Here is an 83,261-nt window from a genome sequence, read left to right on the forward strand (position 1 = left end):
CATTCCTGCACCGCAGCAAACGCGAAAGACCTGATAAGAAAGGCAATCGCACTCAGCTCAGATGACTACTTTCTGCGTCAGCAACACGTTGTTTTTCAACAGAATCGGCTCAAAGCGGACTTCAACTCGCCACCCCTGACAAAAAAAGCCGGGCCATTCGGCCCGGCAGTCCAACAGGGAGGTGCATGTCATAACCCGGACATGCGCGGGTTGGGAGTAACCTAATTATGAGTACAGGGTATCACTTTGATCCAAGTCAATCCACACCCAGTTAAGACACTAGCCTATATCCACCGGATTCTGTGACCAAAAGGCGCGCATTTGACGGATCGGGCTCAATCTTCTGACGCAGGCGGTAGATGTGGGTTTCCAGCGTATGCGTTGTAACACCCGCATTATATCCCCAAACTTCGTGAAGCAGCACATCCCGCGCCACCACGCCGTCGGTCGAGCGGTACAGGAATTTGAGGATGTTGGTTTCCTTCTCGGTCAGGCGGATTTTTCTGTCCTCTTCCGTGATCAGCATCTTCATCGCCGGTTTGAACGTATAGGGGCCAAGTACAAATACAGCGTCCTCGGATTGTTCGTGCTGGCGAAGCTGCGCACGGATACGTGCCAGAAGCACCGGGAACTTGAATGGTTTCGAAACATAGTCATTCGCGCCGGCATCCAGGCCCAGGATCGTATCGGCATCGCTGTCATGACCGGTCAGCATCAGGATCGGGCTTTTGACACCCTGTTTGCGCATGAGGCGGCAAAGTTCGCGCCCGTCGGTATCCGGCAGACCCACATCAAGAATGACCAGGTCATAGATCGCTTCGCGCGCGCGCTCCATGGCAGAGTGACCGTCTGACGCCTCGAACACGTCAAAGTCTTCGGTCATGACAAGTTGCTCGCTGAGCGCCTCGCGCAGGTCCTCGTCATCGTCCACCAGCAGGATTTTCTTGAGTTGAGCCATTTCCCGGTCCTCCAAACGCTTTTCCATCACTTGCGCGTGGAATATGCAATCAACAAGATTTGCTGCAACCGTTTCACGCCTTCGTGTCAGAGTTCGCGGAAATGTTTCACATTTCCTTTCGAAAGGGCTAGGAGAAAGATTGAGCGTTATAGGGTAACATTGATGAGTCTCATCCCCGATATCACGGAACTTCTCGCCCGGGCTCGGGCTGATCTGCGCATGGGCGTTCCCGTTGCGCTGACCGATGACAGTGGCTTCAGCGTGCTTGCGGTTTCTGCAGAAACGCTCAGCCCGCAGCGTCTGGCCGACCTGAAAAAACTAGGGAATCCGGTGGTGGCCATAACTGGGCGACGTGCTGAAACCCTGAAAGCGCGGGCGTACGACGGGGATCTGGCGCGGGTTTCGATCCCGGCGGATGCGGATATCGCATGGGTACAGGCGGTTGCTGATCCTTCCGACGATCTGAACGCGCCCATGAAGGGCCCGTTGATGACCGAGCGGCACGGCAATGCCAATCTGCACCGTATCGCAATTGCAATGGCCAAATCCGCGCGCATCCTTCCCGCTGTGGTCGTGGTACCTGTCGAGGACGGCAGGGCATTTGCCGCTTCGCTCGGTTTGACCTGCATTGATCACACGCGCGCCACACCTCATCTGGCGGATCGCAGTAGTTTGCACGAAGTCGTCGCGGCCCGCCTTCCGATGGAGGTGTCCGAAGCCGGTCGGTTACACGTATTCCGCCCTGAAGACGGTGGTGAAGAGCACTACGCCGTCGAGATCGGACGCCCAGACCGCGACAAGCCTGTGCTGGCCCGATTGCATTCTGCCTGTTTCACCGGCGATCTGATGGGAAGCCTGAAATGTGATTGCGGCCCGCAACTGCGCGGTGCCTTGGAACAGATGGGGGCAGAAGGTGCAGGCGTTCTTTTGTACCTGAATCAGGAAGGGCGCGGTATCGGTCTGGCCAACAAAATGCGCGCCTATTTCCTTCAGGATCAGGGTTTTGACACTGTTGAGGCGAACCACAGGCTGGGTTTTGAGGACGATGAACGCGATTTTCGGCTTGGGTCGGACATATTGAAGTCGCTGGGCTTCAATTCTGTCCGCTTGCTGACCAACAACCCGGCCAAGATCGCCATGATGGAGCGAACAGGTATCGCAGTAACCGAGCGTGTCCCTCTGAGGGTTGGCGAAACCTCTCACAACCGGGGATACCTGGCAACCAAGGCCAAGAAATCAGGGCATCTGCTTTGACCCCAGGCGATCTTGTTCTGACCCCGCGCGGCATCCGGTTTCTTGGCAGGGAGTTCCCTTGCTCCGTGGGCAAAGGCGGGTTGAGCAACGCAAAACGCGAAGGCGATGGCGCGACCCCAACTGGACATCATCGAATCGTCGGTATGCTGTACCGGGCCGACCGAATGGCCGCCCCCAGCAAATGGGCCCGTGCCATTGGCCCACGGGACTTGTGGTCTGACGACGTGTCTGAAAGCAGATACAACCACATGGTCAGCGCACCCTATGCATTCAGCCACGAAAAGCTGCGCCGCGCCGACCCGTTATATGATCTGATTCTGTTGACCGACTGGAACTGGCCAAACGCGGTTCCGGGCAGAGGGTCAGCGATTTTTCTGCACCAATGGCGCAGACCCGGTTATCCAACCGAAGGCTGCATTGCCTTTCGCCGGGATCATCTGCACTGGATCGCAGGGCGCATTGCCCCCGGATCACGGCTGATCATTCCTGAGGTTTAACCCGTTCGCCAAAGATGGCCGAGCCAACGCGCACATGTGTCGCGCCAAGGGCGATGGCCTGTTCGAAATCTTGACTCATTCCCATAGACAATCCATCAAGCCCGTTGCGTGCGGCGATTTTGGCCAATAGCGCAAAGTGCAAAGCCGGCTCTTCATCGACCGGGGGAATGCACATCAATCCACACACAGGCAGATCCAATGACCTGCACTCGGCAATGAAACCATCCGCGTCCGCAGGAAGGATACCGGCCTTTTGGTCTTCCTCACCGGTGTTGACCTGAATGAACAGGTCCGGACAGGTTCCCATTTCCTGTGCCAAACGCGCCAGTGTCTTGGCCAGTTTGGGTCGATCTACCGAATGGATCGCATCGCACAGTTCCATCGCGTGACGGGCCTTGTTGGTCTGCAACGGGCCAATGAGGTGCAGATCAATACCCTCGAACTGTTCTTTGAACGCGGGCCACTTGCTTGCTGCTTCCTGCACGCGATTCTCGCCAAAACATCTGTGCCCCTGCTCAAGAACCGCCTGCACCCTTTCATTCGGCTGCACTTTGGACACGGCAATCAGTTTGACAGAACCAGCCGGTCTGTCCGACCTGGCTTCGGCTTTGGCGATACGTGCGGTGATGTCTTGCAGCGACATGGGACCCTCATCCTGTTTTGCGCAGAAAAACACCAAGTCGGCGCAAAAGAAAAGGGCGAGTCCGAAGACCCGCCCTTAAACCTTGCGGTTCAGATCAGCTTAGAAGTTGAACTGAGCACCGAAGTCAGCAACCATGGTCGAGTCTGTGCAGCTGTCACAGTCGTTGACACCGATACCACCGCGCAGCGATGCACCGCCGCCCAGGTCGTAGATCGCGCCAACAGCAACCTGCTGAGTATCAGCAGACGCGTTACCGTCACCGTAGGTGAACAGCAGGGTGGTTGCAGCACCCAGGTTGTAGGCAGCCGACAGACCCCATGCGGTACCGTCAGTTGCAGTAACTTGAGTTGCGTCGTCTGCAACAAACAGAGTACCCGAGAAGTCACCCCATTCGCCACCCAGGGTCAGAACGGTCAGGCTCGGATCGCTTACACCAGCAACACCAGCGTCGGTCTGGCCGTAGGCCAAAGCAGCTGTGATGTTGTTGAAGGTGTAGGTTGCGCTGATGTCCCAACGGTCAGCGTCAACAGGTGCACCGTTCAGAGCTACAGTCGCTTGGTCGTACGATGCGCCAAACGAGAAGTCACCAACCGAGTACTGGAAGAACACGGCGTTCGAACCCGAACCGGTCGACGAGTAACCCAGGAAGCTGTAGTCAACGCCCGAGTACTGACCTGCGAACAGTTCCAGACCTACTTCGTTGCCGTAGTAGTTTGCCAGGTTGTCGAAGGCACCTGCAACGTTACCGGCGTCAACACGCAGGCCACCGTAGATGACCGAGAAGCGTGCGCCGTTCAGACCGGCAGAGTTTGCTTCGCCGGTGCCGCTGTTTTCGTCAGCTTGCAGACGAACGCGGCCTTCGAAACGAACGCCACCGTCGGTTTCTGCAATGCCGTCGATGTTCAGACGGAAGCGCGAAACCAGGATCGCGTCGTCAGTTTGAACAACAGCAGTACCAACGCCTGTCGCGGTACCGGTTGTCTGGATGTTTACAACGGTACCGCTACGATCTTCAACGTAGCCAATACCAAAACGGCCATAACCGCTGAAGTTAATTTCAGCTGCTGCAACGCCTGCGGTCGCGATCAGCGCCGTCGATGCGAAGAGAACTTTTTTCATCTTGTTTCCCTCGGTTTCAAAAGAGTTATCTACTCGACATATGCCTCGGCACATGTCTCAGCACGGACACCGTTTCGCTCTTTTTGCCCCCTTTGCGCAAGCTTGGCATAAAGACGTGGGCGTCATTGAGGTCAAATTGGTGCAAGGATGCCACAGTCAGCTTTCGCCCCGATGCAGCTGATACACTTACATTTCAGAAGAATGGGCTTGTTGCAGCGGGGGTCCTTGGCTAGGAGTATCCCCTGAATACTGTAGAACATGTGAAACAGGACCTGTTTGCAATGCGCCTGCCGACGATTTTGGGAATGATCCTGCTGACCGCCGCTCTTTCGGCATGTGGGCAGAATCGAAACGCTTCAACAACATACTCCCCCAACATCGCTGGCGGCAATTCGGACGAACAGGAGCTGAATGACCCCGAGCGGGCAACTATCTGGGACATCTTTGACCGCAGCACCGCCGAACAGACAACAAACGTGAACCGGTATCTTTGGGCGGCTTCGCTGGATGTGCTGAGCTTCCTGCCAGTGCAAGAGGTTGATCCGTTTACCGGTGTAATCGTAACGGGTTATGGCACGCCTCCGGGCGGCGGCCGATCCTACCGGGCAACTGTTCATATCAGCGATCCGGCGCTTGCCGCGCGCTCTTTGTCGGTTGCGCTGCAATCAAGCGGGGGGGCTCCGGTGAGTGCGGCAACATCCCGCGCAGTCGAGGATGCGATTCTGTCGCGCGCCCGGCAACTACGCATAGCAGACAACAAGTTCTAGCAACCCGCCGAAAATCACAATATTACCACGCCGGGTTCCTACCCGGCGTTTTCATTCACGAAGGACCGCACAATGTCGCGCTACTCGGCCACTGAAATCGAAGCAAAATGGCAGGAGGCCTGGGACAAGGCCGGGATCTTCACCGCTAACCACAAGGCGGACAAGCCGAAATACTATGTGCTTGAGATGTTTCCCTACCCGTCTGGCCGAATCCATATGGGGCATGTGCGCAACTATACGATGGGTGACGTGATCGCCCGGCACAAGCTGGCGACGGGCCATAACGTGCTGCACCCGATGGGCTGGGACGCATTCGGGATGCCTGCGGAAAATGCCGCGATGGCCATCGGGGGTCATCCGAAGGACTGGACCTACAGCAACATCGCCGACATGCGCGACCAGATGAAACCACTTGGCCTGTCCATCGACTGGTCTCGTGAGTTCGCGACCTGCGACCCCGAGTATTACGGCCAGCAACAGGCGCTGTTCCTCGATATGCTCGATGCCGGGCTGGTCTATCGCAAAAACGCTGTGGTGAACTGGGACCCGGTCGACATGACCGTTCTGGCCAACGAGCAGGTTGAAAATGGTCGTGGCTGGCGTTCGGGTGCATTGGTAGAGCGACGCGAGCTGACCCAGTGGTTCTTCAAGATCTCGGACTATTCCGAAGAATTGCTGGATGCGCTGGACACTCTGGACAACTGGCCCACCAAAGTGCGCCTGATGCAGGAGAACTGGATCGGCAAATCCCGTGGTCTGCAATTCGGCTTTGAACGCACAGACGGCGGCGATCCGATCACCGTCTATACAACCCGCCCCGACACGCTGCTGGGCGCATCTTTCGTTGGCATCTCGCCCGATCACCCGATCGCAAAACAGCTTGAAGCCGAAAATCCAGAAGTGGCTGAATTCGTGGCCGAATGTCGTAAAGGTGGTACCACTGAGGAAGCCATAGAAACCGCAGAAAAGCTGGGCTTTGACACAGGCATCAAGGTCAAGCACCCGCTGGACCCGAGCTGGGAACTGCCGGTCTGGATCGCCAATTTCATCCTGATGGATTACGGCACGGGCGCAATCTTTGCCTGCCCTGCGCATGATCAGCGTGACCTCGACTTTTGCCGCAAATACGGCCTTCCCGTAGTCGACACATTCTTTACACTGGATGACGACACGCCGGTCGACAAAATTGCATTCGTCCCGCCGAAAACCGAGAAAGTCCGCTGGGTGAACCACTTCGCCGGTTTGACCGAAGCGACAGGCGAAGAAGCCATCAACGCCACCGTCGATTTTGCTGAACAAGCCGGTTGGGGCGAGGGTGTCACCAAATACCGTCTGCGGGACTGGGGCCTCAGCCGTCAGCGCTATTGGGGGTGTCCGATTCCCGTCGTGCATTGCGAAAGCTGCGGTGTGGTTCCCGAGAAAAAAGAAAACCTGCCAATCCGCCTGCCCGACGATGTCACATTCGACAAACCGGGTAACCCGCTGGACCGCCACCCGACCTGGCGCGATTGTTCCTGCCCGTCTTGTGGCGCACCGGCCAAGCGCGAAACCGACACGATGGATACCTTCGTCGATTCGTCGTGGTATTTCGCGCGCTTTACCGCTCCGCGTGCGGAAACACCCACCGATCTGGCCGAGGCCGAATATTGGATGAATATCGACCAGTATATCGGCGGCATTGAGCACGCGATTCTGCACCTGCTTTATTCCCGGTTCTTTGCGCGGGCGATGCACCTCACCGGGCACTTGCCGACGAAGGCCATCGAGCCGTTCGACGCGCTGTTCACGCAAGGCATGGTGACGCATGAGATTTACCAGACGCGCGACGCCAACGGCCGCCCGGTCTATCACCTGCCCGAGGATGTAACCAACGGCAAACTGGCCGATGGCACAGAGGTCGAAATCATCCCCTCAGCCAAGATGTCGAAATCCAAGAAAAACGTGGTCGACCCGGTCAGCATCATTTCGGCCTTTGGGGCCGACACGGCCCGCTGGTTCGTGTTGTCCGATTCGCCACCCGAGCGGGACGTGGAATGGACGGCGGCAGGGGCCGAAGCCGCCTATAAGCACTTGAATCGCGTTTGGAACCTGTGTGACAGGATCGGCGCCATGGACGCCGATGCAGCGGGCGAAACCGATGAGGATCTGTTGCGCGAGATGCACAAAACCATCCGCGACGTGACATTGGGTGTCGAAAGCTTTGGCTTCAACGCAGCCATCGCCAAACTATACGCCTTCACCAATACACTGGCAAAATCCAAGGCCGGTGCGGCGGCTCAGAAACAGGCAATCAAAACACTGGCCCAGTTGATGTCGCCGATGACGCCACATCTGGCGGAAGATATCTGGGCGCATCAGGGCGGTGAGGGCCTTGTGGCTGTCGCCCCGTGGCCCGTCGCAGATGAAGCGATGCTGGTTGATGACACCGTCACCCTGCCGATCCAGATCAACGGCAAGCGTCGCGCGGAAATCAGCGTTCCAAAAGATATGGACAAAGCCGAGGTTGAAAATATCGCGCTCAGCACCGAAGCTGTCCAAAAGGCGCTGGATGGCAACGCGCCGAAGAAAGTTATCGTTGTTCCGGGCCGGATCGTGAATGTCGTTGTTTGATCGCAGAACATTGCTTGTGATGCCGCTGGCGCTGGCTGCCTGCGGCTTTCAACCGGTTTATGCTCCGAGTGGGTCGGGCTCTGCCTTGTTCGGTCGGGTGGCGGTATCTGCGCCAAATACCGTTGAAAGCTATCTTCTGGTTCAGAACCTTGAACAACAACTGGGCCGCAGCGCGGGCTCTATCAGCGATTACGCTCTGGATGTTCAGGTCTCGACCGAAACCCGCGGCGCGGCCATAACCACGACGAACGAGACAACGCGGTACACGATTGATGGACGGGCCCAATACGCGTTGAAATCCAATGAGACCGGGCAAGTCGCAGCGTCCGGCACCGTAACCGATTTTGTGGGCTATTCTGCTTCGGGCTCTACCGTGTCGACGCTGGCTGACGAACGCGATGCGAAAGAACGCCTGATGGTGATCCTGTCCGGGCATATAGTGAACCGCCTGTATTCAACACCGGGCTTGTCCAAATGAAGTTGAGCCCGCGCGAGGCTGACGGGTATTTCACCAAGCCGGATGCGGACAAGACCGGGCTGCTGATCTATGGTGCGGATGCCATGCGGGTGGCGCTTAAGCGGCAACAGGTTCTGGCCGCCCTGCTTGGTCCCGGTGCGGAAGAGGAAATGCGCCTGACCCGTCTGCCGGGCGGTGACTTGCGAGGCGATCCGGCGTCTCTGCTGGACGCAGTCAAGGCGGTTGGGTTTTTCCCCGGCCCGCGCGCGGTGTTTGTGGAAGACGCCACCGAAACCGCCTCGCCTGCGATTCTGGCCGCACTTGAAGATTGGACCCCCGGCGACGCTCAGATCATCGTGACGGCTGGTCAGCTGAAACCAAACTCAAAAATCCGCAAAGCGTTCGAAGGGCATCCCGCGGCCTATGCGATCGGCATTTATGACGACCCGCCATCGCGCGCAGAGGTCGAGCGGGTTCTGACCGAGGCGCATCTGAATAACATCCCCCGCGATGTCATGTCTGCCATCAGCGAACTGGCCAACAGTCTCAGCCCTGGTGACTTCACCCAAACCATTGAGAAACTGTCGCTTTACAAGCGTGGTGACAACTCTGAGTTGACCATGGAAGACATCGAAGCCTGTACCCCGCGTTCGACCGAGGCGGCGCTTGACGACGTGCTGAACGTGGTTGCAGAAGGCCGCGCCGGTGAGATCGGACCGCTGATCCGGCGGTTGCAGGCACAGGGTACCAACGGGGTAACTCTGTGTATTGGGGCAACCCGGCATTTCCGCACCCTTTATGCCTGCGCCTCGGATCCCGGTGGTGCGGCGCAGGGTATCGGCAAGTTGCGCCCGCCGGTTTACGGCAAACGGCGTGACCGTATTCTGCGTCAGGCACAGGGCTGGGGCGCGCCCAAGCTGCAAACTGCTCTGACCGTTCTTACGGATACCGACCTCTCCCTGCGCTCCGCCGGACAGACCGCCCCCTCAATGGCACTGGTCGAGCGCGCAATGATTCGTCTGGCGATGCTTGCGCGGTCGCGCTGAGTTACTTGCCCTGATCCAGCCAATCGGCAGCGGCCCGACCGGCCCAGCGGCCAGTGGCAAGACAGGCTGTCAAAAGATACCCCCCGGTCGGCGCTTCCCAATCCAGCATCTCACCGGCGCAGAACACGCCCGGCATGGTCTTCAGCATCAGCCCGTCACCCAACGCGGATCGTTTCACGCCACCTGCCGTCGAAATGGCCTCATCCATCGGTCGCAGCCCCGCGTGCAGGATTGGCAGTTTCTTGAGGACCGTCACTTCGCCGGGCAGCGGCAAGTGACTGCGTATTGCCATCTCGTGAAACACGGCGATCTTCTGCGGTGACAGGTTCAACGACTTTCTCAACCATTGCGAAAGTGTGGTTTTCGACTTTCTGGAAGACCAACGCGCCTGCAAGGACTGCTGTTCCAGGTCGGGCACCAGATCGACAAAAAGTAGCTGCCCTTTGCGCAAAGCAGGGGTGAGAGTGTAAAGCCCCCCTCCCTCCAGCCCGGTTGCCGAGATCGCAGCCTCGCCGCGGCTATCCAGGTCACCGGCCTTCCACCGAACCGACTTCAGCGCCGCCCCGAAATGTGGCTGCATATGAGTGCTCCAGTCCACCGACAGGGCTGAATTCGCAGGTTCAAACGGTGCCAGTTCGACGCCCCTGTCAGACAGGATTTGCGCCCAATGACCATCCGACCCAAGGCGGGCCCAGCTGGCCCCGCCCAGCGCAAGCACGGTTACAGCAGCAGTCAGGTTTTGCGGCCCGGCCGGTGTGTCGAATACCAGCGCATCAGCTTCCCAACCCTTCCATCGCCAACGGGTTTTGATCTCAACCCCGGCTGTGCCCAGTCGCGCAAGCCATGCGCGCAACAAAGGCGACGCCTTCATGGCCTCGGGAAAAACCCGCCCGGTAGAACCTGTGAATAATATCTGTCCCAGTCCACGCGCCCAGTGCTGCACGGCTTGCGCATCACAGGCGGTGATCATCGGGCGCAACCAGTCCGCCGCATCGGCATAAGACCGCATCAGTGTCTCAGGCGGTTCGTCCTTTGTCAGGTTCAGCCCCGATTTACCTGCCATCAGAAATTTGCGCGCAACCGAGGGCTTGGCTTCGGCAACCAGTACGGAATGCCCGGCCTCGGCCAGTTGCTCGGCCGCCATCAACCCTGCGGGGCCTGCTCCGATCACGACTGCCTGCGCCATTCGCACCCTCTTGCCTTCGCCATCTATCGGCGCAAGTTTCAAACCATCATGGCGAACAACGATCCGATCTGCCCGCTCTGCGACCGCCCGATCCCCAGCGGGGGTGGCAGCCTGCATCATCTGATCCCAAAACTCAAAGGAGGCAAGGGCGGACCCACCGTTCTTCTGCACCAGATTTGCCACAAAGAAGTCCATGCCACCCTGACCGAGGCCGAACTGGCGCGCTGTTACAACACGATCGCAGCCTTGCGCGCGCATCCCAGGCTTGAGAAATTCCTGATATGGGTGCGTGAACGCCCACCCGGATTTCGGTCGAAAGTTCCGGGCAAGCGACGCAACAGGTGATCAGCCCGGCAAGACCGTATCGCCAAAGGCGTCTTTCAAAGGTGCGGCCAACCCTTCGACTTCTATTCCCCGGTAATCCGGTACAGGCGCAAACTCTGCACCCGCAAGATGCTGGAATTCCAGTGTCGTATACGGTCGTTTCCACAACCACTCGCGATTCTCGACGGCCCACAAATCGGCGTTTGGAGGGGTTTCGTCGGTAAAGGCATAGAAATGCAGATCAAAGCCATGGGGGGCCACCTCTTGCATTGACAGCAAGGACATACCTTGCGCGCGCCAAAACGCGTCCTCACCCGCGATATCACCGGTCCGAAGGGTTATCTGACCGATCCGGGCCTGCGCAAACGGAGCATCCGGATCTGCCACCTGTGCCGGTTTGTTGCCTTCGAAATCATGTTGCAGCAATTCGATGACAAACCCATCGGGATCAGCCAGATGGCACATGTACCCGATATCCAGAAACTGGCTCGGCGCGCTTACCGCAGTACCCAGCGCTCGCAAATGCGCTGCCGCAAGATCGACATCAGGGACGGTAATTCCGATCTTCCAATATCTTTGGCCCCGGTCATGGGTGTATCCGCCGCCACCCGGCAGCAGCAGCAGGTCCGCATCTTCAGAGTTGTAGCCGACGCGGCAACCTGACCCCTGCGGGTAAACCCGCATACCCAGAACGTCGCGATAGAATACGGCCAGTCTTTTCGGGTCAGTGACCCGCAACCGAATGGCCGAAATCCTCATGAACACATCCTTGCGATGTCCCTGGCAATAACGGGGTCAGCGTTCACGCTGTCTGTCACAAGCTCACGCGCGGTTTTCATCAGGTGATCGGATTCGACAATCCGATCAACCAGACCAAAGTCATACGCCTCTTGCGCGGTGATCTTCTGACCTGACATCAGGATCAACTTAGTTCTGGCCGGACCCACCAATGCCGCCAACCGTTTCGGATCGGACGGTTGCGGCAGAAACCCCAGCTTCATCACCGGATAGAAAAACTTGGCCGTTGGCACCGCAATGCGAAGGTCACAGGCCAAAGCCATGCCATTGGCCCCGCCAGCCAGAGTGCCGTTCAATGCCGCAATGGTCAGACAGGGCAATGCGGCGATGGCACCGGACAGTCTTTCCCAGACGTCAGAGGTGGCCAGACCGGCGCGCGCCTCGTCCAGATCGGCCCCCGCGCTGAACACTTTGCCCGCGCCCGTCAGGATCAGCGCCCGCGCGCTGGTTGCGGCCTCGGCAATCCCGGCCAGTTCATTCAGCATCGCTCCGGTCAGGGCGTTTGCCTTTTCGGGATTGTTGATCGTAACGACCCACAGGCCATCCTGTTTCGTCAGGTCGATCATATCAACCCGACCCTTTTTCGGATGTCTTCCAGGCGCAGCGAGATTTCCGTTCCCAAGTATTCGTCCGCGCCCTTGGAACACATCCACAACAGGGCACGTGCTGGCCAATCTGCAGGAATATGCGCTTCCCAATCCAGTTGACTGACCGGATTGATGCCGCTTGCCTTTATGGACCGCTGCATATCCGTGGCAACCGTCCCCGGCGACAGCCCCATTGCGCGAATGCCGTGTTGGGCTTCTTCCAGATGCAGGCATTCCGTCAGCATTTTTGCCCCGGCCTTTGACGCGCAATAATGGCTCCACGCCTCAACCGGGTTGGACGCCGCGCCGGACGAGACGGTCAGAATGCTTCCGCCCCCGGCGGCCCGCATCACCGGCAATGCCGCACGCATCCCGTAGAAAACGCCTTTGAGGTTGATGTCGATGGCTTTGCTCCAGGCCTCAGGATCGGCGTTGGAAAGATGAAAGATCGGATCGATCACACCGGCATTGCCAATCAGAACATCCAGCCCGCCGAACCGATCCACACAAGTGGCCACAGCCTGCTCGACCTGCGCGAAATCGCTGACATCGCAGGCCAGCGCGATGGCCTGATCACCCAGATCAGCGGCCAAGGCATCAATCTGATCGCGGCTGCGGGCCACCAATGCGACATTGGCCCCGGCTGCGGCAAAAACGCGCCCCGCTTCGGCCCCGATGCCACGGCTGGCCCCGGTTATCAGAACTGTTTTCCCCTGCATTCGCCTCTCCTCACGCATTGTTATTGATCCCGGCAACAGGCGTAACGCGGAAACGGGGAAATGGTCCAGCCCTTGCCCCCTTGACGATAGGTGCCACAACCCCGACCATGCGCCGCAAATTGATCAAGAAGGGTTACCTTATGTCCGTTTTCCTCCACCGCAGCTGCGGTGCTGTTCTGGCTTATGCCGTCGCGACCCAGGGCGCGTTCGCCGACCTTACTGCAAATGATGTCTGGTCCGACTGGCAAAGCTATTTCACATCAATGGGCTACACCGTTACAGGCGACGAAAGCATCGCCGGTGACGTCACCACAATTTCGAACATGACACTTTCTTTGACCTTTCCGGAAGAAGACGGGCAGTTCCAGATGGTCATGCCGGAAATGACGCTGACCGAAAATGGTGACGGAACCGTTACCATCGGATTGCCCGAGAGCTTTCCCATGGACGTCACGGGAACAGCCGACGATGAAGAGTTTGCAGCCAAAGTGATTTATTCGCACAGCCAGCTGAACATGGTCGTTTCGGGTACACCCGAAGACATGACTTATGACTACACCGCTGACAAACTGGGCATTGCACTGGATTCGATTGAAGTTGATGGCGAACCGCTGCCGAACGAGGTTTTCAGCATCGCGGTCGAAGCAGGTGATCTGGCCGGTCGGTCGCGGATGCAAATCGGCGAACACCGAAACATCACTCAGATATTCAACAGCGATACACTGACCTATAACCTGAACTTTCAGGATCCGGAAAGTGGTGAAAGCGGGCTGATCAATGGCCAACTGGGCCAACTGGCCTTTGAAGGCGAAAACGTGATCCCACTGGATTTTGACATGTCTGATCCGCAGGCGTTTTACCAAGCGGGTTTCGCCTTTGATGGCACGTTTACCTATGCATCCGGCAGCACCGATCTGAGCGGGACCAGCGAAGGACAGGCGTTCTCGATGAACAGCACCTCGGAGGGTGGGCACTTTGCCGCCAGCATCGACGCCGAGCGCATCGCCTATGACATCGCGCAGAACAGCACCAAACTGGCGGTGACAACAGCGGATCTGCCGTTCCCGATCGAGTTGTCCATGGCCAGTGCAGGGTTGAACTTCGAATTCCCGATCCAGCAATCGGACGAAATACAGCCCTTCGCCTTTGGCCTCAACATGACCGATTTCACCATGTCTGATGTCCTGTGGGGCATTTTTGACCCGGCAGGCGCGCTGCCCCGCGATCCGGCGACAATCGCGCTGGAAACGACCGGCACGGCAAAAGTTCTGATGAACATCTTCGATCCGGAAATTGACGTTGAGTCGGATGAGACTCCGGGTGAGTTACATTCGCTGAAAATCAGCCAGCTTCTGGTTTCGTTGGTTGGTGCCAAACTGACCGGTGATGGCGATTTCGCCTTCGACAATTCGAACACAGAAGAGTTTGGCGGAATGCCTAGCCCAAGCGGCGTGGCGAACCTGAAACTTGTTGGCGCCAATCAGCTGATCGATACGCTGATCGGCATGGGCCTCATTTCGGACGACGATGCACTGGGCGCGCGGATGATGATGGGTCTGATGGCTGTCCCCGGCGATGAGCCTGACACCCTGAACTCGACCATCGAATTCACGGAAGACGGTCAGGTTTTGGCGAATGGCCAGCGTATCAAGTGATACCTATCTGAAAGGGCCGCGCAGTGCGGCCCTTTCCATTCCTGTGAACCTTGTGCCAAACCCGGTAGCGGCATGGATTTATCCCGATCCACACAGCACAATCCGGTCACAGGTCTTGCGGGGCGGGCGGTGCAAGGCTAGGTCCTTGGCAATCAACCCGGAGACCTCATGACCCGCTCACCAGAAGAAATCAGCCAACAATTGCTCGATGTTGCTCGCCGGGCAGGCGCAGAAGCGGCAGATGCCATCGTTCTCGAAGGGTCCTCGGTCTCGGTCGATGTGCGGGGCGGAGCACTGGAACATGCGGAACGCTCGGAAGGCGCTGATCTGGGCTTGCGTGTGTTTCTGGGCAAGCGGTCAGCCATTGTGTCCAGCTCTGACAGGCGCCCGGAAACCCTTGCGGCGATGGCCGAACGCGCCGTGGCCATGGCAAAAGAAGCGCCCGAAGATCCCTATTCCGGGCTGGCGGACAAAAGCCAACTGGCCAGTGACTGGGATATTCAGTCACTGGAATTGCTGGACTCCGCCCCGGCCCCGTCCGCAGAAAGCTTGATGCAGGATGCGCTGGCCGCCGAGGCCGCAGCACTGGCGGTAAAAGGCGTCACGCAGGTGTCGGATGCGGCTGCAAGCTATGGAACGCACCGGGTGCATCTGGCGGCTACAAACGGGTTTTCCGGTGGGTATGAGCGCAGCAGCCGATCCATCTCATGCGTTGCGATCTCGGGTGAAGGCACCGGGATGGAGCGCGACTATGACGGTGACAGCCGGACGTTTCAATCCGACCTGCGCGACGCGGCTGAGATTGGGCGCACAGCAGGGGAACGCGCTGTGCAACAGGTTGGCGCGCGCAAACCGGCGACCGGCAGTTTCCCGGTGTTGTTTGATGAACGTATCTCGTCTTCGCTGATCGGGCATCTTCTGGCCGCCAGCAATGGGGCCGCGATTGCGCGCGGCGCGTCTTGGCTGAAGGATTGCCTGGGGCAAGACGTGCTGCCCGCGCATCTGTCACTGATCGAAGATCCGTACCGCCCGCGTATCTCTGGCTCGCGCCCATTTGATGCCGAAGGTCTGCCCACGCAGCGCCGGGTGATCGTGGAAAACGGTGTCCTGACGGGCTGGACATTGGATCTGTCGAGTGGCCGCAAGCTGGGAATGGACTCAACAGGCAACGCTGCGCGCGGTGTGTCCGGCCCACCCTCACCCAGCAACTGGAACCTGAGCCTTACGCAGGGAACCCGCAGTCGCGACGATCTGTTGCGCGATATGGGCACCGGTTTGCTGGTCACGTCCATGATCGGATCGACGATCAACCCCAATACGGGCGACTATTCCCGTGGTGCATCAGGTTTTTGGGTCGAAAACGGTGTGATCACGCATCCTGTCAACGAATGCACAATCGCAGGCAATCTGCGTGATATGCTGCGGCGGATCATTCCCGCCAATGACGCCCGCCCATATTTGTCGCGCGTGGTCCCGTCGCTGTTGATCGAAGGAATGACACTTGCCGGCAACTGATCTGCCCCTTCTGATTGAGGCCGCGATTGAGGCCGGCAAGATCGCTACACGCTATTCCGGGACGCAGGCACAGCGTTGGGACAAACCCGGTGGCGCCGGTCCGGTGACCGAGGCCGATCTGGCCGTCAACGCGATGCTGGAAGAAAAGCTGTGCGCTGCGCGACCGGGCTATGGCTGGCTCAGCGAGGAATCCGAGGATTCGCCCGAGCGGTTGAACCGCAGCAACGCCTTTATCGTCGATCCGATTGACGGCACCCGCAGTTTTACCGAAGGCGCGCGCACCTGGGCGCATTCGCTGGCCGTTGCAGTCGATGGCATTGTGACTGCCGCTGTAATCTACCTGCCGATGCGCGACTTGCTTTATGCTGCGGCGCAGGGTCAGGGCGCCACTCTCAACGGGCAAAAGATCACGACATCGAAAACGCCTGAGCTATTGCAATCGCAGGTTCTGGCCGCCAAACCAAATCTGGATGCACAGCACTGGCGCAATCAGAATGTTCCAGCCTTCCACCGCGCATATCGACCCTCGCTTGCCTATCGCATGGCGCTGGTCGCGCAGGGGCGGTTCGACGCCATGCTGACCCTTCGCCCCAGCTGGGAATGGGACATTGCCGCTGGTGATCTGATCATCCGAGAGGCAGGCGGCGTCTGTTCAGACCGTTTGGGTCAACCGCTGATCTTCAACAATGCCCACCCCAGGCTGAATGGCGTAATCGCCGCCAGCACTGCGATCCACGCGCAACTGTCTGCTCAGCTGGACCCGATCGGGCCCGGAATCGGCGCATGAGCAAACCGCGCTCATTAAGCCTTGCCGCTTATCGGGTGCTGTCCTGGAGAATGCGGAACGGCGTTGGTGTAAAAACCGACCTGCCACGCCCCGAAGGCGAGGTCGTGTGGATGCACGTCGCCACGCCAGACCGCCTGCGGGCGGTGAGTGATTTTTGTCGCCGGTTGCTTCAGTCCCGATCCAAGCTGCATTTTCTACTGACCGCTCCGCCGGACGCGGATCTGTCTGTCTGGCCGGAATGCAGCTTTCCCCTGATCAACCTGCCTCAGGAACAGAGCGGGGCCGCGCGTGACTTTATCGAATACTGGCGCCCAGGTATCGGGATTTGGGTCGGCGGTGATTTGATGCCCAACATCATAACCCGAGCCGATGAACAGGCTGTACCCCTTGTGTTGTTTGACGCCCAGTTTACCGTTGCACTGTCCCGGAACGCGCGCTGGCTGCCAGACATAACCAGAGTGACCTTTAGCTGCTTTCGCAAGATACTGACTGCAAATTCTGAAACCGCCCGTCACATCCGGAGACTTGGCATCCCGTTTTCAACAGTCGAAGAATCGCCGCCTTTGCGCATCAGCCCAAATCCAAGACCTTGGCCAGAAGACGAGCTGATCGAAACCAACCACACGCTTGCAGGGCGACCTGTTTGGTTGGCTGCCTGGGTGCAGGACAAAGAGTTCATTTCGGTTCTGACAGCACATCGTCAGGCATTGCGCCTTTTGCACCGGCTGGTTCTTGTACTTCACGTCGCCGACGTTCACGAAGCTGCCCCCCTAAAACGGAGGCTGGAGGCGATGGATCTACGCTGTGTTAACTGGGACGATGGCGACTTGATCGAAGACAGCACGCAGGTCGTTCTGACTGCGGACCCAGAAAATCTGGGGTTGTGGCACCGTGTGTCGGCAGTGACGTTCATGGCCAGTTCACTGGAACGCGGTGCAGGCGGTCAGGACCCGTCCGACGCAATCGCGCTGGGGTCTGCCATAATTTCTGGACCATTCGTGCATCGCCATCACGAGCTTTACGCCCACCTGCAACAGGCAGGCGCAGCCAAGGAGGTCAAGTCAGCAACCGAGTTGGGCGATGCCGTCGTACAGCTTCTGGCACCGGACCGCGCCGCTGACATGGCTTTGGCAGGATGGCAGATAATCACCGAAGGTGCGCCGCAGGCAGACACTCTCATCGAATTGGTGCAGGATATTCTGGACGAGAGGAGCGCAGATCATGCGGGCACCTGAGTTCTGGAACACTCCTCCGGACCAGCCGGATCTGAGGGCACGGCTGCTGGCCCCGCTGGGCCGCTTATATGCCGCAGCGACAGCCCGCAGGATTGCCTCGAAATCGGGGGAAAATCCCGGTGTGCCCGTGATCTGCATCGGCAATCTGAATGCAGGTGGAACCGGGAAAACGCCCACCGTCATCTGGACCCTCGAACAACTGGGTAATGCCTGGCACAAGCCCCATGTCGTGACACGAGGACATGGCGGGTCACTGGAAGGCCCGGTGCAGGTCGATCCGGGCAGGCACACCGCCGCCGAGGTGGGGGACGAGCCGCTGTTGCTGGCGATGTTTGCCGAGGTCTGGGTTGCCAAGGATCGGGCGGCGGGTGCGCGTGCAGCGGCCGCGGCGGGGGCAACGGTGATCGTTCTGGATGATGGTTTTCAGAACCCTTCGGTCGCCAAGGATTTCTCGATTATCGTTGTGGACGCCCAGCGCGGATTTGGAAACGGATTATGCCTGCCAGCCGGTCCACTGCGAGAGCCGGTCGATACCGGCCTGCAACGGGCCGACCTTGTGCTGTCCTTGGGTGAAGAGGCGGCACAAAAGGTGTTTGCCAACAACTGGAAAGACCGGTTGACCGTTCCTCATGTCACCGGGGCAGTCGAACCCCTGCAAACCGGTATGGATTGGTCAGAAACGCGTGCGTTGGCGTTTGCAGGAATCGGCTATCCCGAAAAGTTCTTCCAAACCCTGCGTCGGTTGGGTGTGGATCTGGTCCGGGCCGAGGCGTTGGACGATCACCAACCGTTGACACAGGCCCTGATGACCCGGCTGGAAAACGAGGCGCGTTTGCTGAGCGCTCAGATGGTCACCACCGAAAAAGACGCCGTTCGCCTGCCGCCCGCTTTCCGAAGCAAGGTGATCACTTTGCCGGTTCGGCTTCAGATTTCAGACGCCGACGTGGTCAGGGACATGCTTTTGAAAACCGTCCCTTCACCAAAGTAACTCAGGCTGGCCCCCGGTGGCGCCAGCCGGGTTCGGGTCAGCTGCCGAGCTCTGCTTCGATCAGCTTTTTGAAGTCCGCGTAGGACTGATTGTCAACTTTCTTGCCGTTCACGATGAAGGACGGGGTTGCCTGAATTCCATCGCGTTCAGCGTTTTCCTGATACCACGCGGCCAATGTCCGCGCCTTGGTGCCATCCTGCAAACAGGCCTCAAGCTGGTCGCCATCAATACCTGCCAGACGACCAATCTTGCGCAGTTCATCGACGATCTCGGCCGGGCCACCTGCGCGCGTCCATTCTGCCTGACCTTCGTAAATCAGATCAGTGATGCCAAAGAATTTCTCGGGGCCGGCACAGCGGGCCACCATCGACGCCCACAGACCGTAGCGATCAAAATAGACCTCACGATAGGTGAACTTGACCTTGCCGGTGTCAATGAAATCCTTCTTGAGCTGTTTATACGCGCTCTTGTGGAAATTCGCGCAATGCGGGCAGGTGTAGGATGCGTATTCGATGATTTCGACAGGCGCCCCTTCGGCCCCCTGAACCATGTCAATGATTGTGGATGTATCCAGGTCCGCCTCTTGCGCCTCGGCGGCACTGACCAGCGGAAAACTTGTGTTGGAATTTGACAGCGACACCCAATAGCCGCCAGCGGCCACGGCGACGGCCGCGCAGATTACGGTTGCAATACGGCTCATTCTCAGCCCTTTCTCAGCGTTTCTGTTTGGATAAAACGTTGCGCCCAAGACGTTCAAGGGCCGCGCGCAAATCTTCATCATTTACACTGCGTGACACTTTGTCTGCCTCGGCAGCAATCTCAGGTGCAATCTCGGGTATTGCCTGTTTCGGTTTATGGTCGAAACTGGCCTGCCCCTCGGCAAATCCGGTCGGAGCGGTCTGGGTGATCCGGACACGGCTGATGGCATTATAGCCGTAGACCGCGTTCACTTTACCACGCAGCTGTTCCTTCTGCATTTCCAGCATCGGGGCCTGCGGGCCTGTGGTCAGAACGGTCAGGGTCGCGCCGAAACCGCCTTTGCCATAGCCGACACTGACTGGGCGCGCGATGGCGGCGGTATCCTGACCCACGATCTCGGCCCAATGGGTCAACAGACGTGAGACAGCAAAGCCCCGGCTTTCCCCGGCGCGCCTGATCTGGTCATTCAGCAAAGACGCGGTGCGCTTGAACCCGCGGGTTGACGAACGTCTGCGTTGCATCTGGTTTCCAACTCCTGCGCCGCTATTGTAATAGGCAGAACACCGGGTGCCAGCGAAACCTGACAGGGAGACGAATAAAACTTGCGTGATTCCTTTGAATTCACCGCCAGCGCTGCGCTTCTGGAGTGGTATGACCACAACGCTCGCGCCATGCCATGGCGCACGGGACCGGCAGAGCGCGCCGCCGGGGTGCGTCCCGACCCCTATCGGATCTGGTTGTCCGAAGTGATGTTGCAACAGACGACTGTAGCAGCGGTGCGGGATTACTTTCTGCGCTTCGTGACACGTTGGCCTACGGTTCAGGCGCTGGCCGCCGCGCCGGATGATCAGGTCATGGGGGAATGGGCCGGTCTTGGCTATTACGCGCGTGCGCGCAACCTCTTGAAATGCGCCCGCGCTGTGACACGGGATCACAATAGTCAGTTCCCCGATACATATGATGCGCTGCTGACGCTACCCGGCATCGGCCCTTATACAGCTGCGGCAATCTCGGCCATCGCCTTCGATCAGCCTGAAACGGTTCTGGATGGCAATGTCGAACGCGTCATGGCCCGATTTTACGACATCCACGCGCCGCTGCCCGGCTCGAAACCCCTGCTGAAGGAAAAAGCCTCAGCGCTGACACCTTCTACTCGGCCCGGTGATTACGCGCAGGCGGTCATGGATTTGGGGGCCACGATATGCACGCCGAAATCCCCGGCATGTGGCATTTGCCCGCTGCGCGAACCATGCAAAGCGCGGATCGCGGGAACACAGGCTGATCTTCCCCGAAAAACACCGAAAAAGCCCAAACCCACCCGTCGCGGTCACGTTTATATTGTGCGCATGTCAGATGGGGCCATGCTGCTGGAGCGCCGAACGGACAAAGGTCTGCTGGGCGGAATGCTGGGCTGGCCCGGATCGGAGTGGGCTGACGATCCGGTCGAGCACCCCCCGCTTGCGGCAGATTGGAAAATGGTGCCGGGCGAGGTGCGCCACACCTTTACGCATTTTCATCTGATTTTAAGAATCTGGGCCGCAGAAACCACCGGTCAGGATGTTCCCGAACACTTGATCGCAGTGGGAAAGCACAGCTTCCAACCCAGCGACCTGCCCACAGTGATGCGCAAAGCCTATGATCTGTGGAAAGGACAATAAGACCGCTGTGCATTCCTTGGCCTCGCGGCTAGGCTGTTCCCATCTAGCAGGAGCACCAGAGATGACCGCAACAGTCTCGTTAGCACGCTGGCAATCAGCATCACCCTTCTGGGTGTCCCTGCTGTTGATCCCGCTGATCTGGTTCACTGCTTTCGCGGGCGGATGGTGGGTTTTGCTGATCCCGATCTCGACCTGGTGGGTCTTTGCCGTGCTGGACCGGATCACCGGGCTCAACGTGGAAAATGCGGACCCCGAGACGCCGGACGGCGATCTGCAACGGTACATCCTGCTGACCAAGCTTTGGGCACCCCTTCAGTTCCTTACCTTGTTTGGCCTGATCTGGTACGCGAGCCACGGCAGCCAGCTTTCGACGCCTGAGAAAATCGGCCTGTTCTTTGGCATGGGTGTTATCTCGGGTACGGTCGGCATCAATTACAGCCACGAGCTGATGCATCAGAAAAGCCGTTGGGAACGCTGGCTGGGCGATATCCTTCTTGCCATGGTGCTTTATTCTCATTTTCGGTCCGAGCATCTGCTGGTCCATCACCGTTATGTAGGAACGCCACGCGATCCGGTGACGGCGCGATACAACGAAGGGTTTCACCGCTTTTACCCTAGGGTGTTGCGGCAAAGTCTGGTCTCGGCCTTCAACGCCGAACGCGGAAAACTGGCCCGCAAGGACCGACCCTGGACCGACCGCTCCAACCCGTTCTGGCGTTACTGGGCGTTGCAATTGGGGATGCTGGCACTGGCGTCGCTGATCGGAGGCTGGTCAGGTCTGGCCCTTTTTCTGTTGCAGGCCGGTGTCGCGATCTGGCAGCTGGAATTGGTCAACTACGTGGAACATTACGGCCTGACCCGGAAACATCTGGGGGACGGGCGGTATGAACACGTCCTGCCCAGGCATTCCTGGAACGCATCACAGAAGGCTTCAAACTGGTTGCTGATCAATCTGCAACGCCATTCGGATCACCACTACAAACCAAACCGCCGGTTTCCGCTGCTTCAACACCACACGCCCGAAAAGGCACCGCAACTGCCCTTTGGCTATCCCGTCATGACTGTGGCTGCGATGATCCCACCGCTGTGGCGGCGGGTCATGAACCCGCGGGTCCGGGAATGGCGACGCCAGTACTACCCCGAGATCACCGATTGGCACGCCTATAACAAGGCCCTGAACCCGGTACCTGATGCGTAACCGATGCGCAGCCCTGCCCATCAGGCTCGGCGCTTAGGGTGCTGTTCTGGTGGGGTGTACGGTCCTCAGCCTTTCATCACCCAGATATCCATCGGTGTTTCCACGCCGCGCACGGATTGATCGGTAAGCTCTGCAAAACCAGTCATGGCGACCGACGCAGACTGGTTTTCCTCTGCAATCCGCACGCGCACGGCATCACTGACCACGATACGCGCCTGCAAATCACGCGTCAGCGCCTCGAGCTTGGCTGCGACGTTGACGGCATTCCCGATGACAGCAAATTCAAGCCGGTTCGCACCAATGTCGCCCAATACGACCGAGCCATAATGCACCCCAATCCCGACGCGGATTTCCGGCTCTCCCGTCCGGCGGCGGTCCAGGTTCCATCGATCAATCACGCCGACCATCGCGCGTGCGCATCCCAGCGCATTGCTTGCGTCCAGCGGTGTAGGCACCGGGGTGCCAAAGGTCGCCATCAGACCATCCCCCAGATACTTGTCCAGGGTTCCGTGGTGGCGAAAAACCTCGGTTTCCATGCGGGCGTGAAAGCCTCGCAGCACTTCGATCACATCATAGGGGTCACGCCCGGCCGCGTATTTTGTAAACCCGACGATGTCGATGAACAGAACGGCCACATTCTCTTTTCGGACCCGTTTCAGCGGCTCGTCATTCTGGCTCAGCTCCTCTACCACGTTGGGCGAGAAATAGCGTGACAGGTTGGCCCGTTCCCGTTCCAGCCCTGCGTTGCTCATTAATAGCCGGTTCAGCCGCTGCATCGAAATGCCCAAAGTCACGGCCACCATCATGAACACGATCACCTGCTGGATGCGCTGAGGCGCCATGAAACTGTTCGGATCCAGAAGCTCGGCAACATCTGGGTAGCCTTGCAGGGCGGCTGCAACTTTTTCGCTGATCCCCGGAATAGGCGTTGCGACCCACGACGCAACGATCCAACCGATCGTCCACATCATCGCCGTCCAGGTTCCGATGGCGATCACGGTCCGCCAGGAATAAGCCAACGTGCCTGCGGCCAGAATGACGAAGAAGTACTGAAAGTTGTCGAACCGGTATTGCATGGCCAATGGCCTGACATCATCGCTGAAGGGATTAGGCACGATCATCCCGAGCGTCATGATCAGCAGGTCGACGAAAATCAAAAACAACTCGCCCCGCGATTGCCCGACACGACCTGCACGGCGGATCAACCACCCGTTGCCGCAGATCAGCAGCAGAATGAAGTGATACCAAAGCACCTCCCATTGCGGGTTCAGAAAAATGAGCAGCACCGCAGTCAGCGCCATCGCCACCCATCGCGCACGCACAGCCAGTTCCAGACCCTCGCGCTTGTGCCGTTCCAACGCAGCCTCGGTATATTTGTTGTCCAGATCAAACGCATCGGGCTGGGTGAAAAACAGGCTTCGGCGGGGCTGTGCGGTCGTCTCGGTCATGGCCGTGGTCTTTCTTGCAGAGGCTTGGCAGCCTTATGCAATCACTGTTGAAGGCAAAACAAAAGACCCCGCCGGTTGATCGGCGGGGCAAGGTATAGTGCCATGTGTCAGGCCACAGGCACCGGCGGTGTTCGTGAATTCAGTTGTGCATTTCTGCGCGGATCTGTTGCCGCAGGATGTCAATCGGTACGGTCTTGCCGTCCCGTTTGAAGCACCAGTATGTCCAGCCGTTGCAGGACGGTGCGTTTTCCAGATGCGCGCCGACCTGATGGATTGACCCTTTGACATTGTCGCCCACCAGCGTTCCGTCCGCACGCACCTTCGCCTTGTGACGTTGGTTCATGGAATAGAGCTCTTCACCCGGGCGCAACATTCCGCGTTCGACCAGCTGACCGAATGGCACGCGTGGCTCGGCACGTTTGCTGGCGCTGACTTCCAGAGCTTCGCGATCAAACTTGCGGACCTTGGCGATGCGTTTTTCAGCCACCTTGCGATAGCTTTCCTCTCGCTCGATACCAATGAACTCGCGCCCCAACATCTTGGCGACGGCCCCGGTGGTTCCGGTACCAAAGAACGGGTCCAGCACCACATCGCCGGGGTTGGTCGAGCCGACCAGCACGCGGTGCAACAGCGATTCCGGTTTTTGCGTCGGATGCGCCTTGTCGCCGTTTTCGTCCTTCAGGCGCTCATGCCCGGTGCAAATCGGCAGCACCCAGTCGCTGCGCATCTGCACACCTTCGTTCAGAGCTTTCAGCGCCTCATAGTTGAAGGTGTATTTCGCGCCTTCGCGCTTGGACGCCCAGATCATCGTTTCATGCGCATTGGTGAACCGCTTGCCGCGAAAATTCGGCATCGGGTTCGACTTACGCCACACAACGTCGTTCAGGATCCAGTATCCGGCATCCTGCAGCGCTGACCCCACGCGGAATATGTTGTGATAGGACCCGATTACCCAGATTGCACCATTGGGTTTCAGCAGACGATGCGCCGCCTTCAGCCATTCGCACGTAAACTGGTCATACGCTCCAAAACTTGCGAACTGATCCCAATGATCATCCACCGCATCGACCTGCGAATTATCCGGACGATGCAACTGACCTTTCAATTGCAGGTTATACGGCGGGTCCGCAAAAATCAGATCCACGGACGCCTCGGGTAGACTGTTCATCACATCGATGCAGTCCCCGGAGAGAATCGTGTTTAAAGGGAGCGCTTTTGCGCCCTTTTTGGTGGTTGTTGTCATATCACTGCCTCAAGTGTCCACGGCGCTTTTGCGCTCATTTGGTTGAGACAAGGATGAGTCAAAGTCGATTCGCCGTCAAATTCTTTTTTGAATCAGCGACTTACGATTTACTCTTGATACAAGATATTGTGCACCGGTTTGAACGAACGCCTATGGTGTGGGGTCACGCCAAGATTTCGCAGCGCTTCCTTGTGTTGTTTTGACGGATAGCCCGCGTTGGTTTCCCACCCATAACCCGGATGCTGTTGCGCTAAATCCACCATCACCTGATCGCGCCAGTTTTTCGCCAGGATCGAAGCAGCCGCGATCGACACCGACCGTGCATCGCCCTTCACAACGGCCTGTGACGGAATTCTCAGACCCTGCGGTATCAGGTTGCCATCAATCAGCAGAAAATCAGGTGCCGGGGTCAACGCCTCCACCGCGCGCATCATCGCCAAGTGCGACGCCCTCAGAATATTGACTTCATCAATTTCGGCGACAGAAGCATCGGCTACCGCGAACTCCGCAGTGTTTCGGATCTCAGCGTCCAGCGCAGCTCGGCGTTTTGCGGTCAGCTTTTTTGAGTCATTCAGGCCGTCAGGAAAGTGCTTCGGGTTCAGAATCACGGCGGCAGCCACAACCGGCCCGGCCAATGGGCCGCGCCCGACCTCATCCACACCGGCGATACGGATGTGGCCCATGTCCTGCAGCGCCTGCTCAAGTTCGAAGTTTGGCATTGTCATTCCCTTGGAAAACCGCGTTTCGCGTAGCACCGCAAGAAGAAAAGAGAGGGCGGCCCACACCACCCTCTCTCTCACGGCACTTCTTTGGCGCCCTTCCTGCTCAACCCAAACTACTGATAAACGACGCGGTATCCCTTCTGGCGCAGGCATGCAGGTTCATAGGCCTGCCTGACCTTATTGCCATTCCAGAAACCGACCTTGCACTCTTGCGGCAGGCTATTGGCATGTTTGTAATGTTTCTCGAGACATTTCGGCCCAAGCAGTGGATGATCCTGCGAATACCCATCATAGGTGCGCAGGCAGCGCTGGGGCAGGTCGTAACGCGCCACATGCGGCGGCAACGGGCGCACTGGCTGCGCCACATATGGTGTATGGGAATAGGTCTGTTGACGCGTCGCCCGGTCCTTTTTCTTTTCCTTGTTATAGTAATGAACACCGGCACCTATAATTGCGATGGCCGCAAGCCCCCCTAGAATGTCCTTTGCGTCGGCCGCCTTCGCCTGAGAAGCTGAAACACCGGTAATCGCAACTGCGGTTGCAATGATCAAAGCGATGAATTTCTTATGCATGATGCCTGTCCTTTCGGATGTTCGTGCGACCGTATGACGGACCGCGTGCTGATTGCCCTGAAAGTGGGGACACCTGCCCCAGACAAGCAATAACGGCCCGGTGTTATCGGATATCAGGTGCCGCAATCCCCTTGAGTTATTGAATATCGTGGCAACTCATGCGCAGGATGCGGCCTATGAAACAGATCCTCTCTTCTCTGACCTTTGCGGCCCTGTTATCGCTTGGTTCTGCTGCGACAGCGGCAGATTGTTATGCGGACTACAAAGCCAAGAAGGACAACCCGCTGCGTTTGCATTACGGCGTTATGCAGGTCACAAACTGCGACAAGGGGCAGGCCCGGGCAGAAATCGCCCAGCGCCTGAACGCATCAGGTTGGACCTTGCTTGAAGTGCAGTCCGTTTTCGGGCCGGAAGGGTTGGATCAGAGGAAAGGCAATGCCGGACAATTCTATCTCCGTTTCTGATGCACGCCGGTCGGGTGTCCGCCTGGTTGTGCTGGGCATCGCGGCCATTGTCGTCATTCTGATCACCGCTGCCGTTTTCCTGTTCTGGACCTTGCCGGACGCAAATGCGTTCAACGCTCGTGTCGAACGGCTGTTTGTCGAGGCCGATCTGACGTCACAGACCGAGATTCGCCTGCTTGAAATTCTGGCCCAATCGGGCACCGCGTTTGCTGACACCCTGTCCAGTTACCGGATGGTGATCTATGTGTTGCTGGTTTTTGCCAGCGCGATGATGATCTCGGCGTTGGTCTTTCTGGTGATGCTGGTCTTGTTGAACCGGCGCATGGCGCAGATCGAACGTACCGGCATTCAGGTGACGTCGCTGCTGATCAGTCGCGAAGAAAACACTGTTTACCTTAACAACATGGATTTCAAACTGACACCCGCCGCCATGGAAACCCTGTCGATTCTGGCGGAATCCCGGTTGGATGACGAGGTGTTGTCCGGCGCCCAGATCGAGGCCATGATTTCCGGTCGCGATGCTGCCGATTGTGACGAAGCCGCTGGCGCAACACGGATCAAACGGTTGCGCGATGCGCTTGGCAACCAGATGGTTAGCGAACTGCTGGTCAAGAATATTGCCAAGAAGGGGTACATGCTGTCGATCGAGAAGGACGTCATTCAAATGGTCTGATGTTTTGACGCGTCGCTCGCACCCGGTAAATTCCCGTTGCAGCCTCTTGGAATGTCAGATGGAAAACCCCATTCTAAACAAACCCCAGGCAGAGGAGGTCGCTTATGAACGTCCACGCCGCGCCACAGATGAATGGATATGGAATCTCGGTTGAGTCGCTGGATGGCAGGATTGCCATTTACCGGAACGACATTCTTTTGGCTGAAAGCACAAACGCAAAGGTGATGTATGAAACGCGTTTGCCGCCAACGATTTACGTTCCCCGCGCAGATGTTTGTGTGGATCTGAGCGAAGAAACAGACCTGCAAACATTCTGCCCGTTCAAAGGCACCGCTACTTACCACGACATCCAATTGGCCTCGGGGCCTCTGACCAATTCCGTCTGGGCTTATGAACAAGCCCTGCCGGAAAGCGCGGATATCCGGGGATGTATCGGGTTTGTGTCCGGCGCCTACACCCGGATTGACCTGGGCGACAATCGCCTGCGCGAGCCGGACGACGGCAATATCAGCGGACCTCTGATCGACTGGCTGATGCGCGGTGCTTCGGCCGCGACTACGCCCGAAAGCTTTACCAAGGCATTGGCCGAGAAGATGCTGGAGCACGGCATCGCCATCCAGCGGCTGAGCATTCTGGCATGGTCCTTGCACCCCCTGATCGCGGGCAAACACTATATCTGGGAAAAGGATCAGGACGAGATTCTGACCCGCGCCCCGACCTACGAAATCTATGATCACCCGGCTTTCATCAACAGCCCGTTGCGCCATGTCTCGAACGGGTTAGGCGGCGTACGGCAAAGGCTGAACGACGATAACCCGCATAACAGCTTCCCGATCATGGAGGAGTTGCGGGCCAAGGGTGCCACCGACTATGTCGCGATGCCGTTGCCCTTCTCTGACGGGCGGACCAACGTTCTGACGCTGACCTGTGACCACCCCAACGGCTTCACCACCGAGAATCTGGGCCTTGTGTTCGAATGCTCCTCGGTGCTCGCCCGCTTTTACGAAGTGTTCATGCAACGCGAGAATGCGCAGGTTTTGCTGGAAACATATGTTGGAAAACGCTCTGGCGCACGCGTTCTGGGGGGCGAGATCCGGCGCGGTGACGGGGATGAGATCGACGCGGCAATCATGTTCTGTGACCTCCGCAACTCGACGAGCCTCGAAGAGAAACTGGGTCGGGGCACGTATATCTGTGTTTTGAACGAGTTCTTTGAAACCGTCTCGGGTATCGTTCACGAGAACGAAGGCGAAGTTTTGAAATTCATTGGTGACGCTGTTCTGGCGGTATTCCCGGCAACCGATGAAAACGCCAGCGCGGCCCGTGCCAACGCACAGCGCTCGGCAATCAATATCGTCGAAACATTGGGTGAGTTGCGCAAAGCAGGTACCGGCTTTCATTGCGACTGTTCGATTGGCGTGGCTTATGGGCGCGTCACTTATGGCAATGTGGGCTCTCGTGAACGTCTTGATTTTACGGTTATTGGACAAGCGGCCAACATAGCCGCGCGGTTGGGCGAATATGGGAAAACCGAAGGGCATCGCATAGTCGTTTCCGAAGATATCGAGCCTGCCTGTTCCAACGCCTTGCCATTGGGCGCGGTCAACCTGCACAACGTGTCTCGACCCGTTGTATGCTACGCTTTGCACACCACGGCCGACGAGATTTTGAACGGTTAACATGTGGTTTGTGCAGGTTAAACGAGAGACGTCGGATACTTGATTGCGGCCCGGGCTTTTGCCCCGCGTCTTCTGATCACACAGCCCCAAGCAAGATCAAAGCGGTCTGCGCTGGCGAGATCGTACTCTGAAGACCCGCGATTTGACTTCTGGCCAGATAGGTGTCGGTCAGTTTCTCAACTGCTTTCTGGTCCGAAAACTGTGCCAGATCATCCGATCCAGTCAGATGGAATAGCCGGCTTTTGAACTCGACCAATTGTTTATCGATATCCAGTTGGGCGAATGACTGTGGCAGCCCAAGCGCCGTTTCCATCATTTTGCGCAGTGGTGGCAATCCCATAAGATCGAACCATTTCGTATCTGTACTGCTTCCGCTTTTCGCCAGATCAGACAGCTCGCGCTGGGCATAGAGCGAAATGCGCATCGTCTCATCCGACTGTCCGACCGCAACCTCAAACCGCGCAGACAGATTGGCCTGGGCTATCTTTTCCATATTGGTAACCAGCACCGTTTTTCGAACAGCCCCCGGGCCAAACCCGAAAGCATCCGAAAATTCCCGGTACCGTTTATCCGCCAAACGATTGGACAAAGCGTCCTCCGCCTGTGTTCCATCCTCCAGAATTTTCCGGATAAAGAACCGGTTGTCCACATCCGCCTCCAACCCAAAGGCACCCAAAGCGACCTGCAACAATCTGCGGTTCGAAACCAACTGTTCGGCGGTCTTCACTTTCCCAATGTTGTCCAGGAAATACTTCGTCTCCCTCTCATTCACTGCCGAAGACGAGAAACTTTGAAACTGACCTTGATAAGTACGTTGCAGAAACCGCCAGCCGACGATCCCGCCAGTGGGGATGACCGGTTGAAAGCTCATAGCTGATAAGCCATCAACCGTTCTTCGCGCGGAAGAAGCGAGCGAAGTGACTTGAGGCATTTATAGTATTGCTCGGCCACCAGCGCGTCTGTTGCCTCGGACAACACACGGCGGCTGTCTGTATCTGTTAAAACCTGGCTCAGCTCTTCCACGCTGCGCAACAGGTGTTGACGTGCCCGAACCGGATCCATGTCTCCGGACAGAACAAGCTGTGCGGCATAGCAGACACGGCGCACCGGAGTATTTACTTCATCCGGATGTATCGCATCGCGCAGCCGCAGGACATTGGCCTGCGGCGTCATGATCGAAAACCGGCCACGGCGGTCGCCGTTTTCAATCACAACACCATTGATCAACACCCTTTCCTTCGGGGCGAGTTTCAGAACCAGCCCGCTCATCACGTTGCGCTCATCTGGCGCAATCCGCGCAAAATCGCCGTGTTTATTTCAAGCAATGGTTCGATGGATGCGCCGTCCGCTAAAATGCGGCTGCTGTGCAGTTCCGTAAACTCGGCAAGGTAGAAGATCCTGGCGCGAATATCGTTTGGCAACGCGTTTGCCGAATCCGCGACACCTGTTGCCATCACGCCCCATAACCGGCGGTTCTCGTGAACGGCTTGAACAAACGCTGAGAAATCCGTTGCCTTGCGTGCGGTAGCCGCCTTGAGACGCCGCGTAATCCTGGAAATTGCCTCATATTCAGTGTCACGGGGCGTTCGCGTCGGCGCGGCGGCTTGCGCATAAGTGTATTGAGCGAGGGTTTGCGGGGTCACTTGAATTCCTTCCAAAAAGCCGTCGTCAGGTGGTCACGACCGGGGTGCGATAATCGCGCCCCGGACCGCGTTGCGTATTAGCGGAACAGCGACAGGATCGACTGCGGAGCCTGGTTGGCAATCGAGAGCGACTGTGTTGCCAGCTGCTGCTGTACCTGAAGGGCCTGCAAACGCGCCGAGGTTTCTTCCATGTCAGCGTCGACCAGCGCGCCGATACCGGATTTGAACGAGTCAGAGAGATTCGAAATGAACTCTTTCTGGGTCTCGATACGCCCCTGCGCCGAGCCAAAGGCGGCCGAAGCATCAATCGACGTATCGATAAGCGATTCGACGGCCGCCAACGCAGCGGTTGCCCCCGCACCTGTCGACACATCAATACCTGCCAGCGCGCCCAAACCACCGGCACCCGCATTCACGAACTGAGCCGAGAACGAAATGTCAGATCCTGTGCCGTTTGTAACCGACAACGTACCCGCAGTTCCGGAGTCGTAATCGACGGTCAGACCGGTAATTCCAAGCTCTTCGATCTTCGATTTCAATCCGACGGCAACAAGGTCACCGGTCGTTGTCGCGGCAGCATCTTCCGCAGAAACGGTATAGGACACAACCTGATCGTTAATGGCGACGACAACCTTATCTCCGGCAGCGAAAGCGCCACTGGATTCATCGGTAACCAACGCCGTCGCAGCCGTTGCACCATTGTCAATGGTTGCCCCCACGCGGTCGTTGCCGGTCGATGCACCGGTAGAGCCGTCGAAAACCTGTTTGGTGACATACCCACCGGTCGACAGGTTCTGCCCCGAGACCGAGATTGACGACGCAGTCACCGCCCCGGTGTTGTCACGATCCAGCGATGCAAGGATCGAGGCAGAGCCGGTCGAGCCGTCAACAAGGTTCAGACCGTTGAACTGGGCAGCGCTGACAACCGATGCGATCTGATCCTTCAGTGCGGTCACATCGTCATTGATCTTACCGCGATCAACGTTGTCTTCCTGCGCCGCGACGATCTTGCTTTTCATCTGAGTCAACAGGTCGGTGACGGTTTCAGACGCATTTCGCGCAACAGCTACTGTCGATTCGCCCAGCGCGAGGCTGTCTTTGATCGCGTTGAAGCCCTTGACGTCGGATTCCATCACTTTCGAGATCGCCCAAACCGCCGAGTTGTCCTTGGCTGTCGCGACGTCCTTACCGGTCGAAATCGCGTTCTGGGTCATTGCCAGGTTCTTGTTGACCGACTTGAGAGTTTGCAGCGCAACCATCGCGCCATTGTTTGTCAGAATGCTGGACATAGCTTTTATCCTTTTGCCTTCGGGCCATTTTCGCCCATGTTCACCCCACAGTATCTGCGGGCATTGGTGTCTTTCTGACTTGTGCGACGCGCCGCGTGGCTGTTCGCGCCACCTGATGCTTCCAGGTGCAGCATCACTTTTGAGCCCGATCCCCTAACGGAGTGCTAAAACGCCCGAACCAGAAGTTTCAGATTTGAATCAAACCCAGGCCTATGCGCGCTTTTCCAGCTTTGCCGTGTTACGAACGGGAAATTCACTTCGTTGCCCATCCGCGCCGTAAGTGCTGAATTCCTGCCGAACCCGCCGCAGTTCGGCCATGCGGCTGGCCACGGCCCGAATCCCGTCGGCGGCACTGTTCAGCAATGCCTGATTGCGTTCGACTTTCTGCTGCACCCGCATGAGTGCATCGCTGTTCAGCACCTGAAGGTCGTTGATCGCGCCAATCAGTTTTTCTTTTTCCGGCACCATATGCGTCAGACGATCCAGATCACCCTGGACAAGCGCCGCACGCTCCAGATCCAAAACTTCTTCCAGAGATTTGATCAGTGCCATGTCGGCCTCAGACGTCATCGGTTTTCTCCATCAAAGATTTCAGCAGAATTTCTGATAAGCCCACTCCGCCAGCCCGGGCCAGTTGCCGGGCCTGATGCTGAACTAGAAACGAAGAGAACTGGTCTTCACCGGCCCCGCCACCGAAGGACTGGCGCGTTTTGCCCAATCCGGCGGACTTCATCATTTCGCTGAGGAATGCGGCCTCCAACTCGATGGCCGCGCTTTTTAGTCGGGTCTGGGTCAAGGGCGTTTGAACCGCCTGGGGAAATGTCGAAACCTGCATGGTATTCTCCGAAAATGCTTCGAACTTTCTCGATCAAAGGTGAAAGCGGTTAAAATAAACGTAACTTCCTGCGGGCAGAGTTCTGATCAGTCACACGGAGCCAGAGCAAAATGCCCAACCCACTAACGCTGGCGGCCGCAGCGCCAACAGCAACTGCGAAACCCAATTCGCCCGCAAAAGAACCGGGTCGTGCTACCGGGGTGGGCAGTTTCGAGGACATCCTTGAACAGGGAAACGAAACAAGTCCCGCCACCGACAATACGGTTTTGGACGCTTCTATCGAAACCACCGACGAAACTGCCGAGATTGAGGTGGAGGCCATTCTGCCAAACACGGCTGAGGCATCTGTCGTGGCGATTTCACCTCGGGCACCAGAGTTGGCAGATAACATTTCACCGCAGACCGAAATTGTCGGAACGTTTGAAACGCCTACGGCGAATACGGTGCATCCCGCGCCGTTTATACCTGCTAGGGCGGATATCCCCGCAACGGGCACGACAGAACCGGAACAAACCGTTGCGTCAACGGGTCTACCCCGTCAGACCGACATTCAACCCTTTGTGCCTGGGCAACCAACCGAAAGGCAGGTTCACGCCGCTTCGACCCAGGTCGTGCCTGCCCAAAAACCCACAGAGGCTTTGCCTGTTTTGGGCCAGCCACCCCAATCTAAGGACCAGACAACCGGGGTGAAAACCGAACGGCTCCTTGAAAGCACAAAGGCGGCGCCCGAGACAGCAGAAGTCGCTGCCACGCCCAAGCCGACAAATCCAAACCGCGCGACACCGGTTGCGCAGCTTCAACTGATCCTCAACTCAATCGAAGCGGAACAGGCGACACCGGCGCAGGAGGTTGACGCGGGGTCCATCGCCTTAAACGAACCCGTTCAGCAAGCCCCCCGCGAGGTGGCACAACACACGGCGATGCCCTCTCCGTCCGCCCGTGCTGAAATTGCTCGTGCTATAGCCGGGCAATTGGCGGCAACGATTCAGACCCGACCGGGAACCGGCATCATGGAAATCTCGCTAAGCCCCGAAGAACTGGGGCGTGTATCCATTGTGCTGAACGGTAGGGATGACGGGCTCCAGATGACAATCGCCACCGAACGCCCGGACACGATGGAACTTATACGCCGCCACCTGTCCGTTCTTACGGAGGAGTTTCAGAAACTGGGCTATGGAAACCTGAACATCGATCTGGGGACTCCGTCGGATTCAGGTGCACGGGATAAACCGGCAAATGAATTCGACGCTCAGGCCACACCGGAATCCGAACTGGTTCGGAACGTACACCTCGCGCAAGCCACGCCACATCCACAAACTCCTGCTCCGGTCAGGGGCATCGATATGAGATATTGAAAGATGATCACACCCGTCACTGCCACACAGGCTGCCACATCTCAGGAAACTGCCGGTCCGTCCCGAAGTTCTGCGATCACTTCGGATTTCGAAACGTTTCTGTTGATGCTGACCGCGCAAGCCCAGAATCAGGACCCGCTGGAGCCGATGGACTCAACCGAATACGCATCGCAACTTGCGCAGTTTTCGATGGTTGAACAACAGGTTCAAACCAATGACCTGCTTTCCGCCCTGACCAGCACGCTTGGCAGTGTCAATCTGAACGACCTTGCAAGCTGGGTCGGAATGGACGTCAGATCTGCCTCGGGTTTTCATTTCAACGGCCAGCCAGTGACCCTGTTTTCGCGCGCGGATTCTGACGCGGACGCAACCAAACTGGTGATCCGTGATCATGAAGGCACAGTCGTCGACACGGTTTCTGTTCCTACAACGGCGACGGAGTTTGCTTGGGCAGGTGTAAGTTCCTCAGGTGATCCGATGGCTGCTGGCAACTACACCGCGACGCTTGAAAGCTACAAGAATGACCGGCTGATTTCCGAGAAACCCGTCGCTGCCTATAACCGGGTCGTCGAGGCGCAGGTGGGAGAAGATGCTGTTCTGCTGACCCTGCAAGGCGGTCAGGTGATTCCCGCAGATCTGGTCACGGCTGTTCGAACGGGCGCTTGATCTGTTGGGCTGGACGGGCCAAAGGTTGGCAACTTGACTCGCCAGAAGAAGTGAAAAGACCTCTGCCCAACCTGCCTGCCCCCCCTCATGATCTGGTTGAACACCTCAGCTCTCTTGGGCTGGTCAACATGTATGCGCAGTTCGAAATCCTGTATGGCGGTCGGACCAACAGGGTTTGGAAAGTGCTGGGGGACGACGGCGACAAAGTGCTGAAGCTTTACAGCCCGACCCTGCGCAACCCCTTGTTTCGAAATGATGCAAAGCTGGAAACCCTCTGCCTTAAGGCGCTTGGTCCGACCGGTTTTGTGCCAAGGCTGCGCGCCGCAGGACAGCACAAGGACGCGCATTGGGTGTTTTACGACCACGCACCCGGAACACCCTGGCGGAATGGCTCGGACAAGGTTGGTGAACTGCTGCGCAGGCTGCATTCGCTGCCCAACACCATTCCAGCGCCTGCCGGGTGCAACGGCAGCGCGGATCTGATGGCCCATGGGTACAGAATTCTGCAAGGGTGCAGGTCAGAAACCAGAAACGAACTGGCAGTATTGCAACCCTCGATATCTGTCCCTTCCACGACCAAGACTTGCCTGATCCATGGCGACCCGGTCGCTGGGAATATTCTGGTTGCATCCCGCGGCCTGACCTTGATCGACTGGCAATGCCCTGCCTTTGGCGACCCGTGCGAAGACCTTGCGATGTTTCTGTCCCCGGCGATGCAAAGGCTTTACCGGGGCTCACCTTTGTCGGACGCGGAAGAAGTTCAGTTTCTGTCCGCCTATCGCAGACCTGAGATTGTTTCCCGTTATCAACGGCTCAAGCCATGGTATGCTTGGCGCATGGCCGCTTATTGCCTGTGGCGCGCGGAAAACGGTGCACCCGACTATTCCGAAGGCTTGAAACTGGAAATCGAAACCCTGAAACCGAACGAATTCACCTGAGGTCCGAAAGCGCAAACAAGGCGTATGCCGGTGGCATCAATGCGCGACGCCAGCGGCCCAACGGAAACCGTTCAGGAGTTTGCCTCATCGGGGCAGGCAAACGGGCATCCTTGCCCAAAGCCAGCCGTGCCAATGCGCGTCCGCTGTATGTGCCCATAGCGACGCCGTTGCCATGATACGCAAATCCGGCAAACATGCCTGGCTGCATGGGCACGGCACCAACAAAAGGCATCAGGCTTCGCGAGAGGCACACCATACCTGACCAGATATGAGTCGCCTCAACCGCCGCCCAGGCCGGGAACATGCGTTTGAAATCCTGTTGAACCTTTGCCCGGATCGCGGCCTCGGACCGGGGCGACGATAACAAGCCGCCTCTCATTCCGAACAAAAAGCGCCCATCCGGCATCAGGCGAAAATAGTGCAGAAGATTACGCGTGTCGTAACATATCTGGTCCGAGTTCCAGCCCTGCGCCGATAGTTCAGCCTGGCTAAGCGGGCGCGTTACCATCACGGTCGATTGCGCGGGCAAGTAGCGTCCGGACATCCAATCGGGGATGTCTTCGCTAGAATACCCGTTGGTACAAATCAGCACGACCTGAGCGTTAACCTGCCCTGCGCTTGTTTGCAGTCTGAAGCCGGACGTTGTTTTTTCAATGTTCAGAACGGGGCTGTTCTGAAAGAAATTCACACCCGAAGCCGCCGCAGCGCTTGCCAACCCGAACAGGTATTTCCGGGGATTGAGCCCAAAGCCGACCGGCAGAGTATACCCTCCGAAGAATGCACCACACATACCAAGCGCTGGCAAATCAGCAGCTTGGTGCAGAATGCCGGTCTCGTCCGCGTGTCGGCGCAGGACATCCATCGCATGTCGCGAATGGGCCAGTTGGGTCTCACCATTGGAATGCGTATCCGCATCTATCCGATGCCGCGCCAGCAGATCGGCAACCAGCTGGACCGCGTCCTGTTCAGCCGTCTCATAGGCCTGCGCCGCTTCGCGGCCATAGCGGCGCACCATGGACTTTTGCCCTAGCTTCGATCCGCCAAGACAGCAGAAACCGCCATTGCGACCTGATGCGCCCCACCCCGGTGGGCCTGCCTCGAGCACAGCAACCGAGGTCGCGTTTTCAGCCAGATGCAAAGCCGCTGAGACCCCTGTAAAGCCGCCACCGACGATGGCGACATCAACGTTCAGATCGCCCTGAAACTCTGGCCAGTTCGGGTTTGCAATGGTCTCGTCCCACCAGCAACCATCACGAGGACCCGCACCATAGGTGTATTCGGGAAATATCCGTTTCATTCGGTGCGCGCAGCGGCCTGCTCGTCCTGCCGTTGACGCATCATGGCGCGCTTGGTCACAAGTGAGGCCGTTATCACCCCAACCGTCACGACCGCAATCATGATCGTCGACAGCGCGTTTATCTCGGGGCTGACGCCCAGCCGCACGGCCGAAAAGATCTTGATCGGCAGGGTCGTCGCCGACGGGCCCGATGTGAACGACGCTATAACCAGATCATCCAGCGACAATGTGAAAGCCAGCAGCCAGCCCGAGATTACCGCGGGCGCGATAATCGGTAGGGTGACCAGACCAAAGGCCTGCGCGGGTGAACAACCCAGATCCAGAGCGGCTTCTTCCAGCGATTTGTCGAATGTCACAAGCCGTGACGAGACGACAACCGACACAAAACACATCGAGAATGTTGTGTGAGCCAGAACGATGGTCAGGATACCCCGGTCCAGCCCGATCCCGATAAAGAGCAACAGCAGCGACAGGCCGGTGATCACCTCGGGCATCACAAGCGGTGCGTAGATCATGCCGGAAAACAGTGTCCGACCAAAGAACCGCTTGCCCCTGACAAGCACATAAGCGGCCGCAGTCCCCAGAATGGTTGCCAATGTCGAAGAAAACACCGCAACCCGGACCGTGACCCATGCGGCATCCAGAAATGCCTCGTTCTGAACCAGTTCGCCATACCATTTGGTCGAAAACCCGGCCCAAACCGTGACCAGCTTGCTTTCGTTAAAGCTGAAGATGATCAGGATGATCATCGGAATATACAGGAACGCAAAACCCAGCGTCAGCGAAACCGTATTGAACCAGCTTAATCTGTTCATCCGTCAGCCTCCGCCTGTTTCTGCTGGTTGCGCTGGAACAGCACGATGGGAACGACCAGAATAAGCAACAGCACGATCGCGACAGCACTTGCCACGGGCCAGTCTCGGTTCGAGAAAAACTCTTCCCACAACACCTTGCCGATCATCAGCGTACCGGACCCTCCCAGTAGTGACGGGATCACAAACTCGCCGATCACGGGGATCATCACCAGAAAACAACCTGCGATGATGCCCGGTCTGGACAGTGGAACGGTGACCAGCCAGAAGGCTTGTGCCCTCGAGCAGCCCAAATCCTCGGCCGCCTCGATCAGCGAACCATCCATACGTTCCAATGACGAATAAATCGGTAGGATCATGAACGGGAGATAGGTGTAAACAATACCGATATAGACGGCAGTCGAGGTGTTCAGGATCGTCAAAGGCGTCGAAATGATACCCGTCCACAGAAGCAGTTGATTAAGGTACCCTTCATTCGACAGAATGCCCATCCAAGCATAAACCCGGATCAGGAATGACGTCCAGAAAGGCAGGATCACCAGCATCATCAGCGTTGGGCGCCATTCCTCGGGCGCACGGGCCATGCCATAGGCGATGGGGTAACCAACCAGCAAAGTCAGGAAGGTTGAGATCAAAGCGATCTTGACGCTGGACAGATACGCTTTCCAGTACAGGTCGTCCTCGGTCAGCCAGATGAAGTTTTCAAGATCAAGCTGGCTGAAGAACTCTTTGATCCCCGACCAACCAGCTGAAAAATCCAGTGTCGGTGTATAGGGCGGGATCGCAAGCGCGGTATCCGACAGCGAAATCTTCAGAACGATGAAGAATGGCACCATGAACAGCGCCAACAGCCAGACATAAGGTATGGCGATCAGAACAGCACGGCGCATCAGTCGACCAGCAGAACCGCAGCGGTGGCCGTCCAGGACAGCCAGACCGGGTCTTCCCAGGTGAATGAACGGCGCGAGATGCGGCGGGTATTGGCCGTCTGCGCCTTGATGATTGTGCCGTTTGCAAGTTCAACGTGATAAGTGGACAGATTGCCCAGATACGCGATGTCATGAACCTTGCCTTGCACCGCATTCACTGCATCCGCCGGACGCTCAGCCGAGATTGTCACTTTTTCCGGGCGGATCGCCAGATGGCACAACTGACTGTTTTCAAAGTTCTTCGCTGACGCTGCGGTCAGCGGCGCTTGCCCTTCAGCCCAGTCTACCTGATAGGTATCCTCTCCGACAGATGTCGCGCGCCCTTCTATGATGTTCACGTCCCCGATGAAATCAGCGACATAGACCGAGGCAGGATTTTCGTAAATCCGGTCCGGAGTGGCAACCTGCATAAGCTGACCCTGATCCATCACCGCCACACGGCTGGCGACTGTCATGGCCTCTTCCTGATCGTGCGTAACGATCACGAATGTGGTGCCGGTTTTTTCCTGAATATCCATCAGTTCGAATTGGGTATCCTGGCGCAATTTCTTGTCCAGTGCGCCCAGCGGTTCATCCAGCAGCAAAAGCTTGGGTGCCTTGGCAAGCGAGCGCGCCAGCGCCACACGCTGCCTCTGCCCACCCGAAATCTGATGCGGTTTACGGCGGGCGAACTGTTCAAGCCGGGTCAGGCGCAGCATTTCTTCGACCCGGTCTTCCAGATCATGTTTGGGCATTCTGTCCCGGCGCAGGCCAAAGGCGATGTTTTCCCAGACGCTAAGATGCGGAAAAAGGGCATAGGACTGGAACATCATGTTTACGGCACGCTTATTGGGCGGGATTGGGTCGATATCCTTCCCTCCAAGCAGGATTTGGCCTTCGGTCGGTGTTTCGAACCCGGCCAGCATCCGCATCATCGTCGTTTTGCCACATCCAGACGGACCAAGCAGGGCAAAGAACTCTCGCTCGAAGATATCCAGAGACAGGTTGTCGATGGCAGTAAATTCACCAAAACGCTTGGTCACGTTTCGGAACTGGATCAAGGGTTTCGCCTGCGGGTCATCCCATGGCGCAAAGACGTCAGAATTCACTACGGCCCTCGTTCGAATAGCTGAAAAGAGAGGCAAGGCGGCGACGCCGCCCTGCCGGTGCAATTCGGATCAGGTGCCCGATTTGACCTTGGTCCACAGACGCGTCACGACCCGCTGCGTTTTCGCCGGATAAGGTGTCGTGATGTACAGGTTCTGCATCGTGGCATCATCCGGGTAGATGGCCGGATCGCCGATCACGTCCTCTTCCAGAAATTCCTGAGACGCTTTGTTGCCGTTGGCGTAATACACATAGTTCGATGCCGCCGCCATGTTGTTGGCGTCCAGAATGAAGTTAAGGAACGTGTGTGCGCCTTCGGGATTTGGAGCATCGACAGGAATTGCCATCTGGTCGAACCACATCAGTGACCCTTCGGCGAAGGGGTGATACTCGATCTCCACCCCGTTATCTGCCTCTGCGGCACGGTCGCGTGCCTGAAGGATGTCACCCGACCAGCCAACAGCAACGCAGATGTCGCCATTTGCCAGCGCATTGATATATTCCGAGCTGTGGAATTTCTGGATATGCGGGCGGACTGCTGTCAGAACCGCTTCGGTCTTGCCGATCACGTCCGCGTCGTGGCTGTCAGGGTTTTCTCCAAGGTATTGCAGCACCATGGGAATGATCTCGGCCGGGGCATCCAGGAAATGCACACCGCAAGTGGCCAGCTTTTCCATGTTCTCGGGTTTCAGGACCAAGTCCATGCTGTTCAGGGCAATGTCGTCGCCCAGAACCTCTTTGACCTTACCGACATTCACGCCGATCCCGGTTGTTCCCCACATATAGTTGATCGAATACGCGTTGTCCGGGTCATAACCGGCAGTTCGCTCTTCGATTACATCCCAAAGGTTTCCGGCGTTCGAAAGCTTGCTTTGGTCCAGCTGCTGAAACGCGCCGGCCTGGATCTGGCGCTGAAGGAATGTACCTGACGGTACAACCACATCATAGCCCGAGCCACCGGCCAGCATCTTGGTTTCCAGAACCTCGTTGCTGTCGAACACGTCATAGATCAGGGTCAGACCTGTTTCTGCTTCGAACTTGCTCAGCAGTTCTTCGTCGATGTAGTCGGACCAGTTGTAAACACGCACCTCTTCGGCAAATGCCGCCGAAGTCCCCAATGCGATGACCGCTGTCATGGTCAGCGTTTTGATTGTCATATTCTTCTCCCTGCAAGTGTACGGGTATTTTCCCGTTTTTTTGGATTTGATCAAGTTTTGCGTTTTCCCTCGATCCAGCGTATGGTTTCACGTGGCCAGTCACCTGACAAGTCAGGCTTAGTCGAAATAGGAAGAACCAATTGGATTTGATCAAAAATAAGGCATATGCGCCGTCGACCGAAGGGGGCAAACAACCCGCGCATGAGCAGGTTTACCAAACACTCAGATCACAGATTCTGTTCGGTGAACTGGTCCCAGGTCAGCCCGTCACAATCCAGGGTCTGACTGATTCGCTGGGTGTTGGGATGACTCCGGTCCGCGAAGCGATTCGCCGGTTGATCTCGGATGGAGGGTTGGTTTTCCAGGGCAATCGGCGCGTCAGTGTACCGTTGCTGAACTCCAACGATATTGAAGAGATGATCTTCGCCAGAATTTCAATAGAATCAGAGCTTTCCAGACGTGCAACCGCCAACCTGAAAACGCAGGACATTGATCACTTGGAACGCCTGGACAGGCATTTGGATCGCATGATCGCCGATGGAGATGTCGGTGGCTATCTGCGTTTGAACCAGGCTTTTCACGAAACGCTGTATTCTTACGCAAACGCGCCGATCCTCAGTGACCTGGCTGAAAGACTTTGGTTGCGGTTTGGCCCCTCATTGCGTGTTGTCTGCGGGCGCTTCGGCACACAGAGCCTTCCGGATCGGCACAAGGACATTATTGCCGCATTGCGCGTCGGTGACGCTGAAATGACCGCAAAGGCAACCGCCCAGGACATCGAACAAGGCATGGACCTGATGGCGGAAGCATTGACGTCCGTCTGATTCAGCCTGATTCGATTGACACGAAAAAATTTGATCATATTGTGTTCGCCAACTGCGTTCTTGAAGGAGATTCTCCGATGTCTACCATCACCAACCATATGCCGACCGCCGAATTGCAGGCGCTGGATGCGGCGCATCACATTCACCCCTTCTCGGCCAATGGTGCGCTGGGGAAGGAAGGAGCGCGCGTGATCACACGTGCCACTGGCGTTTATCTGACTGACAGCGAAGGCGAAGAAATTCTGGACGCGATGGCGGGCCTGTGGTGCGTCAATATCGGGTACGGGCGTGATGAGCTGGCTGATGTTGCCGCGCGCCAGATGCGCGAGCTGCCCTATTACAACACCTTCTTCAAAACGACCCACGTCCCGGCGATTGCTTTGGCTGCCAAGATTGCCGAACTGGCTCCGGGCGACCTGAACCATGTCTTTTTCGCAGCAGGCGGGTCCGAGGCAAACGATACCAATATCCGCCTCGTGCGCACCTACTGGGCCCAGAAGGGCCAGCCTGACAAGAACATTATCATCAGCCGAAAGAACGCCTATCACGGCTCATCCGTGGGCTCGGCCTCGCTGGGTGGTATGGCCGGGATGCACGCACAGGGTGGCATTCCGATCCCGAACATCCACCACATCAACCAACCCAACTGGTGGGCCGAAGGCGGCGACATGTCGCCCGAAGAATTCGGTCTGGCCCGCGCGCGCGAGCTGGAAGAGGCGATTGAGGAGTTGGGCGAAGACCGGGTAGCCGCCTTTATCGCCGAGCCGGTTCAGGGTGCAGGCGGTGTGATTGTCGCGCCCGATACATACTGGCCGGAAATTCAGCGTATCTGCGACAAGTACGATATCTTGCTGATAGCTGACGAGGTCATCTGCGGATTTGGCCGGACAGGCAACTGGTTCGGCTCTGAAACCGTTGGCATCAAACCGCATATCATGACCATCGCCAAGGGCCTTAGCTCGGGCTATGCGCCCATCGGCGGGTCCATCGTGAACGACGAAATCGCCGAAGTAATCGGCGGTACCGAATTCAACCATGGCTATACCTATTCCGGCCACCCGGTCGCGGCTGCCGTGGCATTGGAGAACCTGCGCATCCTCGAAGAAGAGAAGATCGTTGAGCATGTGCGCGACGTTGCCGCCCCCTATCTGAAAGAGAAATGGGAAGCACTGGCAGATCATCCGCTGGTGGGTGAGGCTAAGATCGTTGGCATGATGGCGTCTATCGCGCTGACCCCGGACAAAGCAAACCGCGCCAAATTCGCATCCGAACCCGGCACGGTCGGCTATATCTGCCGTGATCGGTGCTTTGCCAATAACCTGATCATGCGCCATGTCGGCGACCGGATGATCATCTCACCCCCGCTGATCCTGACGCCTGCGGATATCGACGAGATGTTCGTGCGGATCTACAAGTCGCTGGACGAAGCACAGGCCGAGATCATTGCGCAGGGGCTGATGAAAGCCGCATCCTAACTCAGCGATTTATGCATCTTAAAAGGCGGTCCATATGGGCCGCCTTTTTTTGTCATCGCAACCGCTCCAGCAGGTTTGGCGTGGGGTATCCGTCCGGGACCAACCCTTGCGCCAGTTGATACGCTCGAACCGCGTTGATAGTATTTGGCCCAGTGCGCCCGTCGTCACCCTTTGTGTCAAAGCCCGCATCCGTCAGAAGTGTCTGAAGTTCCTTTTTCTCGGCAAAGCTCAGCACCCGATCGCCGCGCGGCCAGTCAGATTGAAACGGTGCGCCCCCCGCAAGCCGGTCGGACAGATACCCGATGCCGATCACATAGGCATCGGCCCCGTTATACGCCTCGATCACGTTGAAATTGTCAAAAATCATCAGCGCGACGCCCTGACTTCCAGCCGGAAGCAGGATCGCGGCCTTCCCATGATCCGGCACGACGGTGCCATCCCGCGCCACGACACCCCTTGCAGCCCATTCGGACGGCATCAGCGTAAAATCACGACGGGCTGAGGCGTAATCGAAATCCGTGGGCAGACGCACCTCCACGCCCCACGGCTGACCCTTCGTCCAACCATGCCGCGCCAGATAAGACGCCGCCGAAGCCAGCGCATCCGTCGGGTCATCCGACCAGATGTCGCGCCTGCCATCACCGTCGAAGTCTACCGCGTGATCCAGATATGACGTGGGCATGAATTGCGTATGCCCCATTGCGCCCGCCCAACTGCCAAGCATGTTGCCGGCACTGATATCACCAGCCTGCACAATCCGCAGGGCAGCGACCAACTGCGTTTCAAAGAATTGTGCCCGCCGCGCATCAAAGGCTAGCGTCGCCAATGAACGAAGCGTTGGACTGCTGCCGCGATAAGACCCGAAAGAGGTTTCAAGTCCCCAGATGGCTGTGACCACCTCTTTTTCAACGCCGTATTCAGCCTCGATCCGGTTCAACACCTGCCGATGCCGCTGCAGGGCGGCGCGCCCATTCGACAGGCGCGTTTCCGAAACTGCGGTCTCAAGATACTCCCAGATGGGTTTCGAAAACTCCGCCTGATTGCGATCCCGTTCCAGGACATCTGCGTCATAGCTCATGCCCGAAAACACCTGAGTCAGTGTTCCCTGCGAAATGCCCTGCCGCCGCGCGCGGCCCTGAAACGCGCCAAGCCAGGTCTGAAACCGTGCCGTTGTCGCAGAAGCCACGGGCAAGGCCTCAGTCAACGGGCGCGGGACCGGACGGATCGAAACGGTCACATCCGCCGAAGCCAGTTGCAACGCATCGCGCGATATCCCGCTGTCTGCCCATCTGGTGTTCTCTGTTGTTTCCGCCTGCACTATGGATGCCCACAATGCGACGGTCATGACGCCGCCTACGCATTTTCGCATTCCGTTTTTCCTGATTACTGCTCGGCCACAGGGTAGCGCAAAATCGGAAATTCACAAAGAGCTCAGACGTTCGCCTCACGCTCCTGCGCGGCACGCTCTGCCCGAATGCGTTCCAATGCTTCGCGCAGCAGGGGCACGCGGTTCGGCCTGAAACTTTGTTCCGTCACTGACATGTCCTGCAAGCGATCCAACCGGAAAACGCGAAAATCCTGTCGCAGGTGGCACCAGCCCAACAACACGTTCGAGTGATCCAGATAGACGATGCTCAACGGGTTGACGCGCCTGTGCGTAGCATCGCCTTTCGCGTCCGTATAGAAAAACTCAACCGCGCGCTCATCCCACGTCGCCTGCCGCAGAGTGGCCACGTCAATCGTGGGTTCAGGCGGGCGGTTGAACCGCGTAGCAGCCAGAACCGCATGGCTGAGCCGGTGGGACTGGCGTTGCGGCAAGCGTCCCTGAAGTTTCCGCAGGGCCGTGCCCGCTGCGCCCGACAAAGCCGGATCGCCAATCACCTGAACTTCGCGCAGGCCCAGAACCAACGCTTCAAGCTCATCATCAGTGAACCCCAATGGGGGCAGGGTTGCGTCCTCGATCAGCGTAAAGCCAAACCCCGCTTCGCCATCGATCACGGCACCCAGTCCGCGCAATGCATCAATATCCCGATGAATTGTTCGGGCCGAAACACCCAAATCCTGCGCCAACTGTTCGGATGTTCTGGGCGAAGGGCCAGAACGCAGGGCTTGCATCAGTTGGAACAAACGGGCGGTGCGGGACATGATGTATTATAGCTTATCCCTAATGACAGAAACTGTCATTAGGTCCCGATACTCAGTCAGCACCCCATAACACGGAGCCTTATAATGCTGACCCTTCTCACCTTCCCCTCTGCCTTCGGCCTGTTCAGTGCCAGCCCCTTCTGTGTCAAGACAGCATTGATGCTTCAGCAGTCCGGCCAGACCTGGCAGCGCTCGGACATGCTTGACCCCCGCAAGATGCCCCACCAGAAGCTGCCCGTTTTGCGGACGCCGGAACGCCTGGTCCCGGACAGCGACCTGATCCGCGATTGGTTGGAACAGCAGGGCGCGGATTTCGACAAAGGGTTGACGGATGTCGAAAAGGCGCAGTCCCGCGCCCTGGTGCGCATGGCCGAAGAGCATCTGTATTTTCACATCGTTCTGGATCGCTGGGGCAATGACCAAGTCTGGCCGATCTTGCGTGATACGTTCTTTACTGGAATTCCGGCGTTGATCCGAAAACCTGCATCCAATGCGATCCGGAAATCCGTTCTGAGGGGGATCACGTCACAGGGAATCGGGCGGTTTTCGCTGTCCGAACGGCTGGACCGGATCGAACGTGACCTCGAGGCGATCTCGGCCTATCTGTGGCAATCCTCTTTCCTGCTTGGGGACCGGCCGACATCGGCTGACATGAGCGTTGGTCCAATGCTTGCCGCGATGCGCGCCACACCTGCGGACACCCCCCTGACCCGCCGGATCAAACAGGATAACCTGCTAAACAGCTACGTGGATCGGTTGGAACAGGCGATACCAATTGCATGAAACCCTTTGAAAACCCTTTGGTCGCTTCGGCCTTTGAAGCCCTGCCCCCGCAAACCCGTGCGGGGGCTCTGGCCCTGCGGGCGCTTGTGTTTGACACGGCAGCCTCTCTGCCTGCCGCCCCCACGGTGCAAGAGGAGCTGCGGTGGGGTCAGCCCGCCTATCTTGCGCCCAAAGGGTCAACGATCCGGCTGGGCGCGCACAAGTCGGCAAGTTTCGCCTTGTTTGTGCACTGCTGAACCCGGTTGATAAGCGATTTCACATCCGCCTTTCCGGGCGAGGACCAGATAGATGGGAACCGTGCCGTTCTGTTTGATGACACTACACAAATCGATCCAACACGCCACGGATGGCTGATTGCCCGGGCGTTGACCTATCACCTCTGACGGCGTTTGCGTTCGACCTTGCGCTTGATCTTGTCTTTCTTGCGCTTGGTGCTGATCGCTTTGCGCCGGGATGATCGCCCTTTTGGCCTCTGTCCGCGCGGCAGGGCCTGGTCGTCAATGGACAGCAGCTCCAGCTCCAACCCGCCGGTCACTGGTGTCGCTTCGGTCAGTCGAACGGTGACACGTTGACCAATGGCGATAGTCAGCCCCGTGTCCGCCCCCATAAGTGTCCCGGCCTCGCGGTCGAAATGGAAAAACTCGCGCCCAAGTGATCGCACCGGAACCAAGCCATCCGCACCGGTTTCGTCCATTTTGACAAAAGCACCAAACCGGGCAATGCCGCTGATCCGGCCCGTGAATTCATTGCCAACCCGTTCGCTCAGATACGCGGCCAGATAGCGGTCAGTCGTGTCCCGTTCAGCCATCATCGAGCGGCGCTCGGTGTCCGAGATATGAGTGGCCGTTTCTTCGAGCCGGGTAATCTCGTCTTCTGTCAAACCGTCTGTGCCCCAATCGTGGGCCGAGATCAGCGCCCGATGCACGACCAGATCGGCATAGCGCCGGATAGGAGAGGTGAAATGCGCGTAGTTCCGCAGCGCCAGCCCGAAATGGCCGAAGTTCTCAGGGTTGTAATATGCCTGTGCCATTGACCGCAGGGTGGTCAGGTTGATCAGTTCCGCATCCTCGGTCCCGGTGGCGGCGTTCAGCAGCGCATTCAGGTGGCGGGTTTGCAGCACCTGCCCCTTGGCGAGGTTCAATCCGGCAGCCTGCGCCGTTTCCCGCAGGCTTTCCAGTTTCTCGGGCGCGGGTTCCTCGTGCACGCGGAACAGCAGCGGACGGCGCTTGGCGATCAGTGTCTCCGCAGCCGAGACATTGGCGAGGATCATGAACTCTTCGATCAACCGATGCGCATCCAACCGGTCACGGAACGCCACGCTTTCAACATGACCCGTTTCGCTGAGCACGATCTTACGCTCGGGCAGGTCCAGTTCCAGCGGCTGTCGCACAGCCCGCGCTTTCTTCAGCGCGGCATAGGCGGCATAAAGCGATTTCAAGACCGTCTCCACCAATGGCCCGGTGCGGTCGTTCGGGTTGCCGTCGATGGCCTCCTGCACTTCGGCATAGTTCAGCGACGCGACCGAACGCATCAACCCCCGCACGAAACGATGACCAATCTTGTTACCGTCCGCGTCAATCTGCATCCGCACAGCGATACAGGCACGCGGGACGCCTTCATGCAGGGAACACAGATCACCCGACAGCCGATCAGGCAGCATCGGGACCACTCGGTCAGGGAAATAACTTGAATTGCCCCGCTTGCGCGCCTCGCGGTCCAGGGCCGAGCCGGGCAGCACATAAGCAGCAACATCGGCGATAGCGACCCAGATCACATGTCCACCAGGGTTCTTGGGGTCTTCATCCGCGTGCGCGTAGCAGGCATCATCACGATCACGCGCATCCGAGGGGTCGATGGTCAGCAGCGGCATGTCCCGCAGGTCCTCGCGGCCCTTCAGGCCAACGGGTTTGGCATTGTCTGCTTCGGCTATGACCTTGTCGGGAAAGTCATCCGGGATACCGTGCTGATGGATCGCGATCAGCGAAACAGCCTTGGGCGCGGTCGGATCACCCAGCCGTTCAACGATGCGCGCGCGCGGCAGGCCCATGCGGTTTTTCGGCCCGGCCTGTTCGGCCTCGACCAATTCGCCGTCTTTGGCACCATGCACCGCGCCATCGGCAACCAGCCATTCGGTCTGGCCTGCCTTGTCGATAGGGACGATTCTGCCCCCTTCGGCCCCTTTACGGAATATGCCCACGATCTTGCGCGGGTTGGTTCCGATCCGGCGGATCAGACGCGCTTCGTAATTGTGATCTTCCTCGTGCACGACGGTCAGGCGGGCCAGAATACGGTCACCCTCGCCCAAGGCCGGGTCGCTGGCCCGCGCGATTATCAGAACGATGGGCTCGACCCCTTCGCCATGCCATTCCAGTGGTCGGGCGAACAGATCACCATCGGCATTCGGCTCTTTCACCTGCAAGACACTGACAGGTGGAAGACGGTCCGGATCGCGATAGCTGCGTTTGCGTTTTTCAAGATGCCCTTCGGCCTCAAGCTCTTTGAGGATGCGCTTGAGGTCAATACGATCCGCGCCCTTGATGCCAAAGGCTTTGGCGATATCGCGCTTCGAGGTCAGGGTGGGGTTCGCCGAGATCCAGTCAAGGACCTCCTGCTTGGTAGGGATGCGAGTCATGCTTCCGGCGTAGCACGCGTTTGCGACCGCGTCATGACCAAAAAACCTCAGGGTTTCAGATCAGCGACCGTATCCACATCGCGCAGCTGGTCCAGCAGGGTCACACGGCAGTTTGGGATTGAGGCAAGTGTGTCGGCCAATGCATGTTCTGTGGACCAGCGCACATCGTGGAACAGACCTGCGGGCAGCGCGCCATAGCGCTGCGCACCGACCAGCCAATAGCCGCCATCCGGCGCGGGGCCGAACACCATCTGGGTTCGCCTAAGCGCACCAAAAGCGCGGGCTATATGTGCACGCGAAATACCCGGAATATCCGCTCCGATCAGGCAAACCGGCCCCTTGGGCATTCCGCGCAACATCCGTCTCATCCGGTCCCCCAGATCGCCGGACCCCTGCGGCGCGCGCGGCAGATCAACGGGCCAGATACGGCTTGCAAGACCTTCTGCATCGGGCGACACGGCCAGCACGATCTGCCAGCGAGGGTCACGCAGCTTTCGGATCAAAGCGCGGGTCTGGTGCCGAAACCACCACGCGGCACCAACCATGCCGATATCACGCCCCAGCCGCGTCTTGACACGGCCCGGTCGAGGTTCCTTGACCATGATCACCAATGTGCGCTGCATGGATCAGGCGAAATAATCCGTCAGGATACGGGTATAGATCGATTTGAGTTGCTTGATCTGCGCAACCTCAACGCACTCGTCCACCTGATGCATCGTGCGCCCGACCAAGCCGAACTCCACCACCGGACAATGGTCTTTGACAAAGCGCGCATCCGAGGTGCCGCCGGTTGTCGACAGTTCAGGCGTAACGCCGGTTTCGGTTTCGACCGCTTTGGCCACCAGATCCGACAAAGGCCCTGGTGGGGTCAGAAAACTTTCACCCGATATGCTGATCGTGACACCGATGTCGACACCGTATTGGGCTGCCACCTGATCCGCCTCTGATTGCAACCAGTCACTCAGGCTGGCCCCGGAATGCAGATCGTTAAAGCGGATATTGACCGCGCCGCTGCATTGCGACGGGATCACGTTGGTTGCGGCGTTTCCGGTGTCGATAGTGACAACAGCCAGTGTTGAGGCGTCGAAATGGTCCGTGCCCTGATCCAGTTCATGGCTGGCAAGCCGATCCATCAGCCGCGCCATGGCGGGCAGAGGGTTTTTGGCCCGATGGGGATAAGCCGAATGTCCCTGAACACCTGTAATCTTAAAACATGCAGTCATTGAGCCCCGACGGCCGATCTTGATCATCTCGCCCATTTTGTTCGGGCATGTTGGCTCACCCACCAGACAGACCGACATACGCTCTCCGGCGCCTTCCATGTAATCGAGAAGCGCAGTGGTGCCGTCCAACGCATCGCCTTCCTCATCACCGGTAATCGTCAGGACAATTGCCCCATCCGGCGGGGTGTCACGCACGAAATCCACTGCGGCAGCCGCAAAAGCCGCAACACCGGATTTCATATCGGTAGTACCGCGCCCATACATCACCCCATCCCGCACTTCGGCCCCGAAGGGCGGCGCAGTCCAGGCAGCTTCGTCGCCGACAGGGACGACGTCTGTGTGACCGTTAAATCCGAAACTACGCGCATGACCTTTCTGCCCCCAACGCGCGAACAGGTTACTGATGCCGCCGCGATCGACACGCGAGCATTCGAAACCTGCCTCCGACAGCACTGTCTCAAGCAAAACAAGTGCTCCGCCCTCTGAAGGTGTGACCGAAGGGCAACGGATCAGTTCGGCTGTCAATTGGACGGGATCAGTCATGCGGGGACCTCTGAAACTGTGTCTGACGCGGGTTCGCGCACAGATTCAACGATTTGGCCGGTTTTCCAACCCCAATCCGTAAAAAAACGGTCATCCGAATATGTAGATGTCAAAGCGGCACCCCAATAAAACATGGAACTTTACCCTGCGACCACCTTGCCGCCCGCCACAAATTCGCGTTACAGGGCCGCGAAACAGGTGAATTGAATATGAAGCGCGCCTTCTTCGCACTGATCTGCCTGACTTTCGCCGTCATCGCACAGCAAAGCCTGGCACAGTCCCTTTCGGTCACAACCGTGACCCGCCCGCCATTTTCCTATGTCGAGGATGGCGACGAAACCGGTTTCTCTATGGATTTGCTGGCGGCCCTGGCCGAGGCTCTGAACTGGGACTACACGGTCAACCGCGTCGACGCGTTTTCTGACATGTTGGGTGCCGTGCAGAGCGGATCTGCAGACCTTGCCATCGCCAATATCTCGATCACCGCCCTGCGCGAAACGCAAATGGACTTTTCTCAGCCGATCTTTGAAGCGGGTCTTCAGATCATGGTGCCCTCGGACGCGGTACGAAAACCTTCGATTTTGCAGGCTCTGCTATCGAAAGAACTTTTCATCGCTATCGGGCTGGCCTTTGCCATTCTCCTCGGTGGCGGCATGCTGATGTGGAGCTTTGAACGCCGTGCCCAACCCTATTTCGACCGCAACCTTAACGAGGCGTGGTTCCCATCGTTCTGGTGGGCACTCAATTTGGTTGTGAATGGCGGGTTCGAAGAACGAATGCCGCGAACACCGTTCGGTCGTATGCTGGGGGTTACCCTGGTGGTGTCATCCTTGTTCATCGTGTCGGTGTTTACCGCCCGCATCACCTCGGTCATGACGGTGGACGCGATTACCGGCAGCGTGAATTCGGTGAACGACCTTTACGGCAAGAATGTCGGGACAATCTCGGGGTCTACAGCGGCGAGCTTTCTGAACCGGCGCGAGATCGAATTCACCGGCTACCCCGGACTGAACGAGATGCTGGACGCCTTCAAAGCCGAAGAACTGAATGCCGTCGTGTTCGACGCGCCGATCCTGTCCTACTTCGCAGCTCATGAAGGGCGGCGGATTGCATCGATGACAGGTGGCGTCTTCCTGCGCGAGAATTACGGCATCGCATTTCCGACCGGATCACCGCTGGTCGAGGATGTTAACCAGGCATTGCTCGGCCTGCGCGAAGACGGAACCTATGACGAAATCTATCGCAAGTGGTTCGGGTCGCGAAACTAAGCTTGTGCTTCGTCTTCGAAAAACGGTGTCATCTGCGCGACGATCACTGCGTTTTCATCCAATGCTCTTTGCATCAGCGCACGTTCGTCCGGCTCGATATCGTGGCCTTGCGCTTCACGCTCGGCCAATGTGCCATATCCGGTAACATCCAGCGGTGCGGTGTCTGCCTGCTTCAGGATCGCAACCGTCTCACGCACGGCCTCGGCCTCATCCACGCCGCTGGCATAACACATCAGTGCCGCGCCGGTCGCCCCATCAGGCAGGCCGTCGCCCTCCTTGCGGCCAATCTGGACCAGAAGGGTATAGACTTGCTGACGTGAGGGTTTCTTTTGCTTCTCCATGCACCGGGCCATAGCCCCGCGCCGGTTCGCGGTCAAGCAGCCAACAATTGCAGGAGCCCCGCCTTGCGCCCATAGTACCCAGAATACACCGATCCCGGATACCAAAGGACGCCTTCATGCCCTACCCAGATTTCATAACGAGATTTCCCAGCCTCGACGTACCGTTCCCTGGCGACGTGGTGCAAACGGCCGTGATCCGGTCGGATGCAGGGTTGGTGGCGTTCTTTACTTTTCTTCATGATTTCGAATTGCCCTTACATTCTCACAAAGCCCAATGGGGCACAGTGGTTGAGGGTGAGGTTGAATTGACCATCGACGGGCAGACCCTAACCTACCGCTCTGGCGACAGTTATTCGATCCCGTCAGGCGTGGAACATGGCGGCAAAATCAAGGCTGGCACACGGGTTATCGATGTTTTCGAGGAACCGGACCGGTATCCGATCAAGGGATTAGCTGGGCGAGAGACTCAGTGAACGCGAGTCTCGGCCTCCCTCATTGATTGAAGACCTCCGGCCCGAAAAGCTGTTGAGTTGAATCCGGCGGCGATGGTGAAACCGAAGGCAACGGTGAATCCGAAGGCGGCAGCGAAACCGAAAGTGCTGAAGTAAACAAAGGAAGCACTGAAGTCGAAGCCATGCAGGGTGAGAACCGCTAAGCAGCACTTCAAAGCTGATCGCGGCCACGAACTTCGTATCTGGTTCAGTCGGCTTGACCCAAAAAACAAATAGGCCGGAGCAGTTATGCCCCGGCCTTGCGCGTTAATCAGAACGATCAGTCCCGCAGCAATTCGTTGATGCCCGTTTTCGAGCGGGTCTTTTCGTCAACCCGCTTCACGATCACAGCGCAATAGAGGCTGACGTTGTTCTTCGACGGCATGGAACCCGCGACCACAACCGAATAGGGCGGAACCTCGCCATACATGACTTCTCCGGTTTCGCGATCCACGATCTTGGTGGACTTACCAATGAACACGCCCATCCCCAGAACCGAGCCTTCGCGGACGATACATCCCTCCACCACTTCCGAGCGCGCGCCGATAAAGCAATTGTCTTCAATGATGGTCGGGCCAGCCTGCATCGGCTCAAGCACTCCGCCAATACCAACGCCGCCCGACAGGTGCACATTCTTGCCGATCTGTGCGCAGGATCCGACGGTGGCCCAGGTATCAACCATCGTGCCTTCGTCAACATAGGCCCCAAGGTTCACGAAAGACGGCATAAGCACCACGCCCGGTGCGATGTAAGCGGATTTGCGGACAACGCAGTTTGGAACCGCGCGGAACCCGGCAGACCGCCACTGGTTTTCACCCCAACCGGCGAACTTGCTGTCCACCTTGTCCCACCAGCCGCCGTCCTGCGGACCGCCCGGCTGGATTTCCATGTCCTTGATACGGAAGCCCAGCAGAACCGCCTTTTTGGCCCATTGGTTTACGTGCCAGTCACCGGATTCCAGCTTTTCCGCCACGCGCAACGAGCCACTGTCCAGCGCATTCAGCGTATCCTCGATCGCCTCGCGCTGCTCGCCTGTGGTGGCGGGCGTGATGGTCTCGCGTGCCTCCCAGGCGGTTTCGATGGCGGCTTCCAGTTGCGCGTTGGACATGGGGTGTCTCCCTACAGAATCTGTTCACGTTGATTTGGCCTATACGCAAGCCCGACCCATGGCGCAATGCGACGTAGACGAGCCCAATTGCGTCTGAGGCTCAGGGTCATCAGCTTGCGCGCCGGATATGGCGGGTCAGGATCGCCGTTGCTGTGGCCATTTCCTTGCGCTTCAACGCTCGCGCAATGGCCGCATGATCCGTGTCAGCCCGCTGCACCCATTTCAACCGCCATTGCGCGAACAGATGGCGTGCGCTTGCGATATGCAGATCGTCAATTGCGTGCAAAAGCCGAGGCAGCCCGCAAGGTGTCAGGATGGCGCGATGGAACGTTCTGTTGAGGGCCTCCCATTGCGGCATCGACTGCGCCTCGTCACAGGCGATGCGTGCGTTCTCGATCTTTTCCAACGCGACCGGAGACATGTTTTGTATCGATTGCTGCAACGCCAGCGTTTCTAAGGCCACACGCATTTCGATCACCTCCCGAACCTCTGCCGGGTCTAACGCTGTAACACGCATTCCCTTGCGCGGTTCATGCCGGGCCAACCCATGCGCCTCAAGCCGCAACAAGGCTTCGCGCACCGGAACATGGCTGGTATCGAAGGTTCGGGCAATATGGTCCTGCCGCAGCTTTTCACCGGCCGCCAGCTCTCCGGTGATGATCCGCTGGCTAAGGCTTTGGTAAATCGTGTCGGAGATCATTGCAGTCATGGATTATAGATAAAATCCACCATCCACATCCACAACCCGATAATTCACTCAGCGAACGGGTCCGGCGCGATATTTGCACCACAAACCAGAACGGCCACGCGCTCACCCGGTTCAGGTCGATACGCACCCGAGGTCAAGGCGGCCAATGCGGTCGCGCCCGCAGGCTCTACCAGAATGCGATGCGCGCGCCAAAGCGCTTGCTGTGCCGCCGCGATGGCATCGTCTGACACCAGAACCGAACTCATACCCTGTGCCAATTCAAAACAAATTTCGCCGATCCGCCGCGCGCCCAGCGCGTTTGCGGCGATGCCCGACACGGAAACATCAACCGGCTCACCAGCGCGCAACGCTGCATTCAACGCGCAGGACGTTTCCGGCTCGACCGCCACAACCTTGCGCGCGCCACCGAACCAGGCCAGCGCCCCGGCGATCAGCCCGCCGCCACCAACAGCGACCAGTACCGTATCCGCCTGCAAGCCCTGGGCGTCCCATTCCGCAAAACAGGTTCCTTGCCCAGCCACCGTGGCCGGGGCGTCATAAGCATGGATCTGCATTGCCCCCGTCGTCGCCTCATGCTCCTGCGCTGCGGTCAGCGCGTTCGCGTATTCACCGGAAACAACGCTCAGGTCGGCGCCGGTTTGCCGGATCAGTGCGATCTTGGAAGGGCCTGCCAGTTCCGGCACAAATATCTTTGCAGGATAACCCAGCGTCTGCGCTGCATAAGCCGCCGCCGCACCATGATTGCCACCGGATGCGGCGACCACACCCGCGGGCGGCACATCCGAGCTGAGCAGCGTATTGAACGCACCCCGCGCCTTGAAACTGCCAGTATGCTGCATGTGCTCGAGTTTCAGCTCAACCGGATAGCCGGGAATGTTGCTTTCCATAACCGGGGTCACTTGCGCATATCCCGCGATGCGGTCCCGTGCTGCCGATATTTCACTTTTCCAATTCATTCTCGTCTTTCCGTGACTGGCACTCTGCCCGCGAACCCTATAGCTGTTTGTCAAACACGCAAGCAGGGATCGATCACCGATGAGAGAAGACCGTCACAGTCCGTTTCGCGATGCGCAGACCGACCGCTCGACCGCGAAAGAGGTTCCGGACACACCGCAAACACGCTCTCCGGCCTACCGTCTGGCTTTCGCGGATGACGAGTTTCTGTGCCGGGACGAGCTGCGCCCTGTACGCTTGCAGCTTGAGTTGCTGAAACCCGAAATGATCATGACCGAGCGTGAGATCGCGTCGACCATCGTAATGTTCGGCGGCGCCCGCATTCCCGAACCCTCGCAAAAGCACACCGCGCGGACAGAGACTCTGGCCAGCCTGTCGAAATATTATGATGAGGCGCGCGAGTTTGCCCGGCTGATGACCGTAAAATCAAAAGAAACCGGCTGCCGCGAGAATGTGATCGTCACTGGCGGCGGCCCCGGTGTGATGGAAGCTGGCAATCGCGGTGCACACGAAGCGGGCGGGTGCTCGATCGGGCTGAACATCGTGCTTCCGCACGAACAGGCGCCAAACAGTTTCGTGACGCCAGAGCTCAGCTTTAATTTCCACTATTTTGCGATCCGCAAAATGCACTTCCTGATGCGCGCCCGCGCCATCACCATCTTTCCCGGTGGGTTTGGGACGCTGGATGAACTGTTCGAATCCCTGACCCTGATCCAGACCGGCAGAATGGATCGCGTGCCATTCCTGCTGTTTGGCCGCGCGTTCTGGGAGAAGGTTATCAACTGGGACGCACTGGCGGATGCCGGTACGATCTCGGAGGAGGATTTGGACCTGTTCCGCTTTGTCGATACCGCGCAGGAGGCGGCCGAGATCATCGAGAACTGGGAACCCGCCCCGCCCCGCGACGAAATTCCGGGGCGCTGAGCGATGAAACCCCCAAAGACAGGCGAAATGCTCCACCTACGTGGCAACGCGTTGTCAAAAGGCGAACCCGTCGCCCTTCCACTGACGCAAAGCAGCATGTTCCATCTGCCGGGCGTGCCGGACGGTCACCCGACCTATGGCCGTGTCGATAACCCCACCTGGGTACATCTTGAGCATGTTTTGTCCCATCTGGAAGACGCGCCTTGCCTCAGTTTTCCTTCAGGGATGGCCGCAATTTCTGCGGCTCTTTTTGCAACGGTGCAAGCCGGGTCGCGCCTTCTGATTCCTTCGGACGGGTACTATGTCACCCGTCTGCTGGCCGACCGGTTCCTTTCGCGTCTTGGCGTGACAGTTGAAGAGCGCCCGACCACTGCGTTTGCCGCAGGTGGTTTTGACGGGTTTGACGTTGTGTTCGTCGAAAGCCCTTCGAACCCCGGTCTGGACATGATTGACCTGAAAGCCACAGCCGAACAGGTGCGGTCTGCTGGCGGGGTGACGATTGCCGACAATACGACGATGACGCCGTTGGGTCAGCGTCCGTTGGATTTGGACATCGACGTGGTCGTGTCGTCCGACACCAAAGCGATGGGCGGGCATTCCGACATGCTGATGGGCCATGTGGCCAGCCGCAACAGTGACATCATGGAACGGGTCGAGGAATGGCGGAAGGTCTCCGGCTCGATCCCCGGACCGCATGAGGCATGGTTGCTGCATCGCGGGTTGGAAACGCTGGATGTCCGGTTCGACCGGATGTGCAATTCGGCTCAGGTAATAGCAGAACGGTTGGCAGTTCACCCAGCGGTCAAACAGGTCCGCTATCCCGGGCTGGCCAATGATCCATCGCACGCACTGGCGCAGGCACAAACGGCACGGTTCGGATTTCTGCTATCCTTGACTTTGGAGAGCGAAGACAAGGCCGAAGCCTTCATCAACACCTGCCCGCTTTTGCGCCCCGCCACATCCTTCGGAGGTGTTCACAGCTCGGCCGAACGCCGCGCGCGATGGGGTGATATGGTCGACCCGGCCTTCATCCGCCTGTCCGTTGGATGCGAACCGGTGGACGAACTGTGGCAGGCGATCGAGGCCAGCCTGAACGCGCTGTGATTACTTCTTCGCGGCACGCAGGTCCTTGAAAACGTAGATCGGCAGCACCACGCTGGCGATCAGCGCCCCCAGCCAGACAAGCAGCGTCGCCGCCAGTAGGTTCGAGATACCACCAACGGTCAGCCCCGACGCGATGAGGTCGGTCACCAGCAGGCCCACAAATGTCACGACCAGGGCAATCCCGCCTTTCAACGCTGGCGCTTTCTTTTCGCCAAGCTTCAGTATCAAGGGCTCGGCGATCACCTGAACGACAGTGAAAACGATCACAACCACGATAAAAGAGATCGGTTTGATCGCGAAACCGGACAGTATCAGCGAAGCCAGCAACAGCCCGATGGCATTGCCGGCCAGCAGGGCCAAAGCGGATTTGATTCTGCGCGACATGGGATGGCCTCCGTCAATCTACAATCAGAAATATGAAGATATTAGCAGGCTTCTGAGTTTTTTCGAGACAATTCAATCGCCTCTTCCTTTTGACCCGTTGAAAACACGTGGTAGAACACATTCATCAAGATCAGACCTGCCCTGACCCGCGAGTGTGAGATGAGCGACGATCCCTATTCCGTCCTTGGCGTCCCGAAAGACGCCAGCGCCGACGAAATCAAGAAAGCCTACAGGCGTATTGCCAAGGAATGCCACCCGGACCTGAAACCCGGCGATGCCAAGGCCGAGGCTAAATTCAAGGCCGCCGCCGCCGCGTATGACGTGTTGAAAGATCCTGAAACCCGCGCCCGCTTCGACAATGGCGAAATCGACGCATCGGGTCAGGAACGCCCGCAACAACACTATTACCGGGACTATGCCGAGGCCGCTGGAAACCCCTATCGCGGGCGTCAGGCGGACCCGGACGACATGTCGGACATCTTTGCCGAATTCATGCGCGGCCGCGGTGGATTTGGCGGCCAGCAAAGACATGAATTTCATGCGCCAGGGCATAACCTGAACTATTCCCTTCAGATCAGCTTTCTGGATGCCGTGTTTGGCGCCAGCCAGAAACTGACCCTACCAGACGGTAACCGGATCGAGGTCAAGATCCCCGCCGGTATAACCGAGGGTCAAACCATCCGTCTGCGCGGCAAGGGTGCTCCGGGTTATGGCGAAGGCCCTCCGGGGGATGCGTTGGTGACCGTCACGGTCACCAAACATCCGGTGTTTGACCGTCAGGGCGACGACATCCATATCACGCTGCCGATCAGCATAGATGAGGCCATTCTGGGCGGCAAAGTCGCCGCCCCCACAATCGATGGCGGTGTAAACGTCAATGTTCCGGCGGGCACCAGCAGCGGTAAAACCCTTCGCCTGCGCGGCAAGGGGGTGAAGAAACGCGGCTCATCCCAGCGCGGCGACCAACTGATCGAATTGACTGTCTCGCTGCCCGACAAGATCGATGATGACCTCAGGCAGTTCATGGAGACTTGGCGCGAAACGCACCGCTATGATCCACGGAAAGGAATGTCGTCATGACCCTGACCGAAAAGGAACTGATCGAAACCGTCTCGCGCCTGACCTCTGACCGCCTGACCGAATATCTTGCGGCCGAGATCGTGATCCCTGAACAATCGGAGCAGGGGCTGGTCTATCACAGTATCGACGTTGCCCGGCTGGAACTGGCTTGCGAGTTGCACGAGCAATACGACATGGAGGCCGATGCGCTGTCGATGATGATCTCGCTGATTGATCAGATGCATGGGCTGCGCGCCGAACTGCGTGAGGTTCTGAACGCAGTCGAGGCGCAACCCGAGCCGATGCGCCAACAACTGATCGAAGTTATCGGCACAGCGCGGTTCCGTCGCAGATAACAGGGTTTTGGGCGCAATGATTATGGCGTAGAAGGCCGCCTTGATCCTTTGTCAGGTAGCTTCCATGACCCAGCCCAGATCCGAGTTGCTGATGCCTGCGGGCAATCTGCGCAAACTTAAACTCGCCATCCTCTATGGGGCAGACGCCGTGTATCTGGGCACGCCGGATATGTCGCTGCGCACCAAGTCCGAGTTTTCGCTGGACGAGGTAATTGAAGGGGTCGAGTTCTGCCACAACCATGGCCGGCGCGCCTACCTGACACTGAACCTGTTCTCGCATAACAAAGACATCCCGAAACTGGACGAATACATCGACACGGTGCGCAAGGTGCAGCCCGACGGGTTGATCATCGCCGATCCGGGCGTATTCCAATACGTCCGCGAGCGCGCGCCCGAACTGCCGCTGCATATCTCGACCCAGGCCAATATCTGTTCGTGGTTGTCGGTGAAGTTCTGGCAGGATCAGGGGGCCGAGCTGGTGGTTCTGGCGCGTGAGGTTTCCTATCCCGAACTGGTCGAGATCCGTGAGAAATGCCCTGATATCAAGTTAGAAGCCTTCGTGCACGGCGCTATGTGCATGACCTATTCGGGCCGCTGCCTGCTGTCGAATTTCATGGCCGAACGCGGGGCCAACCAGGGCAACTGCGCCAATTCCTGCCGCTGGAACTACGGTCTGAAACTGCGCCTCAAGGATGGTACGCATCAGGAATTGCGTATCACCGAAGAAAACGCCGACCTGTTCGAATTCCTGCTGGAAGAAGGCTGTCGCCCCGGTGACCTGATGCCCGTCGAAGAGGATGATCGCGGCTCGTACATCCTAAACTCACGCGACCTCTGCATCATGCCGAAGCTGGACGAGTACCTGAAAATCGGTGTCGACAGCCTCAAGGTCGAAGGGCGCGGCAAATCGGAATACTACGCCGCGATCGTCGCGCGGGCCTATCGTATGGCCATCGATGACTATTTCGCGGATCCCGAAAACTGGGACCCCAAGCCTTACATGCGCGAGCTCGAAACCGTCGGAAATCGCGGCTATACGCTGGCCTTTCACGAGGGTCGGCTGACAAACTATGCACATGATTACGAACACACGGCCTCGATCTCGCAATGGGAATATGCCGGGATCGTCACCGAAGTGACCGAGGATGCCTTTCTGGTTGAGGTGAAGAACAAGCTGGAACCGGGTGATGTGCTGGATTTCGTCTCGCCAGTCGCACGCGACACGGTTCTGCTGCGGGTCTATGATTTCGAATGCGCCCATGATGGCGCACGGTTGGACGTGGTTCATGGCAGCACAAAAACCATCATCCGGTTGCCTTTCACCCTGTTTGATCACGAGGATATCGACGATCTGCGCGCCCGTTTTCCGGTCTATTCAGTGCTGCGCAAGGAACGCGCCCTGACCGACGAACACTGGAGCCGCATTCGCTTTGACAAGCTCGTGCAGGGATTGGAAACCTCCGGTCGCGACAATTCAACAGCTTATGCACGCCGTCGCGATGATCTGGTTGAAAAGATTGGCGAAGACGGTAACGAACGCCGGTTCAAGACAAACCGCATCGGCACGGAAGGATGCTGCGGCAAGGGCTGCAACGGATGCCTGATCTTCTGGCAGGATGACAAATACGCGTTGGCCCGCGAGGTACTGTCCAAACGAAAACAAGGCGAACAGCTCAGCCGCCGTGAGGCGACAGAACTCAAGCTGCCGGGTGAACCGGCTTAGTTTCCCACCCGATATTCTTCGGGGATAAAGAACGTATAGTCGCGATCCGCCACTTGCTCGTGACAGACATGGCAGTACGCGACCTCACTGGCGCGGTCCCCCATAGTATCCCCGAACACCGACCCGTCCGGCAGCACCATTATATAACGCCAGTCAGCGGTGATCGGGCTGGTACCGTCTGGCAATTTTTCCATTATGAACATGGCGCCTGGATGTATGTGACCTTCATCGGTCACCGTCATGCTGTCCTTGGCAAGCACCGATCCCATGGGAAGTTTTTCGCCTTGCTGCAATGTCCCGTAGTTATGTGCCATTCGGTTGGCATACGAGTTTACGTAACGCTGCCCGTGCGTGGCCGAGATATAAGGCGCGTCGTTAAAAAGCGGCCAGCTTTGGTAGTTGAGGATCAGATCCAGTTGCGCCGCGGCATACCCCCGTGCCATGCGACGGCTTAGTGAATGGTAGTGGGCCGCGGCCTCATCCTTGCTCAGCTCTGCCGGATTTTCGATCGCGATATGAGCGTTGTGACCATCCGCCGTTGCCAGTCCTGAAGAAATCAGAAGTATCGCGCACGCAATGGCTTTGTGCTGGAGAATTATTCGTAGATAGGAGTCCATTATTACGACCCACCTGAAAATCAGTTCGCCTGAGCGCCACGTGACGACAGAGTTCTTATTCTAGCGGCTCTGGGATCTCTTACCAGCTCAGGTCCCAGAATCTCACCGCCTTGTGCTTCGATTTGAACCTGCATCCTGCGGCATTGAATCTTTAAAATATAGCAAATTATGCATATTGAATCAGTATCTGAAACATTAAGTTTACAGGCACACTTCATGCGTGCAGGCGGTCATTTTGGACAATCAAAGCACGACCACCCAATCCATGATGAACCCGACAGAAAAACTACCGGGTTAAACCGGCTTCGGACTCAATCTGTTTGCGCGATTTGCGGGCACGTTCGGTTGCCGATTTCAACTGGCCGCACGCCGCCATGATATCCTCGCCCCGTGTCTTGCGAATGGGAGAGGCGTAGCCTGCCTGATAGATGATGTTGGCAAAAGCGCGGATGCGGTTGTTCGAGCTGCGCTTGTACGGTGCACCGGGCCATTCGTTGAACGGGATCAGGTTGATCTTGGCCGGAATCTTGTGGTGCTTGATATGGTCGATCAAACGATGGGCATCCTCGTCACTGTCATTCACACCGTCCAGCATCACGTACTCGAACGTGATCCGCTCGGAGTTCGAGGCATTGGGATAGCTGGCCAGCGCCTGCAACAACTCATTGATATTCCAGCGCTTATTGATCGGGACCAGAACGTCGCGGGTTTCATCCGTGGTTGCATGGAACGAGATCGCCAGCAGACAGCCGATTTCCTCGGCGGTGCGTGCAATTTCGGGTACCACTCCGCTGGTCGACAGCGTGATGCGGCGGCGCGACAGGGATATCCCCTCGGGGTCCATCGCGATCTTCATCGCGTCGCGGACGTTTTCGAAATTGTAAAGCGGCTCACCCATTCCCATCAGAACGATGTTCGACAGAAGGCGCGTTTCATCCTTTGGTGCACCAGGGGTCGGCCATTCGTCAAGATCGTCGCGCGCCATCATGATCTGCCCGACAATTTCGGCAGATGTTAAATTACGTACAAGTTTCTGGGTGCCGGTATGACAAAACGAACATGTCAGTGTACATCCGACCTGAGACGATATGCACAGCGTTCCGCGATCTTCCTCGGGGATGTAGACCACCTCGACCTCGTGCCCACCCGCGATCCGGCACAGATATTTGCGGGTGCCGTCCTCGGACACCTGTCGGGTCACGACCTCAGGGATCTCGACCACAAAGTTTTCGGTCAGTTGCGCACGGTACGCTTTGGCGAGATTCGTCATCTGGGAAAAATCGCGCACGCCCCATTGATAGATCCACTGCCAGATCTGACCGGTGCGCATCTTTGCCTGCTTTTCAGGCGTACCATGTTCGATCAGGACCTCGCGCAAACGGTCGCGGGTGAGACCGACAAGGTTCACCTTCCCCTCGGGCAATTTACGAGGGAGAGTCATGACGTCTTGAGTGATCGGCGCTTTGGGCGACATTGTGGTACCTGCTGAGGCGTATCTTCAAGGATTCTGGCTTGGGATGCGCCTCTATATAGGAACCTGTGCAAAGATCAAAAGGAATCGTTTCAGTCAGTCTGCAAAACTCAACAGTTCTTCAACGCGTGCCCGCCCTAAATTCACTCGGCATGATGTGATTGCGATACCTGTACCCGATCCGCCACCAAACGACGCACCGACGGCGGTGCAATGCGTATCGCGATAGGTTTCCCAGGCTTGTTGCGCCGCTATGAGGGCAGGTTCAGCCACTATCCGCCCGGTGACCTCATCCAGCTCCTTGGCAGATTGTACCGCCAAATCAAAACTCACCTGCAGCGCACGCGACACCCGTGTTTCCATCTCTCCGACGCAGGATCCGATTTCGACTTGTGATCCGGCGTCGGAACATTCCAACGCCGGGTCGGCGGTTGCAGTGGCTGGCAAAAGCAGTGCAATCAAGATCAGACGCATGGCCGCCTCATTTATCTATTCAGCAGGGGTCAGGCCAGAGTAACATGTTTTGCCAGAAAGGTTTAGATGCAGGTTGGCCCTCTGAATCAACGGAAATGCGGTTCCGCGTCAGACACCCGCGGGTGGGACATAGCAATCTTCGGCATCCAGGGTCTTGACCGGATCATTCGGTCCGCATTGTTCGCCGGTTACGGGATAAGTCTCGCCCTTGTTTTCACAGGCGCTCAGCAGCATGGCCGATATCATCATCAGCGCGGCAAGAGATTTGTTCAGCATGGTAGCAACTCCTTGGTTTCTCTTGAACTGATTAGTTCAGAAACCGTCAAAGCTCACTTTGACACGGATCAAGTAAACGCGTTGATCCTGCGTAAAGTTACAACCCACGCTCTGGAGGGAATTACAGTACTGGTCCACGTTGTGATTGAGTTCTGCGGTGTCGAAGAGTTCCCACCTCAGAAGGTTTCAACATAGCCGCGACGGAAGCGCTTGTGTGGCATACTGTTTGAATGTGGAGCGTACCGAAAGCGGCGCTTGGTGATACTGCATCCTGACAGGCACGAATAAGAAAAGGCTTACGCAGACCGGTCAACATCGCAGTCTTGGCCTTCAACTCGCCGCGCACAACGCGAGCGGATTGGGTTGATATGCGAACGATCAGTGACCGCAACGCGGGACCAAGCGCCATTTCGCTGCAAAAGGCTTCAAAGTCCGGTGAAGACGTATCAAGACCACCGTGCCCGGCACCTGGGGTGGAAACCGGTCATTCGCTGTAATCGAAAAACTCTCTTTGATTGTGACAGGTTTCGGGTTCCGAGCAGAAATTGAAACAAACTACAGGGCTATGGGAAGCTGAAGCGTGACGCTTGCTCCTTTTTCGACTTGGTTGATCGCGGCCACTCCTCCGTGGCGCTTCGCTACAGCTGAGACAATCGACAACCCTAAACCGCTGCCTTCGGAATATTCCAGCTGCGAAAATCGACTGAAAACGGCTTCGCTTTGTTCGGGTGAAAGGCCGGTTCCGTCATCGGATACGGTAAGCTTTACGTTCTCGCCATCAGAGCGCAGCGCGACTGAAATTTGGCTCAACTTAGTCCCACCGTGCTTAACTGCGTTGTCCAGCAGGTTTTTGATGGCCTCAGTTAAAAAAACCTGATCTCCTGAAACCGGAATTGTCGAGTCCGGCATCGTAACATCAAACTCGATCCCTTTTGCGAGGATCTGTACACCCATGTCAGCGCAGGCTTCTTCCACAACCGCACGGAAATCAATCTTGTCCATCTGATCCTGATGCGTAGGTTGCCGCAACCGCTCCAACGACAATAGCTGCTCGGCCACCGTGGCGGAGTTTTTCGCTGCCGACACAAGCTCGATAATCCGTTTGTCCTTGTCCTCATCCGATCTTGCGTCCCGCAACGCCTCGGCCATGGACTGGACCGCTGCCGCCGGATTTCGCAGCTGGTGCGCGGCTTCTGAGATAAACACCTGATGGGCGTTGATGCTGTGCTCGACCTGTCCAAACAGCCGGTTCAGGGTCTGAACAATACCATAAACCTCGACCGGGACCGGGCGTTTGATTTCGCTCAGGTCGTCAGGTGAGCGTAGGTCGATCGCATCCTGCAAATCCAGCAAGGGCCGCAACCCGCGTGCGACCCCGAACCACACGACAACAGCAAGGGTGGCCAGCAAGATACCCATCAGGATCGCCGCGCGGATCGACAGTTCGTTGGCAAAGGCGTTGCGATCGGCAACGCGTTGCCAAGCTGTTACTGTCGCATCGCCCACCAGGTTATCAAGTGTGACGCGCTCGGTCATTTTCAGTACGCGCACCGGCTCATCCCGATAGATCGCCTCGAAAAACCTCGGCTGGTACGCGTCTTGCTCAGACGGGTTTGCAGCGGCCGGAGGGTATGCATACCCTGTGACGTAGATGCCACCGGGTCCGGTCACGTGATAAAAAATCTCTCCGCCCGATGCGTCGCGGATCAAGCTGCGCGTGGTGGGCGACAGGGCATCGCCTTCTGACACCGCCACATCGCGAGAAATGGCCAGACCGGCGGACAATAGGCTGTCGTCAAAAAGCTCCTGTGCCGTTTGTTGAGCAACCGTGTAGCGCCAGTATCCAAGCAGGATTGCGAGCAGCACCAATGGCGTCAGGATCAGAATGAAAAGCCTGAGCCTGAGTGAGCCGTGCCGGATCACTTCTGCACCTCTAGCAGATATCCAAGGCCACGGGCGGTCTTGATCCGGATGCCAAGGTTCTGAAGGCGTTTTCGCAGTCGTGACACATGCGGCTCGACGGCCGAATCGTCGACATCGGCTCCCACGCCGTAGACGTAGTCGATCAACTGACTTTTGGGGACGATCCTGCCGCGACGTTCCAGCAGGCATTCAAGCACAGCCATTTCCCGACGCGGCACATCGAGAACTTGGCCCTTTGCGCTCACCTGCCGGGCGGTGCGGTCGAATTCCAGGTCTCCGATCGTTTCGCGCGCACCGTAATCCAGTTGTTTGCGGCGGGACAGGGCACGGATGCGGGCCTCGAGTTCATCCATCTCGAAGGGTTTCACTAAGTAATCGTCGGCGCCCATATCCAGACCCGAAACGCGGTCGCTGGTCTCGGTGCGCGCGGTCAGCAGGATGACGGGCGCGCTGTCACCCCGGTTGCGAAGGGACCGCAAAATCTCAAGCCCAGACCGACCCGGCAGGTTGATGTCCAGAACGATCAGATCTGCGCCTTCTTGCTCCAGATACAAATCGGCCGCGCCGCCATCTGTCAGCACGTCAGCGGCATGGCCCCGATCCCGCAGGCGATAGGCAATGGCGTTGGCAAGGGTCTCATTATCCTCGACGATGACGATCCGCATCAGGTCTCCCGCAAGTTTCGCGCAAGGTTGGCGCCCCATGATTGCCAGATGGGAGGGGGAATCAACCCCGCAGTTCTAATTGCAATCACGGTGGCGCGGAGGGCGCCGACGTGGTTGTCTGGTCAACAGGGAGGAACCAATGGCCATTTCCAACTTCACTCGTCGTGCCGTCGTGGGGCTGATCGCCGCTGCCGGATTCGCTGCACCTGCCGCTGCCGAGGTCGATTTCTCGGGCAAGACCATCGAATGGGTCATTCCGTTCTCGGAAACGGGCGGGTCGGCTAAATGGGCCAACTTCTTCGCGCCACTATTATCCGAGGCATTGCCCGGTCAGCCGACTGTGGTGGTCAAGTTCATGCCGGGCGCGGGATCAACCAAAGGCGCGAACTGGTTTCAGGAAAAAAGCCATGATGACGGTACCCTGTTGTTTGGCACGTCCGGGTCTACTCAGTTCCCGTATCTGCTGAGCGATCCCCGCGTACGCTATGAATACAACGATTGGATTCCGGTAATGGCATCTGGAACGGGTGGTGTTGCGTATCTGAACGCCGAGGACGGAGCCAAGTTTGACGGCTCTGCCAATGCGCTGAAGGACACCAATTTCATCTACGGCTCGCAGGGTGCAACCCGTTTGGACCTTGTGCCTCTGCTGGCCTGGCAGATGTTGGGTATGAATGTGGAACCGGTATTTGGGATCAAAGGCCGCGGGGATGGTCGGCTGATGTTTGAACGTGGTGAAGCCAATATAGATTACCAGACGTCCTCGGGCTATCTGGGTGGTTCGGTCCCGCTGGTCGAAGCCGGTCAGGCCGTTCCCATGATGACTTGGGGCGCATTGGATGCTGATGGCAATATCGTTCGTGACCCGACCTTCCCGGACATTCCGACTTTCAAGGAGGTCTGCGAGGCCACCGATGGCTGCGAAACCAGTGGTGAGGCATGGGACGCATGGAAAGCCTTCTTCGTGGCAGGTTTCCCGGTTCAAAAGCTGGCCTTCCTGCCCGGTGACACGCCGCAAGAGGTCGTCGACGCCTATACCGCAGCGTTTCAAGCAGTGACCGAGCGGGGTGATTTTGCTGATATCTCCTCGAAGCACGTCGGCAAGTATCCGGTGTTCGTCGGCGACGGCTCGAAATCTGCTCTGCAGACGGCGACCAATGTGGATGACAATGCCAAGCAATACGTCCTGAACTGGCTGAAAGAGGCCTACGGCGTCGAGCTGAACTAAGCTGACACGTCGTCGCGCCCAACGAAGGGCGCGCGTTTCTCTACATACAAAACAGTTTATGAAAGGCGGCCGCTATGGAGGTTTTCGCCACCGCTCTACCTGCGCTTGGTGACGCGTGGGGTTTGATCCTGCAACCCATCGTTCTGGGGTATCTCATTCTCGGCGTCGTCATGGGGCTGGCTGTGGGCGTCTTTCCGGGGCTTGGCGGTATTGCCGGTCTGTCCCTGCTGTTGCCTTTCATGTTCGGAATGGACCCGATCCTTGGTCTGGCGCTGATGATCGGGATGGTCGCGGTGGTGCCGACCTCGGACACGTTTGCGTCCGTCTTGATGGGCATCCCCGGCAGTTCTGCTTCGCAGGCCACCGTGCTGGACGGCTTTCCGATGGCGAAAAAGGGCGAGGCTGCACGGGCCTTGTCAGCAGCCTTTTCCTCGTCCCTATTCGGAGGGCTCGTCGGCGCGACCTTCCTGACCATGTTCATACTTATCGCGCGACCCATCGTTCTGGCCTTCGGCCTGCCCGAGATGTTGATGATCACAATTCTCGGCCTGTCGATGGTCGCCATTTTGGCCGGGCGGATCCCGCTGAAAGGAGTCGCCGCCGCCGGTCTGGGCCTGATGGTCGGCACGATTGGTGAGGCGGATGCAGGCGGTTCGCTGCGCATGGCAACTTACGACATTCCTTATCTGACGGACGGTTTGAAGCTGGTCATCGTTGGCCTGGGTATCTTTGCGGTGCCCGAGATCGTATCGCTGCTGCGTCAAGATCGGTCGATTGCCAAGGGGGCCTCACTGGGCGCCGGTTGGCTGGACGGCGTCAAAGACTGGTTCGCAAATATATGGCTGTCGGTGCGTTGTTCGATCATTGGCGTGATTGTTGGAGTCATTCCCGGCCTCGGCGGCTCGGTTGTCGACTGGATCGCCTACGGTCACTCGGTGCAATCCACCAAGGACAAGAGCAATTTCGGCAAAGGCGAAGTGCGCGGCGTCATCGGCCCGGAAAGCTCGAACAACGCCAAAGAGGGTGGAGGGCTGGTGCCAACTCTGCTGTTTGGCATCCCTGGTTCAGGCTCGATGGCGATCTTCATCGGCGCGGTGGCTTTGCTGGGGTCAGGCGATATCGAGGTCGGTCCGAGCATGCTCAAGGACAATCTCGACATCACCTATTCGATCGTCTGGCTGCTGGCGTTCGCCAACGTCGTCGGGACCATCCTGTGCATCGCGGCATCGGGCGGGATCGCCAAGCTGACCACGATCCGCTTCACCTATCTGGCGCCGTTCCTGTTCATGTTGATCAGCTTTGCGGCGTTCCAATCCGGCCAAAACTTCGAAGACTTGCTGGCCCTGTTCGTGATCGGCCTGATCGGCATCTTTTTACGCCGTTTCGACTGGTCGCGCCCGGCCTTCCTGATCGGTTTCGTTCTGTCGAACCCGGTTGAGAAGTTCACCAATCAGGCGTTCCAGATCGCCTCATTCCGGTTCCGCAAAAGCTTTGGCGAGGGGATGGAATATGTCTTCAGCCCTATCGTCATCGTGCTGATCGTGGTCACGGTTGTTTCGGTCATTCTGGGTATCCGGCAGGCCAAGATGATCATGGCCGAGGGTGATGTTCAGGCCGGTACCAAACGCGCGCCGCTTATCTTTCTGCTGGTGATCATGGCCTATCTGATCGTCGCATTGGTCAACGCCAACATGATCCCCGACTACAATATGACCGACAAGATCATCCCGCTGGTTATCGGCAGCGTCTCGCTATTCTGTTGCGTGATCCTTCTGATCCAGATGATGCGACGTCCCGAAGGCGACGTGATCTTTTCCGACAAGGAAATCGCCGGTGAAGACGCCAGCGCACCCCACGGTCTGTGGTCCACTCTGGCGTGGTTCGCCAGTTTGATCGCGGCCACGTGGGTGGTGGGCTTCATCCTCGCCCTGATAGGGTTCCTGATCGCCTTTCTCCGTATCCGCGCCGGGTCCAGCTGGCAGATGACTCTGATCCTGACCGCCTGCGGCATCGGGTTCATGTGCCTGATGGCGGGCGCTCTGAACCGCGATTTCCCGCCAGGTCTGTTGCAGGACATGGTCAGCCTGCCCTGGCCGTTGAAGTGAGGGGTTCAAAATGACTCAAACCGCAATCCCTTATATCTTGATGCGTGGCGGCACGTCGAAAGGCCCGTATTTCCGCCGCTCGGATTTGCCTGAGGATCTGGACGCGCTGGCCGAGGTGCTGATCGCCGCTCTTGGGTCCGGGCAGTCGCTGAACATCGACGGCATCGGCGGCGGCGCGGCGGTGACCACAAAGGTCGCGATGCTGTCGGTCGGCGAGGATGACTGGGCCGATATCGACTATTTCTTCGCGCAGGTCTCGGTCGAGGACAAGCTGGTCGATTTCAAACCCACTTGCGGCAATATCCTGTCTGGCGTTGCCCCTGCTGCCATCGAGATGGGCTTGTTCAAACCGCAGGGTGATGAAACTGAAGTTCGCATTCGGGCCGTCAACACTGGGGCTCGGATCGTGGCCAAGGTGAATACACCCGGGGGCGAATTGACCTATGAGGGTGATGCGGAGATCGCCGGCGTTCCCGGTCATTCAGCGCCGGTGCAGTTGAGTTTCATGGGCGTGGTGGGCTCGGCCACCGGAGCGTTCCTGCCTACGGGCAACCTGCGCGATGCAGTTCAGGGCGTCGAACTGACCTGCATGGATGTCGCTATGCCGATGGCTATCGCCCGCGCCACAGACTTCGGATTGACGGGCTATGAGAGCGCCAATGAGCTGGACGCAAACCGCGCGTTCTTTGACCGGATGGAGGCCGTTAGGATCGAAGCAGGGCAGCGGATGGGTATGGGGGATGTGTCCAAATCGGTCACCCCTAAGTTCGGCCTTGTTGCTCCGGCCAGAGAAGGCGGAACGCTCGCAGTGCGGTATTTCATGCCGTGGAAAACCCACCCGACCATGGCGGTCACCGGCGCGCAATGCATGGCGTCTTGCGCTTTGACTCCCGGAACCGTCGCCGACGGTTTGCTGGATCGCCCCACGAACAGCCCGGCTGAAGTCGTTCTGGAACACGCCTCGGGCAATATCGACGTGTTAGTGGATTTTTCCACCACCGACGGGTTCACAGTGAACGCGGCGGGTTTGGTGCGGACCGCGCGCAAGTTGGCGGACGGGCATGTTTATGTGCCTGAGTCTGTTTGGAACGGGAGTTGATCAAGTGCAACCCAAATAGTATACTATTGTATACATAGTGGGAGGGACACGATGGACAACTGCTCGGAATGCCTCGATATCGCGCGTCAGGAACTCATGTTGGCGCAGTCGGCCCTACGGCGGGACATCGCGGACTACCCGACACCGATTGCTGGCTGCGATGAGCAGTTCAACCATCTGCTGGATCAAAGCGAACGGGTCCGCAATGCACTTTCCGCTCTCAACACATGTCATTTTGTGCCGACGCCAAGAAAACTGAACACCGAGCAGGGTATAGAAAGCCGATGAAGGTCCACATTCTTGATGACTGGTTTGACACGCTGCGTGGCCTGCCTTGTTTTGAGAAACTCACCGGTCATGAGGTGACGTTATGGACGGATCATGTCGAAGAAACTGACACTCTGGCCGAACGACTGCATGACGCGGAGGTGCTTGTCCTGTTCCGCGAACGTACCAAAGTCACCCGCGCCTTGCTGGAGAAATTACCAAACCTGAAACTTATCAGCCAGCGCAGCGTTTATCCGCATGTCGATGTCGAAGCCTGTACAGATCAAGACGTGCTGCTGTGCTCAAACATGCACGGCAGAACGCCGTCTTATGCTGCAGCTGAACTTACTTGGGCGCTAATCATGGTCGGGATGCGGGATTTGCCCGCACAAATGGCCTCGGTCAAAGCAGGGCACTGGCAGGCGGGCGTGGGCAAGACGCTGCGGGGGCGTCAGTTAGCGCTCTATGGCTATGGCCGCATTGCTCGCGCCATTGCAAGTTATGCCGAGGCCTTTGGGATGAATGTGGTCTGGTGGTCATCCGTAGAAGGCCGGGCGCGTGCGCAGGCGGATGGCGCACAGGTCGCGCCCAGCCGTGAAGCGTTCTTTGGCAGCAGCGATGTTGTCTCGGTCCATGTGCGCTTGAAACCGGATACGCGCGGGATCATCACCGCATCGGATTTCGCACAGATGCAGCCGGAGGCGCTGTTTGTGAACACCTCGCGAGCCGGGCTGATCGCACCTGGTGCTTTGCTTGAGGCGCTGAACGTCGGTCGCCCCGGCAAAGCGGCGATTGATGTGTTTGATTCCGAGCCACTGATTGATCCGACCGACCCGCTTTTGTCACATCCCAACCTGATCGCGACCCCACATATCGGCTTTGTCACTGAAGACGAGTTCGACCTGCAATTCGCGGATATTTTCGATCAGGTGAACGCCTATGCCGAAGGCGCTCCGATCCACATGATCAACCCCGAGGTTTGGACCAACGCAGAATAAGATTCGCGGCGATGGGCGCACCGATGATCACCAGCACGATCCTTGTCAGATGGTGGGTGATCACAAAGCCCAAATCCGCGCCCGAGACGATGGCCAGCACCGTCATCTCTGCCTGCCCACCGGGCGCGAAGGCCAGAAACGCCTCGACAGGTTGGCCCAGTCCCAAGGTGGTGACAACGGCGGTGAAAGTGGCTGCCAGGACGGCAAGGACAATGACATAGGCGAAGCCCGCTGCCACTACCCGGCGTAGTTCGACCCATGTGACACCTACGAATTTCACACCAATTCCGCAGCCAATGAAAAACTGCGCTGCAAGGATGGCCTCGCGAGGCGGTCGGGTATGAATTAAGTCGCCCAGTGACAAGGCGGCTGTAAGGATCATTGGCCCCAGGATTGACGCCCCGAACAGGCCGATCCGCTCCCCGCCTTTCCAGCCGATAATGGCGGCCAGAACCATCAGCGCCAATTCATGTATTGGCAGGTTGTGCGCGGGCTCGCCAATCGGATTGGTGAGTTGGGCATCATAGAACACGGTGAGGAACAAGGGGGCCAACGTCACGATGATCAGCACGCGCGTACCGTGGATCAAGGACAAGGTACGCGGATTGGCCCCCGCCTCAGTGCCAAAGATGATCATGTCTTGCAAACCGCCCGGCATGGCTGCGTAGAAAGCCGTTGTGGAGTCAAAGCCCCAGAATTTGCGAAAGAATGGCACACCTACCAGCGCGATTAGCAGGATGAAGAACGGGATCAGCGCAATTGACGCGGCCATTTTTGGCAATTCAGCAAACAGAGCCGGCGTAATCGATGCCCCTACCGCCACGCCCAGTATAGTGCGGGCGGCAACCGAGACCTGTCCAAAGCCTTCCATCGGTGCGTGCGCAAGAGCTGCAATCAAACATGCGCTCATTGGCCCGAACAGAAAAGGTAGCGGCAGGTTTAGCGCCCAAAATACTCCTGTGCCCAACACCGCCAGGCCGAGCGTGACGGCCCGTTTCGTCAGAAGAGAGGGGGTATCAGTTTGGCTGTGCAAGGTAAGCGTTCCAGCTTCGTTGACTTATAATGTATCCATGTGTATACAACTGGACGCAAGATGACAAGAGAGCCTGCGATGACCCTTCAGGACGACCCGTTACAACCTGGCCCACAAGGCAATTCTGCGTATCAGCGCCTGCTGGGCGAGATTCGCGAGGGCACTCTTTTGCCCGGCGACCGGCTGCGTGAGATTGAGCTGTCTGAACGGTTGGGCGTCAGCCGTACCCCGGTACGCGAGGCGATAAGGCAGTTGGAGGCCGACGGGCTGGTCACGCATGTGCCACGGCAAGGTGCCACCGTGCGCAGTCTGGATTACGCCGAGGTCATGGAACTCTATGAGATGCGCGCCGTGCTTGAAGGGACAGCGGCCCGTCTGGCAGCCCGCGCGGCGTCTGATGTCGAACTGGACGAGCTTGAAGTTCTGAACGACCGGCTGGCCGAGGCGGGTACTGGCCCCGATGCGGCCCAAATCAACAAGATCTTTCACGAAACACTTCTGGATGCGGCCAAGAACCGATTTCTGGCAAAATCCATGTTGTCCTTGCAAAAGGCGCTGTTGATCCTGGGTCCCTCGCAATTGCTGGATAGCGACCGCGCCGAGGCCGCAGTGGCCGAGCATCGGCGCATCATGGCGGCTTTGAAGGCCCGCGATGGCGCAGCGGCCGAGACAGAGATGCGCGCGCATATTCAGGCTGCGCAGCGGATGCGCATCCGCGCGTTGCAGGACCGCGACCGCTCAATCGACGAAAGCCAGTAGGTAGACAGGATATGGCCACCCCAAAGGAAGCTTACGATATCGCTGTGATCGGTGGCGGCAATGCGGCTCTCTGCGCTGCGATGACTGCAGCCGAGGCAGGCGCCCGTGTTCTGATCCTTGAAACGGCGCCAAAACCTTATCGCGGCGGAAACTCACGCCATACGCGCAATTTTCGCTGCATGCATTCGGGCCCGTTGGGTCCGCTCGTCGAGGCGTATAGCGAAGACGAATACCTCTCGGATCTGCTGAAAGTCACCGGTGGAAAAACCGATGAACATCTTGCCCGGTTGGCGATCCGCACGTCGGAAGAATGCCTTCCCTGGATGCAAGAACACGGGGTCCGGTTTCAGCCGTCGCTTTCCGGCACATTGTCATTGGCACAGACCAATGCGTTTTTCATGGGGGGCGGCAAATCTCTGGTGAATGCCTATTACCGCACGGCGGCAGGTTTGGGTGTAGATGTGCTGTACGAAGCCGCCGTCACGCATTTGGAACTGAATGGTGATCGGATCGAGTGGGTCGACTATAGCTATGAAGGCCAGTCTCATCGCATCGCGCCCAAGGCGGTCATCGTTGCCTCCGGCGGCTTTCAGGCCGACACGGATTGGCTCACCCGAGCCTGGGGTGAACCTGCCAAGAACTTCCTGATCCGGGGAACGCCTTACAACCGAGGCGTTGTCCTGTCTGATCTGCTGGACCAAGGAGTAGAAAGCGTTGGCGACCCGACCCAATGCCACGCCGTTGCCATCGACGGGCGCGCGCCGAAATTCGACGGCGGCATCGTCACCCGTCTGGACTGCGTTCCGTTTTCCATCGTCGTGAACAAACATGCCGAGCGGTTCTATGACGAGGGCGAAGACGTCTGGCCCAAACGCTACGCGATCTGGGGCCGTTTGGTGGCGGCGCAGCCGGATCAGGTGGGATATGCCATCATCGACGCCAAATCGCTGAACCTGTTCATGCCGTCCGTGTTCCCTCCGCTAAAGGCGGACACGTTGGACGAATTGGCCGGGATGATGGACCTGCCCGCGGAGAAACTGAAAGCAACCGTCAGCGCATTCAACGCCGCCTGCGGTGACACCAGCGGGTTTCATCCGACCGAACTGGACGGGGTGGCGACCTCGGGCCTGATCCCGCCCAAGACCAACTGGGCGCGCCCAATTACCGAACCGCCGTTTTACGGCTACTCGATGCGGACCGGCGTGACCTTTACCTATCTTGGGTTGAAGGTTGACGAGACAGCCCAGTGCTCGACCCCAAGCGGCAAGATCAAAAACCTTTGGGCGGCCGGGGAAACGATGGCCGGGTCCATCCTTGGGCAAGGCTATCTGGCGGGCTTTGGCATGACCATCGGAACTGTCTTTGGACGCATCGCAGGACGAGAGGCCGCCGCTTATGCAAACTGATCTTATTCAGGAAGCCCGCCGCCAGGCCGAGATCTGCAACGCCTGCCGCTATTGCGAGGGTTATTGCTCGGTCTTCCCGTCGCTGCACGCAGCGCGCGCGTTCTCGGATGGGGACATCACGCAATTGGCCAACCTGTGCCACAACTGCCGGGGCTGTTACTACGCCTGTCAGTACACCGCCCCGCACGCGTTTGACCTGAACCTGCCCAAGGCGCTGGCTGAAGTGCGGCGCGACAGTTGGGAAAGCTTCGCCTGGCCGCAGCCGCTGGCACGCCGGTTCCACACCCATGGCGGAGCCATCGCCCTGGCGTTGGTGGTCGGATTTGCCCTGTTGTTCTGGGCGACCCGCGCCATCGGTTCCAGTGGAGGCGAAGGGTTTTATGCCGTCCTGTCCCACAACACGATGGTCGCGATCTTTGCGCCTGCATTCCTGCTTCCTCTGTTCAGTATCGCCTTCAGCCTGAGGCGCTATTGGGCAGAGGTTGGTGGCAAACCGATCCAGATGTCTGATCTGACGGTTGCGCTCAAACGCGCGGGCAAGATGCAGGATCTGGCCGCAGGCCATGGCGAGGGTTGTAACTTCGAGGACGAAGACCGGTTCAGTCAGGGCCGACGTCACATCCACCACGCTGTTATGTATGGTTTTCTGCTGTGCTTTGCGTCGACCTCGGTGGCGACGATCATGCACTATGTCTTCGGAATGTACGCGCCTTACGGGTTCTGGTCGTTGCCGAAACTGTTCGGGATTTCCGGGGGGCTTCTGCTGACGGTGGGGTGCGGTGCGATGGCGCTGCTCAAGCTAAAGTCAGACCGAGACCTCGGCGATCCGTCGGCCTGGGGCGGGGATATCGGCTTCATCCTGTTGCTCGGGTTTGTGGGGCTCAGCGGGCCGGTTCTTTACGCCCTCGGTTCAACACCTCTGATGCCCGCACTGCTGGCCATCCACCTCGGATCGGTCCTGACCTTCTTCCTGCTGACGCCCTACACAAAAATGGCACACGGCTTCTATCGGCTTGCGGCGCTGGTCCGAGACGCACAACGAAAAAGAGATGCGTCCATGGTCCGTTAACAGCCCGTCGCGTCTGAGTGAGCAGAAAGAACATGCAATAGGATCAAATATGATTGTGAAGAACTCTGCGTTGCGGCACTTCGAGTGGCGGTCAACGTCCGGAATGGGCCGTCCATTGTAGGACCAACGGCAGCGACGCACGCTTCGCACGTATTTGGGCCGACCGCAGCAATTTGCACTCTGGGCTCGCCGCCGCCATTCTCTGCGGTTCGCACCGAATGGCGGTCAGAGCCCACAGCTGCCGTCGACCGAGCTTTGGTCTTTCGCATGTGCGGCACGTAGCCTACCGCACATTCCGGACGTTTAGAACTAGGCGGCAAATGGTAGGTGAGCGGACAAACCTGCCGCTCCCATCGCTCAGTACAATGACGGTAGTAAGCACAAAGCGGTCTTTGGAACCGACTGCAGTTCCAGAGAGGCTGTAGGAGCACGACTGACTGTTCGCTCCGCCAACAGCGGACTTCCATCTTGGCAATTTTGTAGGCATAAATGCATCGGGCTGCTTCGAAGACCTCCAGGCACAGAAACAAATCTTTGAAAAGTACGCGCAGATTCTCGAATGCACACGCCGGTGCGAGTGGCATCGCCGAACCAAATTCCGAACTCCGTCATTGAGCGGTCTGCAGCTTTATGTCCCTCGTCTTTGAATTCTCGAGTCTTGCAATGCTTCACACTGCAAGTGTGATAGATTTTGAACGGGTATAGGCGTCGAGGCCCTCCAACCCTTTTTCGCGACCGAAACCGGATTTCCGGTTGCCTCCAAAGGGCAGCTCGATTCCGCCGGCCCAATAATCGTTGACGGTGACCTGCCCCGCATCCACCTGCTGCGCCATGCGCAAGGCAGTAGACATGTCGCGGGTGTAGATCCCGGCCGCCAGAGCAAAATCGGTACCATTGGCACGCGCCAGTGCTTCTTCTTCACTTTCGAAGGTTTGTACGGCAAGAACAGGGCCAAAAATTTCCTGGGTCACCGCATCGTCGCTAGCGCAAAGATTGTTGAGGATGGTCGGTTCAAAGAACCAGCCCTTGCCGGTTTCCGGATCAGTTGCGATGTTGCCACCGGTGGCGATTTCCACCCCGCGCGCGCGGGCACGCTCCACGTGGCCCGCAATCTGCGCCAAATGCCGTTCTGAGTTCACCGCACCCATATCAGGATTGCGCAGCCCGTGACCGAAGCGCAGGCCTTGTGTTTTTCTGACCAGCCGCTCCAGCACCTCGGCGTGCAGATCGCGATGGATCACGAGTCGGGAACCAGCCGAGCAAATCTGCCCGGAGTTGGAAAAAATGGCCCACAGCGCGCCCTCCGCCACCGCCTCTGCATCGGCATCAGCAAAGGCGATCAGCGGCGACTTGCCGCCCAGTTCTAGCGTCAGCCCGGTCACGTTCGGGGCCACGTTCTGCATCACGCCCACGCCAGTCGCAACCGAACCAGTGAAGGTCACATGCCGCACCCGAGGGTCGGTAACCAGCGGCGCACCGGCCTCGATGCCGGTGCCGGTGACCACGTTGACGACCCCCGCAGGCACGCCTGCACGCACCAGAAGTTCAGCGATCATCAGCGCGGTAAAGGGCGTGGTCTCCGCCGGTTTCACAACTGCCGAACATCCCGCCGCCAGAGCCGGCGCAATACCGCGCACAAAGGTCGAGGTTGGGTAGTTCCATGGCACGATATGGGCGGTCAGGCCCACCGGCTCGCGCAGGGTGAAGGCGGCGTTGCCGTTGCCGAGGTTGACGCTGCGCCCGTCCAGCTTGTCGGCGGCACCTGCGTAGTATTCGAACAGGCGCGCCGAACCCGCGACATCGCCCTGCGCCTCGGCCAGGGTCTTGCCGCTGTCGAGACTTTCGACCACCGCCAGCCTGTCCGCCTCGGCACGCATCAGGCGCGCCGCCTCATTGAGGATGGCGCAGCGGCGGGCGGGCGGCGTGTTGCGCCAGACCTCGAAGCCTGAGGCCGCGCTGGTCACGGCGCGGTCCACATCGGCCGCGGTACCGGCGGCAAAATCGGCAAAGGCTTCGCCGGTGCCGGCATCAAAGCTTTCCATGCGGTTGCCACTGTCGGCGGCGACGAACGCACCATCGATGAAATGGTCGCGCGGCAGGTCCGGCAGGGTTCGGGTTTCGAAATATGTGGAAATCATCCGGTTGGAGGTCATCATGCGTCCTCGCTGCATTTATAGGTGGACTTGGCCAGCCACTCGGGGCAGATCTCGACGCCCCAGCCGGGGGCTTCGGTCACAACCGCCTGGCCGTCCGTGATGGTGAAGGGATCGTTGCGGAACAACTCGCGCTGCCAAGGATAGTAGTCGTCGCCCTCAATCGAGAATTCCAAATAGCGGCCCGGATTGGGCACTGCGCGCAAAAGATGCATAGTGAACAGCGTCACCAGCGACAGGTTGGCCGCATGCGGGGTGCAGGGCAGCCCGGCGGCATGGCCCAAGCGGGCCACCTCCATGCTGCGCACCATGCCGCCCAGGTACAGGATATCGGGCTGGATGATATCCACCGCGCGCATCGCGACGATCCGCTTCCACTGTTGCAAATCCCAGTCCTGCTCGCCGCCGGCCACGTCGATGGATAGCTCGCCGGTAACCTCGGCGGTCTGTTCTAGCTCCCAATAGGGACAGGGCTCCTCGAAGTGCTCGTAGCCGTTGGCCTCCAGCATCCGCCCGACCTCGATCGCGCGGGCGGGACCAAAGCCCGAGTTGCCATCCACCAGCAGCGCCGCATTCGGACCCATGGCCTTGCGGATGGCGGGGATGATTGCTTCGGTGCGGCCGTCCCATTCGTCCTGGTCCTGGCCGCATTCGGCACCGACGCGCACCTTGAAGGCGTCAAAGCCGTAGTCATCGCGCAGACGCTGCATGCGCGCGGCCTCGTCCCCGGGCGTGATGTCACGCCGCATGGAGGAGGCATAGGCCCGCAGCGGCCCTGCCGAGCCGCCCAGCAGCTCTGCCACGGGCCTTTTCGCAGCCTTACCGCGCCAGTCCCAGACCGCAGTGTCCAGACCCGCCATGGCCCGGCGCAGATAGGTGCCGGGGAACTTGTGCTCGCGCAGCGGGATCTCGGCGATCACATCCTCCAGCGCATCCATGCCGCGCCCCAGCGCCCAGGGCGCCACCTGGCGGTGCAGGATCTCGCAGGTAATGTCACTGCTGTAGGTGGACACCTGCCCCCAGCCCGTGCTGCCGTCCTCTGCGGTGACCCGCACAAAGCCGACCAGCGGCGTGCAGAAGGTCTCGATCTGGCGGATCCGCGGGCCGGTGTCGTCCCAGCCGCGGGTGTTAGCAACCGGCACCGCGCCGGACATGGAATAAGGCGTGCTCATGCGTCCTCCAGAATGAGATCAGCGGCGCGGTGCGCCAGCATCATGGTCGGTGCATTGGTGTTGCCTGAGGTCAGGTTGGGGAAAACCGAGGCATCGACGACGCGCAGCCCTTGCACCCCATGCGCCTTCAGCCGCGGACTGACCACCGAGTCCCGCGCGTCACGCCCCATGCGGCAGGTGCCGACCGGGTGGAATACGGTGCCGCAGCGCTCGCGGAAATCGGCCAGGATCTGCGCGTCGTCCATGCGCCGCAGGTCTGGATCCATCGCCGAATCCACAAGCTCGTCCAGTGCCGCAGTATTGATCATCCGCTGGCACAGGCGGCCGCCCGCCACGACCTGTGCGCGATCCTCTTCGGTAGCCAGCGAATTGGGGTGGATGCGGGGCGGTGCCGCCGGGTCGGCAGCGCTGATGTCGATACGACCGCGGCTGGTGGGGCGGGCCGGCTGAAAGCCGATGATGAAGCCTGGAAACGGGTCGGGCTGCACCACCGTGCGCGTGCCGTTCGGCGTGGTTGTATAGGTGACCGGGTTGAAATACAGCTGCTGATCAGGGTGGACCTGATCCGGTCCGGAGCGGAAATAGCCGCCGCACTGGTTCACTGACAGGGCCAGCGGCCCGCGCCGGGTCAGCGCATACTGCAGCGCCGCGCGCACTTTCCCGGCAAACGGGCGCAGCACGTTGTTCAGCGTTGGCTCAGTGGCGCGGAAGTAATAGTTGATGCCCAGATGATCCTGCAGGTTGCCGCCCACATGCGCCGCATCCAGCAGCGGCGTGATGCCGTGGGATTTCAGCAGTTCCGCCGGACCGATACCCGATAGCTGCAGAAGCCGCGGCGAAGTCACGGCACCCGCCGACAGGATGATTTCGCGGCCGGCTCGCAGGCTTTGCCTCCTGCCCTCACGCACCACCTGCACGGCAGCGGCCCGCGTGCCCTCAAAGATGATCCGCTCGGCCTGCAACCCGGTCATCAGGGTGACGTTGGCCCGCTTCAGCGCGGGCTTCAAAAACGCCCGCGCTGAATGCATCCGGCGTCCGCCGCTGGTGTTGATTCGGTAGGCCGCCGCGCCCTCGCAGGCGTGGCCGTTGATATCCTCGGTGCGCGGCAGCCCCAACTCTTCGGCCGCAGCAAAGAAGTGCCGGTTCACCCGGTGGATCTGGTCCGAAACATCTTGCACATGCAGCGGCCCGCTGCCCTGGTGCTCGCCGTTAATACCGAGCCGGGTCTCCATCGCTTCATAGGTCCGGCGAACTGTTTCCCAGTTCCAGCCGGTCGCCCCTGCCGCTGCCCAATTGTCGAAGTCTCGCGGCAATCCACGCGCATAGACCAGCGCGTTGATCGCCCCGGAACCACCCACGACCTTGCCGCGCGGCCAGTAGCCGATGCGCCCAGCCAGCGCGACCTCCGGCTCCGTCTGGTATTTCCAGTTCACCTTTGGGTCGAAGAATGTTTTTCCATAACCGAGCGGCAGCGTAATCCACGGAGACCAACCGCGCCCGCCGGCTTCAAGTATCAGCACCTTGTGGCGCCCGGACACGCTCAGCCGCTCAGCCAGTACGCAGCCTGCAGAGCCCGCCCCCACGATGATGTAGTCAAAGTTTTCCATGGCGTTCCTTGCCAACTCTCAAAGTGTTTTTGGCACGAACAACTGGCGTTTTATAAACAAATAATTTTTTGATATATATGTGGTTAAATTTGAAATGTAGGTACGCAACATGAATGACATACCTCCTTTACCTTGGCTGCGCGCATTTGAGGCAGCCTCACGAAACGGCAACTTTTCCAACGCCGGAGATGAACTCGGACTTACGCCCGCCGCTGTCAGCCATCAGATACGGTCGCTCGAAGAACATTTGGGCTATCAGCTGTTTTCCCGCAAAAAACGGCCCATGGTGCTGACCACAATGGGGGAGCTCTATCTGCCCTGGGTCATCAAAAGCTTTGATACCCTTCGACTGGGGACGCGGGATGTTTTCGGCACCAGGCACATGCGCCCGTTGCGGATCCGTTGCCTGCCAACATTTGCGCAGCTCTGGCTTTTGAAGCAGTTACCTGATTTCCGAGCTCGATACCGGGATGTCAGTATCCAACTGCATATGGGCACTTGGGCTAGCGCGATACAGTCAAATCAACTTGATGTCGAAATTCGGTTCGGAAACGGCGATTGGCCAGCCCAACGCGCAACGCTGCTAGGGCGTCCACCCGTGGTCCCGGTCTGCCACCCAAGCCTGCAACCCAGTGGCGAAACGCTTGAGGCTTTGCGAGGCTCATCTTTGATCGAGATCATCGGGGTGGCCGATAACTGGCACCAATTTTTCCGTCAGGAGAACCTGGCGCCCCCCGGACAGAACCCGACGATCAACGTAGACCAGAGTATTGCTGCGCTTGAACTTGCATCGAATGGAATGGGACATGCGCTGGTATCAGAGCTTTTCGCGGCTCCCTTTCTACAAGACGGGCGCCTGGTGCGCTCACTGCCCATCGAAAAACACACAGATCAGGCGATCTATGTCACCTGCCCTGAAGGACCCGTCAGCTATGGGTCTCAAATGTTTCTGGATTGGATTGTCGAACGGACTTCGCCGATGCGCCAAGTATGACCGAACTCAAACACCTTTGGTGTGCAAAACCCTAACGTTACCCGTTCCATCTTTGATTGCGCGAAACCAAAGTACCGAATTGAAAACAGCGACTGCTAACAACGCCCGCTCCCCAAACACACGAAACCAAGTTCACATTGATTCAACAACAAACGGCAGCTTTTCACTGCTGCGGCACCGCCAAAATCAAACCCGGATTTGGAGTAAGGGACGGGCTTCAAGTGACGTTTTATACACTGCTCTGCCGTTCGTGCCTGGCGCAGAGTATTGCAATTTGGGCTTATTTTGTTGAAAAACTCGGGCTTGATCGGTTGGTAAGTTGCTGATTCAATTCTTCCTAAAGGGAGGGATCAGCCATGATGGGACCGAGACAGGAAGCGCAAGCGTCGCT

At 58.2% G+C, this 83,261-nt stretch carries 84 protein-coding genes; 40 read left to right on the forward strand and 44 right to left on the reverse strand.

Going from position 1 to position 83,261, the window contains the following annotated elements; genetic code table 11:
* Positions 1-271 precede the first annotated feature (271 nt).
* Positions 272-958 carry a response regulator transcription factor gene (locus AC2FLZ_RS06920; protein WP_171724917.1) on the reverse strand — a complete coding sequence of 229 codons (687 nt, stop codon included), beginning with the start codon at positions 956-958 and terminating at the stop codon, positions 272-274.
* Between the two features lie 162 nt (positions 959-1,120).
* Between AC2FLZ_RS06920 and ribA the strand changes: the two genes are divergently transcribed.
* Positions 1,121-2,212, forward strand: a complete 1,092-nt coding sequence (gene ribA / locus AC2FLZ_RS06925; protein ID WP_496881993.1) for a GTP cyclohydrolase II — start codon at positions 1,121-1,123, stop codon at positions 2,210-2,212.
* Positions 2,209-2,709 carry a L,D-transpeptidase family protein gene (locus tag AC2FLZ_RS06930; RefSeq protein WP_480625241.1) on the forward strand — a complete coding sequence of 167 codons (501 nt, stop codon included), beginning with the start codon at positions 2,209-2,211 and terminating at the stop codon, positions 2,707-2,709. Before ribA ends, AC2FLZ_RS06930 begins: the two co-directional genes overlap by 4 nt.
* Here AC2FLZ_RS06930 and AC2FLZ_RS06935 read toward each other — a convergent pair.
* Both AC2FLZ_RS06935 and AC2FLZ_RS06940 read right to left on the reverse strand, forming a co-directional pair.
* The gene (locus AC2FLZ_RS06935; RefSeq protein ID WP_480625242.1) at positions 2,693-3,352 is read right to left on the reverse strand and encodes a YggS family pyridoxal phosphate-dependent enzyme; all 660 of its coding nucleotides are present in this window, start codon (positions 3,350-3,352) and stop codon (positions 2,693-2,695) included. The two genes, AC2FLZ_RS06930 and AC2FLZ_RS06935, sit on opposite strands and share 17 nt — an antisense overlap.
* A gap of 99 nt (positions 3,353-3,451) precedes the next feature.
* The gene (locus AC2FLZ_RS06940) at positions 3,452-4,471 is read right to left on the reverse strand and encodes a porin (RefSeq protein WP_496881994.1); all 1,020 of its coding nucleotides are present in this window, start codon (positions 4,469-4,471) and stop codon (positions 3,452-3,454) included.
* Positions 4,472-4,752: 281 nt separating this feature from the next.
* Between AC2FLZ_RS06940 and AC2FLZ_RS06945 the strand changes: the two genes are divergently transcribed.
* The 4 genes from AC2FLZ_RS06945 (at position 4,753) to holA (ending at position 9,351) form a co-directional block, all read left to right on the forward strand.
* The gene (locus AC2FLZ_RS06945; RefSeq protein WP_480476837.1) at positions 4,753-5,238 is read left to right on the forward strand and encodes a DUF3576 domain-containing protein; all 486 of its coding nucleotides are present in this window, start codon (positions 4,753-4,755) and stop codon (positions 5,236-5,238) included.
* A 72-nt stretch (positions 5,239-5,310) separates the two neighbouring features.
* Complete coding sequence (gene leuS, locus AC2FLZ_RS06950) at positions 5,311-7,848, forward strand: leucine--tRNA ligase (RefSeq protein WP_496881995.1); 2,538 nt, start codon at positions 5,311-5,313, stop codon at positions 7,846-7,848.
* Positions 7,835-8,326 (forward strand): LPS assembly lipoprotein LptE, encoded by a 492-nt coding sequence (gene lptE, locus AC2FLZ_RS06955; RefSeq protein WP_480517852.1) that lies wholly within the window; start codon positions 7,835-7,837, stop codon positions 8,324-8,326. Before leuS ends, lptE begins: the two co-directional genes overlap by 14 nt.
* Positions 8,323-9,351, forward strand: coding sequence for a DNA polymerase III subunit delta (holA, locus tag AC2FLZ_RS06960; protein ID WP_496881996.1), 1,029 nt, complete (start codon positions 8,323-8,325; stop codon positions 9,349-9,351). Before lptE ends, holA begins: the two co-directional genes overlap by 4 nt.
* A 1-nt stretch (position 9,352) precedes the next feature.
* Here the strand turns inward: holA and AC2FLZ_RS06965 are convergent, their stop codons facing one another.
* Complete coding sequence (locus AC2FLZ_RS06965; protein WP_496881997.1) at positions 9,353-10,537, reverse strand: TIGR03862 family flavoprotein; 1,185 nt, start codon at positions 10,535-10,537, stop codon at positions 9,353-9,355.
* Positions 10,538-10,585: 48 nt separating this feature from the next.
* Between AC2FLZ_RS06965 and AC2FLZ_RS06970 the strand changes: the two genes are divergently transcribed.
* Positions 10,586-10,882, forward strand: a complete 297-nt coding sequence (locus tag AC2FLZ_RS06970) for an HNH endonuclease (protein WP_480555027.1) — start codon at positions 10,586-10,588, stop codon at positions 10,880-10,882.
* Here the strand turns inward: AC2FLZ_RS06970 and AC2FLZ_RS06975 are convergent, their stop codons facing one another.
* From AC2FLZ_RS06975 to AC2FLZ_RS06985, 3 genes are read right to left on the reverse strand one after another with little or no spacing between them, the layout of a single operon-like run.
* The gene (locus tag AC2FLZ_RS06975; protein ID WP_496881998.1) at positions 10,883-11,620 is read right to left on the reverse strand and encodes a VOC family protein; all 738 of its coding nucleotides are present in this window, start codon (positions 11,618-11,620) and stop codon (positions 10,883-10,885) included.
* Positions 11,617-12,225: an enoyl-CoA hydratase/isomerase family protein gene (locus AC2FLZ_RS06980; protein ID WP_480517858.1), complete on the reverse strand. Its 609-nt coding sequence runs from the start codon at positions 12,223-12,225 to the stop codon at positions 11,617-11,619. The genes AC2FLZ_RS06975 and AC2FLZ_RS06980 overlap by 4 nt, the downstream gene beginning before the upstream one ends.
* Positions 12,222-12,965, reverse strand: coding sequence for an SDR family oxidoreductase (locus AC2FLZ_RS06985; RefSeq protein WP_480474155.1), 744 nt, complete (start codon positions 12,963-12,965; stop codon positions 12,222-12,224). The genes AC2FLZ_RS06980 and AC2FLZ_RS06985 overlap by 4 nt, the downstream gene beginning before the upstream one ends.
* Before the next feature lie 107 nt (positions 12,966-13,072).
* On the opposite strand from AC2FLZ_RS06985, the gene AC2FLZ_RS06990 reads away from it, so the two are divergent.
* The 5 genes from AC2FLZ_RS06990 to lpxK all read left to right on the forward strand — a co-directional run bounded on the left by AC2FLZ_RS06990 (position 13,073) and on the right by lpxK (position 19,145).
* Entirely contained in the window at positions 13,073-14,620 is a 1,548-nt protein-coding gene (locus tag AC2FLZ_RS06990; protein WP_496881999.1) for a DUF2125 domain-containing protein, read from the forward strand.
* A 168-nt stretch (positions 14,621-14,788) separates the two neighbouring features.
* On the forward strand, positions 14,789-16,135 hold the full coding sequence (locus AC2FLZ_RS06995) for a TldD/PmbA family protein (protein WP_496715312.1): 1,347 nt from the start codon (positions 14,789-14,791) through the stop codon (positions 16,133-16,135).
* Positions 16,122-16,922, forward strand: coding sequence for an inositol monophosphatase family protein (locus AC2FLZ_RS07000; protein ID WP_480493890.1), 801 nt, complete (start codon positions 16,122-16,124; stop codon positions 16,920-16,922). Before AC2FLZ_RS06995 ends, AC2FLZ_RS07000 begins: the two co-directional genes overlap by 14 nt.
* On the forward strand, positions 16,919-18,157 hold the full coding sequence (locus tag AC2FLZ_RS07005) for a 3-deoxy-D-manno-octulosonic acid transferase (protein WP_496715314.1): 1,239 nt from the start codon (positions 16,919-16,921) through the stop codon (positions 18,155-18,157). Before AC2FLZ_RS07000 ends, AC2FLZ_RS07005 begins: the two co-directional genes overlap by 4 nt.
* Positions 18,144-19,145 (forward strand): tetraacyldisaccharide 4'-kinase, encoded by a 1,002-nt coding sequence (gene lpxK, locus AC2FLZ_RS07010; RefSeq protein ID WP_480517869.1) that lies wholly within the window; start codon positions 18,144-18,146, stop codon positions 19,143-19,145. The genes AC2FLZ_RS07005 and lpxK overlap by 14 nt, the downstream gene beginning before the upstream one ends.
* Before the next feature lie 37 nt (positions 19,146-19,182).
* Here the strand turns inward: lpxK and AC2FLZ_RS07015 are convergent, their stop codons facing one another.
* Together AC2FLZ_RS07015 and AC2FLZ_RS07020 are read right to left on the reverse strand one after the other, a co-directional pair.
* Positions 19,183-19,845: a DsbA family protein gene (locus AC2FLZ_RS07015; RefSeq protein ID WP_267365070.1), complete on the reverse strand. Its 663-nt coding sequence runs from the start codon at positions 19,843-19,845 to the stop codon at positions 19,183-19,185.
* Positions 19,846-19,858: 13 nt separating this feature from the next.
* The gene (locus tag AC2FLZ_RS07020; protein ID WP_480474162.1) at positions 19,859-20,365 is read right to left on the reverse strand and encodes a DUF721 domain-containing protein; all 507 of its coding nucleotides are present in this window, start codon (positions 20,363-20,365) and stop codon (positions 19,859-19,861) included.
* An 81-nt stretch (positions 20,366-20,446) separates the two neighbouring features.
* Here AC2FLZ_RS07020 and mutY point away from each other — a divergent pair, with 81 nt between their 5' ends.
* Together mutY and AC2FLZ_RS07030 are read left to right on the forward strand one after the other, a co-directional pair.
* On the forward strand, positions 20,447-21,502 hold the full coding sequence (mutY, locus tag AC2FLZ_RS07025; RefSeq protein ID WP_496882000.1) for an A/G-specific adenine glycosylase: 1,056 nt from the start codon (positions 20,447-20,449) through the stop codon (positions 21,500-21,502).
* A gap of 61 nt (positions 21,503-21,563) precedes the next feature.
* A complete protein-coding gene (locus AC2FLZ_RS07030; RefSeq protein WP_496882001.1) occupies positions 21,564-22,700 on the forward strand; it encodes an alkane 1-monooxygenase in 1,137 nt (378 codons plus the stop codon).
* Between the two features lie 65 nt (positions 22,701-22,765).
* Here AC2FLZ_RS07030 and AC2FLZ_RS07035 read toward each other — a convergent pair whose 3' ends face one another.
* From AC2FLZ_RS07035 to AC2FLZ_RS07050, 4 genes are all read right to left on the reverse strand, one after another.
* Positions 22,766-24,148 (reverse strand): adenylate/guanylate cyclase domain-containing protein, encoded by a 1,383-nt coding sequence (locus tag AC2FLZ_RS07035; RefSeq protein WP_480555015.1) that lies wholly within the window; start codon positions 24,146-24,148, stop codon positions 22,766-22,768.
* Positions 24,149-24,287: 139 nt separating this feature from the next.
* Entirely contained in the window at positions 24,288-25,391 is a 1,104-nt protein-coding gene (locus AC2FLZ_RS07040; protein ID WP_496809491.1) for a site-specific DNA-methyltransferase, read from the reverse strand.
* Between the two features lie 107 nt (positions 25,392-25,498).
* Entirely contained in the window at positions 25,499-26,116 is a 618-nt protein-coding gene (gene rnhB / locus AC2FLZ_RS07045; RefSeq protein WP_496715324.1) for a ribonuclease HII, read from the reverse strand.
* A gap of 110 nt (positions 26,117-26,226) precedes the next feature.
* Complete coding sequence (locus AC2FLZ_RS07050; RefSeq protein ID WP_480474168.1) at positions 26,227-26,685, reverse strand: hypothetical protein; 459 nt, start codon at positions 26,683-26,685, stop codon at positions 26,227-26,229.
* 176 nt (positions 26,686-26,861) lie between these two features.
* Between AC2FLZ_RS07050 and AC2FLZ_RS07055 the strand changes: the two genes are divergently transcribed.
* The 3 genes from AC2FLZ_RS07055 (at position 26,862) to AC2FLZ_RS07065 (ending at position 29,501) form a co-directional block, all read left to right on the forward strand.
* Entirely contained in the window at positions 26,862-27,149 is a 288-nt protein-coding gene (locus AC2FLZ_RS07055; RefSeq protein ID WP_209505003.1) for a hypothetical protein, read from the forward strand.
* Positions 27,121-27,822, forward strand: coding sequence for a winged helix-turn-helix domain-containing protein (locus AC2FLZ_RS07060; protein ID WP_267365085.1), 702 nt, complete (start codon positions 27,121-27,123; stop codon positions 27,820-27,822). The genes AC2FLZ_RS07055 and AC2FLZ_RS07060 overlap by 29 nt, the downstream gene beginning before the upstream one ends.
* A gap of 104 nt (positions 27,823-27,926) precedes the next feature.
* Positions 27,927-29,501 carry a DUF427 domain-containing protein gene (locus AC2FLZ_RS07065; protein ID WP_496882002.1) on the forward strand — a complete coding sequence of 525 codons (1,575 nt, stop codon included), beginning with the start codon at positions 27,927-27,929 and terminating at the stop codon, positions 29,499-29,501.
* Between the two features lie 76 nt (positions 29,502-29,577).
* On the opposite strand, the gene AC2FLZ_RS07070 is transcribed toward AC2FLZ_RS07065, so the two are convergent.
* The 6 genes from AC2FLZ_RS07070 to AC2FLZ_RS07095 form a co-directional block, all read right to left on the reverse strand.
* Positions 29,578-30,228, reverse strand: a complete 651-nt coding sequence (locus tag AC2FLZ_RS07070) for a DUF1217 domain-containing protein (protein ID WP_480897031.1) — start codon at positions 30,226-30,228, stop codon at positions 29,578-29,580.
* A 140-nt stretch (positions 30,229-30,368) separates the two neighbouring features.
* The gene (gene flbT, locus AC2FLZ_RS07075) at positions 30,369-30,770 is read right to left on the reverse strand and encodes a flagellar biosynthesis repressor FlbT (RefSeq protein WP_496882003.1); all 402 of its coding nucleotides are present in this window, start codon (positions 30,768-30,770) and stop codon (positions 30,369-30,371) included.
* Complete coding sequence (flaF, locus tag AC2FLZ_RS07080; RefSeq protein WP_480555010.1) at positions 30,770-31,144, reverse strand: flagellar biosynthesis regulator FlaF; 375 nt, start codon at positions 31,142-31,144, stop codon at positions 30,770-30,772. The genes flbT and flaF overlap by 1 nt, the downstream gene beginning before the upstream one ends.
* A gap of 77 nt (positions 31,145-31,221) precedes the next feature.
* The gene (locus AC2FLZ_RS07085) at positions 31,222-32,433 is read right to left on the reverse strand and encodes a flagellin N-terminal helical domain-containing protein (RefSeq protein ID WP_209505009.1); all 1,212 of its coding nucleotides are present in this window, start codon (positions 32,431-32,433) and stop codon (positions 31,222-31,224) included.
* A gap of 210 nt (positions 32,434-32,643) precedes the next feature.
* Positions 32,644-33,003 carry a flagellar biosynthesis protein FlgN gene (locus AC2FLZ_RS07090; RefSeq protein ID WP_480622558.1) on the reverse strand — a complete coding sequence of 120 codons (360 nt, stop codon included), beginning with the start codon at positions 33,001-33,003 and terminating at the stop codon, positions 32,644-32,646.
* On the reverse strand, positions 32,993-33,268 hold the full coding sequence (locus AC2FLZ_RS07095; protein WP_480474173.1) for a rod-binding protein: 276 nt from the start codon (positions 33,266-33,268) through the stop codon (positions 32,993-32,995). The genes AC2FLZ_RS07090 and AC2FLZ_RS07095 overlap by 11 nt, the downstream gene beginning before the upstream one ends.
* Positions 33,269-33,378: 110 nt before the next feature.
* On the opposite strand from AC2FLZ_RS07095, the gene AC2FLZ_RS07100 reads away from it, so the two are divergent.
* The 3 genes from AC2FLZ_RS07100 to AC2FLZ_RS07110 are packed head-to-tail and all read left to right on the forward strand — an operon-like array spanning position 33,379 to position 36,227.
* Positions 33,379-34,623: a flagellar hook-length control protein FliK gene (locus tag AC2FLZ_RS07100; RefSeq protein WP_496882004.1), complete on the forward strand. Its 1,245-nt coding sequence runs from the start codon at positions 33,379-33,381 to the stop codon at positions 34,621-34,623.
* A gap of 3 nt (positions 34,624-34,626) precedes the next feature.
* Complete coding sequence (locus tag AC2FLZ_RS07105) at positions 34,627-35,289, forward strand: flagellar hook capping FlgD N-terminal domain-containing protein (RefSeq protein ID WP_480474175.1); 663 nt, start codon at positions 34,627-34,629, stop codon at positions 35,287-35,289.
* Between the two features lie 50 nt (positions 35,290-35,339).
* The gene (locus tag AC2FLZ_RS07110) at positions 35,340-36,227 is read left to right on the forward strand and encodes a phosphotransferase (protein ID WP_480474176.1); all 888 of its coding nucleotides are present in this window, start codon (positions 35,340-35,342) and stop codon (positions 36,225-36,227) included.
* Here AC2FLZ_RS07110 and AC2FLZ_RS07115 read toward each other — a convergent pair.
* From AC2FLZ_RS07115 to AC2FLZ_RS07135, 5 genes are all read right to left on the reverse strand, one after another.
* Positions 36,220-37,524 carry an NAD(P)/FAD-dependent oxidoreductase gene (locus AC2FLZ_RS07115; protein WP_480517897.1) on the reverse strand — a complete coding sequence of 435 codons (1,305 nt, stop codon included), beginning with the start codon at positions 37,522-37,524 and terminating at the stop codon, positions 36,220-36,222. The genes AC2FLZ_RS07110 and AC2FLZ_RS07115 overlap by 8 nt on opposite strands.
* Positions 37,521-38,339: an ABC transporter permease gene (locus AC2FLZ_RS07120; RefSeq protein ID WP_480474178.1), complete on the reverse strand. Its 819-nt coding sequence runs from the start codon at positions 38,337-38,339 to the stop codon at positions 37,521-37,523. The genes AC2FLZ_RS07115 and AC2FLZ_RS07120 overlap by 4 nt, the downstream gene beginning before the upstream one ends.
* Positions 38,336-39,226, reverse strand: a complete 891-nt coding sequence (locus AC2FLZ_RS07125) for an ABC transporter permease subunit (protein ID WP_480517899.1) — start codon at positions 39,224-39,226, stop codon at positions 38,336-38,338. The genes AC2FLZ_RS07120 and AC2FLZ_RS07125 overlap by 4 nt, the downstream gene beginning before the upstream one ends.
* On the reverse strand, positions 39,226-40,353 hold the full coding sequence (locus AC2FLZ_RS07130) for an ABC transporter ATP-binding protein (protein WP_480474180.1): 1,128 nt from the start codon (positions 40,351-40,353) through the stop codon (positions 39,226-39,228). Before AC2FLZ_RS07130 ends, AC2FLZ_RS07125 begins: the two co-directional genes overlap by 1 nt.
* 69 nt (positions 40,354-40,422) lie before the next feature.
* A complete protein-coding gene (locus AC2FLZ_RS07135) occupies positions 40,423-41,508 on the reverse strand; it encodes a polyamine ABC transporter substrate-binding protein (protein WP_480474181.1) in 1,086 nt (361 codons plus the stop codon).
* Between the two features lie 140 nt (positions 41,509-41,648).
* Here AC2FLZ_RS07135 and AC2FLZ_RS07140 point away from each other — a divergent pair, with 140 nt between their 5' ends.
* Together AC2FLZ_RS07140 and AC2FLZ_RS07145 are read left to right on the forward strand one after the other, a co-directional pair.
* Positions 41,649-42,332: a GntR family transcriptional regulator gene (locus AC2FLZ_RS07140; protein WP_480474182.1), complete on the forward strand. Its 684-nt coding sequence runs from the start codon at positions 41,649-41,651 to the stop codon at positions 42,330-42,332.
* A gap of 77 nt (positions 42,333-42,409) precedes the next feature.
* Positions 42,410-43,807, forward strand: coding sequence for an aspartate aminotransferase family protein (locus AC2FLZ_RS07145; protein ID WP_480517901.1), 1,398 nt, complete (start codon positions 42,410-42,412; stop codon positions 43,805-43,807).
* 52 nt (positions 43,808-43,859) lie between these two features.
* Here the strand turns inward: AC2FLZ_RS07145 and AC2FLZ_RS07150 are convergent, their stop codons facing one another.
* Both AC2FLZ_RS07150 and AC2FLZ_RS07155 read right to left on the reverse strand, forming a co-directional pair.
* Entirely contained in the window at positions 43,860-45,176 is a 1,317-nt protein-coding gene (locus tag AC2FLZ_RS07150) for a lytic murein transglycosylase (RefSeq protein WP_496882005.1), read from the reverse strand.
* Between the two features lie 62 nt (positions 45,177-45,238).
* On the reverse strand, positions 45,239-45,952 hold the full coding sequence (locus AC2FLZ_RS07155) for a helix-turn-helix transcriptional regulator (protein ID WP_480484146.1): 714 nt from the start codon (positions 45,950-45,952) through the stop codon (positions 45,239-45,241).
* Between the two features lie 84 nt (positions 45,953-46,036).
* On the opposite strand from AC2FLZ_RS07155, the gene AC2FLZ_RS07160 reads away from it, so the two are divergent.
* Both AC2FLZ_RS07160 and AC2FLZ_RS07165 read left to right on the forward strand, forming a co-directional pair.
* The gene (locus AC2FLZ_RS07160) at positions 46,037-46,735 is read left to right on the forward strand and encodes a glutathione S-transferase family protein (RefSeq protein WP_480517905.1); all 699 of its coding nucleotides are present in this window, start codon (positions 46,037-46,039) and stop codon (positions 46,733-46,735) included.
* Complete coding sequence (locus tag AC2FLZ_RS07165; protein ID WP_496882006.1) at positions 46,732-46,971, forward strand: hypothetical protein; 240 nt, start codon at positions 46,732-46,734, stop codon at positions 46,969-46,971. The genes AC2FLZ_RS07160 and AC2FLZ_RS07165 overlap by 4 nt, the downstream gene beginning before the upstream one ends.
* A gap of 137 nt (positions 46,972-47,108) precedes the next feature.
* Here AC2FLZ_RS07165 and rnr read toward each other — a convergent pair whose 3' ends face one another.
* The 3 genes from rnr to dapE are packed head-to-tail and all read right to left on the reverse strand — an operon-like array spanning position 47,109 to position 51,133.
* Entirely contained in the window at positions 47,109-49,367 is a 2,259-nt protein-coding gene (gene rnr, locus AC2FLZ_RS07170) for a ribonuclease R (protein ID WP_496882007.1), read from the reverse strand.
* Positions 49,368-49,414: 47 nt separating this feature from the next.
* Positions 49,415-49,990 (reverse strand): TIGR04282 family arsenosugar biosynthesis glycosyltransferase, encoded by a 576-nt coding sequence (locus tag AC2FLZ_RS07175; RefSeq protein WP_480517911.1) that lies wholly within the window; start codon positions 49,988-49,990, stop codon positions 49,415-49,417.
* A 3-nt stretch (positions 49,991-49,993) separates the two neighbouring features.
* Positions 49,994-51,133, reverse strand: coding sequence for a succinyl-diaminopimelate desuccinylase (gene dapE, locus AC2FLZ_RS07180; protein ID WP_480625265.1), 1,140 nt, complete (start codon positions 51,131-51,133; stop codon positions 49,994-49,996).
* 209 nt (positions 51,134-51,342) lie between these two features.
* Here dapE and AC2FLZ_RS07185 point away from each other — a divergent pair, with 209 nt between their 5' ends.
* Entirely contained in the window at positions 51,343-52,401 is a 1,059-nt protein-coding gene (locus tag AC2FLZ_RS07185; protein WP_480554995.1) for a transporter substrate-binding domain-containing protein, read from the forward strand.
* On the opposite strand, the gene AC2FLZ_RS07190 is transcribed toward AC2FLZ_RS07185, so the two are convergent.
* Positions 52,398-52,742 carry a DUF8846 family protein gene (locus tag AC2FLZ_RS07190; RefSeq protein WP_480474192.1) on the reverse strand — a complete coding sequence of 115 codons (345 nt, stop codon included), beginning with the start codon at positions 52,740-52,742 and terminating at the stop codon, positions 52,398-52,400. The genes AC2FLZ_RS07185 and AC2FLZ_RS07190 overlap by 4 nt on opposite strands.
* Positions 52,743-52,858: 116 nt before the next feature.
* On the opposite strand from AC2FLZ_RS07190, the gene AC2FLZ_RS07195 reads away from it, so the two are divergent.
* Positions 52,859-53,215, forward strand: coding sequence for a cupin domain-containing protein (locus AC2FLZ_RS07195; protein WP_496715338.1), 357 nt, complete (start codon positions 52,859-52,861; stop codon positions 53,213-53,215).
* Positions 53,216-53,513: 298 nt separating this feature from the next.
* Here AC2FLZ_RS07195 and dapD read toward each other — a convergent pair whose 3' ends face one another.
* The 3 genes from dapD to AC2FLZ_RS07210 form a co-directional block, all read right to left on the reverse strand.
* Positions 53,514-54,341 (reverse strand): 2,3,4,5-tetrahydropyridine-2,6-dicarboxylate N-succinyltransferase, encoded by an 828-nt coding sequence (gene dapD / locus AC2FLZ_RS07200; RefSeq protein ID WP_480474194.1) that lies wholly within the window; start codon positions 54,339-54,341, stop codon positions 53,514-53,516.
* Between the two features lie 109 nt (positions 54,342-54,450).
* Positions 54,451-55,050 carry a GntR family transcriptional regulator gene (locus AC2FLZ_RS07205; RefSeq protein ID WP_480517915.1) on the reverse strand — a complete coding sequence of 200 codons (600 nt, stop codon included), beginning with the start codon at positions 55,048-55,050 and terminating at the stop codon, positions 54,451-54,453.
* A 44-nt stretch (positions 55,051-55,094) separates the two neighbouring features.
* Positions 55,095-56,006 (reverse strand): threonine/serine dehydratase, encoded by a 912-nt coding sequence (locus tag AC2FLZ_RS07210; protein WP_480554992.1) that lies wholly within the window; start codon positions 56,004-56,006, stop codon positions 55,095-55,097.
* Positions 56,007-56,085: 79 nt separating this feature from the next.
* On the opposite strand from AC2FLZ_RS07210, the gene AC2FLZ_RS07215 reads away from it, so the two are divergent.
* Both AC2FLZ_RS07215 and AC2FLZ_RS07220 read left to right on the forward strand, forming a co-directional pair.
* Complete coding sequence (locus tag AC2FLZ_RS07215; protein ID WP_480484157.1) at positions 56,086-56,928, forward strand: LOG family protein; 843 nt, start codon at positions 56,086-56,088, stop codon at positions 56,926-56,928.
* A 3-nt stretch (positions 56,929-56,931) separates the two neighbouring features.
* On the forward strand, positions 56,932-58,032 hold the full coding sequence (locus AC2FLZ_RS07220) for a cystathionine gamma-lyase (RefSeq protein WP_496715341.1): 1,101 nt from the start codon (positions 56,932-56,934) through the stop codon (positions 58,030-58,032).
* On the opposite strand, the gene AC2FLZ_RS07225 is transcribed toward AC2FLZ_RS07220, so the two are convergent.
* Positions 58,033-58,416 carry a hypothetical protein gene (locus tag AC2FLZ_RS07225; RefSeq protein WP_267363718.1) on the reverse strand — a complete coding sequence of 128 codons (384 nt, stop codon included), beginning with the start codon at positions 58,414-58,416 and terminating at the stop codon, positions 58,033-58,035.
* 159 nt (positions 58,417-58,575) lie between these two features.
* Here AC2FLZ_RS07225 and AC2FLZ_RS07230 point away from each other — a divergent pair, with 159 nt between their 5' ends.
* From AC2FLZ_RS07230 to AC2FLZ_RS07240, 3 genes are all read left to right on the forward strand, one after another.
* Positions 58,576-59,496: a DnaJ C-terminal domain-containing protein gene (locus AC2FLZ_RS07230; RefSeq protein ID WP_496882008.1), complete on the forward strand. Its 921-nt coding sequence runs from the start codon at positions 58,576-58,578 to the stop codon at positions 59,494-59,496.
* On the forward strand, positions 59,493-59,831 hold the full coding sequence (locus AC2FLZ_RS07235; RefSeq protein ID WP_496882009.1) for a hypothetical protein: 339 nt from the start codon (positions 59,493-59,495) through the stop codon (positions 59,829-59,831). Before AC2FLZ_RS07230 ends, AC2FLZ_RS07235 begins: the two co-directional genes overlap by 4 nt.
* A gap of 64 nt (positions 59,832-59,895) precedes the next feature.
* The gene (locus AC2FLZ_RS07240) at positions 59,896-61,554 is read left to right on the forward strand and encodes a U32 family peptidase (protein WP_480493905.1); all 1,659 of its coding nucleotides are present in this window, start codon (positions 59,896-59,898) and stop codon (positions 61,552-61,554) included.
* Here AC2FLZ_RS07240 and AC2FLZ_RS07245 read toward each other — a convergent pair.
* From AC2FLZ_RS07245 to AC2FLZ_RS07270, 6 genes are all read right to left on the reverse strand, one after another.
* Positions 61,551-62,171, reverse strand: coding sequence for a cytochrome P460 family protein (locus AC2FLZ_RS07245; RefSeq protein WP_480493906.1), 621 nt, complete (start codon positions 62,169-62,171; stop codon positions 61,551-61,553). The genes AC2FLZ_RS07240 and AC2FLZ_RS07245 overlap by 4 nt on opposite strands.
* A 286-nt stretch (positions 62,172-62,457) precedes the next feature.
* A complete protein-coding gene (gene rlmN, locus AC2FLZ_RS07250) occupies positions 62,458-63,645 on the reverse strand; it encodes a dual-specificity RNA methyltransferase RlmN (protein WP_480493907.1) in 1,188 nt (395 codons plus the stop codon).
* 93 nt (positions 63,646-63,738) lie between these two features.
* The gene (locus AC2FLZ_RS07255) at positions 63,739-64,116 is read right to left on the reverse strand and encodes a lysozyme inhibitor LprI family protein (RefSeq protein WP_480474203.1); all 378 of its coding nucleotides are present in this window, start codon (positions 64,114-64,116) and stop codon (positions 63,739-63,741) included.
* Between the two features lie 108 nt (positions 64,117-64,224).
* Complete coding sequence (locus AC2FLZ_RS07260; RefSeq protein WP_209598391.1) at positions 64,225-64,392, reverse strand: hypothetical protein; 168 nt, start codon at positions 64,390-64,392, stop codon at positions 64,225-64,227.
* 555 nt (positions 64,393-64,947) lie between these two features.
* On the reverse strand, positions 64,948-66,315 hold the full coding sequence (locus AC2FLZ_RS07265) for a sensor histidine kinase (RefSeq protein WP_480554984.1): 1,368 nt from the start codon (positions 66,313-66,315) through the stop codon (positions 64,948-64,950).
* Positions 66,312-66,980: a response regulator transcription factor gene (locus AC2FLZ_RS07270; protein ID WP_480505559.1), complete on the reverse strand. Its 669-nt coding sequence runs from the start codon at positions 66,978-66,980 to the stop codon at positions 66,312-66,314. Before AC2FLZ_RS07270 ends, AC2FLZ_RS07265 begins: the two co-directional genes overlap by 4 nt.
* Before the next feature lie 139 nt (positions 66,981-67,119).
* Between AC2FLZ_RS07270 and AC2FLZ_RS07275 the strand changes: the two genes are divergently transcribed.
* The 5 genes from AC2FLZ_RS07275 (at position 67,120) to AC2FLZ_RS07295 (ending at position 72,677) form a co-directional block, all read left to right on the forward strand.
* Positions 67,120-68,208, forward strand: coding sequence for a tricarboxylate transporter (locus tag AC2FLZ_RS07275; RefSeq protein ID WP_480554983.1), 1,089 nt, complete (start codon positions 67,120-67,122; stop codon positions 68,206-68,208).
* A 74-nt stretch (positions 68,209-68,282) separates the two neighbouring features.
* Positions 68,283-70,313, forward strand: coding sequence for a tripartite tricarboxylate transporter permease (locus AC2FLZ_RS07280; RefSeq protein WP_496882010.1), 2,031 nt, complete (start codon positions 68,283-68,285; stop codon positions 70,311-70,313).
* 10 nt (positions 70,314-70,323) lie between these two features.
* Positions 70,324-71,412 (forward strand): 4-oxalomesaconate tautomerase, encoded by a 1,089-nt coding sequence (locus AC2FLZ_RS07285; protein ID WP_480607954.1) that lies wholly within the window; start codon positions 70,324-70,326, stop codon positions 71,410-71,412.
* A gap of 51 nt (positions 71,413-71,463) precedes the next feature.
* A complete protein-coding gene (locus AC2FLZ_RS07290) occupies positions 71,464-71,700 on the forward strand; it encodes a hypothetical protein (protein WP_496882011.1) in 237 nt (78 codons plus the stop codon).
* Positions 71,697-72,677, forward strand: coding sequence for a D-2-hydroxyacid dehydrogenase family protein (locus tag AC2FLZ_RS07295; protein ID WP_496882012.1), 981 nt, complete (start codon positions 71,697-71,699; stop codon positions 72,675-72,677). The genes AC2FLZ_RS07290 and AC2FLZ_RS07295 overlap by 4 nt, the downstream gene beginning before the upstream one ends.
* On the opposite strand, the gene AC2FLZ_RS07300 is transcribed toward AC2FLZ_RS07295, so the two are convergent.
* A complete protein-coding gene (locus tag AC2FLZ_RS07300) occupies positions 72,646-73,710 on the reverse strand; it encodes an AbrB family transcriptional regulator (protein WP_480487417.1) in 1,065 nt (354 codons plus the stop codon). The two genes, AC2FLZ_RS07295 and AC2FLZ_RS07300, sit on opposite strands and share 32 nt — an antisense overlap.
* 78 nt (positions 73,711-73,788) lie before the next feature.
* Here AC2FLZ_RS07300 and AC2FLZ_RS07305 point away from each other — a divergent pair, with 78 nt between their 5' ends.
* From AC2FLZ_RS07305 to tcuB, 3 genes are read left to right on the forward strand one after another with little or no spacing between them, the layout of a single operon-like run.
* Positions 73,789-74,469: a GntR family transcriptional regulator gene (locus AC2FLZ_RS07305; protein WP_480484186.1), complete on the forward strand. Its 681-nt coding sequence runs from the start codon at positions 73,789-73,791 to the stop codon at positions 74,467-74,469.
* 11 nt (positions 74,470-74,480) lie between these two features.
* On the forward strand, positions 74,481-75,875 hold the full coding sequence (gene tcuA / locus AC2FLZ_RS07310; protein WP_480911651.1) for an FAD-dependent tricarballylate dehydrogenase TcuA: 1,395 nt from the start codon (positions 74,481-74,483) through the stop codon (positions 75,873-75,875).
* Positions 75,865-76,944, forward strand: a complete 1,080-nt coding sequence (gene tcuB / locus AC2FLZ_RS07315) for a tricarballylate utilization 4Fe-4S protein TcuB (RefSeq protein ID WP_496809500.1) — start codon at positions 75,865-75,867, stop codon at positions 76,942-76,944. Before tcuA ends, tcuB begins: the two co-directional genes overlap by 11 nt.
* A 668-nt stretch (positions 76,945-77,612) precedes the next feature.
* On the opposite strand, the gene AC2FLZ_RS07320 is transcribed toward tcuB, so the two are convergent.
* Genes AC2FLZ_RS07320 through AC2FLZ_RS07330 form a run of 3 tightly spaced genes read right to left on the reverse strand, consistent with a single transcriptional unit; the run spans position 77,613 to position 81,876 of the window.
* Positions 77,613-79,100, reverse strand: coding sequence for an aldehyde dehydrogenase family protein (locus tag AC2FLZ_RS07320; protein ID WP_496882013.1), 1,488 nt, complete (start codon positions 79,098-79,100; stop codon positions 77,613-77,615).
* Positions 79,097-80,269, reverse strand: coding sequence for a mandelate racemase/muconate lactonizing enzyme family protein (locus AC2FLZ_RS07325; RefSeq protein WP_496882014.1), 1,173 nt, complete (start codon positions 80,267-80,269; stop codon positions 79,097-79,099). Before AC2FLZ_RS07325 ends, AC2FLZ_RS07320 begins: the two co-directional genes overlap by 4 nt.
* Positions 80,266-81,876 (reverse strand): GMC family oxidoreductase, encoded by a 1,611-nt coding sequence (locus tag AC2FLZ_RS07330; RefSeq protein ID WP_496882015.1) that lies wholly within the window; start codon positions 81,874-81,876, stop codon positions 80,266-80,268. The genes AC2FLZ_RS07325 and AC2FLZ_RS07330 overlap by 4 nt, the downstream gene beginning before the upstream one ends.
* Positions 81,877-81,985: 109 nt before the next feature.
* Here AC2FLZ_RS07330 and AC2FLZ_RS07335 point away from each other — a divergent pair, with 109 nt between their 5' ends.
* Positions 81,986-82,870, forward strand: coding sequence for a LysR substrate-binding domain-containing protein (locus AC2FLZ_RS07335; RefSeq protein WP_496882016.1), 885 nt, complete (start codon positions 81,986-81,988; stop codon positions 82,868-82,870).
* Positions 82,871-83,261 lie beyond the last annotated feature (391 nt).

The organism is Ruegeria sp. YKSF131, from assembly GCF_059612645.1.

Bases quoted from the DNA above. Each gene is read 5' to 3' on its own strand.
- AC2FLZ_RS06920 (WP_171724917.1), bottom strand. From the start codon at position 958: ATGGCTCAACTCAAGAAAATCCTGCTGGTGGACGATGACGAGGACCTG.
- ribA (WP_496881993.1), top strand. From the start codon at position 1,121: ATGAGTCTCATCCCCGATATCACGGAACTTCTCGCCCGGGCTCGGGCT.
- AC2FLZ_RS06935 (WP_480625242.1), bottom strand. From the start codon at position 3,352: ATGTCGCTGCAAGACATCACCGCACGTATCGCCAAAGCCGAAGCCAGG.
- AC2FLZ_RS06940 (WP_496881994.1), bottom strand. From the start codon at position 4,471: ATGAAAAAAGTTCTCTTCGCATCGACGGCGCTGATCGCGACCGCAGGC.
- AC2FLZ_RS06945 (WP_480476837.1), top strand. From the start codon at position 4,753: ATGCGCCTGCCGACGATTTTGGGAATGATCCTGCTGACCGCCGCTCTT.
- leuS (WP_496881995.1), top strand. From the start codon at position 5,311: ATGTCGCGCTACTCGGCCACTGAAATCGAAGCAAAATGGCAGGAGGCC.
- lptE (WP_480517852.1), top strand. From the start codon at position 7,835: ATGTCGTTGTTTGATCGCAGAACATTGCTTGTGATGCCGCTGGCGCTG.
- holA (WP_496881996.1), top strand. From the start codon at position 8,323: ATGAAGTTGAGCCCGCGCGAGGCTGACGGGTATTTCACCAAGCCGGAT.
- AC2FLZ_RS06965 (WP_496881997.1), bottom strand. From the start codon at position 10,537: ATGGCGCAGGCAGTCGTGATCGGAGCAGGCCCCGCAGGGTTGATGGCG.
- AC2FLZ_RS06970 (WP_480555027.1), top strand. From the start codon at position 10,586: ATGGCGAACAACGATCCGATCTGCCCGCTCTGCGACCGCCCGATCCCC.
- AC2FLZ_RS06975 (WP_496881998.1), bottom strand. From the start codon at position 11,620: ATGAGGATTTCGGCCATTCGGTTGCGGGTCACTGACCCGAAAAGACTG.
- AC2FLZ_RS06980 (WP_480517858.1), bottom strand. From the start codon at position 12,225: ATGATCGACCTGACGAAACAGGATGGCCTGTGGGTCGTTACGATCAAC.
- AC2FLZ_RS06985 (WP_480474155.1), bottom strand. From the start codon at position 12,965: ATGCAGGGGAAAACAGTTCTGATAACCGGGGCCAGCCGTGGCATCGGG.
- AC2FLZ_RS06990 (WP_496881999.1), top strand. From the start codon at position 13,073: ATGCGCCGCAAATTGATCAAGAAGGGTTACCTTATGTCCGTTTTCCTC.
- AC2FLZ_RS06995 (WP_496715312.1), top strand. From the start codon at position 14,789: ATGACCCGCTCACCAGAAGAAATCAGCCAACAATTGCTCGATGTTGCT.
- AC2FLZ_RS07005 (WP_496715314.1), top strand. From the start codon at position 16,919: ATGAGCAAACCGCGCTCATTAAGCCTTGCCGCTTATCGGGTGCTGTCC.
- lpxK (WP_480517869.1), top strand. From the start codon at position 18,144: ATGCGGGCACCTGAGTTCTGGAACACTCCTCCGGACCAGCCGGATCTG.
- AC2FLZ_RS07015 (WP_267365070.1), bottom strand. From the start codon at position 19,845: ATGAGCCGTATTGCAACCGTAATCTGCGCGGCCGTCGCCGTGGCCGCT.
- AC2FLZ_RS07020 (WP_480474162.1), bottom strand. From the start codon at position 20,365: ATGCAACGCAGACGTTCGTCAACCCGCGGGTTCAAGCGCACCGCGTCT.
- AC2FLZ_RS07030 (WP_496882001.1), top strand. From the start codon at position 21,564: ATGACCGCAACAGTCTCGTTAGCACGCTGGCAATCAGCATCACCCTTC.
- AC2FLZ_RS07035 (WP_480555015.1), bottom strand. From the start codon at position 24,148: ATGACCGAGACGACCGCACAGCCCCGCCGAAGCCTGTTTTTCACCCAG.
- AC2FLZ_RS07040 (WP_496809491.1), bottom strand. From the start codon at position 25,391: ATGACAACAACCACCAAAAAGGGCGCAAAAGCGCTCCCTTTAAACACG.
- rnhB (WP_496715324.1), bottom strand. From the start codon at position 26,116: ATGACAATGCCAAACTTCGAACTTGAGCAGGCGCTGCAGGACATGGGC.
- AC2FLZ_RS07050 (WP_480474168.1), bottom strand. From the start codon at position 26,685: ATGCATAAGAAATTCATCGCTTTGATCATTGCAACCGCAGTTGCGATT.
- AC2FLZ_RS07055 (WP_209505003.1), top strand. From the start codon at position 26,862: ATGAAACAGATCCTCTCTTCTCTGACCTTTGCGGCCCTGTTATCGCTT.
- AC2FLZ_RS07060 (WP_267365085.1), top strand. From the start codon at position 27,121: ATGCCGGACAATTCTATCTCCGTTTCTGATGCACGCCGGTCGGGTGTC.
- AC2FLZ_RS07065 (WP_496882002.1), top strand. From the start codon at position 27,927: ATGAACGTCCACGCCGCGCCACAGATGAATGGATATGGAATCTCGGTT.
- flbT (WP_496882003.1), bottom strand. From the start codon at position 30,770: ATGAGCGGGCTGGTTCTGAAACTCGCCCCGAAGGAAAGGGTGTTGATC.
- AC2FLZ_RS07085 (WP_209505009.1), bottom strand. From the start codon at position 32,433: ATGTCCAGCATTCTGACAAACAATGGCGCGATGGTTGCGCTGCAAACT.
- AC2FLZ_RS07090 (WP_480622558.1), bottom strand. From the start codon at position 33,003: ATGACGTCTGAGGCCGACATGGCACTGATCAAATCTCTGGAAGAAGTT.
- AC2FLZ_RS07095 (WP_480474173.1), bottom strand. From the start codon at position 33,268: ATGCAGGTTTCGACATTTCCCCAGGCGGTTCAAACGCCCTTGACCCAG.
- AC2FLZ_RS07100 (WP_496882004.1), top strand. From the start codon at position 33,379: ATGCCCAACCCACTAACGCTGGCGGCCGCAGCGCCAACAGCAACTGCG.
- AC2FLZ_RS07105 (WP_480474175.1), top strand. From the start codon at position 34,627: ATGATCACACCCGTCACTGCCACACAGGCTGCCACATCTCAGGAAACT.
- AC2FLZ_RS07115 (WP_480517897.1), bottom strand. From the start codon at position 37,524: ATGAAACGGATATTTCCCGAATACACCTATGGTGCGGGTCCTCGTGAT.
- AC2FLZ_RS07120 (WP_480474178.1), bottom strand. From the start codon at position 38,339: ATGAACAGATTAAGCTGGTTCAATACGGTTTCGCTGACGCTGGGTTTT.
- AC2FLZ_RS07125 (WP_480517899.1), bottom strand. From the start codon at position 39,226: ATGCGCCGTGCTGTTCTGATCGCCATACCTTATGTCTGGCTGTTGGCG.
- AC2FLZ_RS07135 (WP_480474181.1), bottom strand. From the start codon at position 41,508: ATGACAATCAAAACGCTGACCATGACAGCGGTCATCGCATTGGGGACT.
- AC2FLZ_RS07145 (WP_480517901.1), top strand. From the start codon at position 42,410: ATGTCTACCATCACCAACCATATGCCGACCGCCGAATTGCAGGCGCTG.
- AC2FLZ_RS07150 (WP_496882005.1), bottom strand. From the start codon at position 45,176: ATGCGAAAATGCGTAGGCGGCGTCATGACCGTCGCATTGTGGGCATCC.
- AC2FLZ_RS07155 (WP_480484146.1), bottom strand. From the start codon at position 45,952: ATGTCCCGCACCGCCCGTTTGTTCCAACTGATGCAAGCCCTGCGTTCT.
- AC2FLZ_RS07160 (WP_480517905.1), top strand. From the start codon at position 46,037: ATGCTGACCCTTCTCACCTTCCCCTCTGCCTTCGGCCTGTTCAGTGCC.
- AC2FLZ_RS07165 (WP_496882006.1), top strand. From the start codon at position 46,732: ATGAAACCCTTTGAAAACCCTTTGGTCGCTTCGGCCTTTGAAGCCCTG.
- rnr (WP_496882007.1), bottom strand. From the start codon at position 49,367: ATGACTCGCATCCCTACCAAGCAGGAGGTCCTTGACTGGATCTCGGCG.
- AC2FLZ_RS07175 (WP_480517911.1), bottom strand. From the start codon at position 49,990: ATGCAGCGCACATTGGTGATCATGGTCAAGGAACCTCGACCGGGCCGT.
- dapE (WP_480625265.1), bottom strand. From the start codon at position 51,133: ATGACTGATCCCGTCCAATTGACAGCCGAACTGATCCGTTGCCCTTCG.
- AC2FLZ_RS07185 (WP_480554995.1), top strand. From the start codon at position 51,343: ATGAAGCGCGCCTTCTTCGCACTGATCTGCCTGACTTTCGCCGTCATC.
- AC2FLZ_RS07190 (WP_480474192.1), bottom strand. From the start codon at position 52,742: ATGGAGAAGCAAAAGAAACCCTCACGTCAGCAAGTCTATACCCTTCTG.
- AC2FLZ_RS07195 (WP_496715338.1), top strand. From the start codon at position 52,859: ATGCCCTACCCAGATTTCATAACGAGATTTCCCAGCCTCGACGTACCG.
- dapD (WP_480474194.1), bottom strand. From the start codon at position 54,341: ATGTCCAACGCGCAACTGGAAGCCGCCATCGAAACCGCCTGGGAGGCA.
- AC2FLZ_RS07205 (WP_480517915.1), bottom strand. From the start codon at position 55,050: ATGACTGCAATGATCTCCGACACGATTTACCAAAGCCTTAGCCAGCGG.
- AC2FLZ_RS07210 (WP_480554992.1), bottom strand. From the start codon at position 56,006: ATGAATTGGAAAAGTGAAATATCGGCAGCACGGGACCGCATCGCGGGA.
- AC2FLZ_RS07215 (WP_480484157.1), top strand. From the start codon at position 56,086: ATGAGAGAAGACCGTCACAGTCCGTTTCGCGATGCGCAGACCGACCGC.
- AC2FLZ_RS07220 (WP_496715341.1), top strand. From the start codon at position 56,932: ATGAAACCCCCAAAGACAGGCGAAATGCTCCACCTACGTGGCAACGCG.
- AC2FLZ_RS07225 (WP_267363718.1), bottom strand. From the start codon at position 58,416: ATGTCGCGCAGAATCAAATCCGCTTTGGCCCTGCTGGCCGGCAATGCC.
- AC2FLZ_RS07230 (WP_496882008.1), top strand. From the start codon at position 58,576: ATGAGCGACGATCCCTATTCCGTCCTTGGCGTCCCGAAAGACGCCAGC.
- AC2FLZ_RS07235 (WP_496882009.1), top strand. From the start codon at position 59,493: ATGACCCTGACCGAAAAGGAACTGATCGAAACCGTCTCGCGCCTGACC.
- AC2FLZ_RS07240 (WP_480493905.1), top strand. From the start codon at position 59,896: ATGACCCAGCCCAGATCCGAGTTGCTGATGCCTGCGGGCAATCTGCGC.
- AC2FLZ_RS07245 (WP_480493906.1), bottom strand. From the start codon at position 62,171: ATGGACTCCTATCTACGAATAATTCTCCAGCACAAAGCCATTGCGTGC.
- rlmN (WP_480493907.1), bottom strand. From the start codon at position 63,645: ATGTCGCCCAAAGCGCCGATCACTCAAGACGTCATGACTCTCCCTCGT.
- AC2FLZ_RS07255 (WP_480474203.1), bottom strand. From the start codon at position 64,116: ATGCGTCTGATCTTGATTGCACTGCTTTTGCCAGCCACTGCAACCGCC.
- AC2FLZ_RS07260 (WP_209598391.1), bottom strand. From the start codon at position 64,392: ATGCTGAACAAATCTCTTGCCGCGCTGATGATGATATCGGCCATGCTG.
- AC2FLZ_RS07270 (WP_480505559.1), bottom strand. From the start codon at position 66,980: ATGCGGATCGTCATCGTCGAGGATAATGAGACCCTTGCCAACGCCATT.
- AC2FLZ_RS07275 (WP_480554983.1), top strand. From the start codon at position 67,120: ATGGCCATTTCCAACTTCACTCGTCGTGCCGTCGTGGGGCTGATCGCC.
- AC2FLZ_RS07280 (WP_496882010.1), top strand. From the start codon at position 68,283: ATGGAGGTTTTCGCCACCGCTCTACCTGCGCTTGGTGACGCGTGGGGT.
- AC2FLZ_RS07285 (WP_480607954.1), top strand. From the start codon at position 70,324: ATGACTCAAACCGCAATCCCTTATATCTTGATGCGTGGCGGCACGTCG.
- AC2FLZ_RS07290 (WP_496882011.1), top strand. From the start codon at position 71,464: ATGGACAACTGCTCGGAATGCCTCGATATCGCGCGTCAGGAACTCATG.
- AC2FLZ_RS07295 (WP_496882012.1), top strand. From the start codon at position 71,697: ATGAAGGTCCACATTCTTGATGACTGGTTTGACACGCTGCGTGGCCTG.
- AC2FLZ_RS07305 (WP_480484186.1), top strand. From the start codon at position 73,789: ATGACCCTTCAGGACGACCCGTTACAACCTGGCCCACAAGGCAATTCT.
- tcuA (WP_480911651.1), top strand. From the start codon at position 74,481: ATGGCCACCCCAAAGGAAGCTTACGATATCGCTGTGATCGGTGGCGGC.
- tcuB (WP_496809500.1), top strand. From the start codon at position 75,865: ATGCAAACTGATCTTATTCAGGAAGCCCGCCGCCAGGCCGAGATCTGC.
- AC2FLZ_RS07320 (WP_496882013.1), bottom strand. From the start codon at position 79,100: ATGATGACCTCCAACCGGATGATTTCCACATATTTCGAAACCCGAACC.
- AC2FLZ_RS07325 (WP_496882014.1), bottom strand. From the start codon at position 80,269: ATGAGCACGCCTTATTCCATGTCCGGCGCGGTGCCGGTTGCTAACACC.
- AC2FLZ_RS07330 (WP_496882015.1), bottom strand. From the start codon at position 81,876: ATGGAAAACTTTGACTACATCATCGTGGGGGCGGGCTCTGCAGGCTGC.
- AC2FLZ_RS07335 (WP_496882016.1), top strand. From the start codon at position 81,986: ATGAATGACATACCTCCTTTACCTTGGCTGCGCGCATTTGAGGCAGCC.